The following is a 111,781-nucleotide window of genomic DNA, read 5'->3' on the forward strand; positions in this document are numbered from 1 at the left end:
GCCCTTCGACTGCAAGGCGGCCCGCCCGCCGTCCCACCACGACCGGCACCATCGCGGCACCGACCGCACACTGACCCGTAACTCGTCGGCGATCACACCATTGCCCTGCCCACCTGCGAACCTCTCGGCCGCCTCCGCGTCGTTCCTCATCCCCCGGCCCCGAACGGCCGAGGTGACCGCGGAACCGGCCGACGCCGCACCGCCGGTACCCGCCTGACCCGGCCCGGTCGCCGGGCCACCGCAGCGCCGGGGGTGCCGCAGCGCCGGGGGTGCCGCAGCGCCGGTGGCGCCCCCACCCTGGGGCGGCGCCACCGGCGTTCGGCTCTCCGCGGCGCCGGGCCTCCGCGGCGGTGGCCCCCTCCGAACGCTGCCGCGCGCGCGGTGCCCCGCCCCGACGACATCTCCTCCTGCCATCCGACGAGTCGGCCTCGTCCTCTTCGTCCAGGAGCCATACGTCAGAAGGCCGAGTCGAAGACCATCACCTGGACGGTGCCGCAGGCGGGGCGCCGCCGCCACAGTGAACGGAGCAGCTACTCGACTCACCAGCCGGAGGCTGACGGTGGACACCCCGAACCCGACGCACCAGCCGACCCCCTCCCACCAGCCGAACCCGACGCACCAGCCGCCCCACTCCCCCCACCCGGACCCGTCCCCCCAGCCGAACCCCCACCCCGACCTCACCGCCACCGCGACGCACGCGGTCGCCGGGCAGCTGATAGAGCAGTCGCTGGGGCACCTCTACTCCGCGGCATTACGGACCGCGGCCCTCCTCCACCTGGCCGACCACCTGGCCGCCGGCCCCCGCACCGCCGCCGAACTGGCCCAACTCACCGGCACCGACACCGCGTTCCTGCGGCGCTGCCTGCGCTACCTCGCCGGGCGCGCCGTGTTCAGCGAGGACGGCAACGGCGCCTTCCACCTCACGCCCGCCGCCCAGTTCCTGCGTACCGGGGTGCCTGGATCGCTGCGCGACGCGGTCCTGATGCTCACCGACGACATCTTCGTCCGCTCCTCCTCCGCGCTCGACGAAACGGTGCGGACCGGGGCGCCGGCCTTCCCCAAGGTCTTCGGCGCCCCCTTCTTCGAGTACCTCAAGGACCACAGCGCCAGCCGCGCCCTCTTCGACACCGGTATGGCGGCGTTCTCCGAACCGGTCGACGAGTTGGTGGCCGGCGCCTACCCGTTCCCCGCCGAGGGCACCGTGGTGGATGTCGGCGGCGGGCGGGGCGGGTTGCTGCGCCACGTACTGCTGCGCCACCCGGGCCTGACCGGGGTGCTGTTCGATCAGGAGCCCGCGCTGCGCGACCACGTCCTGGACACGGCCGACCTGACCGGCCGCTGGCGCACCGAACCGGGCGACTTCTTCACCGCCGTCCCGGAGGGCGGCGAGGTGTACCTCCTCAAGCACGTGCTGCACGACTGGGCGGACGAGGCGGCCGCGCGGATCCTGAGATCCTGCCGGCGGGGCCTGGCCCCGGGCGGGAAGGTCCTGGTCATCGACTCCGTTCCGGCGCCGGGCAACGCCCCGCACCCGGGCCGGGCACTGGACGTGGCGATGATGACCATCGTGACGGGCAGGGAACGCGGCCCGAAGGAACTCGACGAGCTCTTCGCCCGCACCGGCCTCCGCCGCACCCGGATCCTGCCCACCCCCACCTTCGCCTCGATCGTGGAGGCGGCGGCCGCACCGGACTAGGAGCGCACCGCTGTTCCGTCCCGCCTGAGGGTGCGCGCCCGCCCCTCAGGTCCCGTGTCCGTGCCAACGCCGGGCCGGAGCCGTCCCGGCGTCGTGTCGGAGCCGGCTCACCACCGGTGTCAGAAGCGGTCCGGGAACTTCACCACGAGCACCAGCAGACCCACCAGCGACACCGCCACCAGGATCCCCACCACGCGCTCCGCGCTCATGCCGTCCCCACCGCCCCGCGCCCCGGCACCGGCACCCCACTCGCCGCCGGCCGCCGCCCCCGCCTTCCCTCCCCGACGCCCGGCGCCCGGCTCCCGTCGCCCCGCTCCGTACCGACGGGCCTCCTCGTCACGATGAGTCTCCTCGTCACGATGGGTGCTCTCCTCGTTCTCGCCGTGCTGCGGCCCCCGTCCGGCTCCACGGTGGCGGTTCGGCGGGGTGCCGCACGAGGACCCCGCCCGCTTCCTTGACGGAATCCGAACGCACCGTGGCCCGAACGGCCGGGACGCCCACGGCCGGGACACGCACGGCCGCGCATCCGAACGGCCAGGACGTGACCGGCCAGGAGGCGAACGCCCAGGTCACGACCGGCCAGGACGCGACCGCCCGGGAGGCGCATGTCCCACCGCGGACGCGCCGCCCGCCTTCCGCCCCCGGCGCCCGCTGCCCCTCCCGACCCCTGTCACCGTTCCACGGCGGCCTCCGCCGAGCAGCGGTAGAGGTCGTACCCCTGACCCGGGACGCGGGCGCAGTGGGCGCGCACCCAGGGGGCGAGGGCTCGGCCCGGGGTGGTCGCCGGTCCGCCGAGGACGACGTACCGGAGGCGGCCGGTGGCGACGAGGTGGCGGAACGCGGCCGGGCTGGGCGTCGGGGCCGTACCGGTGAAGCCGCCCATGGGAAGCACGGGCGCGCCCGCGTGCAGGATGTACGGGGAGGCGGTGCGCCAACTGGTGGTGGCGAACAGGTAAACGGCCCCCTCCCGGTGGGCTCGCACGTACGCCAGCAGCTGCTGCTGGCGCGGGGTGAGCGCATCCTCTCCGGGGGCCGGCGGGAGCGCGCCGGTGCGGGGGCGGGACCGTTCGCCGGGTGCCTGGCGGGACGGCTGACGCGGCGGTGGGTGGTTCGGCTGGTCGGTCGGCCGGTGGTGCGCCGCGCCCGGGTCCGGCCCGCCGGGACGGGGTTGGCGCCGGTGGGGGGCCGTATCGTCGGCCGCATGGCGCACGGCGCGGTGCCGGATGGCCACCGGCCCCGTCGCCCCCATACCGGAGTGCCCGTACACCGGATCCAGGACGGACGAGGCCCAGGCGGCCGACGGCAGCAGCATGGCCACGAGGCCGGCAGCAAGGCCGAACACCGCCGGCCGCCGCCGCCCGGCACCGTGCTCGGAGGACGGGACGCGGGTGCGGGCCGGCAGCCCGGCGGCCGCGGACGGTCCCCCGCTCGCCGCCGTCCGACCGCCTCCGGCACGGACCCGGGCACCGGCCAGCAGGGCCAGTGCGGCCGCTCCGCACCCGAGCGCGGCCGGGGCCAGCCACGGCAGGAACGCGGGGAACAGCCGGCCGATGCCCACCGACCAGACCACCGTGCCGGCCACCACCGTCGGCAGCGCCCAGGCACGCGCCCGCGCCCCGCTCAGCCAGGCACGCCAGAACTGCACCGTTCCCGCGCCGAACAGCGCCGCCAACGGGACGGCCACCACCCCCATGTAGTACGTATGGCCGCCGACCGCCCCGGCACTGAACACCAGGAAGTACGTGGCCAGCCACACCCCCCACAGCACGAAACCGGCCCGCAGCGGATCCGTCCGCGGCCGTCCGCGGCGCCAGAGCGGCCCGCACACGGCGGCGAGCGCCGCGGCCGGATAGAGCCAGCCGACCTGGGACACCAGCGACGGTCCGAACATCTTCGCCCACTGCGCGACGCCGGACCCGGAGTGGCCGGTGGGCGGGCCCGGGGCGGTGCCCGCCATGGTGGAGACCGGGACGCTGCCGGTGTCCGCCGCGCTGATCCCGAGCCCGGAGAAGCGGTTGAGGAAGTTGTAGCCGACGACCTGGCTGACCGCCGAGTTGTTCGTCGTCCCGTCGATGTAGGGCCGGTCGTGCGGCGGGGTGAACGTCACCAGCAGCACCCACGACGCCGATACGGCCAGGCACAGCGCGCCCGCCGCCCCGAGGTGCGCCAGGCGGCGCCGCCGCGTCGTCGGCGCCGCCAGTACGTACAGCAGGCCGAGCGCGGGCAGCACCGCCCACGCCTCCAGCATCTTGGCCTGGAAACCCAGCCCCACCCAGGCACCGGCCGCCAGCAGCGGCCGCAGCCGTGCCCGGCGCGCCGCGCGCAGGGTGGCGTCGGCGGCCAGCAGCACGAGCAGGGTGAACGCCGGGTCCTCCACCTGCGTACGGAACAGTCCGGCGATGGCCGGGGTGAGTGCGAAGGCCGCGGCCGCCAGCAGCGCCGCGCTCTCCCCCGCCCAGCGGCGTACCGCGCGACGCAGCACCACGACGCTGAGCACGCCCTCGATCACCTGCGGGAGGGTCAGTGCCCAGGCGTGGAAACCGAAGATCCGGATGGCGAGCGCCTGCGGCCACAGGAAGCCCGGAAGCTTGTCGATGGTGATCGAGTTGCCCGGGTCGAAGGACCCGAACAGGAAGCCGCGCCAGCTCTCCGCCATGCTGCGCGCCGTCTCGGCGTAGAACGCGTGCAGGCCGCTGTGCTGGATGTCCCAGGCGAACAGCACCGCCGCCCCGGCCAGGACCACGGGCCAGCCGACCCTGACCCACCGCGGCCGGCCGCCGCCCCTTCCCGCCCCGGCCGACGCCCCCTCCCCGGTGCCGGGGCCCGTACCGGCGGGCGGACCGCCCGGCACCGCGGACGCCCCCGCGACACCGGTCGCCTCCGTTCCGGAGGTGGTGCTGGCCATGGACGAACCTCCCTGGTGGACATCACCGCTCGGTCTGCGAGATGCCGCTGCCGGGGCCGGGGATCCGCGCCTCGCCGATTGTTCAGCCAACGTTCAGATCGTCCGGCGGGACGAGGGGTGCCGCGGTTCCGGCCCGGTGTCGGTCAAGCACCCCTCCCGCGGCCCGAACGCTCCGGAACCCACGGCGGGCGTGCCGGACAGCGCCGCCGGGAGAAGGCCGCCTCCCGAGCTCCCGCGCACCGGCCGCTCGTTGACCGCCTGGTCCGACGCGCTTCAGGGCGTCCCGCCGCCCGCCATCGCCAGCCTGCGCAGGGCGGCTCTCCGCAGCTCCCCGGGGCCCGCCGCCCCTGCGCGTGCGGGAGTTCGGCCTCGGGTACCTCGTCCACGCCACCTGCGCCAAGCCGACCGACCCCGGTGAGCGGCCGCTGCCCACCTCGCCGGGCGGCAGCAGCTTCGTCGTGGCCAGGGGCACCGGCATGGTCCCGTCGCTCCTCAACCACCCGCCGGAACAAGCCATCGCGCGCTCCCGCAGGCAGCAGGAGCGGGCGGCGGGCGCGGGCGGGTGACGGCGGCGGCGTCCCGCTGAGCGAGGCGCCGGCCCGCGGCCGGTCCGCGCGCCCCGTGGCATGCACACACCGCACCGCGCACCACAGCGCCACCGCCCTGTCAAGATTCCGGCTGGCGAAAAAGTGGCGCTGGATGTTTTGCGGTGTGCGCGCCGGGCAGACGCCGTGTACCAGACCATGATCCAAATTATGGGAGGGCAGCTTCATGGCGGCAGTGGCAGCGCAGACCGGAGTGCGACAGGTCCAGCACCGGGAGGACGACCGGGCGGTCAGCTCCGGGACCGGCGGGCCGGAGCCCACCGGGACCGCGGGGCTGCCGCAGATCACCGACGGGTCCAAGATTGCGCCGAAGGACGCCAAGGTGCTGTCGCGGCCGTTCTTCGAGCGGCTGGCGGAACTGGAAGAAGGCACCCACGCGTACCAGTACGTGCGGAACACCCTGGTCGAGATGAACCTCTCCCTGGTGCGGTTCGCCGCCTCCCGGTTCCGGCACCGCGGCTCCGACCCGGGGGAGATGGAGGACATCATCCAGGTCGGCACCATCGGGCTGATCAAGGCCATCGACCGGTTCGACCTGTCCCGGGAGGTCGAGTTCACGACCTTCGCGGTGCCCTACATCGTCGGCGAGATCAAGCGGTTCTTCCGCGACTCGACGTGGGCGGTGCACGTACCGCGGCGGCTCCAGGAGCTGCGGATCGAGATCGCGCAGGCCAAGGAGCGGCTCTTCGTCCGCCTCGACCGGGACCCCACGGTCTCCGAACTCGCCGAGGAGCTGAAGATCTCCGAGGAAGAGGTGATCGACGGTCTGATCGCCGGCAACGGCTACACCGCCGGCTCGCTGGACCAGCCCACCGACCCGGCGGAGGACGAGCCCAGCCGCTCGCTCGCCGACGCGCTCGGTGACGAGGACCCCCGGCTGCAACTCGCCGAGGACCTGCACGCGCTGACGCCGCTGGTCCAGAAGCTGGACCGGCGGGACCGGCGGATCCTCACCCTGCGGTTCGTGCACGAGAAGACCCAGTCGGAAATCGGCAAGGAGCTGGGCGTCTCGCAGATGCACGTGTCCCGGCTGCTCGCCCGGATCCTGGGCCGGCTCCGGACAGGACTGCTCGGCCAACCCTGATCCCGCGCGGCCAGGGGCCCGGTCCGCCGGTCGGCGGCCGGGCCCTTTCGTGCTCACCGCCGGCCCTGCTCCCGGCCCCGCCGGAACCGCTCGGCCCCCTCGGCCAGTTCGACCAGCCGTTCCGGATACGCGAGGTCCGCGCGTTCGGCGGCGGACAGGCGCCAGGGCTCGTGGACGGCCGGTCCGGGGAGCCCGGCGAGTTCGGGCACCCAGCGGCGGACGTAGGCGCCGTCCGGGTCGTACCGCCTGGCCTGGCGGACGGGGTTGAGGACGCGGTTGGGCCGGGTGTCGGTGCCGGTCCCCGCCACCCACTGCCAGTTGAGCTGGTTGTTGGCGAGGTCGCCGTCCACGAGCAGGTCGAGGAAGTGCCGGGCGCCGACCCGCCAGTCGACGTAGAGCGTCTTGGTGAGGAAGCAGGCGGTCAGCAGCCGGCCGCGGTTGTGCATCCAGCCCTCGTGGCGGAGTTGGCGCATGGCCGCGTCGATCACCGGGTAGCCGGTGCGGCCGGCCTTCCAGGCGGCGATCTCGTCGGCCGCCGCGTCCTCGGTGCGCCAGCGGTCGTGGCGGGTGCGGTAGTCGCCGGCGGCGGCGCCGGGCCGGGCGGCGAGGACCTGGTGGTGGAAGTCCCGCCAGGCGAGCTGGCGGACGAAGGCGTCGGCACCGGGGCCGCCGCGCCGGCGGGCCCGGTGCACCACCTCCACGGGGGAGACCGTGCCGAAGTGCAGGTGCGGGGAGAGCCGCGAGGTGGCGTCGCCGGCCAGGTCGTCATGGCGGTCCGCGTAGGCCGCCGCGCCACCGCGCAGCCAGGCCGTCAGGCGGCTGCGGCCCACCGCCTCCCCGCCCGGCGCCAGTCCCTTCGAGACGCCGGGGACGTCGGTGGACGACGGGACCGCGGCCGAGCGGACGTGCGCGGGCACCGGGACCGTGCGCGGGGCCGCCAGGACCGCGCGCAGCGGGTGCCCGGCCCAGCGCCGGTAGTACGGGGTGAAGACCGCGAAGTGGTCGGTGGACGCGGGGGTGAGCGCACCGGGCGGCACCGCGGTGATCACGGCGTCGTGCACGCGCAGCCGGCGCCCCTCGGCCGCCAGGGCGCGGCGCAGCCGTTCCTCGCGGCGGGTGGCGTAGCCGCTGACGCCGGCCGCCAGGTGCACCTCGCCGGCGTCCGCCTCGGCGGCCACCCGGCAGACCTCCTCGACGGGGTCGCCGGCCCTGATCACCAGGCGCCCGCCGCGTTCCCGCAGGCCGGCGTCGAGCTGGGTGAGGCAGTCGGCGAGGAACGCCCGGCGGTTGGGGGCGTCGAACCCGGCCGCGGTGATCGCGCGGTCGCGGACGAAGAGCGGCACGACGGCGTCGGCGGAGCGGAGGGCCGCGCGCAGCGGCGGGTGGTCGTGCAGCCGCAGGTCGGAGGTGAAGAGGACGACGGCGGTGGGGGGCATGGTTCAACTCCGGTCGCGGGCGGGCGGGTCGGTGGGGGCGGGCGCGGGGTGCGCGGCCTCCGCCGCCGCTTCGGCGATGTTGCGGGCCATCCCGCCGAAGACCACGGCGTGGAACGGGGAGACGCTCCACCAGTAGGCGTGGCCGAGCAGGCCGTGCGGGTGGAACACGGCGCGCTGCCGGTAGCGGGAGCGGCCGTCGCCCTCCGGTTCGGCGCGCAATTCCAGCCATGCGAGGCCGGGCAGCCGCATTTCGGCGCGCAGCCGCAGCAGCCGGCCGGGCGCGATCTCCTCCACGCGCCAGAAGTCCAGGGAGTCGCCGGCCCGGAGCCGTCCGGCGTCGCGCCGGCCGCGGCGCAGTCCGACGCCGCCGGCCAGCCGGTCCAGCCAGCCGCGGACGGCCCAGGCGAGCGGGAAGGAGTACCAGCCGTGCTCGCCGCCGATGCCCTCGATGACCCGCCAGAGCACCTCGGGCGGGGCGTCCACGTGCTGCTCGCGGCAGTCGGTGTAGAGGCTGCCGCCGGCCCAGTCGGGGTCGGTGGGCAGCGGGTCGCTGGGGGCGCCGGGGACCGCGGCGGAGGACCAGCGGGTGGCGACCTGGGCCTCCCGGACGCGCTGGAGGGCCAGACCGACCGCGGTGTCGAAGTCGAGCGGGTGGCCCGGCGGATCGGGCAGGTAGCGGGCGAGGTCGTGTTCCCGGCAGACGACCTCGTGGCGGAGGGACTCGGTCAGCGGGCGGGCGATCGCCGCGGGCACGGGGGTGACCAGGCCCACCCAGAGGCTGGAGAGCCGCGGGGTGAGGACGGGGACGGACAGCACCAGCCGGGGCGGCAGTCCGGCGATCCGCGCGTAGCGGCGCATCATCTCGCGGTAGGTGAGGACTTCGGGGCCGCCGATGTCGAAGGCGCGGTTGACGTCCGCCGGCAGCCGGGCGCAGCCGACCAGCAGGCGCAGGACGTCGCGGACCGCGATCGGCTGGGTGCGGGTGTGCACCCAGCGGGGGGTGAGCATGACCGGGAGGCGTTCGGTGAGGTAGCGCAGCATCTCGAAGGAGGCCGAGCCGGAGCCGATGATCACCGCGGCCCGGAGCACCGCCGTCGGCACGCCGGAGGCCAGCAGCACCCGGCCCACCTCGGCGCGCGACCGCAGGTGCGGGGAGAGGGCCTCCTCGGGCACGCCGGCGGGGGTGAGTCCGCCGAGGTAGACGATGCGGCGGACGCCGGCGGCGCGGGCCCGGTCGGCGAAGACCTCGGCGGCCCGGCGGTCGGTGGCCTCGAAGTCCTTGCCGGTGCCCAGGGCGTGCACCAGGTAGTAGGCGACGTCGACCCCGTCCAGGGCCGCGCCGACCGACGCGGCGTCGGTGACGTCGCCGCGCACCACCTCGACGTCACCGGCCCAGGGGTGGTCGCGGAGCTTCTCCGGGGAGCGGGCGAGGCAGCGGACGGTGTGGCCGGCGGCCAGCAGTTCGGGGACCAGCCGGCCGCCGATGTACCCGGTGGCCCCGGTCACCAGACAGACCGGTCCGGGGCCGTCTCCGGGTGCCGTCTCCCGGTCGTTCATGCCGCCACCGCCTCGCCTCGTCGGGTACCCGTCCTGGCTGAGCACCCATCACAGCCGGTCGGGGGTCGCGCGGCGGCGCGCCACGCCGCCGGGGACGTCAGGCCCGCGGTGTGTCCGGCAGCACCGAGTGGACGAAGGCGGTCAGCCGGTTCCGGATCTCGTCGAACGGCAGCCGTTCGACGGTGGCCAGGTGGGCGATCAGGTCGGCGCGGACGGCGGCGAGCAGGGCGTGGGCGAGGAAGCCCGCCTGCCCGGCGTCGGTGCACCGCGCCAGGCTGTCCCGCAGGGTGGTGTGCCACCAGGTGTAGGAGGGGCTCGCGTACGGGCTCGACACACCAGATTCCTCCAGGGCCAGGTGGAGGCTCTGGTTGTCGAGCTTGAAGCGGGCGAGGGCGTCCAGGACGGCGGGGATGCGCTCGTGCGGGGGCGCGTCCGGCCCCAGGGGGGCGGGCCCTTCGGCGACGGCCCGGCGCAGGGGCGCGGAGCGGCGTTCGGCGAGGGCCTGGAGCAGGCCGGTGCGGTCGGTGAAGGCGCGGAAGACCGTGCCCTTGCCGACGCCGGCGGCCGCGGCGACGGCGTTCATGCTCACCTCGGCCGGGCCGCTGCGGGCGAACAGCTCCTCGGCTGCGTCCAGGACGGCTTCCCGACTGCGTACGGCGTCGGCGCGCTGCCGTGGTGCGGGCATCGGTCGAGACCTCCCTTGCGAAACGGACCGGCGGTCCGTATGGTTGAAACGGACCGGCGGTCCAACCGTAGCGGACGACCGCGCCGCACGCACCTGCGCGGCCCCGGCTCCCGCCCGGCCGCCCCGCCCCCACCCGCTCCCCGAGGAGAGACCGCATGACCTCCGCGCCCGCCCCCGCGACCGCACCCGCCCGCCGGACACCGGAAGAGCTCTTCCGGCACGGGCTCCGCCTGCTGCTGGACCAGGACATGACCGGCTGGGTGGACCTCTGGGACGACGCGGGCGTCTTCGAGTTCCCCTTCGCCCCCGAGGACCGCCCGCGGCGCCTGGAGGGCAAGCCCGCCATCGCCGCCTACATGGCCGACTACCCCCGCCACATCGAGCTCCACGACTTCCCCGAGGTGACGGTCCATCAGACGCAGGACGCCGCGACGATCGTCGTCGAGATGGCCGCGACCGGCCGGCTGGTCGCCACCGGCGCCCCGTTCGCCATGTCCTACGTCGCGGTGGTCACCGTGCACGACGGCCGCATCGCGCACTACCGCGACTACTGGAACCCGCTCGGCGTCCCCGCCTCCATGCGCGCCTGACGCCCGCCCCTCTACGACCGCTCCCCCACCCAGGAAGGCACCCATGACCCCGTACGGCAGCCCGTCCCCCGCCCCCGGCCCCGTCCTCGTCACCGGCGCGACCGGCACCACCGGCAGCCGCCTGGTGGTCCGGCTGCTGCGCGCCGGACACCCCGTCAGGGCCGCCGGCCGCCGGGCGGCCCCGGTCGCCGGTGCCGAACCGGTGGCGTTCGACTGGTCCGCACCGGCCACCCACGACGCGGCCCTCGACGGCGCGGCCGCCCTCTACCTCGTGCCGCCGCCCGGCGCCACCGACCCGGCGGACGTCATGCTGCCCTTCCTGGACCGCGCCCGGCGCGCCGGAGTGCGCCGGGCGGTGCTGCTCAGCTCCTCCCTGGTCCCCGCCGGCGGCCCGGCGACCGGACAGGTGCACCGGGCTCTGCCCGGCCACTTCCCCGAGTGGGCGGTGCTGCGCCCGTCGTGGTTCATGCAGAACGTCACCGGCGGGCACCCGCACGCCCGGAGCATCCGCGGCGACGGGGTGCTCACCACCGCGACCGGGCGCGGCCGGGTCGCGTTCATCGATGCGGACGACATCGCGGCGGTGGCCGCGCACGCCCTGACCGACCCGGTGCCGCACAACACCGACTGGGTCCTCACCGGCCCGCAGGCGCTCTCCTACGACGAGGTCGCCGCGCTCGTCAGCCACGTCGCGGGCCGACCGGTGCGCCACCGGGCGGTGTCCGGGGCGGAACTGCGGGCCCGGTACGCGCGGGACCTGCCGGACGCCTTCGCGGCGTTCCTCGCGGAGCTGGACCTCCGGATCGCCGGCGGCGCGGAGGACCGGGTGACCGACAGCGTGGCACGCGTCACCGGGCGTCCGCCCACCTCGTTCGCCGCGTACCTGCGGGCCAACGCCGCGCTGTTCGAGGCGGGTTGAGCGGTCGGCGGGCACCGCGCTCCGGTTCACCTCGCCGCGGTGCCGGGCTGCCGTTCCGGTAGCGGTCCGCCAGGGCGGCCACCGCGTCGGCCACCGCCCGGCGCAGCGCGGGCGGGCCGAGCACCTCCGCCCCGGCGCCCAGTCGGAGCAGGTCGCCGACGGCCACGGCCGGCCCCTCGACCGGCAGCTCCACCTCCACCCAGCCGTCGCCGTCCGGCTCCCCGGCGGCCTCCAGGGCGCGCCGGCCCACCGCGCCGTAGTACATCGGCAGCAGCTTGCGGGCCGGCGGGGAGAGCCGCAGCCGGGCCGTGCCCTGGTACAGCGCGGCCTCCAGCCGGCGGGAGGACTCCGCCCAGTAGGCGGCCAGGTCGAAGCCGGCCGGGCGCTCGAACCCCTCGCCGGTGGCCTCCACCTCCAGGAACCGCGCGATCCGGTACGTCCGCACGGCGTCGTCCACCTGCGCCACCGCGTACCAGATACCGCCCTTGAGGACGATGCCGAGCGGGCGCAGCTCCCGGTCGACCTCGCCGCGCCAGCGCCGGTACCGGGCGCGCAGCACCCGCTGCTCCCACACCGCGTGGGCGACCGGCGCCAGGTGCGCGACGGGGTCGGCGTCCCGGAACCACGCCGGTGCGTCGAGGTGGAAGCGGTCCTGGATCCGCCGGCTGTGCTCGGCCGGGCCGTCCGGGAGGGCGGCCTGGAGCTTGAGCTGCGCGGTCGCCAGTACCGGGCCCAGCCCCAGGTCTCGGGCCGGGCCGGGCGCACCGGCGAGGAAGAGGGCGCCGGCCTCGGTGTCGGTGAGCCCGGTCAGGCGGGTGCGGTACCCGTTCATCAGGCGGTAGCCGCCGTCCGGTCCGCGGTCGGCGCGGACCGGGACGCCGGACGCGCCCAGGGCCTCGATGTCGCGGTAGACCGTGCGGACCGACACCTCCAGTTCCGCGGCGAGTTCGGGGGCGGTCATCCGGCCGCGGTTCTGGAGCAGCAGGAGCAGGGCGAGGAGCCGGTCGGCGCGCATGGCGGGATTATCCCGCGTACCTGACAGGAGGTGTCAGGTACGGGGGCCAGGCTGGTCGCACCCGCCGCACCGGCACCGGCCGTGCGGCAGACCGAGAGGACGTTCCGCCATGCCCGCGCAGACCACCGGCCGCATCACCTACACCAACTGGGAGGAGAGCAAGGCCGGTCCGGACGGCACGCACCCCCGGCTCGCCCGCGCCTGTGTGACCAACAGCTTCGCCGGCGGCATCGAGGCCGCCGGGACGACCTGCGAGTACACCCTGGTCTACACCGGCGACACCACCGGCACCTTCACCGGCCTGGAGCTGCTGGCCGGCCGGCAGGACGGGCGCGCGGGCAGCTTCGTCATCGAGCAGCACGGCACGTTCGGCGCGGACGGCACGGTGCGCTGCGCCTTCGAGGTGGTGCCGGGGACCGGGACCGGTGAGCTGGCCGGTCTCTCCGGCAGCGGCACCTTCACCCACCGGGCCGGCGAGCCGTCCTTCCCGTACACCTTCGACTACCGGCTGGGGTGACCGCCGCTCCGCGCCGCCCGGGGCCCGGGGGAAACCGCGGGTATGCCGGGCGGCGGGGCGGGCAGGCGGTGGGCGGGACGCGCACACCGGCGGCGGCGCCGGGTCCCGGGCCCGGCCCGCACCCCGTCGGAGTAACGCCCGGCGCGGTGACCCGGCGGCCTCCCGTGCGCGTGTGAGCCTGGGGCCGGCGGAGCCGAGTCGTGCGGCGGGAGGTGCGCGGATGACACGCCGGAGGGCGCTCGCGGTACTCGCCGCGGGTGCCGAACTCCTTGCCTGGTGGGCGGTGTTGACCGGCCTGTGGATGGTGCTGATCTCCAGCGTCGACACCCTGGAATGGGTGGTGGGCGGGCTCGCCGCGCTGCTCGCCGCGTGCGCCGCCCGCGGCACCCGGCGCGCCTCCGGCACACCGTGAACGGCTGGACGGCCGCGGGCACCGCGCTGCTGGTGTGCGGTGCCCTCCCGGCCGGCTGGGGCGTGGCCACCGGCCCGGTGCGGCGCCGGGTGGTCGCGCAGAACGCCATGACCACCCTGCTCAGCCTGGTCTTCCTGCTGCTGGCCCAGGGGTTCGTGCGGACCGCGTACCAGGACACGGCGCTGGTGCTGGCGGTGCTGGGGCCGGCCGGGACGCTGCTGTACGTGCGGCTGCTCGCGGACCGGCTGGCGGCCGGGCCGCCGCTGTCCCGCCCGCTGTCCGCCGTGACGCCGCTCAACTACGTCGCCGTGGCGGTGGTCGTGGTGCCGCTGGCGGTGGTCACCGACCCCGGCAGGGCGCTGGTGAAACTGCTGGTCATCGGGGTGCTGCTGGTACTGGGCAGCGGAGTGGCGGGACGGGCCGTCGCGGTCGCGGTGGACGCCGGGCACGGGCCGCGGGGCCACATCTGAGGAGAGGGGAGACACCGTGTCCGAGCTGCCGGTCCTGCTGGGGCTGCTCTTCGTGGCGGTCGCCGCGACCGCGACCGTGCTGGTCCGCGACCCGGTCCGGCAGTCGTTCCTGCTCTCGGTCCTCGGGCTGGCGCTGGCGCTGCTGTTCCTGCTGCTCCATGCGCCGGACGTGGCCCTGTCCCAGCTGGCCGTCGGTTCGGCGCTGACGCCGCTGATGGTACTGCTGTCGGTCCGCAAGGTCCGGCGGCGGGCCCGCGACGAGCGGCGGGAGGAGCAGGCGTGAGCCGGCGGGTGCGGGCCTGGGTGCTGGTCCTGGGCGGTCTGGGCTTCGCGGCGCTGTTCGCCGCGGCGTGCGCCGGACTGCCGCACTTCGGCGGCGACCTGCACCCCTACGGGGACCGGGCGGTGCGGGCCGCGCTGCTGCGGCACACCGCCAACGCGGTCGCGTCGGTCAACTTCGACCAGCGGGCCTTCGACACCCTCGGCGAGGAGTCGATCCTCTTCGGCGCGGTGCTGGGCACCGTGGTGCTGCTGCGCCAGACCCGCGACGAGAACCGCCGCCCGCCCGCGCCCGCACCGGTCGCCGCCCCGGTGCGCCGCTACGCCCGGCTCGCGCTGCCCGTCACGCTGCTGATCGGCCTCTACATCGTGGCGCACGGCCAGCTCAGCCCCGGCGGCGGCTTCCAGGGCGGGGTGGTGGTCGCCACCGCCCTGCACCTGCTCTACATCGCGGTCGACTACCGCGCGCTGGAGCGGATCCGCCCGGTGGGGCTGTACGAGGTCGGGGACGCCGCGGGCGAGGCGGCGTACCTGCTGGTGGGGACGGGCGCGCTGGTGGCCGGTGCGGCGTTCCTGGCCAACGTCCTGCCGTACGGCACCTTCAACACGCTGTCCTCGGGCGGCACCGTCCCGGTGCTGAACGCCGCGATCGGGGTGGAGGTGGCCTGCGGGGTGGTGGTGCTGCTGGCCCGCTTCCTGGACCAGGCGGTGGAGATCGAGGATCCGCCGGCGGACGCGCCGGAGGGGGCCGCGAAGTGAACGCGATCGGGGAGAACGCGATGGGAGTGCTGCCGTACGCGGTGGCCGGCTGGCTGTTCCTGATGGGCTGCTACGGCCTGGCCACCAGCCGGAACCTCATCCACGCGGTGGGGTGCCTGGCGGTCTGCCAGGCATCGACCTATGTGCTGCTGCTGGCGATCGGCTACCGGCGGGGCGGTACGGCGCCGGTCTTCTCCGACGTCACGCCCGGTTCCCGGCCGGTGGTCGATCCGGTGGTCCAGGCACTGGTCCTGACCGACATCGTCATCGGTGCCACGGTGACCGCGCTGCTGCTGTCCCTGGTGATCCAGATCGCCAAGCGGCACCGCACGGTCGATCCGGACGAGCTGTCGGAGCTGCGGGGGTGAGCGTCGCGCGGCTGCTGCCGCTGATCGTGGCCGTGCCGATGTTCGGCGCGGCGCTGCTGGTGGGGGCGGGCCGCCGGCTGCCCCGGCACGCCGCGGAGGTGCTGGGCTGCGTCTTCTCCGGCGGGGCGGCGGCGCTGGCGCTGGGTGCGCTGGCGGCCACCTCCGGCGCCGCCCCCCGCCCGGCCGAGTGGGTGGGCGGCTGGCGGCCGCGGCACGGCGCGGGGGTGGGCATCGTGCTGGTCGGCGACCCGGTCGGCCTGGGGCTCGCCGCGCTGGTGTCCGTCCTGGTGCTGGCCTCGCTCGCGTACGCCTGGCGGTACTTCGACGAGCCGCCGCCCCGGCACGCCGGCTCCTACCCCGGCCTGGTGCTGCTCTTCCAGGCGGGCATGTGCGGTTTCGCGCTCACCGGCGACCTGTTCAACGCGTTCGTCTTCTTCGAGCTGATGGGCGTGGTGGCCTACGCGCTGACCGGCTACCGCGTGGAGGAGGCCCGCCCGGTCCAGGGCGCGCTGATCTTCGCGCTGGTCAACTCGCTGGGCGGGTACGCCGCGCTGCTCGGCATCGGGCTGCTGTACGCGCGCACCGGCGAACTGGGGCTGGCGCAGATCGGTGCCCGGCTGGACGCGCACCCCGGCGGGCCGGATCCGCTGCTGGTCGCCGCGTTCACCCTGGTCGCCGCCGGGCTGCTGGTCAAGGCCGCGGCGGTGCCGTTCCACTTCTGGCTCGCGGACGCGCACGCGGTGGCCCCGACGCCGGTGTGCATGCTGCTGTCCGGCGTCATGGTGGAGCTGGGGCTGTACGGCACCGCGCGGGTGTACTGGACGGTGTTCGCCGGGCCGGGCGGCATCCCGGGCGCGGCGGTGCACCGGGCGCTGCTGGTGCTGGGCGTGCTGACCGCGCTGCTGGGCGCGGTGATGTGCTGGCTCCAGCGCCATCTGAAGCGGCTGCTGGCGTACTCCACGGTCGCGCACACCGGGGTGTTCCTGGTCGGCCTGGCGACGCTCGGGCCGCGGGGCACCGGCGGGGTGGTGCTGTACGTGCTGGGGCACGCGGGCGTGAAGGCCGCGCTGTTCGCGTGCACGGGCGTCCTGCTGGACCGGTACGGCAGTGTCGACGAGCACCAGCTGCACGGCCGGGCGCGCGAACTCCCTTGGGTGGGCGGCCTGTTCGCGGTGGGCGGGCTGGCGCTGGCCGGGCTGCCGCCGTTCGGGACGGCGCTCGGCAAGGCGGTGGTGGAGGAGGCGGCCGGCGGCTGGGCGACGGCGCTGTGCGTGGCGGTGTCGGCGGCCACCGGCGGTGCGGTGCTGCGCGCGGCGGCCCGGGTGTTCCTGGGCCTGGGCGCCCGGCACCCGGCCGACGCACCGGCGCCGGGCGAGGAGGGCGGGGAGGAGACCACCGGGAAGGACGAGGAGCCGGAGACCCGGGGCGGGCTGCTGTCCCGGATCCCCGACACCATGCAGGTGGTGCCCGCGGTGCTGCTGGCCGGGGCGCTGGCGGTCGGCCTGCTGCCCGGGCTGCGCGCGGCCGCCGGGCGGGCCGCGGCCGCCTTCACCGACCACCGCGGCTACACCGCGTCGGTGCTGCACGGCGTCCCGGCGCCGCCGGCGGCGGGGGAACCGCCGGACTGGTCGGCGGCCGGGATCCTGTGGGGCCTGCTGGCCACCGCGCTGGCCGTGGCGCTCGCGCTGGCGGCGGTCCGGCGGCCGGTTCCCCGGGAGGCGGCGCGCTGGACGGTGCCGCTGCGCCGCCTCCACTCGGGCCACGCCGGTGACTACGTGGCGTGGTTCCTGGCCGGGGTGACCGTCCTGGCGGCGCTGGTGCTCTGAGAGCGGCGCCGCCCGGTGGTCACTCGAAGCGGGCCGGGTCGCCGGCGCCGCGCCGGACGATCTCGGGGACGTCCCCGGAGAAGTCCACGACGGTGGTGGGCTCGGTGCCGCAGTCGCCGGAGTCCACCACCGCGTCGATCACGTGGTCCAGGCGCTCCTTGATCTCCCAGCCCTGGGTGAGCGGCTCCTCCTCGTCGGGCAGCAGCAGGGTGCTGGAGAGCAGCGGCTCGCCCAGCTCGCCGAGCAGGGCCTGGGTGACGGTGTGGTCGGGGATCCGGACGCCGACGGTCTTCTTCCTCGGGTGCTGGAGCTGGCGCGGGACTTCCTTGGTCGCGGGCAGGATGAAGGTGTAGCGGCCGGGGGTGGCCGCCCTGATGGCGCGGAAGACGTCGTTGTCGATGTGCACGAACTGGCCCAGCTGGGCGAAGTTCTGGCAGACCAGCGTGAAGTGGTGGCGGTCGTCGAGGTTGCGGATCGACCGGATGCGGTCGAGTCCGTCGCGGCTGCCCAGCTGGCACCCCAGGGCGAAGCAGGAGTCCGTCGGGTAGGCGATGAGTCCGCCGGAGCGGATGGTGTCGGCCACGGTCCCGATGGTGCGGCGCTGGGGGTTGTCGGGGTGAACGTCGAAGTACTTGGCCATTTTCGCGAGTCTAGGGGATGCGGGTGCGAAGCGGCGTGCCCGGCGCGGGGGCCCGGCCACCGCGCCCCGATGGGCCGTCAGCAGGCGGCGTGGACGTAGCCCGGGTCGCCGGGGCGGCCGACGTCGCGGTCGCGCAGGACGAAGGAGAGGCGGTCGCCCCAGGTGCGGCAGGCGGTGGCGAAGTCCTGGCGGCGGTATTCGATGTCGAAGACCCGGTTGCCGTAGGCGTCGGCGTAGTCGGCGCACTCCTGGTAGCGGGCGCACTCCTCGGTGACGGCGAAGTCGAAGCCGGTGCGGCGGCGTTCGGGGAGCAGGTCGCTGGTGTTCTTCTGGGCGGCGGCCAGGCCCCGGTCGTGCGCCCGCCGGGTCAGCAGGGCGGCGAAGGCCAGCGCGTCGTCCTCACTGAGCAGCCCGTCGGAGCGCTGGTAGGAGTCGAGGTTGTCCGGTTCGACGGCGTCGAAGCCGGCCTTGGCGCAGCCGTCGATCCAGGGGCCGACCACGCCGAGGAGTTCCTCGCGCTTGGCGGCGGTGGAGATGTCGAGCAGCGGCTCGTTCCAGTCCTCGTCGATGACCGGCTCGCCGTCCCGGCCGCGCAGCAGGAGGCCGGGGTGGTGCTGCGTCCACCACCGGGTCGCCTCGTCGCCGGGCTGGGCCTGGAAGGCGTTGACGTAGCAGACGTTGTAGCGGCCGGCGGCCGGGGGCGCGGTGCGGTCCCGGGAGACGACCCGGACGTCGCGGGCCGGCGGGTAGGGGCCGCCGATCTGGTAGTCGAAGACGGCGTCGGCGGCGGGCAGCCGGACACCGTGCGGGGCGGTCGCCGGGGCGGTGGGGTGATCGCCGCCGGCCGGCGGCGACGAGGGGGAGCAGCCGGTGAGCGGCAGGGCGGCGAGCGCGAGGACCCCGGCGGCGCGGCGCAGCGGCGCGGGCCTGCGGGACACGGCGGACGTGGGAGGCACGGCAGGCCACTTTATCGGCCCCGGGCGGCGGATGATCACGCGCCGCGGGGCTCCGGTGCGCGGCGCCCCCGGGCCGCACATTGGTCCAGTCCAAAGGCTTGACGTGCCCACGGCGACGGGCCCACGCTGTGGGCAATTGGTCTGGACCACCCCCTCGGTTCATGGAGGACCTGTGCCACCTCGTCATCTCAGAGCCCTCGCGGGCGCCGTCGCGGCGACCGCCCTCGCGCTCACCGCGGCCGGTACGGCGCTCGCCACCGGCCCCCGCACGGCCCCGGCCCCGTCCACCGCCCCGGCAGCCGCCCCCACCGCGCTGGGCAGCAACTGGTACGCGGCCGCGCCCTACTTCATGCCGCTCGACAACGACCCGCCGGACCCCACCGCGGTGATGGACGCCACCGGCCTCAAGGCGTTCCAGCTCGCCTTCATCCTGGCGCCCAACGGCGGCGGCTGCTCCCCCACCTGGGACGGCCTGCACCCGGTGGCGTCGGACACCGCGGTGGCCAAGGTGGTCTCCGCGATCCGCGCGAAGGGCGGCGACGTCTCGGCGTCCGTCGGCGGCTACAACGGCACCAAGCTCGGCCAGGCGTGCGGTACGCCCGAGGCGACCGCCGCCGCCTACCAGCAGGTCATCGACGCCTACGGCCTCAAGGCCCTCGACTTCGACCTGGAGGAGCCGGAGTACGAGAACTCCGCGGCGATCCACAACGAGATCGGCGCCGCCAAGATCCTCCAGCAGAAGAACCCCGGCCTCTACCTCTCCGTCACCACCGCCGGCACCGCCGACGGCACCGGCTGGTTCGGCAAGCAGATGCTCAACGAGGCCAAGGCGCAGTCCTTCGTCCCGGACAACTTCTCCATCATGCCGTTCGACGGCGGCTTCGCCGGCGCCGCCGCCCAGACCTCCGCGCTGACCAACTTCAACGCCGTGCTGCGGTCCACCTTCGGCTGGGACGAGGCCACCGCCTACGCCCACGAGGGCATCTCGCAGATGAACGGCCGCAGCGACACCGGGGAGTTCTTCACCCAGGCGGACTTCAAGGCCGTGCTGGACTACGCCACCTCCCACCACATGGCGCGCTTCACCAACTGGTCGGTCAACCGGGACCGGCAGTGCGCCCCGCCGGACAACAACGGCCGCACCTCCGGCACCTGCAGCAGCGTCCCGCAGGGCGCCTGGGACTTCACCAAGTTCTCGGTGCAGTTCGCCGGCGCGACCCCGCCCACCACGCCTCCCACCACCCCGCCGCCCACCACTCCCCCGGGCGGCAGCTGCACCGCGAGCCCGTACAGCGCGGGCACGGTCTACGTCGGCGGCGACACCGTCGCGTACCAGGGCCACACCTGGAAGGCCAAGTGGTGGACGCAGGGCGAGGCGCCCTCCACCGGCGGCTCGGGGGTCTGGCAGGACCTGGGCGCCTGCTGACCGTACGGGCGGGAGCGCGCCACCGGCCACTCCCGCCCGGCTACGCGACCCGCCGGCGCCGCCCGTAGCGGTCCGGCGGCGCACGCCACGGTCGTTCCGGCCGTCCTCGTGCGATGCTGGGGGCGCCCGGCCGGGGCGCCTGACCTCGGCCGATGCCAAGGATGGGGAGCGTACGGCAGCGTGAAGGCAGTGATACGACGGACCGGTGCGGGGACCTGGGACCGCTTCGCGGCATCCGATCCCGGGCTGCTGCGGTTGATGGCCGGACTGCGGACGGTGAGCGCGATCGTGCTCACCCTGATCGTCCTGGCCCTGCTGGGCACACCCGTCCCGCTCATGGTCGCGGGCGCCATGACGGCGATGGTCTCCACCTTCGCCATCCGGGAGAAGGAGGTGCGCGGCCAGGCCGGCACCCTCGCCCTGGGCCTGCCGGTCGCCCTGGCCGCGGTGGGGCTGGGGGCGCTGCTGCACAGCCGGATCCTCGCCGGCGACCTGTTCTTCATCGCGCTGATCTTCGGCGCCGCCTACGCGCGCCGGTTCGGCGACCGCGGCACGGCGCTGGGCCTGATCGGCTTTCAGCTCTACTTCATCTCGCTGTTCGTGCACGCCACGGTGGCCACGCTGCCGCCGCTGTGCCTGGTCCTGGCGATCGCGTTCGGATGCAGCGCGGTGGTCCGCTTCGCCCTCGTGCCGGACACCCCCGAACGCACCCTGAGCCGGCTGCGGGAGGCGTTCCGGGCCCGGCTCGCCCAGCTGGTGGCCACCCACCGGGAGTTGGTGGACGCCGGCCCCGAGGAGCTGGACGGCGTCCTGGACGACCTGCGCCGGCACACCGCCCGGCTGCACGAGACGGCGCTGATGATCCAGGGCCGCCTGGAGGAGGGCACCCGCGACGCGGCCACCGCGGCGCTGCTCCAGCGCCGCATCGCGGACGCCGAGATCGCCGCCGAACGGCTGGGCATGACCCTGCTCAACGCCCGCAGTGCGGAACGCACCGACACCCTGACCCTGCACCTGCCGCACGCGCCGGTGCCGGCCACCGCCAACCGCATGCACTCCGAGGGCGACGCGGTCACGACGCTGCGCCGGGACCTGGACGCGCTCGGCCTGCTGGTGGGCCGGCGGGCGCCCGGCGACCGCGGCACCGCGCTGGCGCACGTCCGCAACCGGCTGCTCGGCTACCGCGAGGAGGACAACCTGCCGCGCGGCTCGGCCGCCGTGCAGGACACCTTCCGGGCGCTCGGCGAGGCCGCCCGCGCGGTCCTGGGCCTGCGGATCGCGCTGGACGGGCCGCAGGACGAGTCCGACGACACCTCGGCCACCGCCCGCTCCCGGGAGGAGATCGACGCCGAGGACCTGTCGATCACCGGCGCCGAGCCGGACGAGGAGGAGGACGGGCCCACCGGCCTCGCCCGGCCCACCACCCGGGCCGCCTTCCAGGTCACCGCGGGCTCCGCGCTGGCCATCGTCGGCGGCGAGTTCCTGTCCACCCAGCGCTGGTACTGGGCCGTACTGACCTGCTGGGTGGTCTTCCTGAACACCGCGTCCACCGGCGAGGTCCTGGTCAAGGGCTACCGCCGGCTGCTGGGTACGGTGCTCGGCGTGGTCGCCGGGGTGGCGCTGGCCGGGCTGGTCGGCAACCACACCTGGACCGCGTTCGCGCTGGTCCTGCTCTGCGTCTTCGGGATGTTCTTCACCGCGCCGCTGTCCTACGCGCTGATGTCGTTCTTCGTCACCGCGATGCTCGGCCTGCTCTACACGCTGCTCAACACCTACAGCGTGGCCACGCTCGTCCTGCGCATCGAGGAGACCGCGCTGGGCGCGGCGTGCGGGATCATCGCCGCGGCGCTGGTGCTGCCGGTGCACACCGACCGCCGCACCGACGAGCACCTGGGGGCGGTCCTGGACCGGCTCCGGGAGGCGGTGTCGGCGTCCGTCACGCAGCTGTCCGGCGGGCCGGCCGAGGACCTGCTCACCCGCGCCCGCGACCTGGACACCGCCCTCAACGACCTGCGCGGTTCGACCCAGCCGCTGGTCCACCCGATCACCCCGCTGCGGGTCCGCCGGCAGACCGCGCGCTATCTGGTGGCGCTCCTGGAGACCTGCGCGTACCACGCCCGGTCGCTGGCGGCGACGGCCGAACTCCTGCCCGCCAGCCGGTCGGTGGCGGCCGACCCCCGGCTGGCCCGGGCCGGCCGGCGCATCGCGCGCAACATCGACCTGATCACCGCCCGGGTCAACGACCGGCCCGCCGAGGGCGAGGTGGAGGCCGGGGCCAGCATCGCCTCGCTGCTGGAGGCGGACGGTTCGCCGGTGCCGCCGTCGCACACCGTCACGTTCCGGGTGCTGCGCCACCTCCAGCGGCTCGACGAGGGCGTGGTGGGTATCGCCCGGGCCCTGGACGTCCCGGTGGCCGGGCGGGCCGGCCGGAAGAAGGGCTGAGCCAGGGGCGCGCGGGCCCGACCTGCGGCCCGCGCGCCCCGCCCGGCCCCCGTCACACCCGGTGCCCCTCCCCCGCCGCTGCGTCACCTCCCGGTAAAACCTTCCCCATGTTGCGGTATGACGCGGCCGCGGTCGTCCGCCGCCGGGGCCGTCCAGGCCCGCCGCGAAGCCGCAGCTCACCGCCGCGCCGCCGGGCTTCCCCGGCGCCCGCCGCCCGGCCCTGCCGCCGCCCGGCGCCCCGCTCCCCCGTGCCGCCCACGGTTGACGCGACGGAGCCCGAGGAACACTCTCGTTACATAGGTGCTCGATACAACTGACTCTGGCGGAGCGGGTCGGGCAGCGCCGCAACGGCGCCTTGCCCGCAGCTCCCGACCCCGGCCCGCGCGGCGCCTCCCGGCCCCGCGGCGCCGGCGGCCCCAGGGTCGTGACGCAGGAGGGCATGGCATGTGTGGCATCACCGGCTGGATTTCCTTCGACCGCGAGCTGCGCTCCGAGCAGGAGACCGTGGACGCGATGACCGAGACGATGGCCTGCCGCGGCCCCGATGACCGCGGCACCTGGGTCCAGGGCCCGGCCGCGCTCGGCCACCGGCGGCTCGCCATCATCGATCTGCCCGGTGGGCGCCAGCCGATGACCGCCGAGCGGCCCGACGGCAGCACGGTCGTCATCGTCTACTCCGGCGAGACCTACAACTTCGGCGAACTGCGCACCGAACTCGCCGGCCGCGGCCACCGCTTCACCACCGACTCCGACACCGAAGTGGTGCTCCGCGGCTACCTGGAGTGGGGCGAGGCGGTCGCCGAACGCCTCAACGGCATGTTCGCCTTCGCGATATGGGACGAGCAGCGCCGGCGGCTGGTGATGATCCGCGACCGGATGGGCATCAAGCCGTTCTACTACTACCCCACCGCCGACGGCGTGCTGTTCGGCTCCGAACCCAAGGCGATCCTGGCCAACCCGCTGGCCCGGCGCCGGGTCGGCCCGGACGGTCTGCGGGAGCTCTTCGCCTTCGTGAAGACCCCCGGGCACGCCGTGTGGGACGGCATGGCCGAGGTCGAACCGGGCACCGTCGTCACCGTCGACGCCGACGGCGTGCGCCGGCACGTCTACTGGTCGCTGCGGACCCGGGCGCACCAGGACGACCGCGAGACCTCGGTCGCGCACGTCCGGAGCCTGCTCGACGACATCGTCCGCCGCCAGCTGGTCTCCGACGTCCCGCGCTGCACCCTGCTGTCGGGCGGGCTGGACTCCTCGGCGATGACCGCGCTGGCGGCCCGGCAGCTCGCCGAGACCGGGGAGACGGTCCGCAGCTTCGCCGTCGACTTCGTCGGCCGGACCGAGAACTTCATCGCCGACGACCTGCGCGCCACCCCCGACACCCCCTACGTCCACGACGTGGCCCGGCAGGCCGGCACCGAGCACCAGGACATCGTGCTGGACTCCGCCGCCCTGGCCGACCTCGAGGTCCGCCGGAGGATGCTGCGCGCCCGCGACCTGCCGCTGGGCCTGGGCGATATGGACTCCTCGCTGTACCTGCTGTTCAAGGCGATCCGGCAGCACTCGACGGTGGCGCTGTCCGGCGAGTCGGCCGACGAGGTCTTCGGCGGGTACAAGCAGTTCTTCGACGAGGAGGCCCGCCGCGCCGACACCTTCCCCTGGCTGGTCCGGCACGCGCGGGACTTCGGGGACGACGGCGACATCCTCACCCCCGGCGCCAGCAGCGCCCTGGACCTGAAGGGGTACGTCCAGGACGGCTACGACCGGGCCGTCAAGGACGTCGAACGGCTCGACGGCGAGAGCGACTTCGAGTACCGGATGCGCACCATCTGCTACCTGCACCTGACGCGGTTCGTGCGGATCCTGCTGGACCGCAAGGACCGCGCGAGCATGGCCGTCGGCCTGGAGGTGCGGGTGCCGTTCTGCGACCACCGGCTCGTCGAGTACGTCTACAACGCCCCCTGGTCCCTGAAGTCCTTCGACGGGCGCGAGAAGAGCCTGCTGCGCGAGGCCACCGCCGATGTGCTGCCGAAGTCGGTGTACGACCGGGTGAAGAGTCCCTACCCGTCCACCCAGGACCCGCAGTACGCGGTCGCGCTCCAGCGGCACGCCAAGGACCTGCTGGCCGACTCCTCGCACCCGGTGTTCGACCTCGTCGACCGCGACTGGCTGCGCCGCGCCGCGCACCGGGACGCCCCGCAGATCACCCAGGCATCCCGGCGCGGTCTCGAACGCACGCTGGACCTGGCCCTGTGGTTGGAGATGTACTCCCCCACCATTACGCTCTCCTGATCTGCGCGGCCGGGCCCCGGGAGCGGCGGCCCGGCCGCGGGTCCGGTCCGGTACGGCAGGCGGTGGGTTGAGCGATGACGATCCGTGATGACACGGTGCTCCAGCTGGTGATCTCGCTGCACCGGCTCACCCGCAGCCTGCGCAGGTCCGCCACCGCGGGCAGCATCCAGCTGACCCACATCGCGGTGCTGGCCCTGCTGTCCCAGCGGGGCCCGTCCCGGATAGGCGAGATCGCGCAGTGGGTGCCCTGCTCCCAGCCGACCGCCACCGCCGTGGTCCTGGGGCTGGAGTCGGCGGGCCTGGTCCGCCGGGAGGCCGACCCCGAGGACCGGCGCGCCAGCCGGGTCCTGCTCACCGACCAGGGCACCGCGGCGCTGGCCGACGTCGCCCGCGGCGAGGCCCAGGTGCTGGCCCGGCGGCTGGCGGCGCTGCGGCCGGACGAGGTCCGCCGGCTGGCCGAGGTGGAGCCGCTGCTGCGCCGGCTCGCCGAGTCCGGCGACTGACCGCCGGCGGACCGTGACCGCCCTCCGCGGCGCCCCCCGCACCGCACCGCCCTCCCCCTGCCGGACGCCACGCCGACCACGACCAGTGCTTGGCCCGTTCCCGCCCATGCGGTGAACTCGTCGCCACCGGCCGCACACCCGGACCGGAGGAGGGAGCACGGCGGATGACGAGCGCGAGAGAGCTGATGAGGGCCGGTGCGGACTGCGTCGGCGCGGACGAGAGCGTGGTGCTGGCGGCCAAGCGGATGGCTGCGCTGGGCGTGAGCGCGCTGCCGATCCGGGGCGGCGACAACCTGATCCGGGGCATGCTCACCGACCGGGACATCGTGGTGAAGGTACTGGCCAGGGAGCGCGATCCGGCCACCACCAAGGCCGGCGAACTGGCCCAGGAGGAGCTGGTGGCGGCGGACGCGGGCGACGACGCCCCGCACGTCCTGCGGATCATGGCCGCCAACGGCATGCGCCGTCTGCCGGTCCTGGACGGCACCGAACTGATCGGCACCATCGGCCGCGCCGAGGTCGTCCGCGGCCTGCCGGACCCCCAGATCGGGGAGTTGCTCGACGCGCTCGCCCTGGACTGACCGCTGCCCCGCGCGGCCCGGCGGCGGGACCGCGCGGGGCCGTTCGCTCCCGCGCGCGGGCGGTTCCCGGTGACACTCCGCCGCCCTTGCGCCGCGGCGCGCGGTCCGGTGCCCACGATGAGGGCGTTGCCGCCCGGCCGGGCGGGCCACCGCGACCGGCGGGTTCGACCGCCACCGAGGAAGGGCGGGCGCACGATGCGGGCCGAGGACACCGTACGGAGGGCACCGGCCGGGACGGACCGGGCGCATCCCGCCCCGGGCCCGGAGGCGGCCGAGCGCCCCGAGACGGGCGAGGCGGCCGGGACGTCCGCCGGCGGTTCCCCTGCGCCCGGGACGGCCAGGGCATCCGAGCGGTCCGAGGCCGGTGCCTGCGGGCCCGGGGAGTCCGCGTCCGGGGAGTGCGGGTCCGCCGCCGACCCCCGCCGCCGCGTGCTCCGCACCGACGCCGTCCTGGCCGACCCCCGGCTGGCCGAGGCGCTGCGGCGGCTCGGTCCCGGCGTCGTCAAACCGCTGGTCGCTGCCGCCCAACAGCGCGTGCGGGACGGCGAGTTGGCGGCCGACGCGGTCGTGACGGCGGTGCTGCGCGGGCTGCCGCCGAGCGCCGGCGGGCTGCGGCCGGTGCTCAACGCGACCGGGGTGCTGCTGCACACCAACCTCGGGCGCGCCCCGCTGTCCGCCGCGGCCCGCGCGGCGGTGGCCGACGCCTGCGGCTGCACCGACGTGGAACTGGACCTCGGCACCGGCCGGCGGGCCCGGCGCGGCGCCGCCGCCCTCGCCGCGCTGCGCGACGCGGTCCCGGCGGCCGAGGCGGCCCACGTCGTCAACAACGGTGCCGCCGCCCTGATCCTGGCGGTGACCGCGCTGGCCGCCGGCCGGGAGGTCGTGGTCGGCCGCGGCGAACTGGTGGAGATCGGCGACGGCTTCCGGCTGCCGGACCTGCTGGTGTCCACCGGCGCCCGGCTGCGCGAGGTCGGCACCACCAACCGCACCACGCCCGACGACTACCAGGCGGCGATCGGCCCGGACACCGGCTGCGTCCTCAAGGTCCACCCCGCCAACTTCCGGATCACCGGCTTCACCCGCGCGGCGACCGTCGCGGAACTGTCCCGCCTGCCCGTCCCGGTGATCGCCGACATCGGCTCCGGACTGCTGGCCCCGGACCCGGCGCTGCCGGCCGAGCCCGACGCGCAGCGCACCCTGCGGGCCGGCGCGGCCCTCGTCACGGCCAGCGGTGACAAACTGCTGGGCGGCCCGCAGTGCGGTCTGGTGCTGGGCCGCGCCGAACCCGTACGGCGGCTGGCCCGGCATCCGCTGGCCCGCGCGCTGCGCGTCGACAAACTGACGCTCGCCGCGCTGACCGCCACCCTCCGCGGCCCGCACACCCCCACCCACCGCGCCCTGCACACCGACGTCCGCGACCTCCGCGCCCGCGCCGCGGAACTCGCCCGGCGGCTGCGCGCGGACGGCCTGGACGCGCGCGCCGTGGACACCGAGGCGGCGGTGGGCGGCGGGGGCGCGCCCGGCGTGGTGCTGCCCAGTGCGGCGCTGTCCGTGCCGGAGCGGTTCGCCGCGCCGCTGCGCACCGGAACACCCGCGGTGCTGGGCCGGGTCGCGGGCGGGCGCTGCCTGCTGGACCTGCGGGCGGTGCCCGGGGAGTGCGATCCGGAACTGGCCGGGGCGGTCCGTGCCGCGGCGGGCCGGTGAGCCCGGTGGCGGCGGACGGCGAGGCGCGGACGCCCGGGCCGATGCACGTGCTGGCGACCGCCGGGCACGTCGACCACGGCAAGTCCACGCTGGTCAAGGCGTTGACCGGGAGGGAGCCGGACCGGTGGGAGGAGGAGCGGCGCCGCGGCCTCACCCTCGACCTGGGGTTCGTCTGGACCCGCCTCGGCCCGGCCGGCCCCTCCCTCGCCTTCGTCGACGTACCGGGCCACGAGCGGCTGGTGGGCACCATGCTGGCCGGGGTCGGCCCGGTCCCGGCGGTGCTGCTGGTGGTCGCCGCCGACCAGGGCTGGCAGCCGCAGTCGGCGGAGCACCTGGCCATCCTGGACGCGCTGCGGGTACGGCACGGGGTGCTGGCCGTCACCCGCAGCGATCTGGCGGACCCGGAGCCGGTCCGGCACGACGCCCTGGCGCGGCTGGCCGCCTGCTCCCTGGGGCGCGTCGAAGCCGTACCGGTCAGCGCCGTCACCGGCGAGGGCCTGGGCGCGCTGCGGGCGGCGCTGGGCCGGCTGGCCGGGATGCTGCCCGCCCCGGACCGGGACGCCGACGTCCGGCTGTGGGCGGACCGGGTGTTCACCGTCCGCGGCCGGGGCACCGTGGTCACCGGGACGCTCGGGGCCGGCACCCTGCGCACCGGCGACCGGCTCACCGTCGCCGACGGGTCCCCGGACGGCGGCCCTTCCGAGGTCCGGGTCCGCGGCCTCCAGTGCCTCCGCCAGGACCGTACGGAGGTCGCGGCCGTGGCGCGGGTGGCGGTCAATGTGCACGGTCCGGGCGAGGCCCGGATCCGGCGCGGCGGCGCCCTGCTGACGCCCGGCCGCTGGACCGGCACCGCGCTCCTGGACGTCCGGCTGCGCGGCGACGACCCGGCGGCCCTCCCCCGCCATCTGACGCTGCACGTCGGCACCGCCGCCGTACCGGCCGTGGTGCGGCCGCTGGGCCCGGACACCGTCCGGCTCACCCTGCACCGCGCTGTGCCGCTGCGGGTCGGCGACCGGGCACTGCTCCGCGACCCCGGCCGCCACCACGTACCCGGCGGCGTCACGGTCCTGGACGTCCGCCCGCCGCGCCTGGCCCGGCGCGGCGCAGCGGCCGCCCGCGCCCGCACCCTCGCGGGGCTGACCGGCGTCCCGGACGCCGCCGGCGAACTGCGCCGCCGCGGCCTCGCCCGCCGGGAGGACCTGGTCACCATGGGGGTCCCGCCGACCGGTACCGAGGTCGCCCCGGGCTGGCTGGCCGACCCGGACCACTGGTCGCGGCTCCGCGCCCGCCTCGCCGCCGCCGTCGCCTCCCACGCCGCGCAGCACCCCCTCTCCCCCGGCCTGCCCACCGAAGCCGCCCGCCGGCTGCTCGACCTGCCCGACCGGTCCCTGATCGACGCCCTCCTGGCGGCCCCCGGGACCCCGCCCCTGCACCAGCGCGCGGGCCGGATCCACGACGCGACCCGGCGGCCCGCCCTCCCCCCGCGGGTCCGCGCGGCCGTGGAGGCGGTGCTGCGCGACCTCGCCGCCCACCCCTTCCGCGCCCCCGAAGCCGACCGGCTCGACGAACTCGGCCTGGGCCACCGGGAATTGGCCGCGGCCGAGGCGGCCGGCGCGCTCTGGCGGCTGACCGACACCCTCGTCCTGGCCCCCGGCGCGGACACCCGGGCCGCCACCGTCCTCGCCGCGCTCCCCCAGCCCTTCACCCTCAGCGCGGCGCGCCGCGCCCTCGGCACCACCCGCCGGGTCGCCGTCCCGCTCCTCGAACACCTCGACCACCACGGCCGCACCCAGCGCCTCGACCCCACCCACCGCCGGTGCCGGCCCGCCCCGGAGACCGCGGACGCCAGGCCGTAGCGGCGCGGGCCGGGTATCGGGAGTGCCTGGCGGGGATGGCGGGGAGCCCATGGGGTGATCCAGAATGCTTGGATGGTCACACTGGAGACTCCCCGTTTGATCCTGCGTCGCTGGCGCGAGGACGACGTTGCGCCCATGGCTGCCATCCATAGCGACCCCGAGGTCATGCGGTGGATCCGTGACGGCAGCGTCCGTGACGAACAGCAGACCCGCGGCGGGATCCAGGCATGGGAGAGCGAGTGGGAGTCCCAGGGATTCGGCCTGTTCGCCGTGGAGATCCGGTCCACCGGCGAGCTGGCCGGATTCACCGGCCTTTCGGTGCCCCGCTATGTGCCGGAGGTCCTGCCGGCCGTCGAGGTCGGCTGGCGGCTGGGGCGTTCCCACTGGGGTCAGGGCCTGGCAACCGAGGCCGCTGCGGCCGCCGTACGGTTCGGGTTCGAAGAGCGAGGGCTGGAGCGGATCGTCAGCATCACCCAGGTGGGCAACGACGCGTCCCAACGGATCATGACCAAGCTGGGGATGCACCTGGTCCGTGAGACCGTCCACCCCACCGGCGGTCGGCGCGTCCGGGTGTTCGCGTTGTCGTCGGACCAGTACGGCACCACCACGCGCTGACGGCGGCTACGAGGGCGGTTACCCGGCATCCGCGTTCGCCCGGCCTAGTCCGCCAGGAATCCGCGGCCGCCGCCGAACGGCCTGCGGCCGGGGCGCCGCGGCGGGCGCGGCACGTACGGAAGATCGTCCAGGGTGGCGCTCGTCCGGCTCCAGGCCCGGCTGGCCGCCGGCTCGACGTACGCGCCGTCGGGCCGCGGTGCCCGGGCGGCCATGAACTCCCCGGGGTCCTGCTGGGCCACCTCCATGAGGTCGTACAGCATCCGTTCCGCGAGGTCCGGTTCGAGCTGCTCGCCCACGCCCTCGGACCCCCAGCGCAGCACCACCTCCGCCGCCCGGGTCAGTCCCTCGTCGGTGGCGGTCGGGAACGCCAGGGCCAGCGACGCCCGTACGATCTCCGCCGCGCTCTCCGCCTGCATCAGCCGTCACCCTCCAGATAGCTCATCATCCCGCCGCCCCGCCCGCCTGTCACCACCGCGCGCGGCCCGCAGCCCCTCACGGCTTGCGGGCCACGCAGACCAGGCACAGCCCCACCAGCGCGGGCGGGCGGGCGTGGATCCGGGTCACGTCCTGCGCCTGGCGCAGGCACTCGTGCCGGTCCAGCTTGGCGAACTGCTGCGTGCTCATGGTGTCGCGGATGAGCACCTCCCAGTGGTCCTGCGCCTTGTTCCAGTCGTTGCGGTGCGCGACCCGGACGAACGCGTCGACGAACTCCTGCTCCGCGAGCGTGCCGTGGAAGTACCCGCCGAGGTAGTCGATCCGCGACGGCGGCCGCAGCCGCGCCCCCCAGCCGCGCCGCTTGAAGAGCGCACTGGTGGACATCGCCTTCACGCTCTGGATCCGGGTGGCGATCACATGACCGGCCACCCCACCGATGACGGCCGGCACCGCGAGCCAGCCCACCACCGAGGCGATCCACAGCAGGACGTGCTGCGGCGGGTCCATGAGGGTGAGCGTCCGGTACACCGCACCGGGACTCGCCGTCCGCGCGGCGCACACGTACAGCACGGCGACCACCGCGGAGAACGGCAGGCCCCAGTCGATGATCCACTGCGTGAGGCCGGCCAGCGCCTTCCTGGACCGCCACAGCCGCCGCAGCCGCCCCCTGGGGCGGACCGGCGGCAGGGCCAGATCCATGGGTACCGGGATCGGATTGTGCACCTGCGCCCCCGTCGTCTCGCACCTTCCCGTACGGGACCCCACCGCCTCCCGCACCGGAGGAATTCTAGGCGCGTCCGCACCGCCGCCGGCCCCAACCTTCCTGCCCGGGCGGCCCGTTGGGCGCCGCGGACGCCGACCGCACCCGCCCCGGCACGTACCGTCACCGGCCGCGGCGGCTGCCTCGCGCCCGGCCGCCGGGCGGACGTTGACGTGCGTGCGCGCGCGGGCGCACGCTGGGCGCATGGCCGAGTGCCCGCGCGTGGTGGTGCACCCGCCGGCAGCGGATGGCGGCCGGCAGGTGACGGTCGGCGCCGAGAGCCTGGGGACGGCCTACGAGCCCGGCCAGATCGCCGACTTCCTCGCCCGCGCCGGTCTCGACCCGTCGCCGGTGTGGCACGACGACCGGACCGCACTGGTGTGGCAGGGCGGCGGCCGGGACGTGTGGACGCCACCGCCCGGGACGTGAACGGCGCCCCGCCGGCCAGGTAGCCGGCGGGGCGCGGTGGCGCGCGGCAGGGGAGTCAGTCCGCGGCGCAGGGGTCGCAGCAGGCGGGCGCGCGCTGCACGCACACGGTGGCGGAGTCGGAGTTGTTGCCGGGCTCGGGGTCCTTCTCGTTGCCGGTGGCGGTGGCGGTGTTGGTGATCCGGCCGGGTTCGGTGGCCTTGGCCCGCAGCGTGAGGGTGGCGGTGGCCCCGGCGGCCAGGTCGCCCACGGTCCACTGGCCCCCGGCCGGGTCGTAGGCCCCGGCGGAGCCGTCGGCGGAGAGGAAGACGAGACCGTCCGGGAGCTGGTCGGCCACGGTGACGCCGGTGGCGTCGTCGGGGCCGCGGTTGGCGACGGTGAGGCGGTAGGTCACGGTCTGGCCGACGGTGACGGTGGTCGCGTCGGCGGCCTTGGCCACGGTCAGATCGGCGGCGGGATTGACCTCCGTGACCGTCTCGTCGGAGGTGGCGACCAGCGTCTCCGGTGTGTCCCCGAGCCGGTTCTCGTAGGAGGCGGTGGCGGTGTTGCGGACCTCCTTGCCGGCGCTGGCGCGGTCAAGGGTGACCCGGTACTCGACCGTGGTGCCGGCGGGCAGCGTCTCGGTGTTCGCCAGGCTGCCGCCCTGCACCGCGGAGGCGCCGTCGCCGAGCCGGAAGACGACCTTGCCGGCATCGGGGTCGTACTCCGCCTGGTCGTCACCGGGCGCGTCGGTCTTCGGGCCGGTGTTGGGGCCCTCGACGATCCGCAGCGAGCCGGGCAGGTACGTCGTACCGGCCGGGACGGCGTCGGTGAGGACGAGGTTCTCGGCCGCGCCACCGCCCTCGTTCGTGGCGGTGATGCGGTAGGTGAGGACGTCGCCGATCTCCAGCGGCCCGGTGGGGACGGCGGTCTTGGTGAGGACGACGTGGGGAGCGGTGCCGAAGAAGATCCCGTCCAGGAAGTTGCCGATGCCGCGGTTGCCGCCGGCGGCGGAGACGGAGCGGAAGGCGAAGCGGGTGACGGTCTGGCCGGCCGGGACGGTGTAGGTGCCGGTGTAGTAGCCCCAGGCGGTGTTGCCGTCGGTGAACCGCCGCTGCTCCACCGCGGCGCCCGGGGCCCCGATGTCCAGCGCCATGGTGTCCTGTCCGAGGCGGCCGCGGTGGTACAGCCGCCAGTACAGCGTCGCGCCGGGGGTGGTCGCCAGGTCCTGGTAGAGGGTGGAGACCTCGTTGGCGTTGAGTTCGGCGAACTGGGCGCCCTCGGCCGACGGGACGCCGTTGAAGCCCGACCGCCACAGTTCGATCATGTGGTCGGAGGCGGTGGTGAGCCAGCCCGGGACCTGCCGGGGCGCCTGCGTCTGGGAGGCGTCCGGCAGGATCTCCATCGAGGCGACCGCGGGTTGTTCGAAGCTGCCGTTGACGAGGGCGATGCGGAGTGGAACGGACGGAGGCGTGGTCACGGTGGTCCCCTCGGGGTCGGCACTGCACGAAGGCTCCGCCGGCCGGCCGCAAGGTCCGAGCTGCGGGCGGAGCCGGAGCCACCGGTAGGGCAGCGCATCCCCCTCGCCCCGTAAAGCGCCGAGCGGCCGGGACCGGCCAACCCTCCCGCGCACGTTTGCCGCACCGGCCCCCGGTCGGACCCCGCCGCGCCGCCGCCCCCGCGCCGGCCCGCCCCTCCCGCCCCGGCCCACTCGCCCCAGCGCGCCCTGCCACCCCACACCCCCCGACCGAAAACCCCGGCCGCCCCTCCCTCCACCCGCAACCGGAAGGAGTGAATACCCGCACGGCACATTGACGCCCCCGGGCATGTGCCGATGAGCCGTGCGACCAGGCGCGGGGCGGCCGGGGGCCCGGCCCCGGATCCCGGCCACCGGCCCTGCGGGCGGCGGCGAACCGATGGCGAGGCGGGACAAGCAGGCCCCTGGAAGGCGGACTGGCTCACCACGCGCTTTGCAAAGTCGCGCCGCTGCGGACGCGTCGTTCCGCAGACCACCCGCGAGGGTCCCCACTGCTACGCAGTCAGGCCAGGCCGAACCATGGCAGGCACTCCGGCAACCCTTCCGTCTTCACGGGGACCAACTGGTGTTGTCGCCACAGTTCGGCAGTGAGACGGAGCCTGCGCAGCACGGCGGGCTTGGCACGTACGACATGACGCTCAATACCGTCCTCGCGATAGCCAAGCCTGCGCGAAACCTCCAACGAGGCCGCGTTACCCGCATACGCTCCAGAAACAGCGTGCTGTGCACCGAGCCCGGCGAAGGCCAGGTGGAGGACGGCCGCGCGCATCTCGGTCCCCAGGCCCTGGCGGTGGTGGGCCATGCCCAGCCAGGAACCGGTGCCTACTTCACGGCGGACCGAAAAGTCCCGGGCACCGATGCCCTGGGTACCCACGACACGCCCGTCGCGCACGGCCACCAGGTTCAGCTCCCAGTTCTCCGGCTGCCACTCGCCCCAGGAGCGCCAGTGGTACTGCAAGACACTCCGAGCACGCTGCTCGGGCTCGGCATCGGTCCATGCCACGGTGAACGGCTGCACCGCCGGGTCATGCACACCATCGGCGGCCAACGAAGCCAACGCGGCGAGATCATCCAGGTTCGGCAACCGCAGCTCCAACCGCGGCGTGGTCAAACGCAGGCCCGCAAGCGGCCAGTGGGTCAACAGGGTCATGGCTCAGGGATTCTCCTCGCTCCCGGCCAACGTGACCACTGGGTTTCGAGCGGAGGGGTGTTGAGGAGGCGTGCTTCAGAACTCGTCCCGGAGCGCTGCGGGGCCGGTGCCTGGCGCTCCGCGGTCCGTCGAGCGCGTCGTGCGGGCGATCGGGAACCCTGTTCTGTGTCGAGGGCGGGCGGGCTGGTGTGGTCCGGTGTGTCCCGTGCTGTCAGTGGTCCGTCCCGCCGTCGTTGTCCGGTCGCTGTGGTGGATCGTTGGTCAGGATGTCGGCCAGGGGGTTGTCCGGGTGGGTGGCCAGTGTCGCCCAGGGGCCGTCGGCGATGATGCGGCCGGCGGAGAGCACCGCGATGCGGTCCGCGCGGCGGAGGGTGGCCGGGCGGTGGGCGATGATCAGGGTTGCCCGGGTGTGTGCGCCGGCAGCCAGGGCGCGGGCCAGTTCGGCGTCGCCCTGGGTGTCCAGGTGGGCTGTGGTCTCGTCCAGGACCAGGATCCGGGGGGCGGTGAGCAGGGCGCGGGCCAGGGCGATCCGGGCGCGCTGGCCGCCCGAGAGGGTGGCGCCGCGTTCGCCGACCGGGGTGGCGTAGCCGTGCGGCAGTGCGGCGGCGATGCGGTCCACACCGCACAGCGAGGCCACCGCCTGGACCCGTTCGTCCGGGGCGTCGGGGGCGGCCAGGCGCAGATTGTCGCCGAGAGTGCCGTGGAAGAGGGGGGCTTCCTGGCCGACCACCGCGACGGCCCGGCGGAGTTCGGGTTCGGCCAGGTCGCGCAGGTCCACGGGGTCGCCGGTGGCGGGGAGCAGCGCGACGGTGCCGGTGGTGGGGTCCCAGAAGCGGGCGAGGAGGTGGGCGCAGGTGGACTTGCCGGAGCCGGAGACGCCGGCGAGGGCGACGGTTTCACCGGGGTGGATGGTGAGGGTGAGGTCGTTGAGGACGGGGGCGTCACCGTAGCCGAAGTGAACGCGGTCCAGGCGCGCCCCGAGGCGGCCCGCAGGGAGCGGCCGGGGCGTACGGGGTGGCGGGGCGCCGGCGGGGGCGTGTGCCGCGGCGCCGACCCGGGTCGCGGCGGCGCGCAGCCCGGCGGCCTGCCCCAGGGCGGCGGCCGTGTCGGCGAGCGGCGCCAGGATGCCCAGGGCGAGGGTCATGGCGGCGGGGGCCCAGGCGCCGGGCAGCCCGCCGGTGGCGACGGCCCGGGCGGCGACCGCGACGGTGCCGGTGACCGCGCCGACCACCAGCAGGTCGCGGACCGCACCCGCGCCCGCCTCCCAGGTCTGCTCGGCGCGCTGCGCGGCGCCGAGCCGGCGGCCACGCTCGCGCAACCGCTCCCGGCGCCGCCCCAGGGCGTTGAACGCGAGCAGTTCGCGCAGCCCGTCCACCGTCTCGACGGCGTCGGCGGAGAGTTCCGCGGCCGCTGCCCGGGTGCGGGCGCCCCGGGCGGCCCGGCCGCGGCCGTCGACGAGCGGGACGGCGGCGAGCAGCGCGGCGGCGGGCAGGACGGCGGCCAGGAGCCAGGGCAGCAGCGCGGCGAGCACCGCCGCACCCGCCGCGAACAGCAGCGCGGAAGCGGCGAGTTGGGCCACCGCGTGGGCGTAGAAGAACTCCAGGGCCTCGACGTCGCCGAGGGCCGCGGCGGCCAGGTCCCCACTGCGGCGGCCGGCGATCCGGGCCGGGGCGCTGCGGGCCAGGCCGTCGAAGACCCGGATCCGCAGGGCCGCCAGCACCCGGTACGCGAGGTCGTGGGAGAGGTCCATCTCGCGCCAGGTGGCAAGGGCCCGCAGCGCGACCAGACCCGCCAGCAGCGCCACGGCCGCCGGGGACGGGGCGCGGTGGGAGAGGACGGCGGTGCCGACCGTGTGCGCGGCCAGGGTCACCAGGGCGACGAGGGCGGCCTGATCGGCGAGCGCGGCGGCGAAGGTCCGGACCGTCATGGCGCGATGGCCGGCCAGGACGGGCAGCAGGGCGCGCAGGGCGCCCCGGGTGGCGCCCGGGGTGGTGGAGAGCGTCATGCGGCGGATTCCTCGGGGGCGGGAGCGGTGGCGGGGCGGTCCTCGTCGGCGGCGACCAGACGGGCGTAGAGCCCGCCGGCCGCGAGCAGACCGGCGTGGTCGCCGACGGCGTCGACCCGGCCGCCGTCCAGCACCACGATCCGGTCGGCGTGCCGTACGGACGACAGCCGGTGGGCGACGATCAGGCAGGTGCGGCCCCGGGCGGCGGCCAGCAGGGCGGCGCCGATCCGGGCCTGGCGACGCTCGTCGACGGCGCTGGTGGCCTCGTCCAGGACGAGCACGGGCGCGTCGGCGAGCAGCGCGCGGGCCAGCGCGAGGCGCTGCCGCTGTCCGCCGGAGAGGGTCGCGCCGCGTTCGCCGATGACGCTGTCGTAGCCGTCCGGCAGCCGGGCGATCTCCTCGTGGACGCCGGCGGTGCGGGCGGCGGCGCGGAGTTCGGCGTCGGTGGCGCCGGGGCGCGCCAGCCGCAGGTTGTCGGCGACCGTGCCGTGGAAGAGGTACGTCTCCTGGGAGACCACGGCGATGCCCTGCCGCAGCGCGTCCAGCGCGAGGTCGCGGGCGTCGGTGCCGTTGAGCAGCACCCGGCCGTCCTCGGGGTCGTACCGGCGCAGCAGGGTGCCCAGCAGGGTGGACTTGCCGGCACCGGACGGGCCGACGATCGCGGTGGTGCGGCCCGCCCCGGCGGTGAAACAGACCCCGTCGAGGGCGGGCCGGGTGGTCCCGGGGTGGCGGTAGGTGACGTGGTCGAAGCGGATCGCCGGGGCGCTGTCCCACCGCGGCCGGTGCCGGCCGGTGTCGGCGACGCCGCCTTCGGCGGTGCGCAGCCGGGTCAGGCCGTCGGCCGCAGAGACCCCGAGGTAGCCGGCGTGCCACTCACGGGAGAGGTCGCGCACCGGGCGGAAGCACTCCGACGCCAGCAACAGCAGCAGGTACGTACCGGTCGCGGCGGTCCGCCCGGAGGCCGCAGACCAGCACGCGACCAGGGTGGCGGCGACCGTACCGCCCTGGACGGCGAGGTCGGTCAGGCCGGTGTCGATCAGGGAGACCCGCAGTTTGGCGACGGTGGCCCGGTGCAGCTCCCCCGAGGCGCGCTCCAGCCGGGCGCGGGTGCGGCCGACCGCCCCGGCCGCCCGCAGGGCCGGCATGCCCTGGAGCGCCTCCAGGTAGTCGGCGGCCAGCTCCTCGTACGCGCCCCAGTGCCGGGCCCCGCGGCGGGCCAGCAGCCGGTCCCACCAGCGGGGCACGAACACGGCCAGCACCAGCGCCGGGGCGAGGACCGCCCCGGCGCGCGGCTCGGCGGCGGTCACCGCGGCCAGCAGGACGAGCGGGACCACACAGGTGACGGCGGCCTGCGGCAGATAGCGGGAGACGTACGCGTCCACGCCCTCCACCCCGTCGACCAGCGTGGCCCGCACCGCCCCGGACCGGGCCGCCGGGTCCGGGCCGCCGGGCGCCCCGCCGGTGCGGCCGAGCCGCTCCAGGAGGGTGTCGCGCAGCTCGACGCGGACCCGGGACCCGGCCCGGACGGCGAGGTCCCGCTGCCCGCGGACCAGCACCGCCCGCAGCAGGACGGCGCCGAGGACCGCGCCGAGCAGCGCCGGGAGGTGCGGGGAGCCGCCGCGGGCGAGCGCGGCCAGGGCGTGCGCGAGCAGTACCGCTTGGCCGAGGTGGGTGGCGGTGACGGCGGCCAGCAGGGCGGTCGCGCCCACCAGCGGGCCGCGGGCGGCCCGGGCGGCGCGCAGGAGTTCGGGGTGGAGCATCATGACGGGTTGTCGCCTCCTTGGTGCGGCGGGCCGGGACGGCCCAGTGCCAGGCCGTGCACCACCACGTCGCGGCCGGCCGGGCCGCCCAGCGCCGCGCCGAGATCGGCGCCCTGCCAGGAGCCGACCGGCCGGGTGCGCAGGCCCAGCGCGGCGGCGGTGAGCAGGGCGAAGCCGGCCGCGTAGCCGGCGGTGAGGTGGGCGGCGCGGACCGTCGCCGGGGCCGCGCCGGCCGGACAGCCGTAGGCCAGCAGCACCGCGCCGGTGGTGGCGAGCCACGTCTGGCCGGCGGCCCACAGCGCCAGGGTGGGCCGGGCGTCACCGGTGGCCAGCACGCCGAGCCGCCCGTCGCCGCGCAGCTCCCGCAGCGCCGGCCGGGGTCCGCCGGTGGCGGCGCACCACGACAGCGCGGCGGGGAGGGCGTCGCGGGCGGCGGTGAGCACGGCGGCCAGTTCACCGTCGCCGGGGACGACGGGGAAGCCGGGCGGGGCGCTGCGCCGGGCCGCCAGCAGGCCGTCGGGGAACCCGGGCGAGGTGACGGGGTGCCAGCGGGCCCTGGAGCCGGGGGCGTGGGTGAGGGCCGTCAACACCCGTTCGGTGAAGGTCGTTCGGGGCATCGTCAGGTCGGGCGGCGGGGGCGCGGCCCAGCGTTCCAGGGCGTCGGGCGGGACGCCGGGGGTCAGGCGGACGGCGGCCAGCGGGTGGGCCCGGTCGGTGCGGGTCAGGCCGGCGGCCCGGGCGAGGAGCGCCCCGTCCGCGTCCAGGCACACCGCGTGCGCGCCGGCCAGTGCCAGAGCCGCGGCGGCGTGCCCGGCGTCCAGGAGCAGCAGCGGCCAGCCGCGGTGCCCGTAGTGCGCGGTGGTGCGGTGGGCGGTGACGGTGAGGACGGCGAGGACGCCGGGTGGGGCGGTGCGCGGTGCCCGGGCGTACCGGCGCAGCCGGTGGGCGAGCGGATCGTAGCGGTAGCGGCCCGGGGGCAGCGGTCCGCCGGGGCCGGCCAGGAGGCGGGCGGCCACGGGGTGCAGCGCACCGGCGGAGGGCACCGGGCGCAGCCGCCCGGCGCGGGAGTCCGCGGCGGCCAGGGAGAGCCGCAGGGTCCGGTCCAGGGACGGCGGGACCGGTACGGGTGGACCGGCGGACGGGCCGGGCGCCGGGGCGGGCCGCGGTCCGGGGGTTTCCGGGCGCGGGGTCTTGGCGGAACGGGCCCGGGCGAGCGCGGCGGCCACCAGGGCGGCGGGGCCGTACCCGGCGGCCGCCGGGGAGGCCGGGGCGGCCGGGGCCGGGCGGGCGATGGCCGGGGGGTCGGACGGGGACGTGGTCATCGGGAGGGCTCACATATGGGGAGGGGGCGCGAGGGTGAAGTCGCCGGGCCGGGCCGGCGGACGGGTCCGCCAGCCGCGGGCCAGGGCCGCGTCGGCGAAGCGCGGGCAGCCGAAGTAGCCGAAGGCGGCGGGGGCGTTGGGGATCAGGCCGGACACCAGGACGCGCGCCACCCGCAGGGCGGTCTGGGCGACATCCCCGGTGGTCAGGTCGAAGGTGAGGACCCGGTGGCCGCATGCGGCCAGCCGTCTCTCCAGCGCCGCCCGGCTGCCGGGCGCCACCGCGCCGACCGGGACGACGCCGAGCGCGGGCGCGGTGAAGCGTTCCGCCAGCGGCGCGGTGCGCGGGTCGAGCCACACCTGGACGTGCGCGCCGAGGTCCCGGACGTGCCCGAACTCCGGCCCGCACGCGTCGAGATAGCGGCGATCGGCCCGGTGGTCCAGATAGAGGCCGGGGGCCAGCAGGCCCGCCTCGACGGCCCCGAAGACCCAGCCGTCGGCGTCCACGACGCCCTGCGTGAAGACCCAGGTGTGCACGGCTTCCAGCACGGCCTTGCGGGCGGCCTCCGCCGGGTCGTACCGGCAGGCGAAACCGGCCGCGTACAGGCCGCGTCGGGGGTCGTGCACCAGCGCCGCCATGCACGGTGCGAACTCCGACGGCAGCTCCACGATCCACACGTCGAGGCCGCAGCCCGCCAGGTCGCGGCCGAGTCCGGGGACGCTGGCCGGGTCGATGCCCCGGGTGGGGCCGTCGAGGTGCCACCACAGCTCCAGCGCGTCCCGCTCGACGACTTCCAGGAGGCCGCGCTCGACGGCGTCCGCCAGGCCCTGCCCGGTGGCGATCCCGGCGTAGTTGAGGTGGTGGGTGCGGGGGAGGTCGCGCAGCGCGCCCTGGCGCCAGTTGAGGTGGGTGAGGGCGACCGGCGCCCAGCACTCGTCGCCGTCCTCGGTGCCGCGCGCCCACAGGGCGGGGGTGTCGGCGTCGAACGGCCGGTAGGGGAAGCCGGGCCGGCCGTACTGCCAGTCGGCGTACCGGGGCAGCTCGCCGGGCCCGTACAACCGCCGCCCCTCGGCGGCCAGTTCGGCGGCGGTGGCGCGGCGCGGGGCGCCGGGGTGGCCGGCGGGCGGGAGGCGGTTGCCGCAGTAGCGTTCGACGGCCTCGGCGATCGCGGCGGTGCGGGCGCCGTCCGGATCACCGAACGTGGTTCCCAGGGAGACCCGGTCGGCGGGCCAGGCACCGAACCGGCGGGCGTCGGAGACCTCCGCGGTCATGGCGGTGTAGCGGGGCGGGGCGCCGGCGGGATGGGCCACAGGGGCGACGGCGCGGATCAGTCCGCAGACCGGGTCGACGAGCGCGTCGAGGGGCAGCGGCGGGGTGTTCAACGGGATATCTCCTGTACGGGGTCGACGCCTCGGGTCCGGCCGGTGTGCAGTACCAGGGCGCTGCCGGTGAGCCGCACGGACCGGCGGGAGGCGCGCAGCCGGGTGGCGGTCACCGGGTCCTCGCCGGTGTGCGGCTGGCGGACGTGGGCGGGGAAGTGGTGGCCGGCGACCTCGACGCGCAGCCGGGTACCGGCGGGCAGCCGGCGGGCCGGCCGGCCCAGCGGGACGGTGAACTCCGCGGAGGTGCCGGGCGGATCGGCGCGCCGGACGACGCCGAGCGCCAGCGGCTCGGCCCGGCCGTCCGGCGCGAGCGCGGCCACCCGCACCGCCCAGTCTGCGGGGGCCGCGTCCGCGACCGCGGTCAGCCGCGCCTCGGCCGGGCCGAGCAGGTCCAGCGGCCGGGGCAGCGGCGGGGTGACCAGCAGGCACCGGTCGGGCGGGCCGGCGGCCGGTACGTCGAGGGTGTCGGAGCGCACCGGGCGCACCGGGTCGGCGGTGAAGTCCGGGCCCCGCAGCGGCCGCAGCCCGTCCCGGGCCCCGAAGCGCCACACCTGCGGCGCGGTCCGTTCACCCGGCCGGAACCACAGGTCGCTGCCGGCCAGCGCGATCGCCCCGCGCGGACCGGGGAACAGCCGGCCGTCGAGCGCGGCGCGGGCGAAGCGGACGTAGAGCGTGCCGAGCGCGAGGCGGTGCGCGGGACGGGCCCCCGGGCCGGGCTCGGCGGTCAGGCCGTGGCCCCAGGGGCCGGTCAGCAGGCGGGCCGGGCCGCCCCACGCCTGCCACAGGCAGTGGGTGTCGTCCGCGAACGGGTCCCGGCTCCCGGCGACGGCGAGCAGCGGCACGGCGGCGCGGCCGGCGGTCCGCAGCAGCGTGCCCGGGCGTTCGGCGTCCCACACCCCGCGCCAGGACGGCAGCGCGCGGCCGAGGCGGACGGGCAGCGCCGCGACCGGGAGATGAGCGAGCAGTTCCGGGTCGGCGGCCAGGGCGCGCCCGAGGGCGTCGGGGTCGGAGTCGGACCGGTCGCCGTGCGCCGCCCACCAGCCGGCCCGGGCCAGCAGCCGCTCCGGGCCGTGCGGTTCGCGGGCCGCCTCGGCGGGCCCGAGCGCGGGCACGGCGGCGATCACCGCGTCCGGGCGGCCACCGGGGCCGCCGCCGGTGGCGGTGGCGGTGGCGAGCGCGCAGTGCGCGGCGTACGAGCTGCCGGCGGTGACGATCCGGCCGTCGCTCCACTCCTGGGCGCGCAGGAACCGCAGGGTCGCGGCGCCGTCCGCGGCCTCCCCGTGGAACGGCCGCCACCGGCCCTCCGAGCCGTGCCGGCCGCGGACGTCCTGGACGGCGGCGGCGAATCCGTGCGCCGCCCATGCGCGGAGTTCGGCGCGGTGGGCGTGCCGGTCGTAGGGCGTGCGGATCAGGACGGCCGGGTGCCGGCCGGGCCGGTCCGGGAGGCGGAGGTCGGTGGCCAGGCGGACGCCGTCATCCATGGGGACGAGGACGGTGGCGGTCATCGGCCCGTCCGGTCGAGCAGCGGCGCGACCTCCGGCACCGGGAGGACCGGGTGCCCGGTCACCGTCAGATCGCGCAGGTCCAGGCGGCGCAACCGGCGGCGTACGGGCAGCGGCCCGCGGCCCGGGGTGCCGGCGGCCCAGGCGAGCAGATCGGCGGTGAGCAGCGCGGCGATCAGCGCGGCGGCGGCCGCGGTGACCGGCGGCCCGGAGTCGGGCGTGCGGTGACCGGCCCAGTACGCCGCCAGTTCGCGGTACGCGGGTGTGGCGGCCAGGCGGCGCAGCCGGACGTGGCCGGAGGTGACATCGCCGGGCCGGTCGGCCAGCGGCTCCAGCCAGACCTGGGCGCCCTCGCGATGGCAGCGCAGCCAGGCGGTGCGGTGCCGGGGCAGGAGGTCGGCGTCGTCCCACAGTCCTTCCGGCACCGGGGAGGTCAGACACCACACGACCGCCGTGGTGTCCGGCCGATGCGTGCCGTGGGGCAGCCGGGCGATCTCCTCGGCGCCGATCGGGCGGGCGGTGCCGCCCTCGGCGCGCACCAGCCGGCCGAGCGGTGTGGTCAGCGCCGGGTCGCCGAGCAGCAGCACGGTCCGTCCGGCGAGCCGCCCGGGCCGCTCCGGCGGGTCCGTCCCGGCGTGGCCGGCGTCCTCGAACGCCCTGAGCAGCGCGTCGAGCCGAGGGTCCGGGACGGCCGGCTCCGGCTGCCCGGTCAGCGCGCCGATCAGCCGCTCGGGGGCGGTCCGCGCGGTGTCGACCCGCAGGAATTCGCCTTCGGCGGTACGGACGGCCAGTCCGCGGCCGGGGGTGGTGACGAGGCTGACGCCGGGGAGGAGCTGGGGACCGCTGGCCACGGGGAGTCTCCTGGAGAGTCGGGGCAGGGGGACGGGACGGGCCCGTCCGGACGGGTGCCGGACGGGCCCGCTGCGGTGCCTTACTGGTCGGCGTCGGTGCCGGCCGCGGGCGCCTCCTCGTCGAAGGGGTTCTCGACGAGGGCGTTGGAGTGCGTGGCGGAGAGGTGGGCGAGCTGGCCCGGGTCGGCGATCGGGGTGAACACCTTGTGCTGCTCCATGAGTTGATCCTCCGTCAGTAGGGATGTGGCAGCGGCGGAAGTGCCGGTGCACGCCACCCACAGTAATGAAAATGATTGTCATTTTTCAATTGGTTTTCCTTCAGGGAGAGGGTGATCCAGGTAACACACCGGCCACCCCCCTTCCGGGTCCCGGCCCACCCGGCCCGCCACCCCCAGCGCGTCCGCCAGCAGCCCCGGCGTCACCACCGCCTCCGGGGCGCCGTCGGCCACCACCACGCCGTCCCGCAGCGCCACGATCCGGTCCGCGAAGCGCGCCGCCTGCCCGATGTCGTGCAGCACCATGACGACGGTCAGCCCGCGCTCCGCGCGCAGCCGCACCACCGTCGCCATCACCTCCAACTGGTGCCGGGGGTCCAGGTAGGTCGTCGGCTCGTCCAGCAGCAGCGCCCGGGTGTCCTGCGCCAGCGCCATCGCCAGCCGCACCCGCTGCCGCTCACCGCCCGACAGCGCCTCCACCGGCCGGTCCGCCCACTCCGCCACCCCCGCGTCCGCCATCGCCCGGGCACACACCGGGTCCTCGCCGTCCCGCAGCATCCCCAGCGGCCCCCGGACCGCGTACCGCCCTTGCCGCACGATCTGACGCACCGTCATACCTGGTACGGCGGGCGCGGACTGGTGCAGCAGCGCGATCCGGCGCGCGGTCGCCCGGCGCGACAGCCCGGCCACCACCGCCCCGTCCAGCAGCACCCGGCCGGCCGCGGGCCGCAGCAGTCCGGCGCACAACCGCAGCAGGGTGCTCTTCCCGCAGCCGTTCAGTCCGACGAGCGCGACCAGCTCACCGCCGGCCACCGCCAGATCGACACCCCGCAGCACCTCACGCCCCGGATAGCCGAACCGCAGCCCTTCGACCCGGATGCCGCCGGGCCGCACGGCCCCCGTCGCCGCGCCGCCGCCCGCTCGCACACCGGTCTCCGCCGTCGTCATGTCCCTCCAACTCACCATGTCTCCCGATGTCGTTCGTCGCTGCCCTCACCGGTCCGCGCCGCCGGACCGACGGGCCACGACCAGCAGCAGGAGCGCCCCGCACCCAGTGGTGAGGGCACCCGCCGGCACCACCAGCCGGTCGGTGGCCGTCAGCGCCGCCAGCGCCCGGGACAGCCACTGCGCCACCGCGTCCGCCCAGCCGACCACCGTCGCACCCAGCAGCGCGGCCCCCGGCAGGGCGGTCCGCAACTCCGCGCCCAGCACCGCGAAGGCCAGATGCGGTACGAGCAGCCCGACGAACCCCAGCGCCCCCACGGCCGGCACCGCACCGGCGGTCAGCGCCACCGCGCACACCAGCGCCGCGGCCCGGGCCCGGCCGGTGGCCAGCCCGGCCGCCGCGGCCTGCTCCTGACCGCAGCGCAACAGCGTCAGCGGCCCGGCCAGCAGCCAGGCGAGCACCGCCCACACCAGCGTCCAGGGCCACAGCAGATTCCAGTGCGCCCAGACCCGGCCCTCGGTGGAGCCGACCAGCCACTGCACCACACTGCCCAGTTCACCCGGCGCCACCAGCAACACCACCGCGGTCAGCCCGGACAGCACGGCCGAGGCCAGCACCCCGTACACCGCCGCCCGCGCCGGATCGCCCTGGTCCCGCCCGGCCAGCAGCCACAGCAGTCCGGCCCCGGCGAACCCGCCGGCTGCGGCGGCGGCCACCACGGCCGCCGGATGCTCCCAGCCCGCCAGTCCGAGCCCGGTCGCGGCCACCGCGCCGAGCACCGCGCCCGGCGTGACACCGGTGACCTCCGGCCCGGCCAGCGGATTGCGCAGCGCCGACTGGAGCACCGTCCCGGCCAGGCCCAGCGCCGCACCCGCCACCGGCGCCACCAGGGCGCGCGGCAGCCGGAGTTGCAGTACCACGTGCCGGGCCCGGGCGTCCCCGCCACCGCTCAGCACCTCCCACACCTCCGGCGCGCCCAGTGCCCGCCCGGCGACCAGCCCGGCCAACCCGGCAGCCACGACGAGAACGCCCAGCACCCCCAGGACCGCGGCCACGGGCACCCGTCGCGTCCGCACCGCGCAGGCGGCCCGCACCACCACGCTCACCGGACCGCCCCCGTCCGGCGCCGCCCGGAGCGCAGCAGCACCACGCCGGCCGGCACCCCCAGCAGCGCCGTCCAGGCACCCACCGGCGTCTCCACCGGTGCCAGCGCGAGCCGGGCCGGCAGGTCGGCCAGCAGCACCGTGACCGCGCCGAGCAGCGCGGCCCCCGGAAGCCAGCCGACGGCGGTCCCGGCCGGCCACAGCCGCCGGGCCAGGTGCGGCGCCAGGAAGCCCACCCACGCCACCGGCCCGCACACTGCGACGACCGGGGCGATCAGCACCGCGGCCAGCGCCAGCGCCGCCATCCGGGCCTGGCGCACCCGCACCCCCAGGGCCCGTGCGTCGTCGTCGCCCAGCCGCAGCACGGACAGCACCGGCGCGCACAACACCAGCGCGGGCAGCGCCACCAGCGCCCAGGGCGCCAGGCCGGCCACGTCGTCCCAGGTGCGGGCGGACAGACTGCCCAGCAGATAGCGGTAGACGATCTGGAGGTCCAGCTGGTCGGCGAGCACCATCAGGACCAGCAGCGCCGCCTGGAGGGCGGCGGTCACCGCAGCACCCGTCAGCAGCACCGCCGACGGGCTCCGCCCCAGCCCGCCGGCCACCAGCGTCAGCGACCCGCCGACCACCGCCCCGGCCAGCGCGGTGAGCGGCGCCAGGGCGGCCGGCAGCGGCAGTGCCAGGACGAGCGGCGCCGCCACGCCCAGCGCCGCGCCCGAGGACACCCCGAGCAGCTCCGGAACGGCCAGCGGATTGCGCAGCGCCTCCTGGAGCACCAGCCCGGCAGCGCCCAGACAGGCACCGGCCACCAGTGCCAACACCAGTCTGGGCAGCCTCAGTTCACCGACCACCACGGCGGCCAGTCCGTCCCCGCCCAGCACCCCGGGCAGCGCCCCCGGCTCGACGGCCGGCGTGCCCAGGCACAGCGCCGCCACCGCACCGGCCGCCAGCACCCCCGCCACGATCCCCGTCAGGACCCCTGCGCGCCCGGTCACCGCAGCGCGGCCGTGGCCTCGTCGAGGACGATCCCCAGCGACCGGGTGCCCCGGCCCTTGGCCCACACCTCGGGATCGACCTCGATCACCTTGCCGTTGCGCACGGCCGGGATCCGCGCCCACAGCGGATTGCGGGCCAGCCGGTCCGACAGCCGTTGGCCGGGCCCGCCGGCCGCCAGTGACTCGACGAACAGCACGTCCACATGGCGCGCCAGGATCTCCTCCATGCTGTACGTCCCGTCAACGCCCCGGCTCCGCCACGGATACCGGACGATCTTCGGCAGCAGGCCGGCGGTGACGTCGGTGCCCGGCGTGGCGACGCCGAAGTTCTCCGCGGTCCCGAACATCACCAGCGCGGTCCGGCCGCTCGGCGCGCGTTCGGCCGCGGCCAGCTTCTTCCGGAAGGCCCGCTCGGCCCGTTCGCCCTCCTCGGTGCGTCCGGTGAGCGCGGCGAGGTTCCGCAGATAGCCGACGCTGTCCTGCCACGACTCCGGCTCCACCGGCCAGAAGGCCGTGGCGCCCTTCAGCGCCGGGGCCAGCTTGCCGTGGGTGTCCTTCAGCCCGATGACGAGATCCGGCCTGAACGACAGGATCGCCTCGGCCTCGGGGCTGAGGAACCCGCCCGGAACGGACGGGATCTTCGCGGCCTCCGCCCGGCCCAGGAACTTCTCGTGCGCCAGCAGCCGGGAGGTGCTCGCCACCGGCCGCATCCCCAGCTCGGCCAGCATGTCGTCGCACAGGGCGACCAGGCAGACCACCCGCTTCGGCGGCGACGGTGTGCGGACGGTGACGCCCTTTCCGTCCGTCACCGTCCGGGCCGGGGCGAGGGGCCGGACGGCCACCGATGTCCGGCCCCCGCGCCCGTCCCCCGGCCCGTCGTTCCCGGAGGCGCCGTCACCGGCCGCGCCCCCGCATCCCGCCAACGTGCCGCCCATCACCACGGCCACCGCCAGGCGGCGGACGACGCACAGCGCTCTGCGTCCCATGTCACTCCACTCTTCCGCAGGCGAACCCACAACCAATCATCAACATGATAATCATTATCAACCGCCTGCCTCACGCTTCCGGAGACCACATGCCCCCGACCCCCCGCCTGCTCGTCGCCGACCACGTCGCCGGTTCCCTCCGCGTCCTCAACCTCCCTGACGGCTCGCAGAGTTCAGCGCTGACCGGACGACACCTCGCCGAACACGCCGGTTTCCTCGTCCTCCCCGGCGCCCGCGCCGCGTTCGTCGACGACCGCGCCGGCGAACTGGTGGTCCTCGATCCCTACGGCCCCGACGCGGGCCGCCCCCTGACCGAAGCGACGGTCCCGGTCGCCGTCCCGGCCGAACACCTCGCCGCCGACCCCACCGGCCGCCGCCTCGCCGTCACCACCGGCCTCGGCCGCAACCACCGGCCCTGGTCCGACCTCCTGACCGCCATCGACCTGCACGCCCCCGGCCACCCCGACGCCGTACGCATCCGCACCCGCCCCGGCGAACCCGGCGTCACCGTCCTCGGCACCGACGACCCCCTGGTCGTCCTCCGCCACCGCGAACCAGGGCAGTTCACCGCCTACCGCCACACCGCCCTGATGGCCGCCGCCCCCTCCTGCCCGCCCACCGCCCCGCACACCACCCTGCCGCTGGCCGATGACGACGCCCACGGCGACGCCCACGACCCGCACACCGAGCGGCTCTTCGCCGCCGCCGGCTCCGGCGTGCACCGCGCCCGCCACCGCGCCGGGCGCCTCGTCCCGGAATCGCCGCTCCCCTGGGGCGGCCCCGGCCGCGGCTACTACCTGCGCCTGGACCCCGTACGCAGGCTCCTCTGGTCCGGCGTCCGCAGCGGCCCGCCGCACCCCGGACGCTGGCCCGACTGGGACAACCACGCCTGGTGGCATCACCTCGACACCGGACGCACCGGCCGCGTACCGCTCGGCCCCGGCCTGGTCTTCCGCCTCGCCGTCGCCGCCCGCCACGTGGCCTACGCCCGCGTCCACCCCGACGGCGACGAACTGATCCTCCTGGCGCCCGGCCCGGGCCCCGATCCCCGTATCGCCGCGCGGATCCCGCTGCCCCCGATGGCCGGCGCGCCCCGCCCCGGCGACACCCCCTGGGACGGCGTGCAGCGCCGCGCCCTCGCAGCCTCCCCGGCCTCCTCCCTGATCGCGGTCACCCGCGGCGGCCACGGCGAGATCGAACTCCTCGACGCCGACCACCCCCACCACCGCACCACCCTGACCGTCCCCACCCCCCTGGAGGAGGGAGGCCACCTCGCGCTGCTCTGCCCGGACGACCCTGCCTGCGGCGACCCGGTCGGGCGCTGAACCCCCTGCACAGCAGACGCGTTGCGCCCTGCGGCCCGGCGGGCGGTGGCCGGCGCGACGGGGAAGAGGAGCGGCGGCTCCACGACCGGGAGGAGGACGGGGCCGAGGGCGTAACGTGCCCTGCCGCGGCGCCGGTCCGTTCACCAGGCGCGGCGCGATGCCCGCACGCGACGCCCGTAGCGGGCCGGCGAGTTCCCGTCGCCCGCCGCATGGCGTCTTTTGGAACATACCCGCCGAGGACCCGGCGGGTGAGCGCTCCGCCCCCGATTCCACACGGCCCGGGGGCGGTTGCCTGTGGTGGGATGGGAGTATGACGCGCCCTGTGCTGTATCTGTTCGGGTCCGCCGCACCGCCCGTCCACGAGTTCCCCGCCGTGGTGCGACGCGCGCAGGCTGAGGGGTTCGATGTGTGTGTGGGCCTGACGCCCACTGCCGCCAGCTGGCTTGGCGGAGAGGTCGCCAGTCTGGCCGAGGCGACCGGCCGCCCTGTGCGATCCGAGTACAAGATGCCAGGAGAGCCAGATGTGTGGCCGAAGGCAGATGCGATCTTGGTCGCCCCCGCCACCTTCAACACCCTGAACCACTGGGCGCTCGGGCTCACTCACCACTTCATCGTCGGTGTGGTCGCCGAAGGCATCGGCAAGGCCATCCCCACGGTGACAATGCCGTGCGTGAACGCTGCCTACGTACAGCATCCGCAGTTCGACCAGTCCATCACCACCTTGAGCACGTCCGGTGTGAAGGTGCTGTACGGACCAGGTGGCTTCGAACCGAACCAGCCGGGCGAGCGCCGTGCGGAGGGGTACCCCTGGCATCTCGCATTCGCCGCGGTTGAACAGGCTGTCAGAGGCGAGTCGTAGACTCCGCGCCATGGCGACTACCTGTGTCCCCGACGCAACCGCCGAGGCCAACGCGCGGATCCGCGCGTTCATGGCCGCCCGCGCCGGTCGGCCGCCGTGGCCCGAGGAGCAGGCCGTGGAGGAGTAGAGAGTCGCCTTACCGTGCTCTCCGAAGGCGCCGACCCCGCAAGGGCGGCGCCCGCGCCCCCGCACTCAGGCCGGCGGGAACGGGAGTGATAGACCTCGACGATTTCTCGCAGCGCGGAGCGGTCTAAGACTCTGCCCTGGCGCTGATGCGGGCGCGGAGTTCCCGAGCGGCCGGCGCGTCGTGGGCGCTGGGCAGGCGGGCGGTGATGTTGGTCAGACCGTCTTGGATGCGGACCGACTGCACGCCTTCGGCGCAGTCGAGGAACTCGTTCCAGGTGGCCAGGGCAGTCTCTGTGTTGCCGCGCTTGAGCTGCACGTGGCCAAGGTCGGCCAGGACGATGGCCCGCGTGCGTTTGCGGTCCAGACCGTGGATGTCGAGAGCAAGGTGGAGGTGCTCCTCGGCGGCCGCGAGGTCGCCGAGCCGGGCGTGGATCATGCCGGATTCGTGCGCCCACCGGCCGTGGCTGTAGTGGCTCGCCCAGGACTGCCCCGGCGGCGCCGGCGCGTGCTCGATCGCGGCCTGGGCGGAGGTGAGGAGCTTCGCCGCGGTGGCGTGGTCGCCGTCGGCAGCTGCCGCGCGGGCCAGCGTGTTGCGGTAGTACGCGAGCGCCTTGGGGTTCGTCAGCTTCCGGCCGCGCTGCTCGCACGCCTCGGCGAGTCGTACGGCGGTGGGGATGTGACCGAGGTCGATGGCTTGGTCTGCCAGCCCGCGCAGGGCGGTCGCGGCAAGTTCGTTCTCGTCGGCTTCTGCGGCGAGTCGGTAGCTGTGCAGGTGGTACTTCTGGCTCAGGCCCTGGTCGCCCTCGTCGCGGGCCATCCAGCCGATCAGGTGCACCAGTTCGCTGGTGGCGGCGAACAGCTCCCGGCCGGTCTTCTCGGTGTAGCGGCCGTCCAGCCACCGCTTGACGTCCACGGTCAGGTAGCGGACCGCGAGGTGGCGGGCGTGTCCGCCTCCCAGTTCGGAGGCGGCGTCTCCGAGGGTCGTGGTCATCGTGCGGACCGCGGCGACTTCACCTCTGCCGACCGCGGCGGGGCCGGTCCGGTTTGCGCGGCGGGTGACGGCCTCGGCGTCGGGCAGGTCGAGGGCAGCCAGGCCCACAGCTGCGGATGCCGCAAGGAACTGCCGTCGGTCCAGTCGGTCCACGTCGGTGCCTCCCAAGCGCATGACTGAGGTCACGGTATCGGCGAACTGCGGTCCGGTGTCCTCGGACAGATCAAGGTGCAGCACCTGTTCGATGTACGGCAACCACTCCGTGGGCACTCGGCGCCCGGTCTCCCATCGGTAGACCTGCTGCCGGTCGAGGAACCCCACCTTCCCCCAGCGCGCCACTGACAGCTCGTCCGCGAGCCGTTGCTGGCTGCACCTGGGGCGCCGTGCTTCGCGTGCCGCGCGGATGCGCTTCCCGATCGTCATGTGTCAGCCGATCATCCGTCGTGCAGGTTCACAACTGGCCTACAGCTGGCCCACATTCTGGCAGCTCCCCACGCTGCGCGTCTGCGCGTTCACTGGTTGTCGTAGCCCGGTGGGCAGCCACCGGGCGGTGAGCGAAGGGAATTCGTCATGAAGGACACCACCGAGGTCTACGAAGCGCCCGTCGTGCTGGATGCCGGTGACATCGTCGAGGTGACGCTGGGCACCGAGAACTTCGACACCGCCGACGACACCCAGTACAAGAACGCCTGACCCGCGAACGGCCTGGGCCCGGCGGCGGAATCGAGTGCCACGCCCTGACCCCGGCAAGGAGGTGCCGGGCCTGCTTCGTTCCCGTGCTGGGGCACGGGGCGGACGGCCCGGCGCCTTCGCCTTTCGACACGTATGGAGAAGGGAGAGGGCACCGATGAGGTGGAGCGCGGGGTGGTACGGGGCCGCCGGGAGCGACCGGCGGCCCGCCGGAGGCCGGGCCGTGCCCGGCCTGGACAGCACGTGGACGTCCGGGTGGCCCGCCGCCCGGATCACCGCGGTGGGAGACGAGTGGACGGCGCTGGCGGTGGTCGGCGAGTGCGGCGCCGACGAGGCCCAGCTCCGGGATGCGCTGCCGGTGGTACGGGCGAAGGGCTGGCGGGCGCTGACGCGCTGGCCCGGCTCGTACCTCGTCGTCGCCCGCAGCGGCGAGACATCGGCGGTGATCGGGGACCTGGCCGGGCAGCACCCGGTGTACTACCGGACCGATGCGGCCGGCACGTGGTGGGCGACGGCCGCGTCCGCGCTCGCCGCGCTGTACGGCGCCCCCGTCGACGTGACCGCGCTCGCCGCCCATCTCGCCTTCGGGCAGCCCGACGTGCTGGCCGGCCGGAGCCTGTTCCGGGACGTGCGCCGGGTGCCCGGCGGGCATCTGCTGCTGCTCGGTCCGGGCGGGGCGGCGGTGGAGCGGTACGAGCCGGTCTCCTCCCCGCGGGTGGACCTGCGCGCACAGGCGCCGGTGGTGCGGGCCGCGCTCGCCGAGGCGGTCGCCGCCCGGATCGACGGCCGGCCGGTCAGCGCGGACCTGGCGGGGCTGGACTCCACCACGCTCGCGTGCCTGGCCGCCCAGCGCGGGCCGGTGACCGCGGTGACGTTCGCCGACGAGCGCCTGCGTGACGACGACCTCGCGTACGCGGTCCGCACCGCGGCCGCCGTGCCGGGGCTCAGCCACCATACGGCCCCCGGCGCTCCGGACACCGTGTACTACGCGGGCCTTGGCGGCCTGTCGGCCCTGCCCGTGACCGACGCCCCGAACGCGTACGTGGTGACCGCGTCCATCAAGCGGGCCGTCCTGGACACGGTCGCCGAGAACACCCCGGGCCCGGGAGTGCACTTCACCGGCGCGGCCGGCGACGCCGTCCTGTCCGCCCCCTCCTCCTACCTCGCGGACCTGCTGCGCGAACGGCGCCACCGCCGGGCCTTGCAGCACGCCCTCGCCCACGCCCGGCTGCGGCACACCTCCGCCTTCCACATCCTCGGCCGCGTCCGCCCGGCCTCCAAGGTCGACCTGGCCGGCGCCTGGTGGCAGACGGCCGCCGAACTGCGCGGGCCCGCGCGGGACTGGATTCCCCAGGCCCAGCGCCCGCTCGCCTGGACGCCGCTGCTGGCCTCGGCGGACTGGATGACCCACGGCACCCGGCTGATGCTCGCCTCCGCCCTGAACGAGGCCGCGGGCGCGCTCACCGACGCGCCGGCCCGGCTGGCCGAGTGGTCCGACCGGCAGGCACTCGCGCGGGTCGGCGCGGACACTGCCGGGTGGAGGGCGCTCGCGCTCGCCGGGCACGGCATCGAGGTGGCCGCCCCGTTCCTGGACAACGAGGTGATCCGGGCCTGCCTCACCGTGCCCGCCGACCAGCGCGGCGCCCCCGGCGCCTACAAGCCGCTGCTGGACGCTGCGTTCGCCGGCAGCCGGGTGCTGCCCGGCTTCGTGCTGGCCCGTACGACGAAGGGTGGGTTCAACGCCCTCGCGTACGCGGGCCTGCGCGACAACGCTCCTGTCCTGCGCGACCTGCTCGGGGCGTCGTCGAAGCTGGCCGCGCTCGGGCTGGTCACCCAGCAGCCGGTCGCCGACGCGCTCGCTCGGGCCGCGGCCGGGCAGCCCACCGCCCAGGGCGCCCTGCACCTGGTCGTGGCCGCCGAGGTGTGGCTTCGGCAGCACGCCGCCGCCCCGGCGGCGTGGTGGGAGGAGGTGGGCGGCCGTGTGGCGGCTGCGTGAGGGCACCCATCCCGTGCTCACCGACGAGGGCGGCGCGATCCTCAGCGAGCAGACCGGGCGCTGGGCCTACCTGACGCCGACCGCGTCGGCCGCGGTGATGCTCCTGCTCGCCTCCACCAGCAAGAAGGAGGCCATCGGCCAGTACGCCGCCCGGTACGGCATCGACGCTGTGCAGGCCGCCACCGACGTCCGCACGGTCGCCGAGGCGCTGGCCGCACAGGGCCTCGCCCTGGGCGGCCAGGCGCCGGCCCGGACGCGCCGCCGCCGGTGGAAGGGGTGGCGGTCGTGAGCAGCGTGGAGGCGTACTCCACCGTCCGCACCGGCACATATACCGAGCGGCTGGCCGCCACGGCCGGGCTCGCGCTCGCCCTGGTGCTGCTGCGGCTGCCGTTCCGGCACACGGTCCGGGCCACCCGTCTCGCCCGCCGCCTGGGCCGGCGCGAGCTGGGCGCAGCCCGGGCTGAGGCCCTCGTTGGCGCCGTCCGGCACACCGCCCGCTGGTGGCCGGGCCGGGCCGCCTGCATGGAGACCTCCCTCGGGGCCGTACTCGCCGCCGCCCTGCTCGGCCGCCGCCTCGACTGGCACCTGGGGGCCCGGTTCGCGCCGCCGCCGGTCGAGTACCACGCCTGGGCCGAACTGCCCGGCCACGGCCCCGTCGGCGAGTACACCGCCGCCGGATGGCACCACCACACCGCCCTGACGATCTGACCCCGCCGCCGAGCCACCGGGCGCGTGTCCTTTACCCGCCCGGAGCAGTTGCCCGTATACGAGTGCCCGTCCTCGAAGGAGTGAACCTGTGACCGCCGTCGCCGACGCCGCCCAGGCCGTCCCCGAACGCCACTACACCCACCACGACGGCCGCGGCGCCACCCCGCACCGCTCCAACCCGGCCGTCATCCACCGCGAGCTCACCACCCTCGACGTCCAGGCGGGCATGAACGTCGTCGAGTTCGGCACCGGCTCCGGCTACTCCGGCGCCCTGCTCGCCGAACTCGTCGGCCCCACCGGCCACGTGACCAGCCTCGACATCGACGCCTACCTCGTGCGCTGGGCCAACCTCATCCACCATGAGCGCGGCCTCGACCACATCCGCTGCCACGTCGCCGACGGCACCGCCGGCTTCGCGGGCAAGGCGCCGTATGACCGGATGGTGGCCTGGTGCACCCCGCCGCTGCTGCCGAAGGCGTGGGCGGACCAGGTCGCCGACGGCGGCCTGATCGTCGCCCCGCTGCCGATCGCGACCGTCCCCAACATGACGGTGATCGCCAAGATCCGCGTGAGCGGCGGCGAGCCGGTCGTGGAGGCGGTGTTCACCGGCGGGTACATCGAGGCGACCGGATCCCCGAAGGACAACCTCGACCTGCCCGGCCGATGGGTGGACTGGGAGAACCGCACGCCGGCCCCCTCGTGGATCTCCATCGCCTGGCGCGAGCGCGACGACCGCCTCCACACCGGAGCCCGCACCGCGCTCGCCCGCCTGCTCAAGGACGCCCACACCGAGCCGTACGACGGGGACGAGCTCGACTGGCCGTCCTGGCGGACCTTCGCCGCCGTCCAGGCCGACCCGCAGCTGACCATGGCGGGCCTGAGCCCGGACCTGTGGGCCATCGGGCACTCCACCGCGACGACGGCCGCCGTCCTCCAGCAGGACGGGACAATCCTCGCCGACCGATCCGACTCCCCGTCCCTCTCCGTCCTGCGCAACTGGCTGATCGCCTGGGAGACCGCCGGCCGCCCCACCCCCGAGAGTTACACTCCGGCCCTTGTACCCGGCGCGGAAGGCTGGGATCTGCTCTTGGCCCGATGACATCCCAAACGCCCTGGCCGTCGCTCACAGAGGGCGATAGCCGGGGCGTTTTCTATCCGAGCTGGGCAGGCCGAGGGGCCCCCGAACCGCGATGGGCGCCGGCCGCCGGGCCTGCCGGTCTACGGAAGTCCCGGCTGCGGGGCCTTGGACGCTGGCGTCGCTACATCAGCCCGTGCCTTCGGGGGTGATGGCAAGGCCCCCCGCCGCAGTGGACGCACCTCTGGCTCTTCTGGCTGTCATCCTGGTCGCGGTCCTGCTTGTCGTTCCCCATGCGGATCTCCTGCCTGTGGCGTGGGTTGGTAGGTGGTGATGGCTGGTGCCCGCCCCGGTAGTCCGTCCTCACCGTAGGGGTGCCGGGGCGGGGCCGGGACCGCTCAGGGCTGCTGGCCGGTGTGGGCGGTGAGCTGGTGGAGGTCCACCGGGGTGACCTCCCGGAGGCTCACGACCTCGCGCATCGCCAAGACCCAGCGGAAGCGGGGGTCGTCGTACCCGACGAACGTCAACTCCTTCTCGTCGTCGGGGATGAGCGGCTGGAGGGTGGTGCGGTCGTGGACGATGCCGGCCACTCCCCAGGGCATGACATCGCCGACCAGGGCGGCGACGTGCCCCTTGCGCAGCTCGGGGCACTGCTCCACGGCCTCCAGCGCGCACACCTCGTGGACGGGTGGCATGACGGTCAGCTCGCCCTCGGAGATTGGGCGCCCGTCGGCGGAGGCCATCACGAACAGCGTGCGCTCATCGGATCGTGTCCCGCAGGTGTGCCCGCCGCAGACCTGGCACAGCTGGTGACTCATGGCCTGCCGCTGCCGGAGCGGGTGCACCTTCCGGAGCAGCGGCCGGCCACCCCCGCGGACAGCGGCCATCCGGACCCACAGTGCGCCGGCCCGGCGGTCGACGGGGCTGTCCTCGTCGGCGTAGCCGATGCCCTCGCCGCCAATCCCGCGCCGCCGCTCGATGGCGCCCGGCTTCTTGCCCTCTCCGTCCCAGGGCGTGATGAACGGCACGTGGAAGTCGTGCCAGTGGAACTGGCGGGGTACTCTGCCCTGTTCGTGCGGGAGGCGGATGGCGGGTGAGGGCTGCGGGGAGAAGGCGATGGCCTTATCGGCCTGCTGGGCCGCGGTCATGCGGCTGCCGCCGCGGGCGCGGTGTCGGACAGGGCTTCGCGGAGGCGGTTGAGGCTGAAGGTGGCCATCACCGGGCAGTGGTCGGAGACCACCTGGACCTCGGGGATGTCGATGACGCGCAGGTCGATCAGCGCCGCGGCGATCTGCGGAGTGGCGTAGATCCGGTCGATGCGCTGCATCCCGCCTTGGTCGGTCCGCCAGAGCGAGGAGGTCGGGTTGAGAGCGCCCGCTACGCCCAGGCTCGCGGCGTGCTGTCCCAGCTCGGTGAAGATGGGCGGGCGGCCGTGGTGGGTGCCGGCCAGGATCCGGTCGGGGCGGGTGTCCGAGACCCGCTTGCCGCCCCGGTCCACGGTGCGGTGCTCAAAGTGCGTCCGGTCCTGCACGGTGGCCCAGTCCGGCAGCGAAGATGCCTCATCCTCAAAGTGCACGTAGCTGTTGAAATCGCCTCCGAGCAAGGTCTCCATCCCCGGCTTCCCCAAGGTCGTCAGCCGCTTCGCCTCGGTCACACGCAGGTCCGGGTCGAAGGAGCAGAGGTGGACCGAGGCCAGGCTCAGAGCCTTCGAGGCCCCCTTGAGGCGCACGACCGGGTTGCAGATCGGATGCCACATGCCGGTCACGTGCTCGAAGAACTGGACCGGCTCGAACAGAGCCATGTCAACGTAGACGCCGGTGGGGTTGGCGGACTCCGGCGTCGCGCTGGCCAGGAAGGGCATGTGTACGCCGAGGCGAACCGCCTCGGCGTACACGGCACGCATGCCGTACATGTTGGCGCGGGTCAGCTCCTGGCGCAGCAAGATGTGCGGCTGGAGGTCGGCGAGGATGCCCATGGCGAGGTGCCAGCGGTCCGTGGCACCGTCGCGCTCATGGCCGTTGTGTTCCAGGTTCCAGGTGACGACGCGGACCTGGTCATTGGCATTGATCATCAGCAGTCCTGTGGGTGGTGAGTAGGGCCAGCAGATCGCCAGCCGCAGGGGGGAGGAGGCTGCGGGCTCTTGGCCGCCTTCTCGATGAGGGCGGCCAGCTTCTCGGCGAGGGGCGGCGGCACCCGGCGGTTGACGTAGAGGCCGGCACGCGTCCGGCAGTTTCGGCACGGCAGCTGGGGAGCGAAGGAAGGCGCGCCTCGGATCGAGCCTCGGATCGTGCTGTCCAGCGCGTAGATCAGCGCCTCCAGCTCGCGCTCCGTTCCGAAATACGAGTAGTCGCACACCGCCTCGCAGTTGGCGTTGGAGAGCGTGTGCAGGAGGCGCATCGCATCGTGGCGCGGAATGGTGTCGATCCGAACTCCCGGGGCGCGCCCGGTGAGGTCCGCCTGGACCTCTACCTTCACCCCGATCCGGGTCAGGGCCCGGCGCAGCCGCCGCGCGGCGTTCACGGCTCGCTGCTGTTGCGGGTTCGCCGGCGTGGCGGCGGCGGCCAACCCGGCGACCGCGACGTAGGTCGACGCCGCCGACCTTGGCAGTGAGGGAGAAATGGTGGTCTCCGTGGGTCAGGAGTGATCGTGATCGAGCAGGTCGGTGGCGCGGTGCAGAGCTTGGAGGAGGCGGACAAGGTTCTGGGCCCGGCGCACGGTGTGCCCAGCGGGCGGTGGCCGCAGACACAGGCGCCGCGACGCCTCGCCGAGCGTGGCCTGGACGCGCGCAGCGATGTCCGGCGGGACCGGCACGCTGTGGGCCAGGGCCCGCAGGTCGCGCTCGGCGCGGCGCCCGTACTCGTCGAGCAGTTCCACGGCGTTCAGCGCCGTGCAGGTGTCCGGGGGAGCCTGCGGTTCCCACGCGAGGACCATGTCGCTCAACGAGAGGAACGCCATTTTGTCCGGCAGGGTGGTCATTCCTCCGCTCCATCCAGCGGCAGGGAGCACCGGACGGTGACCAGCGAGCTGCTGGTGTGCACCATCCAGGAGCCTCCTCGGCCCCGGGCGATGCCGTCCACGAGCGGCAGTCCGCGGCCGGACTCCGCGTCCCCGCTCGGCGTGCGAAGCGCGGGACGGCAAGACCCCGTGTGGCTGACCCGGAGTTCCAGGTTCCTGCCCACCACCTGGAGCCGCACGGTGATCTCCGGTCCGTGGACGTTGTGGACGATCGCGTTGCCGACCAGCTCGCTGACGACCAGGGCCACGTCGTCCGACATCGGCGTCAGCCCGTAGTAGCCCAGAGCCGCACGGACGCACTTACGCATATGGCGGACACGGGCCAGATCCGCCGACGGCGGGAGCTGCCCCGCGGGCCGCTCGGAGACGAGGAAGGCCGTTTCCATCAGCATGAGGTCGGGGCGAAGCATCCATGCCGGTCGTGCCAGCGCCGACTGGATCATGCGCGGGCCTCGATCAACCTGTCGGGCCCGGAGTTGATCTCCGCGATTGTCTTAACGCCCACCGGCGGCGGGCCGCTTACAGCCGCCGCCACGGACTTTCGCGCACGCTCGGTGTCCATGCGACGACCGTAGGGTGGTGCAGTGCGGAGCGGGGACACAGTTTGTGCCCCCTACCTCACCCGGCCAACAGTCCGATCTGCGCGGCAAGTTCAGAGGCGCGGCGTCGGCGATCAGGCGAGGCCGCTTCGGTCTCTTCCAGGACGATCCGACGCGCGTATCCGTTGTACCGGACCGTCTCGGGGGCGGCTTCGAACGCCTGCTTCAAGGTGGCGAGGGCCGCCTCCGGCTGCCTGTCGAGCTGGTAGCCACGGGCCTGCTCGATTCGATGGCGGGCCCGCCGTGGCCGGGACGGAATCGCTGAGGCTTCGGCCTTGGCCGCCTGCCGCACCGACTCCGTGCCCGACCGCAGCTCCACCGCGATGGTTACCGCATGGGCGCCCATGACCGCTCGGGAGAAACTGGTGACGGGGTGAAAGTAGTTCTTGGGGAGAGCCTTCGCTGTCTGGTCGGCCTTGTCCCAGTGCCGCCACGCGGTACCGGAATCCCCGCGCCGAGCTGCGGTGTAGCCAGCCTCGAACTGGAGGGCACCGGTGATCGCCCGGGTGGCGTCGCTGGCGTCCGCCAGCAGCGGTTCGAGGTACCGGAGAGCTGAGTAGGTCACCGAGTCTGCGGCGTCGAAGTGGGAGGGGCCGGCGTCGCGATGAGCCTGTGCGGTAAGCCAGGCGGCAACACCGATCGTGTGCGGGTCTTCCGATTCCTGGGCGGCCACTATGCCCCGCTCTGCCACCCTCCACAGCAACGCCGGCTCCGGTTGGTAGGCCAGGAAGAACTGGGCCAGGCTGTAAATTTCCGACAGGGTGGCCTGGGCTGCCCGTCGCTCTGGCCCCGAATCCGCTTGCTGGGCCGCGAGTTGAGCGTCTCCGATGAGGTCGGGGAGCAGCGCGCCCACCACCTCTCGGTGATTCGGGGCGGAATGCCGCGCCGCCCAGGCGTGTTCGAGCCTGGCCCGGATGTGCTCAGCCGGGGGGGCCGGCTGGTCGGCCGTGATGGGGAACTTGTCGATGGCATCCCGCACAGCGGCAAGTCGGGGGTGGCCGGGGCCGGTGAAGAGATCAACTCGCATGCTGTTGGTGCGCCCTGTGAGTTCGGAGAGGTCTCGGACCCGCAGCGCCTCGGCGATGCGGAGCATCAGATCCAGGCGGGGAGGCTGCAACTGGCCGTTCTCGACCCGCTTCACCCACGATGTCGACATGCCCACCAGCCCCGCGAGCACATCCCGTGTCATGCCGCGTCGCTGCCGCAGAATCTGCATTCTCTGCCCGAACGCCATGGGTGCTGCGTACGGGTCCGGGGTAGCATCGGTCATGGCCTTGCCCCTCTCTGAACAGCTCGACACTGCCAGGGTATGGGGCGGGGCCTATTTTGTGCGCGCGTTGTCAGCGATCGCCCGTAGGCTCCGCGCCATGGCGACTACCTGTGTCCCTGCCGCAACCGCCGAGGCCAACTCGCGGATCCGCGCGTTCATGGCCGCCCGCGCCGGTCGGCCGCCGTGGCCCGAGGAGCAGGCCGTGTACGAGCAGCGGCGGGCCGGCCGGGCCAGCCGGGCCCACCGGGCCGGTGGCGCCGTCGTCGCCGGCGGCCCGGGCGAGTCATGCTGGGAGCGGCCATCGATCTCCGTGCAGCGGTCAACGTACCGGCGTGCCCACTCAGCAAGGGGCATGCCACCGGAAACAGTTGGTTCCGCGACGAACCCACGTCCCTTTACCCAGCCGGGCGGCCACTGCTGCCCATGAGCATCAACGAGCTTCCCGAAGCGCTCCGCGCTGTCCTTGTCGCCGAAACTTCTCGGCCTCCCACGTAACGCCCCGGCCGCGCTGAACCCAGCGAAGAGGATACGGGTGGTTGGTGCTCCGCCGTCTGGCCAGCGTTTGGCCCCGTCCTCCGAGCCTTGGAAAAGCCACAGGTCACAGCCGTGTGAAGAGCGGAGGCGGACGGGAATCGAACCCGCCTGCCCGAGGTTCTCGGGCACCTCGGTTTTGAAGACCGGGAGGGCCACCAGGCACCCTCACGCCTCCCCGTCCGGCTGGTGGACACGGTGAATGTACGGGCGGCGGCGTGCCGTTCGCGGGAGGTGCGCGGCAGGGAGGGTAGGCAGGGCGGCAGGACCACTCCCCTGGCTCAGGAGGCAGCGCATGACGTTCGTCGGGACAGCGGCCGGTGCGGCGGCGGAGGACGGGGACGGGGAGGCGGTGCGGCTGACGCGGTACGCGCGCGGCGGGGGGTGTGCCTGCAAGATCCCGCCCGGGGAGTTGGAGGCGATGGTGGCCGGGCTGGCCGGCGCGGGCGCCGGGGAGCTGCTCGTGGGCGTGGCGACCGGGGACGACGCGGCGGTGGTCCGGCTGCCGGGGCCCGGGGCGGGCGGGACGGCGGTGATCTCGACGGCGGACTTCTTCACGCCGGTGGTGGACGACGCCTACGACTGGGGGCGGATCGCGGCGGCGAACGCGCTGTCGGACGTGTACGCGATGGGCGGGGAGCCGGTGCTGGCGGTCAATCTGCTGGCCTGGCCGCGGGGGGTGCTGCCGGCCGGGCTGGCGCGGGAGGTGCTGCGCGGCGGGCTGGACGTCGCGGCGGAGGCCTGCTGCCCGGTGGGCGGCGGGCACAGCGTCGATGACGCGGAGCCGAAGTACGGGATGGCGGTCACCGGTGTCGCCGATCCAAAGCGTCTGCTGCGGAACGACGCGGGGGCGCCGGGGCTGCCGCTGTCGCTGACCAAACCGCTGGGGATCGGGGTGCTGAACTCCCGTCACAAGGCCACCGGTGAGCGGTTCGCGCAGGCGGTGGCGGCGATGGTGGCGCTCAACCGGGACGCCGCGCGGGCCGCGGTGGCGGCGGGTGCCCGGTGCGCCACCGACGTCACCGGTTTCGGCCTGCTGGGGCACCTGTTCAAACTGGCGCGGGCCTCCGGGGTGACCGCGGTGGTGGACGCCGCGGCGGTGCCCTACCTGGACGGGGCGCGGGAGGCGGTGCGGGACGGGTACGTCAGCGGCGGGACCCGGCGGAATCTGGCGTGGGTCGCCGGGCACACCGACTTCGGGGCCGCGGACGAGGCGACGCGGCTGCTGCTGGCGGACGCCCAGACCTCCGGCGGGCTGCTGGTGGCGGGCGAGGTGCCGGGCGCCCCGGTGGTGGGCGAGCTGGTGCCGCGCGGGGAGCACACGGTGGTGATCCGCTGACGCGGCGGCGGATCACGGTTCCCGGCCGGTGTGCTCGTCGATGCCGGCGCGGCGCCGGCAGTCGGCCACCAGGGCCGCGGCGGCCGGGCCGCGGGGCCGCCGGCCGGGCCGGATGTCGCAGGTGAACGCCTTGGTCTCCTGGATGTGGGTGTTGGGGTCCAGGGAGAGGTGGAGGAGTTCGTTGGCGGCGTCGCCGGTGGTGTAGCCGTTGGGTCCCCAGTGGTACGGCAGGCCGACCTGGTGGACCCGGCGGCCCTGCACGGTCAGCGGCACCATCCGATCGGTGACCAGCACCCGGGCCTCGATGACGCCGCGGGCGGTGACGACGGTGGCCCAGCCGGTGTGTTCCAGGCCGCGTTCGGCGGCCAGTTCCGGGGAGACCTCGCAGAAGAACTCCGGTTGCAGTTCGGCCAGGTAGGGCAGCCAGCGGGACATGCCGCCGGCGGTGTGGTGCTCGGTGAGCCGGTAGGTGGTGGCGACGTAGGGGAAGACGTCCGCGCCGCGCTCGCGGCCCACCGGGTGGAAGCGGTCGTCGGGGTGCGGGGGCAGGAGGTGGCGGACGGGGTTGCGCTGCTGCGGGTGGAGCGGGTTGGTGAACGGCGACTCCTGCGGTTCGTAGTGGGTGGGCAGCGGGCCGTCGACGACGCCGGCCGGGGCGTAGAGCCATGCCTTGCCGTCGGCCTGCATGATGAACGCGTCGCTGCCGGTCAGCGCGTCGGCGCCGGTCGCGTCCGGCGGGGGCCGGTGGCCGGGTGGGGTGCCGGCGCGGAAGTCGGGGACGTCGTGGCCGGTCCAGGTCCCGCGCTCCGCGTCCCACCACACCAGGGCCTTGCGGGCGCTCCACGGTCTGCCGTCGGGGTCGGCGGAGGCGCGGTTGTACAGGATGCGCCGGTTGGCGGGCCAGGCCCAGCCCCATTCGCCGGCCACCCAGTTCTGCTCCCGGCCGGGGCGGCGGCGGGCGGCCTGGTTCACGCCGTCCGCGTGGACGCCGCAGTAGATCCAGCAGCCGCAGGAGGTGGAGCCGTCGGGGGCGAGCTGCTCGTAGGAGGACAGCGGGCGGCCGTGCGCGTCCCGGCCGTTGATCTCGGCGAGCACCGCCTCGGCGTCCGGTTCGCCGTACGCCGTGCCGTCCTTGGTGGGGTAGTCCCAGGTCAGGTCGCGGACGGGGCGGTCCCGTTCGGTGTCGGAGGCGGCCAGTTTCGCCTTGACGAGGCGGCCGAGGTGGTAGGTGAACCACAGGTCGCTGCGGGCGTCGCCGGGCGGCTCGACCGCCTGGTGGTGCCACTGGAGCATCCGCTGGGTGTTGGTGAAGCTGCCGTCCTTCTCGGTGTGCGCGGCCGCGGGCAGGAAGAACACCTCGGTGCCGATGTCCTCGGTGCGCAGTTCGCCGGTGGCGATCTCGGGGCCGTCCTGCCACCAGGTCGCCGATTCGATCAGGGAGAAGTCGCGGACCACCAGCCAGTCGAGGCGGGCCATGCCCAGCCGTTGCAGTTTGGCGCCGGCCGAGCCGACCGCCGGGTTCTCGCCGATCAGCAGGTAGCCCTTGCAGACGCCGTCGAGCTGGGCGTGGACGGTCTCGTAGGTGCTGTGCGAGCCGGTCAGGCGGGGCAGGTAGTCGAAGCAGAAGTCGTTCTCCTCGGTGGCCGCGTCACCCCAGTACGCCTTGAGCAGGCTCACCAGGTAGGCGCGCATATGGCCCCAGTAGCCCTTGCGCGGGGCCTCGGCGGCGACGAACGTGTCGAGGTCCTCACCGCGGTGGGCGTGCGGCATCGGGATGTAGCCGGGCAGCAGGTTGAACAGCGTGGGGATGTCGGTGGAGCCCTGGATGGAGGCGTGGCCGCGCAGGGCGAGGATGCCGCCGCCGGGGCGGCCGATGTTGCCGAGCAGGGTCTGGAGGATCGAGGCGGCGCGGATGTACTGCACGCCGACGGTGTGCTGGGTCCAGCCGACCGCGTAGGCGAACGCGGTGGTGCGGTCCCGGCCGGAGTTCTCCGTGACCAGGTCGCAGATCTGCCGGAACAGCTCCGGCGGCACCCCGCAGACCTCCTCGACCAGTTCCGGGGTGTAGCGGGCGTAGTGGCGGCGCAGGACCTGGAAGACGCACCGGGGGTCGGTCAGCGTCTCGTCCCGCCGGGGCTCGCCGCCGCCCAGCGGCGCGCCGCCGGAGCCGTGCGCCTCGCCGCGGCCGGACTCGCTGACCGACCGCTCCCCGCCGGTGCGCCGGTCGTACTCCTTGTCGCGCTCGCCGGAGGCCGCCTGGACCTCCATACCGGCGTACTGCCAGCTGGCGTTGTCGTAGCTGCGGCCCTCGCGGTCCAGGCCGGAGAAGACGCCGGCCAGGTCCTCGGTGTCGCGGAAGTCCTCGTTGAGGATGACCGCGGCGTTGGTGTAGGCGAGGACGTACTCCCGGAAGTACTTCCCGCGCGCCAGGACGTGGTGGATCAGGCCGCCGAGGAACGCGATGTCACTGCCGGCGCGCAGCGGGACGTGCAGGTCGGCCAGGGCGCTGGTGCGGGTGAAGCGCGGGTCGACATGCACGACCTTCGCGCCGCGGGCCTTGGCCTCCATCACCCACTGGAACCCCACCGGATGGCACTCGGCCATGTTGGAGCCCTGGATGATGATGCAGTCGGCGTTCTGGAGGTCCTGCTGGAAGGTGGTCGCGCCGCCGCGGCCGAACGAGGTTCCCAGACCGGGAACGGTGGCGGAGTGTCAAATGCGCGCCTGGTTCTCGATCTGCACCGCGCCGAGGGCGGTGAAGAGCTTCTTGATGAGGTAGTTCTCCTCGTTGTCCAGCGTGGCGCCGCCGAGCGCGGCCAGGCCGAGGGTGCGGCGGGTGCGGGCGCCGTCGACCTCCCACTGCCAGCCCTGGCGGCGCGCCTCGATGACCCGGTCGGCGATCATGTCCATCGCGGTGACCAGGTCGATCCGCTCCCAGCGGCTGCCGTAGGGGCGGCGGTAGAGGGCGTGCTGCTCGCGGGCCGGTCCGGTGGTGAGCTGGAGGCTGGCGGCGCCCTTGGGGCACAGCCGGCCGCGGGAGACGGGCGAGTCGGGGTCGCCCTCGATCTGGGTGACCCGGCCGTCCTCGACGTAGACCTGCTGGCCGCAGCCGACCGCGCAGTACGGGCAGACGGACTTGACGACCGTGTCGGCGGTGGCGGTGCGCGGGGTGCGGCGGGCGCTCTCGGGGCTCTTGGCCGCGGCGCCGCGGCCGGTGGGGTCGTCGCCGGTCAGCTGCCGGTAGACGGGCCAGGACTCGATCCAGGTGCGTACGCCCATGGCGGTCAGCTCCTTTCCCGGGTGCCCGCGACGGGGCCTTGGCCGCACCGGTCCGTGTCCGGCCGTGTCCTGCCACGATCGGCCGGGGACCGGGGCGTCCGCAACCGGAGGGCGGCCGGTCCGGTCGCCGCCCGGTCACCGCTCGTGCGCGCGGGCCCGCAGCCGTTCCCGCTGCGGGACGACGGTGTAGCGCGGGTCCTCGGCGGAGGCCACCCCGGCGTGGAAGACGCCGAAGCGCAGGGCGGCGGAGCCGGTGAGCAGCGCTGCGCCGGCCACCGCGGCGGCCCCGCGGCTGCGCCGTCCGGGGCCGGCGGCCAGCAGGGCGCCGCCGGCGGTCAGGGCCCGCGCGGCCCGCATCAGCGGTCGGGCCCGGCCGGTCCGGTAGGGCTCGGCGGCGAGCCCGGTGCGCCGTTCCAGCAGGCTGGTCGCGGCGGTCTCCAGCGCGGCCCCGAAGAGCGCGAGCCGGCGCGCCGGGCCGGCTTCCCGTACGGGCGCGGCGAGCAGGCCCAGGCCGGCCGCCGCGGTGGCGCCGGAGCCGGCGAAGGCGAACGGCAGCTGCCGGTACGCCGCGTGCCAGGAGGGCACGGCGGTGTCGCTGAGCAGGACGGCGGTGTACGTGGTGACGGCCGGGCCCAGGGCCGCCGCCCCGGCGGTCGCGGCGGCACCGGCCCGCCGGTACCGCCCGGAGAGGTCGCTGAGGGCGGCGCCGGCCGCCAGGGGCGCGTAGCCGGCCAGCAGCCAGGAGCCGAGGTTCATCGGCGAGGTGGGTTTGAGCACCCGCAGCATGTGCAGGAAGCGGGCCGGCCGCCCCAGGTCGTGGACCAGCGCCGCCAGCGACAGGGCCGCACCCCCGCAGGCCCCCGCCTTGGCGGCGCGGCCGAGCCGGGGGCGGCCGGTCCGGTGGGCGCCGGCGGCGAGCAGCGAGGAGCTGCCCGCCAGCCCGCCGAGGAAGAGGTACCCGGCGATGTCCCGGGCCTCCCAGGTCGGCGCGTTGAGGACCGGCCGCCCGTAGTACGAGGTGAAGCCGGCCCGGGGGACGACGGGCCGCTCGCCGCCGCCGCGGCGGCCCTCCCGCGCGGTCACCGCCGCCGTCCCAGGAAGGCGGCGGCGGCCCCGGCGGCCAGGGTCGCGGCGGCGGCCGCGGCGCAGCGCCACATGGCGGGCAGGTCACGGGTGGTGACGACCGGGTCCGGCGGCAGCCCGTAGACCTCGGGTTCGTCGAGCAGCAGGAAGAACGCGCCGGCGCCGCCGACGCCGTCCTGCGGGCTCTCGCCGTAGAGCCGGGCGTCGGTGACGCCGTCGGCGTGCAGCTGGGCGACCCGGACCGCGGCCCGTTCCCGCAGGTCGTCCAGGGCGCCGAACTGGATGGAGTCGGTGGGGCACGCCTTGGCGCAGGCCGGTTCGGCGCCGGCGCCGAGCCGGTCGTAGCACAGGGTGCACTTCCAGGCCCGGCCGTCGCCGCGGCGCTGGTCGATGACGCCGTAGGGGCAGGCGGGGACGCAGTAGCCGCAGCCGTTGCAGATGTCCTCCTGGACGACGACGGTGCCGAATTCGGTGCGGAACAGCGAGCCGGTGGGGCAGACGTCCAGGCAGGCGGCGTGCGTGCAGTGCTTGCACACGTCGGAGGACATCAGCCAGCGGAGTTCAGCGGGGGCGGTCTGCGCGTCGGCGGGCGCGGGGCCGCCTGCGGCCCCGAGGTGGGCCGCGGCGCGGAAGACGTCGACGCCGCCGGGGTCCGCACCGGGGGTCCTGCGCTGTTCGACGAAGGCCACGTGGCGCCAGGTGTCGGCGCCCAGGTGCCCGGTGTTGTCGTAGGACATCCCGGTCAGGAGCAGGCCGTCCTCGGGGATGGCGTTCCACTCCTTGCAGGCGACCTCGCACGCCTTGCAGCCGATGCAGACGGAGGTGTCGGTGAAGAAGCCCATGCGCGGCGGGGAGCCGTCGGTGCCGGGCGGCGGGCCGGACGCGGTCATGGCACTCCTCCTCCGTGGGCTGGGTCCAGTGTCGGCGCAGCGGCCGCCGGCGGCACCGGCCGCCGGGCAATCGGGGGACCCGGCCCGGCGCCCGGTACCGCCGATCGCCACATCCGCTCACCCGTGACGATGACCACCTGGCCCGTCCGGCCCGCGCCGCGGGCATGACGGCGCATCAGATCGGCCATGCTTCCCAGTCATCACCGAGGTCGTCGTGGAGGTGCGCACGTCATGGCTGGATTGCTACCGCAGACCACCGACCCGCGAGCGGGGGCCCCGCGGCGCCGGGTACTGGCCGCGGCGGGCCTCGCCCCGCTCCTGGCCGCGGCCTCCGCCGCCCCGGCCGCCGCCCGGCCCGCCGGACGCACCGGCCGCAGCGCGCGGGAACTGATCGAACCGGTGCACACCACCACCACCGACTGGAAGTCCGTGGCCGAAGTGCTGGGCGGCCCCGGCGACATGAAGCGCAACGTCATGTACCACACCGGCCTCCCCCGCCGGGACCTGCGGGTGGTCTCCCACCACGTGCGGATCAAGCCGTCCCTCGCGCTCGGCTCGCACGTCTCGTTCGTCCGCTACGCCGACGACCGCACCCTGCTGATGGGCGATGTGGTGGTCACCGAGCGCGAACTCCAGCGGTTCATCGACACCTTGCAGGACCACGGCATCGGCCAGACCGCGCTGCACAAGCACCTGCTCGGGCAGCGGCCGGACATCTGGTGGGTGCACCTCCACGGGCACGGCCGCCACCCGGTGGCGCTGGCCCGCGGGCTGCGCGCCGCGTTCGACCGCACCGGCACCCCGCTGCCGCGGCCGTCCAGCCAGGCGAAGCCGCGCGACCTGGACACCGCCGGGATCGACGAGGCGATGGGCGCCAAGGGCTCCGGCGACGACGGGATCTACAAGTGCATCTTCGTGCGCCGGGAGCAGATCACCGACGACGACCTGGTGCTGCCGCCGGGCCTCGGCTCGACCAGCGCGTTCAACTTCCAGCCGCTGGGCGACGGCCGGGCCGCGGTCAGCGCCGACTGCTGCATGGTCGCCGACGAGGTCCAGCCCGTGCTGCGGGCGCTGCGGCGGGCCGGCGCCAAGCTCGTGGAACTCCACAACCACGGTCTGACCGACCATCCCCGGCTGTTCTTCGTGCACGTCTGGGCGGTCGGTGACGCGGTCGACCTCGCCCGCGCCCTGCGCCCGGCGGTGGACGCCACCAACGTCAAGGCGGCCGCCGGCTGACCGCCCGGCCCCGGTGCTCCCCCTGTATGGTCCCTGTGCTCTGCTGGGCTCCACACCGGCGAAGGGGAGACACCGATGACCGTGCTGCTGCTCGATGACGACGACGTCCGCGCGCACCTGGACGCGCCGACGGCGGTCCGGGCCGTCCGGGAGGCGCTGCTGGCCGCGCACCGCGGCACCCTGACCGGGCCGCGCCGGGTCCAGGCGGACCTGGGGGGCGGTGCGGAGGGCGGCCGGCTGGTGTTCACCGCGGGCCACCTGCGCGACCGCGGGGTGTTCGGCTTCCGGGCCTACGACACCCTGGTCGGCGCGGAGCAGCTGGTCGCCGTGTGGGGCGCGGGGGACGGCCGGCTGCGGGCCGTGGTGCACGGCAGCGAGCTGGGGCCGCGGCGGACCGGGGCGATCGGCGCGGTGGCGGTGGACGCGGCGGCCCGGCCGGGCCCGGTCCGGGTCGGCCTGGTCGGCGCCGGTCCGCAGGCGTGGACGCAGCTGTGGGCGCTGCGCGCGGTCCGGGAGGTGGCGGACGCCGCCGTGGTGGCCCGCCGCCCCGGGCGCGCCGCGGCCTTCGCCCGCCGGGCGGCCGCTGAACTCGGCGTCGCCGTACGGGCGGTGGCGGCGGTGGAGGACGCGGTGCGCGACCGGGACGTGGTGATCGTGGCGACCGGCAGCCCGGTGCCGGTCCTGGAGGCCGACTGGCTCGCGCCGGGCACCCATCTGTCGACCCTGGGCCCGAAGTCGGCGGACCGGTGCGAAGTGCCGCCCGCGGTGGCCGAGCGGGCCGGGACGGTGCTCACCGACTCCCTCCCCCAGTCGGCCGGTCTGCCCGGGCCGCCGCTCTTCCCGGCCGGCCGGCTGACCGATCTCGGCGCGGTCCTGGCCGGCGCGGCCGCGGCCCGCAGCCATCCGGACGACCTCACGGTGTTCAGCTCGGTCGGCCTGGCCGGTACCGAGGTCGCGGTCGCCGCGGCGCTCTGCGACGCCGTGGCCCGGTGAAGCCCGCCTGCCGCACGGTATGCCCCTCATCCTTTCGGGGACACCGGCCCCGGGGCCCCCGCGGCTCCCCCAACGGGCGTCCGGCGCACGCCCGTTGCGCCGCGGCCGGAAAATGGCGGGCGCCGGCGGCGGGCGCCGCACTACGGTCCGGCCATGGACGACAACCAGGGCGGGCCGTCGCACGGGAGCGACGGGGACGGGTATTTCGGGGAGCGCGTCGCGGCGGAGTACGAGGCGGGGGCGGCGGAGATGACAGCTACGACACCGCGACGCAGGCGATGAGTTCGCACTACGTCGAGGTCGTGGGCGGCCGCGGGTCCTACCGGTCGATCCCGTTCCGGTACGTCTGGCCGGCGGAGCTGGACCTGATGGCGCAACTGGCCGGGCTGCGGCTGCGCGAGCGGTGGGGCGGCTGGGCCGGGGAACCCTTCACCGACGCGAGCGGGCGGCACGTGTCCGTCTGGGAGAAGCCGGCGGTGGGCCTCCGGTGATCCGATACAGTGCCGAAGCGGGATGTGATCTCCGTCTTCCGAGTTTGGGCCGATCATGGGGCATGTAGAAGTCGCGCACGTGGAGTACTACCTGCCGGACGGGCGGGTGCTCCTCGATGACGCCTCCTTCCGGGTGGGCGACGGGGCGGTCGCCGCGCTCGTCGGGGCGAACGGGGCCGGCAAGACCACGCTGCTGCGGCTGATCTCGGGCGAGCTGAGACCGCACGGCGGATCGGTGACGGTCAGCGGCGGACTGGGGGTGATGCCGCAGTTCGTCGGGTCGGTGCGGGACGAGCGCACGGTGCGCGACCTGCTGGTCTCGGTCTCGCCGGAGCGGATCCGGCACGCCGCGCGCGCCGTCGACGAGGCCGAACTCGCCCTCATGGAGCGGGACGACGAGGCGGCCCAGATGCAGTACGCCCAGGCGCTGAGCGACTGGGCGGAGGCGCGCGGCTACGAGGCCGAGACCGTGTGGGACATGTGCACCGTGTCGGCGCTGGGGATCCCGTACGAGAAAGCGCAGTGGCGGGCGGTGCGGACGCTGTCCGGCGGGGAGCAGAAGCGGCTGGTGCTGGAGGCGCTGCTGCGCGGCCCGGACGGGGTGCTGCTGCTCGACGAGCCGGACAACTACCTGGACGTGCCCGGGAAGCAGTGGCTGGAGGAGCAGCTGCGGGAGACCCGCAAGACGGTGCTGTTCGTCTCGCACGACCGGGAGTTGCTGGCGCGGGCGGCGGAGCGCATCGTGAGCGTGGAGCCGGGTCCGGCGGGCAGCGCGGTGTGGGTGCACGGCGGCGGCTTCGCGACGTACCACGAGGCGCGCGCGGAGCGGTTCGAGCGGTTCGAGGAGCTGCGGCGGCGCTGGGACGAGAAGCACGCGCAGCTCAAGCGGCTGGTGGCGGACATGCGGCAGTACGCCGCGCGCAGCGACGAGATGGCGTCCCGGTACCACGCGGCGCAGACCCGCCTGGAGAAGTTCGAGGAGATCGGGCCGCCGCCCGAGCCGCCGCGCCCCCAGAAGATCACCATGCGGCTGAAGGGCGGCCGCACCGGCGTCCGGGCGGTGACCTGCCAGCGGCTCGAACTGACCGGTCTGATGAAGCCGTTCGACCTGGAGGTCTTCTACGGCGAGCGGGTCGCGGTGCTGGGCTCCAACGGGTCGGGCAAGTCGCACTTCCTGCGGCTGCTGGCGGGTGAGGACGTCGCGCACACCGGGCGGTGGAAGCTGGGTGCCCGGGTGGTGCCGGGGCACTTCGCGCAGACCCACGCCCGGCCGGAGCTGCTGGGGCGCACCCTGGTCGACATCCTGTGGACCGAGCACGCGCAGAGCCGGGGTCCGGCGATGAGCGCGCTGCGCCGGTACGAGCTGGACCGGCACGGGGACAAGCCGTTCGAGAAGCTGTCCGGCGGGCAGCAGGCGCGGTTCCAGATCCTGCTGCTGGAGGTCGGCGGGGCGACCGCGCTGCTGCTGGACGAGCCGACCGACAACCTCGACCTGGAGTCGGCCGAGGCGCTCCAGAAGGGGCTGGAGGCGTACGAGGGGACGGCGCTGGTGGTCACGCACGACCGCTGGTTCGCCAAGTCCTTCGACCGGTTCCTGGTCTTCGGGCAGGACGGCCGGGTGCGGGAGACGCCGGAGCCGGTGTGGGACGAGCGGCGGGTGGAGCGCCGCCGGTAGCCGCCGGGCGGCGGGGTGGCCTTCTCGGCCGTGTTCCGGCCGGATCGCGCTGGGCCGTTCGGGGTCCCGGGGCCGGTGCGGGGCGGTGGCGGGCGGCTTCCGGGGCCGGCCGCGGCGGTGCCGCGCGGGCCCGGCGGGTGCACCGCGGACCGGGTGGCCCAAGGGGCCGGGGGCGTACCGCGGGGTGGGCGCCGGGGCCGTAGCCCAGCGCGGAGACACCGTCAAGACGGCCCCTTCCGCCCGGCGGCGGGGTTATTGACCGCCGTCCGGGTCCGGCCCAGGATCGGGGTCCAGGCCGTGGTGCGCCGGGGACGGACGTGGTGGACAGGAGCGGGCCATGAGGATCAGCGTCGTCATCCCCTCCTACCGGGCGCGGGACGCGCTGGAGCTGTGCCTGCTGTCGCTGGCCCGGCAGGCGCTGGACGCGGACCACACGGCCGAGGTGATCGTGGTGGACGACGGTTCGGCGGACGGCACCGACCGCATGGTCGCGGCCTTCCCCGCCGGTCTCGACCTGCGGTACGTCCACGTGCCGCGCTCCCCGATATCCGGCCCGGCGCGGGCCCGCAACCTCGGCCTGGCGCGGGCCACCGGTGACCTCGTCGTCCTGCTCGACGCGGACCAGGTGGTGGCGCCGACCTTCCTCGCCGAGCACGCGCGGGCCCATGCCGGGGACGACGATCTGGTGGTGGTCGGGCGGACGTTCCAGCTCGGGGACGGGCCGGTGGACCGGGAACGGCTGCGGTACGAGTTCAGCTTCGAGGCGCTGCCGCCGGTGGTGCGGGGCGACGAACGGGAGCCGGTGCTGGAGGCGTTCGGCTGCGAGCTGGCCGGTCTGGAGACCGCCTGGCACTACGTCTGGGCGTGCAACGCCTCGGTGCGGCGCCGCCATCTGGTGGCCGCGGGCGGTTTCGACGAGGCGTTCACCGGGTGGGGGCTGGAGGACGCCGAACTGGGCTACCGGCTGGTCCGGCGCGGGCTGCGGCTGCGCTACCACACCGAGGCGGCGGTCTACCACGAGCCGCGGGGGCCGGTCAGCGCGGCGATGTACCGGTCCTGGCGCGCCAATCTCGCGCACTTCACGGCGGTGCACGACGCGTTGGTGGTGGTGTTGCAGCGGGCCCTGGCGCCGGCGCTCGATCCGGCCGCTCCCGGCCCGGGCCGGCACGTGTGCCGGGTCCGGTTCGAGCTGGCGGCGCGGGCGCTGGCCGGCCGCGCGGACGGGCCGGCCGCGGGCGCCGCACCTCACGTGCCCCTCCGTCCCCTGGGGGGCCACCGCGCGGGCTCGGCGTTCTAGGGGGCGTCGCGCCCCGGGCCGGCGACGGTGCGCCGGCCCTGCAACGCCCCGTCGCTGACCGATCGGCCGGTCACGGGCGTGCCGACCGGCCCGGTGACCCTGCTCCTCCCGCGCGGGTGCCGGGCGCGGCGGAGGTGGCGGCCCTGCTGCGCACGGGGCCTGAGGCGATCGGCGCCGGGCGGCTGTGGGGCGGTCCGGGCTGCGGGCCGAAGACCCGTGGCCGGCCGGAGACCCGTGCCGCGCCGGTGGACCCGGTCGCCGCGGCCGGGGCGGTGCGCGCGCGGGTCCCCGCGGTCCCGGGGCGGGCCCGCCGGCGCGTCTACTCTGGAGGTGCGGCGGGTCCGCCCGTTCCGGCCGCGCCGGGCGCGGCGGCCGGCGGTCCGCGCCCCGGGCCGCGCGACGACGCACGAAGGAGAGCCGTGTCCGGCGCACCACGCACTCCCGCCACCGGGACGCCCGGCCCGGACCGCCGCTGCGTCCTGCTCAAGCACGGGGAGATCTTCCTCAAGGGGCGCAACCGCCCGCTGTTCACCCGGCGGCTGCACGACAACCTCCGGCTGGCGCTGCGCGGGGTCGGCGGCTCGACGTGGATCAAGACCGCGCAGAACGTCACGGTGCTGGGCGGGCAGGTCCCGCAGGAGGTCCTTCTCGACCGGGCCCGCCGGGTGATCGGCTTCAACTCCGTCGAGCCGGCGATCCGGGTGGCGAGCACGGTGGACGCGATCACCGCGGCGGCGGTGCGGGCGCTTGGCGAGGTCGCCGCCGGGCGGCCGGTGGCGAGTTTCGCGGTCCGGGTCAAGCGCCGGGACAAGGCGTTCCCGATGAGCTCGTCGCGGCTGGAGGCCCATGTCGGCGCGCGGATCCAGGAGGCGCTGGGCGGCCTGCCGGTGGATCTCGCGCACCCCGGTGTCCGGCTGGCCGTGGAGATCGACCGCCGGGAGACGTACCTGTCCTGGGCCCGCTATCCGGGGCAGGGCGGGCTGCCGGTGGGGGCCAGTGGCCGGGCGCTGGTGCTGCTGTCCGGCGGCTACGACTCCCCGGTGGCCGCGTACCGCGCCATGCGCCGCGGGCTGGCGTGCGACTTCGTGCACTTCACGGGCGCGCCGTACACCGACGCCTCGTCGGTCTACAAGGCGTACGCGCTGGCCCGGGAGCTGAACCGCTATCAGCCGCCGGGGCGGCTCTACGTGGTCGCGCTGGGGCGGGCGCAGCGGCAGCTGGCGGTGGCCGGGGCGGGCCGCCTCCAGGTGGTCGCCCAGCGGCGGCTGATGGTGCGGACGGCGTCCGCGCTGGCCGGGCGGATCCGGGCGCAGGCGCTGGTGACCGGCGACAGCCTGGGGCAGGTGGCGAGCCAGACGCTGGCGAACCTCGCCGCCGTGGACGAGGCCGCCGCGCTGCCCGTCCTGCGGCCGCTGGTGGGCTGGGAGAAGCAGGAGATCATCGACGAGGCGCGCGCCCTGGGCACGGCGGACGTCTCGGTGCTGCCGGACGAGGACTGCTGCCGGCTGCTCGCGCCGCCGCAGGTGTCCACCCGAGCCGGTCTGCCGCAGCTGCACGCGGTGGAGCGGCGCCTGGACCTCGACGAGGTCGTCACGCGGCTGCTGGCCGGTGTGCAGGTGCTGCACCCGGGCGGCGACGGTGCCGCCGCGCCCGGGGTGCGCGGCTCAGCCGGGCCGGCCGGTGATCTCGACCCGGCGTGGGGTGACGGGCCGTGCCTTGGGGAGGGTGACGGTCAGCACGCCGTCGGTGAGGCCGGCCGTGACCTCGTCGGTGCGGACGTCGACGGGCAGCAGTGACCGGAACTCGAAGCGGCCGGTCCGGCGGGTGGAGCGGCGGAGCACACCGGCCCGCTCGCATTCCTCGTACGCGCCGCTGATCCGCAATTCCCGGTTGCCGATCTCGACGTCGATGGCGTCGCGCGGGACGCCGGGCAGTTCGGCCTCCACGACGTAGGCGTCGTCGGTCTCGTGCACATCGGCCGGCGGGGCGGGGTGGGGCTTGCTGCCGCCGGCCGGCCGCCGGCCGGCGGTTTCCAGCAGGCGGGACATCCGGTCGCGGAGCGCGTCGAACTCCGCGACCAGAAAGGCGCCCCGGTCCGGGGGCGTCCCGGTCCGCTCCCGGCGGCCGGGCCGGTGTCGAAGGGGCTGGTTCATCGCGGTCACCTCCGCGGGACGGATGGGGTCGGCGGGTGCCGTGGCTGGTTCCATGCTGCGCGCCGCGGCCCGGCCGGGCGACTCCGCCCGGCGGCGGCCGGTGCGGCCGGTCGGTCCGCGGCGCCCGTCCCGGCGGCCCGGTCAGCCGAACAGGCTGCGGACCCGGATCGTGCGGACCGGCCGCTTCGGCTTCGGCTCCTGGTGCGGTGGCAGCCGGCCGCCGGGCACGTCGTCGGCGCGCGGGGGCCCGTCGGCCGGGAAGGGCGGGGTGCGGTCCGCGGCGCGCTGCGGCCGGTGCCGGCGCGCCCCCGTCCTGCGTCCCATGGCGCTACCCCCCGGTCCCGGCCGGGCCGGACCGCGCCGGGCGCGGCCCGCCGGTGCCTTCGGTGACGCAGCCGGGGCCCGGGAAGATCTCCGTCTCGTGGCCGTCCTCGTAGCGCACCCGGTACGGCGGTTCGCCGTGCGGGCCGAGGACCTCGACCACCGTGGCCCGGTGTTCCGGGCTGCCCACCGCGCGTCCGGTGAAGCGCAGTACGTCTCCCTTGTGCGCCTGCATCGCCGCTCACCCTTCCCTGCGCCGGCCGTGGCGGAACGCTGCTGCGGCTGCCGTGCGGTGCCCGTGCACGGGTCAGCCCTGGATCTCGATGTGGCGGGGCTTGGCGGCCTGCGCCTTGGGGATCGTCACGGTGAGGACGCCGTCCGAGAGCGAGGCGGTGACCTCGTCCGACTTGACGTCGACCGGCAGCAGCGCCCGGTACGCGAACTGTCCGGTGGGGCGGCCGCGGTGGCGCAGCACGCCTTCCCGTTCGCACTCCCGCAGTTCGCCGGAGATGCTCACCTCGTGCTCGCCGACCTCGACGTCGATGTCCTCGCGGGCGATCCCCGGCAGTTCGCATTCGACGCGGTACGCCTCGTCGGTCTCGTGCAGGTCGGCGGGCGGGGCCCAGGCCATCGCCTCGGTCAGGGCCGGGGTGAGGGCGGCCGACTCCAGGAAGCGGTTCATCCGCTCGAAGAGGTCCCCGAACTCGGCGGCGATCGGCTCGGACCAGGGGAAACCGCGTTGCCACGGCGCTCCGGACCGGTGTCGGATGGGCAGATTCATCAGGGCTCACCTCCCGGTGCGGCGGCGCGGCGCCACCGCACCTTCCATGGTGGCCGCCGTCGGCGGGCGCGCGCTACTCGCCGTGGTAGAGCCGGTCCGCGCCGATCAGCAGGACCTCGCCCTTGGCCTCCGCGGCGCGCAGCTCCGGGCCGAAGCCGACGCCGCTGTAGCAGGCCGGGACGGCCTGGGCGGTGTCCTCGCCGGATGCGGTGAGCAGGGCGAGGATCCGGTGCAGCAGCTCCAGGTGGGGGCCGTCCATGATCTCGTTCCAGCGGGCCAGTCCGACCGAGAGCAGCACCCCGGGGCGGCCGTCGGCGATGCCGCGGACGACCACCTCGGCGGTGAGCGGCCTGGTGGCGTCCGGGTCCGCAACGGTGCCGCGGACCGCCGTGCGGGGCTCGCCGCCGAAGGTCTCCCACGCGGCGTAGGTGGTGACCCAGTCCCGGCAGAGCTGGGCGAAGTGCGGGGCGGCCACCCGGTCGTCGAAGGCGGGCCGGACCCGGTGCCACACCGTGGCGGTGTCCTCCTGCTCCAGCGCGGCGCGGTGCGGCCAGGCGAGGGCGTGCTCGAAGGCGAGCAGCGGTTCGGCGATGCGGTAGCGGGTCAGGCCCGGGCGGAAGGCGTCGGGCTCGCCGTGCAGCAGCCCGTGGTTGGCCATCGCGGCCAGGACGTGCGAGACCTCGGTGAGCGGGGCGCCGAGCCGGTCGGCGATCCCGCCGGGCGTGGAGCGGCCGCCGGCGATGGCGACCAGGACGGAGTGGCACAGGGCGCGGTCGGTGCACTCGCCCTCCCGCTCCAGGAGGTGCCGGGCCTCCCAGAACAGCGGTACCCGGGGGTTGAGGACGGTCCGGCACACCCAGGCGTCGAAGTCGTCGGGCCCGGCGGGGGTGTCGTCGCAGACCAGGTCGCCGCGGTAGGCGGGGGTGCCGCCGACGACGGCGTGCACCTGCACCGCGAGGCCGGGGGCCCGGATGCCCCAGAAGCGGGCCGCCTTGCGGAAGGTGAAGGGCCGCACCGCCACCTCGGTGGAGGCCAGGGCGTGCAGGGCGGAGGCGCCGGAGAAGAGCCGGCGGACGACGGCGGGGCGGGCGCCGCTGAGGATCAGCCGGGCGCGGTTGGCGGGGCGGTCCCGGCGCACCCGGAGGAGGGCGCCGTGCAGGACGGAGGGGAGCGCGGGGCTGTGGCCGACGAGTTCGGGGATGTCGTCGAGGATGACGGGGGCGGGGCGGTCGTCGCCCAGGGCCAGCAGCGCGTCGGCGGCCTCGTCCCAGTGCTGCCAGTGCGGCGGCCGGGCCGCACCGGTGTGCTCGGCGAGCCGCTCGGCCAGCCGGCGCAGCGTCTCCGCCTCCGCGGCGGCCTGGCCGTCGAAGTAGAAGCCGCCGGTGGCCTGGGCGACCGCCTCCAGCAGGAAGGTCTTGCCCTGCCGGCGCTGCCCCGCGACCAGCGCGAGGGTGGCTCCGGGGGCCGGGTCGCAGGCGAAGCCGGCCAGCTCCGCCCATTCGTCGGCGCGGTCGAAGATCCGGTCGGGGCGGGCCGGCAGGGCGGTGGCGTCCGATGACGGCACGGGGCCGCTCCCCTCGTTCACCGGGCACCGGCGGGGCCGGCGGCCGGTCCCGGTGTCCGTACGGCGGGCTGTGGGGTCAAGTACACCTCCGGGGTGCGGCCGCCGCCCGGTCCGGTGGGCCGTCCGGGGCACCGGGCCGGGCCGCGGTCAGACGGCTCCGGGCGCGGGGTCCCCGGGGCGGTCGGCGGGGCGCGGCGCGGCCCGGCCGCCCTGGGCGGGGGCGTCAGGGGCCGCGCCGGCCGGGTCGTGGCCGGTGCCGTCGTGGGCGGGGGCGTCGGTGGAGGCTGCGTCGTGGGCGGCGCCATGGCCGGTGTCGTCGTGGCCGGTGTCGTCGTGGCCGGTGTCGTCGTGGGCGAAGCTGAGCCGGTCGATGACGTCGACCACCCCGTCGACGCTCTCGCAGAGCCGGACCGCGATCGGGATCAGGCTCCGGCGCTCCAGCGCGCCGGTGAGGGTGACGGTGCCGTCGCCGACGTCGACGGTGACCGCGGACGGCGCCACGCCGAGGGTGCGGGTCAGCACCTCCTCCAGGATCTCCTCCTGGATGGCGCGGTCGCGGCGCAGGAACAGCTGGACGAGGTCGCTGCGGCTGATCACGCCGATCAGCCGGCCGTCGGCGTCGACCACGGGCAGCCGCTTGACCTTCCGCTGCTCCATCGTCCGGGCCGCCTCGACCACGTTCCACTCCGGGCGCGCCACCACGGCCGGGCTGGTCATGATCGCCTCGGCGGTGGTGGCCCCGGTCTTGGAGAGCTGCCGGCGCAGCAGGTCGGCCTCGGACACCACGCCCAGCGGCCGCGCGTCGTCGTCGACGACCGGGACGGCGGTGATGTCGTACTCGTCGAGCAGCCGCGCGATCTCCCGGAACCGGGTGCCCCGCTGGACGGTGACGGCGTTCGGGGTCATCAGGTCGGCCACTCTGCGGTGCCTCATGGGGGCCACTACCTCCGGGGTGCCTGGCTGGGTGGGACTCCGGCAGGTGGGCGCCGGAGTGCGCTGCCTCCATGATCCCGCGTTCCGGGAGCAGGCGGGGCCGGTGGCCGGGCCCGGCGGCAGGAGGCCGGCCACCGGCCGCCCGCGGCCCGTTCAGTCGTGCGGGACGACCGCGACCGGGCAGGTCACATGGTGGATGGCGGCATGGGCGACCGGGCCGACGCGGGGCGCGCCCGGCAGTCTGCGGTGCAGCCGGCGGCCGACCACCAGCAGCCCGGCGCCCCCGGCGGCCTGGACGACGGCCCGGGCGGCGCTGTCGTGCAGCACCGTCGGCTGCACCGGGACGCCGGGGAACCGCGCGCGCCAGGGCTCCAGCGCCTCCCGCAGCTCGCTCTCCGCCGCCGCGGTCACCTCGGCCGAGGCGTCCGGGTCCACGCCCCAGGGGGTGAAGACGTGCACCGGGAACGGGCGGCCGTGCACGGCCTGGAGCAGCACCCCGCGGCCCGCCGCCTCCTCGAAGGCGAACGCCAGCAGCCGGGTGCACGGGCCGCCGAGGCCGAGCGCGGCGACGACGCGGGGGCCGGACGGTTCGGCCGGGGGCCCGGGCGGCCCGGTCGCGCCGGCCGGTCCCGGCCGCTCACCGTCCGCCGGGCCGCCGGGCGCCCGTACCAGCACGACCGGCCCCTGGGCCCGGCCGACCACGCTCAGGCTGACGTCGCCGAGGACGAAGCTCTCCCAGGCCGACAGCGCCCGGGAGCCCAGGACCAGCAGCCGCGACTCCGCGGCGGCCCGCAGCAGCGCCGGTTCCGCCTCGTCCCCGACCAGGTCCTCGACGATCGGCAGCCGCGGGTGGCGGGCCCGGACGGCGGCGCTCGCGGCCCGGACGACCTCCCGGGCGCAGACGTTCTGGTCGCGTTCGGGGGCGGTGTCGGGGGCCTGGGCGGCGAGCATGATCCAGGCGTACAGCAGGCGGAGCACCGCGCCCCGCCGGTCCGCCTCGTCGGCGGCCCAGTGCGCCGCCGCCAGGCTCTCCGCCGAGCCGTCGAGCCCGGCGGTGATGGTCTCCGGCTCCATGGCTGTCCCCCAACGCGTTCCGGTACGCGGGGCGCGCGCCCCGCGCTATCGAGCCTGCGCGTCCCGGCGGGCCGGTGCCAGTGGGCCGAGCGGCACGGCAGGGGGCCGGACGACCGGGGCCGGACGGCCGGGGGCGGGTCCCGGGCGGGTTCCGGGCGCGTCAGGCGCCGGCGGGCCGGTGCGGCAGGGTGACGGTGAACGCGGTGTGCCCGGGGCGGCTCTCCAGGGTGGCGGTGCCGCCGTGCGCGGTCGCCACGGCGTGCACGATGGCCAGGCCCAGGCCGGTACCGCCGGCGGCACGGGAGCGGCCGTGGTCGGCCCGCACGAACCGGCCGAAGATCTCCGGCCGCAGCTCCTCGGGGACGCCCGGGCCGTCGTCGGCGACCGTCAGCCGGACGCCGTCCGGGCCGGCCGCCAGCCGGACGGTGACCGCGGCCCCGGCGGGCGTGTGGGTGCGGGCGTTGGCCAGGAGGTTGCCGATGACCTGGTGCAGCCGGTGCTCGTCGCCGGTCACCGTGACCACCGTCTCGGGCAGGTCCAGCAGCCAGCGGTGGTCCGGGCCGGCCGCCCGCGCGTCGTCGGTGGCGTCCAGGACCAGCCGGGTCAGGTCGACCGGCGCGCGCTCCAGGGCGCGGCCCGAGTCGAGCCGGGCGAGCAGCAGCAGGTCGTCCACCAGGCGGGACATCCGCTGCGATTCGGCGTGGATGCGCTCCAGGGCGTGCCGTACGGGACCGGGGACCGGGCCGCGGTGGCGCAGCGCGAGTTCGGCGTGGCCGCGGACGTTGGCCACCGGGGTGCGCAGTTCGTGGCTGGCGTCGGCGGCGAACCGGCGGAGCCGCTCCTCGCCGGCGTGCCGGTGCTCCAGGGCGCTGCCGACGTGCCCGAGCATGCGGTTCAGGGCGGTGCCGACCTGGCCGACCTCGGTGCGCGGGTCGGCGACCGGGACCGGCGCGGGCATGGCGACCTCGCCGCTGGCGAGCGGGAGTTCGGCGACCCCGGCGGCGGTGGCGGTGACCCGGCGCAGCGGGCGCAGCGAGAGCCGCACCCACAGGGCCCCGACGACACCGGTGGCCAGCAGCGCCCCGCCGAACACCGCCACCTCCACGGCCTCCAGCCGGTGCACGGTCTCCTCGACCGGGTGCAGCGGCAGGCCGGTGACCAGGACGTCGCCGTCGTCGCCGGTGACCGCGTTGACGCGGTAGCCGCCCAGCGCGGAGAGCCGGACGCTGTGGCCGCTGCCGTCGGCGGGCAGCCCGGCCAGGGTGCGGCGGTCGTGGCCGCTGAGCGGCACCGCGGCGTCGGTGGCGGCCCGGACCACCGCGGCCTGGGTGGCCGTACCGCGCAGCAGCCGCGCGCCGAAGGTGCCGTCGGCCTGGCCGCGGGTGTCGGGGCGGTTGTCGGCGTCGGCGTGCGTCTCGTGCTCCAGGCTCGCCGCGAACCGGCCGGCGGAGGCGGTCAGCTGCTGGTCCAGCCGGCGCACCAGGAACCCTTCGAGGGCGAGCACGGTGGTGACGCCGACGGCGGTGCAGGCCAGCGCGAGGAGGGCGACCAGGCCGGCGGTGAGCTGACCGCGCAGGCTGCGCGGGAACGGCGGCCTCACGCGGGGTCCGGCTTGAGGACGTAGCCGACGCCGCGCACCGTGTGGATCATGGGCGGCCGGCCGGCGTCGATCTTCTTGCGGAGGTAGCTGATGTAGAGCTCCACGACGTGCGCCCGGCCGCCGAAGTCGTAGGACCAGACGCGGTCGAGGATCTGGGCCTTGGACAGCACCCGGCGCGGGTTGCGCATCAGGAAGCGGAGCAGCTCGAACTCGGTCCGGGACAGTTCGACCGGGTCGCCGCCGCGGAACACCTCCCGGGCCTCCTCGTCCATCACCAGGTCGCCGACGGTCAGCCGGTCGCCGTCCGGCTCCCGGGCCATACCGGCCCGGCGCAGCAGCCCGCGCAGCCGGGCCACCACCTCCTCCAGGCTGAACGGCTTGGTGACGTAGTCGTCGCCGCCCGCGGTGATCCCGGCGATCCGGTCCTCGACGGCGTCCCGGGCGGTCAGGAAGAGCACGCAGACCGTCTCCAGCTCCTGGCGCAGCAGCCGCAGGACGCGCAGGCCGTCGGTGTCGGGCAGCATCCAGTCGAGGACGACGGCGTGCGGGCGGAAGGCCCGGGCCACGGTGAGCGCGGTGGCGCCGTCCGGCGCGGTGCGGACCTCCCAGCCCTCGCCCGCCAGGGCTCCGGAGAGCACCTCGGTGAGGTCCGGCTCGTCATCGATCACCAGGACCCGGACGGGTGAGCCGTCGCCGCTGCGGAGCGGGGCGGGGGCGGTGCGGTGGTTCGTCATGGTGGTTCCAGCATGCCGGACCCGTAACGGGTGCCCGGCGCGGGTCCGGCTCTGAGTTTCCTGTGAATCGCGGCGCGGGGCCGGCGCTCAGAGGTTCCTCAGAGGTTCCGCTGCGAGGCTGGCGCCCGTACCGAACGGAGCCCCATGACTGTCCTCCTCACCTCCCGCGACGTCCTGCGCGGCCGGGCCGCGCCCCGGCTGACCGCCCTCGTCCCGCCGCTGGCGCTGTGCGCCGTCTGGGCGGGCGCGGCCGGTGTGCTCGGCCTGTGGTGGGCCGACACCGCTTCGGTCTCCGGCCCGGCGGGCTGGCTGACCGGGGCCGGCCGGATCACCGGGCTGCTGGCCGGGTACGGCTGTGCGGTGCTGCTGGCGCTGATGGCCCGGGTGCCGCTGCTGGACCACACCGTGGGCACCGACCGGCTGGCGCGCTGGCACGCGGCCGGCGGCCGCTACACGGTCTGCCTGGCGCTGGCCCACACCCTGCTGATCATCTGGGGGTCCGCGCTCACCGTGCACAGCGGCGTGGTGCAGGAGACCGCGACGCTGGTCCTGGGCTACCCGGACATGGTCGCGGCGACCGCGGGCTTCCTGCTGCTGGTCGGCACCGGTGTCGTCTCGGCGCGGGCGGCCCGCCGCCGGCTGAGCTACGAGACCTGGCACTACCTGCACTTCGCCACGTACCTGGCGGTGTTCCTGATCTTCGGGCACCAGCTCTCCAACGGTGCCGACTTCGTGGGCCGCCGGCCCGTCCAGCTGGCCTGGTACGCGCTCTACCTCGGGGTGGCGGCGCTGCTGGGGTGGTACCGCTTCGCGGTCCCGGTGCGCCGGGCGCTGCGGCACCGCCTGCGGGTGGCGGAGGTCCGCCCGGAGGCGCCGGGGGTGGTCTCGGTGTACCTCACCGGTGCGCGGCTGACCGAGCTGGGCGCGCTGCCCGGCCAGTTCTTCCGCTGGCGGTTCCTGGCGCCGGGCCTGTGGTGGACCGCCGGCCCGTATTCGCTGTCCGCGCCGCCGCGCCCCGACGTCCTGCGCATCACGGTCAAGGCGGCCGGCGGCCACAGTGCCGCCCTGGCGCGCCTGCGGCCGGGCACCCGGGTGTGGGCGGAGGGCCCGTACGGGGCGTTCACCGCGGCGCGCGGCAGCGGCCCGAAGACGCTGCTGCTGGCCGGCGGGGTCGGCATCACCCCGCTGCGGGCGCTCTTCGAGACGCTGCCCGGGCAGGTCACCCTGGTCTACCGGGCGCGCCGCCCCGAGGACCTGGCGCTGCGCGGGGAGCTGGACGCGATCGCCGCGGCCCGCGGCGCGGTGGTGCACTACGCGGTGAGCGGTCCGGGCGGGTCCGGCTGTCCGCTGACCGCCCGCGCCCTGGGGCGGCTGGTCCCGGACCTGGCCGCGCACGAGGTGTACCTCTGCGGGCCGCCCGGGATGACCGAGACGGCGCGCCGGGCCCTGCGGGCCGCGGGGGTCCCGCGCCACCGCGTCCACCACGAGTCCTTCGACTTCTGACCCCCGGCCCGCTTCCCGCCTTCCCGTCCCGTCCCGATCCGTCTTCCGAGGAGCCGCCGCGTGCGCCGAGCCGTCCTCACCACCGCGTCCACCGGCGCGCTGGTCGTCCTGCTGCTGTCCCTCAAACCGCACCACCCGGCCGGGCTGCCGGCCGCCGCGCCCGCGCCGTCCCCGGCCGGCAGCCGCCCGTCCGGCGGCCGGCCCGCCGACGGCACGTACACCGGCTCGCCGGTCCCCACCCGCTACGGCACGGTGCAGGTCGCCGCGACCGTCAAGGGCGGCGTGCTGACCGCGGTCAAGGTGCTCCGGGTGCCGTCCGAGAACGGCCGCGACCAGGAGATCGCCGCCTACGCGGTGCCCCGGCTGACGCAGGAGGCGCTGAGCGTGCACGGCGCCGCGATCGACGCGGTGTCGGGCGCGAGCTACACGAGCGCGGGGTACATCCGGTCGCTCCAGAGCGCGCTGGACCGGGCCGGTGTCTGAACCGGGCGGGACCGGGCCGGTGTCTGAGCGGGGCGGGCTGCGGCACGTCGAGCACGTGATGGGCACGGTGTTCTCGTTCGACGTGCGCGGGCCGGTCACCGCGGCGGTCGGGACCGCCCTGGCCGCGGCCGTGGCGCGGCTGCACCACATCGACCGGGTCTTCTCGCCCTACCGCCCCGACAGCGCGGTGAGCCGGCTGGCCCGCGGGGAGCTGCGGCCGGCGGACTGCTCGGCGGAGGTGCGGGAGGTGCTCGGGCGGTGCGAGGCGGCCCGGCGGGCCACGGACGGCTGGTTCGACCCGGCCGCCGGCGGCGTCCTCGATCCGTCCGGGCTGGTCAAGGGCTGGGCGGTGGAGGACGCCGCGCGGCGGCTGCGGGCCGCCGGGGCACGCCATGTCTGCGTCAACGGGGGCGGCGACCTCCAGATGTTCGGCGGCGCGGCGCCCGGGGTGCCGTGGCGCGTCGGCATCGCCCACCCGCTGCGGCCGGGCGCCCTGTGCGCGGTGGTGTCCGGCCACGACCTGGCGGTCGCCACGTCCGGCACCGCCGAGCGCGGGGCGCACATCCTGGACCCGCGCACCGGCGCCCCGGCCCGCGGCCCGGCGTCGCTGACCGTCGTCGGGCCCCGGCTGACCATGACCGACGTGTACGCCACGGCGGCCTTCGCGCGCGGGGCGGGCGCGGCCGGCTGGCTGGAATCGCTGCCCGGCCACGAGGCGCTGGCGGTCACCGGGGACGGCGGCTCCTGGCACACCGCGGGCTTCCCCGCGTACGGCGTGCCGGTGGCCGCCGGCCGGTGACCGCGGCGCCCGTCAGCGCAGCGGCAGCGCCAGTTCCGCCGGGCGGTCCGCCGGGGAGCCGAACGCGACGGTGCTGCCGCGCGGGGTGCGGCCGCCGTACAGCGGGTCGGCGGTGTCCAGGACCAGGGCGAGGCGGTGTCCGGCCGGCAGGTCGTAGGCGGTGGGGAAGAGCGTGACGTCCAGCGGGACGGGGTGTCCGGGGCGGGTGCCGGACCAGCTCTGCGGGGCGTGTGCGAGGAGTCTGCCCAGGCCCAGCGCGTCGACGTCGTAGAGGTAGGCGTAGGCGGTGCCCCGGGGGGCGGAGGCGGTGACGGTGGTGTGCAGCCGGGCGGCGCCGCGCAGCCGCTGGGTGGCCGGGTACGGCGCGGACTGCCAGACGGCGGCGGCGCCGCGGGGCAGCAGCGGGACGGCCGCGGTGGGCGGCGGGCCGGTGATCTGGTCCAGCGCCCCGGAGAGTTCGGCGATCCCGCCGTCGGCGCCGGAGTCCTGGCCGCCGGTGATCCGCCGCCACCAGCCGGTGCCGCCCGGGCCGCCGAGGGTGCCGGTGCCGTGGGCGTCGGGGCGGCCCAGCCGCAGGCGGGCGGTGTGCGTGCTGACGGCGGCCCAGTCCGGGTAGCTCTCGTGCCCGCCGGTGGACCGGACCTCCAGGGCGACGCCCTGGCGCGGGCCGGGTCCGCCGGTGCCCTTGAGGTGGTGGTCGAGCCAGCTCCGGGCACCGTCCCAGGTCGCGTTGGGCAGGCCGAGCAGGCCGGTCAGTTCCTGGGTGGCGTGGTCGCCGGGACGCAGCTCCAGCCGCTTGGGGACGGTCAGCCGCTGGTAGAAGGCGGTCATCTGGCCGGGGTGGAAGATGCTGTCGCCCCAGGCGTTGGCCAGGAAGACGGCGGTGCCGTGGGCGTTGATGCGGTCCGCGTAGGCGGCCGGGGAGCGGGTGTGGGCCCAGCGGACGACGCGGGGCAGGTCGCGGTCGGCGTAGAGGTCGGCCAGTATCCCGGCGAACTCGGGGCTGCGGCGGCCGGTCGGGGCCTGGATGGCGGCGAGCAGCCGGGCGGCCTGGAGGTGCCGGGTGCGGCCGCTGTAGAGCGAGTCGGCCAGGTCGGCCCAGCCGCTGAGCGCGGCCACCGCCTTGACCCGGGGGTCGAAGGCGGCGCCCATCAGGGTCAGGCCGCCGCCGAGGGAGAGCCCCACCATGCCGACCCGCCGCCGGTCGGCGGGGGTGTGCGCGAGGGACCAGTCGATCACCGAGGAGACATCGGCCACGTCCGTGGGCCCGGCGACGTCGATCCGGCCGCCGGAGCCCCAGAAGCCGCGGACGGTGTACGTCACCGCCACGTAGCCGGCGGCGGCCAGTTGCCGGCTCTGGGCGACGTACTCCAGGTCGTTCTGCCCCCAGCTGGCGGGCTGGACGACCAGGGGGTAGCGGCCGTCGCGGTCGGCGCCCGGGGTGCCGGGGGCGGGGGTGAAGACGTCGGCCTTGAGGACCGTGCCGTCCTTCATCGGGAGGTCGGCGAGGCGGAACGCCGGTGCGGCGGTGCGGGCCGCGGGCCGGGCGGCCGCCGCCGCGGGCCCGGCGGGGGCGGCGCAGACCAGCGCGAGGGCCGCGGCCAGGACGGCCGCTGCCGCCCGGTGCCGTCGGTGCGGGGGCCGGTGTGCGGTACGGCGGGGTCGCGCCATCGCTGCTCCAGGGGTCAGACCGCGGCGCCACGGTGGCGTCCGTCCGGTGCGGTGATCGGGAGCGTAGGGGCGCCGGGCACCGGCCACGAGATCACGATCAGCCAAACTACCGGCCGGTAACTCGCGGTACACAGCGCGCCGTTGGCGAGTCCGTCGGAGCGATATGCGAGAGATGCGGCAAATGATTTAGAGTACGCGGATGATCTTTATCGTTGTGAAGTTTCCCGTGAAGCCCGAATACACCGAGGAGTGGCCCGAGAAGGTCGCGGCGTTCACCCGCGCCACCCGCGAGGAGCCGGGCAACCTGTGGTTCGAGTGGTCGCGCAGCCTGGAGGAGCCGGACACCTACGTCCTGGTCGAGGCGTTCCAGGACGACGCGGGCGAGGCCCACGTGAACTCCGACCACTTCCGCGCCGGTCTGGAGGCGATGCGTCCGCTGCTGCGTCGCACGCCCGAGATCGTGAGCACCACGATCAAGGACGCGAACGGCTGGAGCGCGATGGGCGAGCTCACCATCGGCTGACTCCCCGTCCGGAGCCGGACGGAGGCGGCGGGCCACCCCCTGGGGGCGGCCCGCCGCTTCGTCATGTCTGCGTACCGCGCCGGGTGTTGCTCCGGTCGCGGAGGCGGTCGGTGTGGTGGGTGAGGCGCTCGATGCGGTCGGCCAGCTCGGGGTGGCCTGGCCGCAGGTGCGGCTCGGCCTCGGTGAGAGGGGCGAGCAGCCGGGCGGCGTCGTCGTCGGCCAGTGCGCGGGCCAGCCGGCGCACGGGGGGGCGGGCGGCGGGCGGGAGGTCGGGCAGGGCCGCGATCCGGCCGGCCAGACTGCGGAGTTCACCGGCGTTGTCCCGGGCCCAGGCGGTGATCGTGCGGTCGGCGGCGCGGCGGTCCCGGGTGGCCTTGACCCGCTGCTCGCCCGTACTGCCGGCGGCACCGGGCCGCACCCGGAGATAGCGGCGCTCGGCGGCCTGGCGGCTGGCCACGCCGAGCGGACCGGCGAGATCGGCCCAGCTGGCGCCCGCCGCGCGGGCCGCCTCGATCAGCCCCGGCTCCCAGCCGGCGAGCTGGTGCCGGACGTCCCGCAGCAGCAGGAGGACGGCGAGCGCCTGCTCCGGGCCGGGCGGCTCGGCGGCCGGCTCACCGGAGGGCGCGGTACGGGCGGCGCGCACCGCTTCCTCGATGGCGCGCAGGGCCGCCTCCGCGGTGAGGAAGGACGCCGGAGCCGGCTGCGGGGCCTGCTCGTCGGCCGAGGTCACGGAACCAACCTCCTCTCGTCGTCTTACCGACGACACCATCATTTGTCATCGTTCCGATGACATGCTACAACGGAATGCAGGTGAAGCGCATTGGCAGCAGTTACTGCCCGTCTCACTGGAGGTGTTTTGCGATGTTGATGCGCACCGACCCGTTCCGCGAGCTCGACCGGCTCACCCAGCAGCTCCTGGGCACGTCCGGCACCTGGTCGCGCCCGTCCACGATGCCGATGGACGCCTACCGCGAGGGCGACGTCTACGTCATCGCCCTCGACCTCCCCGGGGTGAGCCCCGACGCCATCGACATCGACGTCGAGCGGAACATGCTCACCGTCAAGGCCGAGCGCCGGCCGACGACCAAGGGCGAGAACGTCCAGATGGAGCTGTCCGAGCGGCCGCTGGGGGTCTTCTCCCGCCAGCTGATGCTCGCCGACACCCTCGACACCGAGCACATCGAGGCCGACTACGACGCAGGGGTGCTGACCCTGCGCATCCCGATCGCGGAGCGCGCCAAGCCCCGCAAGATCGCCATCAGCGGTTCGTCCGGGCAGAAGCGGATCAGCAGCGGCTGACCCGGTTCCGGCCCGCAGCGGCGGAGGCGGGCGCGCACTCCCCCGCGCACCCGCCTCCCGGCTTCCGGAGGAAGGGGGCAATGATGGTGGCCATCCGGGAGGACACGTTCCTGGAGCGCGTCCGGGAACGCGGCGAGTACCCCACCCGGCACGAGGCCGAGCGGGCCGCCCGGGTCGTCCTCGCCCTGCTCGGCGCCCACCTGGTCGGCGAGGAGCGGGCCGTACTCGCCGCCCGGCTGCCCGAGACCTACGCACTGATCCTGCTCAACCCCCTGCCCGCGGCCGAACCGCTCGACCCCGAACGGTTCGTACGCGCCACCGCGGCATGGATCGAGGGGGCCACCGAGGAGACCGCCAAGTGGGATGTCGGCGCGGTCCTGAGCGTGGTGGCCGAAGCCGCCGGTGACGACCTCACCCGGCGCCTCCTGCTCCAGCTCCCGGTGGGCTACGACCTGCTGTTCGGCCGTCCCCTGCCGGCCTGACATCCCCGCCCGCCGCCCGGCCCGGCGGGCGCGGCGCCACCCCGGCACCGCGCCCCGCCCGGCCGGGCCCGTTCGCGGCGCGGACCGGCCGGCCCGCACGCCGGCCACCGCCCGCCACCGGACCGGTCCCGCCCGCCGGACCGGTCCACCGACTCCACCGACTCCACCGACCCGACCGAGACGAAAGGCATGCCACCCGCCATGACCGACCAGCTGCACCTGGACCGCCCGGACGTCGCGATGTCCTTCCCCGCCCTGCTGGCGAAGGTCCGGTACGAAGGGGCCTATCCGACGGAGGAGAAGGCCCGGGAGGTCACCCTCCAGGTGCTCGGGGCGCTCGGCCGCCAGCTGATCGGCGAGGAACGCGTCGCGCTGGCCGCCCGCCTGCCGCTGGAAGCCGCCCTGGAGTTCACCGGACAGGCGCCCGCCGCCGAGCGGTTGACGGGCTGGGGCTTCGTGAAGGACCTGGCCCGGCGCACCGGCACCAGCCCCGCGGTGGCCCGCTGGAACGCCGGCACCGTCTTCTCGGTCCTGGCCCGCCTGGCCGGCCCGGACCTGCTCGACGACATCCTCCACCAGCTCCCCGACGGCTACCCCCTCCTCTTCGGCCGGGCCGAACTCCGCCTGCGCCAGACGGCGTAGCGCGGGCGCCCGTCCCCCGCGCGCCCGCCGCCCCCGGCCGGTCCCGCCGCGCGGTCAGAGCCGGTCGAGGGGGATGGCGCGGGCCAGAGCCCGGGAGCCGGTGTCGTTGGGGTGCAGGCCGTCGGCGGCGGCGTAGCGGGCGCGAGGGCGGTCCGGGTGGGCGGGGTCGGCCAGCGCCCGGTCGAAGTCGGCGACGGCGTCGAAGGCCCCGCCGGTACGGATCCAGTGGTTGACCCGGGCGCGCAGCCGCTCCGCGTCGGCGGTGTGCCCGGGGTAGCCGTGCAGCGGGATGACGGTGGTGCCGATGACCTTGATGCCGCGCCGGTGGGCGGCGCGCACCAGGGACGCGTAGCCGTCGATGAGCTGCCGTGCGGAGAGCGGGCGGTGGGACGGCGGGAGGCACCGCGTACGGGACCGGTTGAGGCCGATGTCGTTGCTGCCCAGCTCCAGGATCACCGTGCGGACGTCCGGCCGGTCCAGTACCTCCCGGCGGAAGCGGGCCACGCCCCGCTCGCCGGAGCAGGGGCTGTCGGTGAGCAGCATGTTGCCCGCGATACCGCGGTTGACCACGCCCAGGCCGCGCCGGGCGGCGGTCAGCCGCTCCGCTAGGTCGTCGGGGTAGCGGCCGTCCGCCCCGGGGGTGGTGCCGACGCCGTCGGTGACCGAGTCGCCGAAGGCCACCACCGTGCTGCGGGCCGGTGCGTCCCGGCTCAGGACATCGACGCCGGTGAGGTAGTACGTCGCCCGGGAGGTGCGGGTGTAGGCGGTGGGCAGGACGTCGGCCAGGTGGTCGCCGGGCGCGCGGTAGGCGGGCGTCAGGCCGACCCGGTGGAAGGTGGCCGGGCCGGTCCGGCCGGTGAGGCGCAGGGTGATCGCCAGTTCCTGGCGCGGGGACGCGGGCAGGGGCAGCGGGTCGCCGGTGAGTTCCCCGCCGGGCGGCACGACCGCCGAGCCGGCGCCCCGGAAGGTCACCCGGCGGGTGGTGCCGGGCCACACCGCGCCGCCGCCGGCGGACCGCGCGACGGCCGCCCCGCCGAGCTTCAGGGGCGCGGTGCCGTAGCGGTTCGACAGCCTGATCCGGATCTGCGAGCCGCCGGCGGTGACCCGTACGACCTGGCGGACCGACTCGTTCCGGAAGCCGCCCTCGGACCAGTTGCCGGGGGCGTCCTCGGCGCGTCCCGCGGGCGGCTGGACGGCGGCGCCCCAGGCCTGCGCCCAGTGCGGGCGGCCGGTGCCCTGCCCACCGGGGGCGGCGGGCGCGCCGGGCACGGCCGGCCCGGCGGGCGCGCAGCCGACCGCGAGGGACAGGACGGCGGTGGCGGCGGTGACGGCGCCGACGGCCGGGGCGGTGGTGGGGGCCGGCGGGCGCGGCCGCGCGCCCAGGGCCGTGGGCTGCCGTTCCGGGATCCGCTTCCGCGTGCGGAGCAGGCTCGAAAGGTGCATGGGTCGTTCCGCTTTCCGTTCGTCGTCGCAGGGACCGCGTACGGGTCGCAGGCGGGCGCCGGGCCCGGCGGCCGTCAGCTCGGCCGCTCGGCACAGGCTCCCCGGCCGCCGGAGGCTCCCTCGCCACCGGGTGCCCCGCCTCTTCCGGGCACCCCGCCGCCGTTTCCGGGCGTGCGGCCGCCCTCGCGCTCCCTCCCGTCCCCACCGGTCCCGGCCCCGCCGGACGCCCGGCCGGAGGGGGCCCCGGCAGCGGGCGGCGCCTCGTCCCCGCACAGCCCGGGGGCCACCTCCGCCGCGAAGAGCCGGAGCGAGCGCAGGGTGCGCTCGTGGCCGGGGTCGACGGGGTGGACCTGGAGGATCAGGTCGGTGGCGAGGGGCAGCGTGCGGTCGGCGCGGAGGGCGGCCAGCACCTCGTCCGGGGTGCCGGCGCAGGTGTCGTTGCGGGCGGCGCGGGCCGCTTCCGGGCCGGCCTGCGCGGCGTAGCGGGCGAGCCCGGCCTCGGCGTCGGCCACCGCCTCGGCCCGGGTGGGCGCGACGTACACCGACCGGGAGAGTCCGATCCGGGGGGCGGTGTCCGCTCCGGGGTGCCGCCACCGGTCCAGGTACGCCTGGGCGAGGGGGAGTTGGACGTCGCCGAGGGGGGCTGCGGTCGGGCTCGGGCGGCTGTCGGGGGCGGGGCCGGCGGAGGTGCGGGCGAGCAGCAGGCCGTTGCCGCGTTCGGCCGCGCGGACGGCGCCGGCCCTGCCGAACGTCGCCTCCCACAGCCGGCCGGTGAGCCCGGGCGCCGGCGGGAACAGCGGCGGTCCGCCGGGGATCAGCCGCGCGCCGCCGAGGGCGTCGCGGACGGTCCGCAGGGACTGCGCGTACCGCTCCCGGCGGCCTTCGGGGGAGCGGCCGAAGAGGGCGAAGGCGGTCGCGCCGCCGCCGGTCCCGAAACCGAGTTCCAGCCGCCCGCCGCTCAGCGCGTCGAGCACCGCGGCGTCCTCGGCCAGCCGCAGCGGGTCCTCCAGCGGCAGGGTGATGATGCCGGTGCCGAGCCGGAGCCGTTCGGTGCGGGCCGCGGCCGCGGCGAGGAAGCCCAGCGGCGCGGGCAGTCCGCCCTCCTGGTGGGCGTGGTGCTGGGCGACCCAGCCGGACGCGAAGCCCAGCTCCTCGGCGGTGGTGAGGAGCTCCAGCGCCCGGGCGTACAGCTCGGGGGGCGGGACCTCGTCCACGAGCCGGGTGAACACGCCCAGCCGGAAGGGGAGTTGCGCGGTCATCCGGTCCTCTCGTTCGGCCCGGGCGGCCGGCGGCGGCGCGCCCGCGGTGCTTCGAGTGGTGCAGGGATATCCCTGCCCGCTCACCGGCCGGCCAGTCGGCCGCCGCTCCCCTCCCCGGGCAGCCCGGTGGGCGTACGGGTCACCGTGCGGCCCGCGGCGGCCGCGGCGCGGGCGAACCGGACGGCGTCGAGGACGGCCGCACCGCCGGGGTCGTTGTTGAAGTACACGTAGACGTCGGCGCGGTCGGGCCAGGTGGCGGCCAGCCGCCGCACCCAGGTGTCCAGCGCCTGCCGCCCGTAGCGGGGCCAGGGCTGGGCGCGGCCCTCGTGGCAGCGCAGGTAGCCCCAGTCCGCGGTGCGCCACAGCGGCGTCACCGGGCGGGCGCCGCGGTCCGCCCAGCACAGCGCGGCGCCGCGGCGTTCCAGCACCGCGCGGATCCGGTCCGTCCACCAGGAGGCGTGGCGGGGCTCGACGGCGACCCGGACGCCGGCGGGGAAGCAGCCGAGGCAGGCGTCCAGCAGCCCGGCGTCGGCGGGCAGCGTGGGCGGCAGCTGGAGCAGGACGGGGCCGAGCCGGGGGCCGAGGCTCTGCGCGCGGGACAGCAGCCGCGCCACCGGCTCCTCGGGCTCGCGGAGCCGTTTGATGTGGGTGAGGAAGCGGCTGGCCTTCACGGCCATCACGAAGCCGTCCGGGGTCCGGTCGCGCCAGTCCGCGAAGGTGCCGGCCGCCGGCAGCCGGTAGAAGGCGGCGTTGCTCTCGACGGTGGCGAAGCCGCGGGCGTACTCCTCCAGCCAGCGGCGCTGCGGCACCTCCGCGGGGTAGAGGACGCCGCGCCAGTCCCGGTACTGCCAGCCGGAGGTTCCGAGGTGGAGGGTCATACGGGGAGGGTCCCCGGTCGGGCGGGGCGCGTACCGGCGGGCGGGCCGCCGGGCACCGGGCGGCGACGCTCCGTGAGGGCGGCGGGCCACTGCGTGCGGGCGGGGGGGGGTGAGCCGGCCACTGCTCCGCCTCCACCCGGTGAACATTCACCGCAAAAGGTGCATCTTGACAGCTGTCGGGGCACGTTCTATGCAGAGGATGTAGCCGACCCCACTGCCATATCAGCAGGTGAGAGGGGTCGCGAGGGGTACGCCGGGCACCGCGTCAGCGCCCCGGACCGGGCCGCGAGACGAGGAGAGAACCATGGCACGAGCAGTCGGTATCGACCTCGGGACGACGAATTCGGTGGTCAGCGTGCTGGAGGGCGGTGAGCCCACGGTCATCGCCAACGCCGAGGGCGCCCGGACCACTCCCTCGGTGGTCGCCTTCGCCAAGGGCGGCGACGTCCTGGTCGGTGAGATCGCCAAGCGCCAGGCCGTGACCAACGTCGAACGGACCTGCCGCTCGGTCAAGCGCCACATGGGCGACGCGCACTGGCGCTTCCCGGAACACGGCGATATCGACGGCAAGCGCTACACCGCCCAGGAGATCTCCGCACGGGTGCTCCAGAAGCTCAAGCGGGACGCCGAGGAGTACCTGGGCGAGGAGGTCACCGACGCGGTCGTCACCGTCCCGGCGTACTTCAACGACGCCCAGCGCACCGCGACCAAGGAGGCCGGGGAGATCGCCGGGCTGCGGGTCCTGCGGATCGTCAACGAGCCGACCGCCGCGGCGCTCGCCTACGGGCTGGACAAGGAGAACGACCAGACCATCCTGGTCTTCGACCTCGGCGGCGGCACCTTCGACGTCTCCCTGCTGGACATCGGTGACGGGGTGGTCGAGGTGAAGGCCACCAACGGCGACACCCACCTGGGCGGCGACGACTGGGACCAGCGGATCGTCGACCACCTCACCAAGCAGTTCAAGAACGCGTACGGCATCGACCTGGCCCAGGACAAGATGGCCACCCAGCGGCTGCGCGAGGCCGCCGAGAAGGCGAAGATCGAGCTGTCCGCGGCCAGTGAGACCACCGTCAACCTGCCGTATCTGAGCGCCTCGCCCGAGGGGCCGCTGCACCTGGACGAGAAGCTGACCCGCGCCCAGTTCGAGCAGATGACCGCGGACCTGCTGGAGCGGTGCAAGGCGCCGTTCCACAACGCCGTCAAGGACGCCGGGGTCGAGGTCGCCGACATCAACCACGTGATCCTGGTGGGCGGTTCGACCCGGATGCCCGCGGTGACCGAACTCGTCAAGCAGCTGACCGGGAAGGACCCGCACAAGGGCGTCAACCCGGACGAGGTCGTCGCCATCGGGGCCACGCTCCAGGCCGGTGTGCTCAAGGGCGAGGTCAAGGACGTCCTGCTGCTCGACGTCACCCCGCTGTCCCTCGGTATCGAGACCAAGGGCGGCATCATGACCAAGCTCATCGAGCGCAACACCACGATCCCCACCAAGCGCTCGGAGATCTTCACCACCGCCGAGGACAACCAGCCCTCCGTGCAGATCCAGGTCTTCCAGGGGGAACGGGAGATCGCGGCGTACAACAAGAAGCTCGGGATGTTCCAGCTGACCGGGCTGCCGCCGGCCCCGCGCGGCGTCCCGCAGATCGAGGTCTCCTTCGACATCGACGCCAACGGCATCATGCACGTCACCGCCAAGGACCTGGGCACCGGCAAGGAGCAGAAGATGACGGTCACCGGCGGCTCCTCGCTGCCGAAGGACGACATCGACCGGATGGTCCGGGACGCCGAGCAGTACGCGGAGGAGGACCGGCGCAAGCGGGAGGCGGCCGAGACCCGCAACCAGGGCGAGCAGCTGGTCTACCAGACCGAGAAGTTCCTCAAGGACAACGAGGGCAAGGTGCCCGCCGAGGTCAGGACCGAGGTCGAGACCGCCGTCGGCGAGCTGAAGGAGAAGCTCAAGGGCCAGGACAGCGCGGCGATCCGGGCCGCCTCGGAGCGGGTGGCCGCGGTGTCCCAGAAGCTGGGCCAGGCGATGTACGCCGACGCGCAGGCGGCCCAGTCCGCGGCCGGTGCCGAGGGGGCCGGCGGGCAGGCGGGGCACCAGGGCAAGGCCGAGGACGACGTGGTCGACGCCGAGATCGTGGACGACGACAAGCAGGAAGGGAGCGGACGATGAACGGCCCGACCCACCGCGGCCGGCTCCCCCGCCCGCCGCTCGCGCTGGTCGGGCGCGGCGGCCCGGAGCGGGGCCCGGCCCCGCCGCCCCGGCCGTCCCCGGACCGGGACGGGCCGGACCCCCGCGCCGCCCGCCCGGCGACGCCCTTCACCCGGCCCGCCGCCGGGCGCCCCGGCGGCGACCCGCCCGGCCCGGCCCGCACGGGACCGCCCGCCGACGAGCCCGGCACCGCGGGGCTGGAGGACCGGCTGCGGGAGCGCACCGCCGATCTCCAGCGGCTGAAGGCGGAGTTCGACAACTACCGGCGGCGGGTCCGCCGGGACCGGTTGGCGGTCGGGCAGATCGCCGTGGTCAATGTGCTGGAGCGGCTGCTGCCGGTGCTGGACGCGGTCGCCGAGGCCACCGAGCAGGGCGAGGTGACCGGCGGCTTCCGGCGCGTCGTGGACGTCCTGGAGCGCGAGCTGGCCGGTCTGGGGCTGGTGGCCGTCGGCACGGCCGGCGAGCCCTTCGACCCGACCGTCCACGAGGCGATGCTCTACACCCCGCCCGCGCGGCCCGCCCGGCCGGGCCGAACCGCGGGGGACGACCGCGCGGTCTGCGCCGAGATCCTCCGCCGGGGCTTCGCGGTCGGCGACCGGCTGCTGCGCCCGGCCCAGGTGGCCGTCACCGGCGAACCGCCGCCGCGGCCCGGCAGCCCACCCCGCTAAGGCCGGTCCCGGGCCGGCGCGCCCGCCCCGCCCCGCGCCGGCTGCGCGGCCTCCCCGGTGATCCGGTGCAGTGCGTCCGCGGCGGCCGTCCGCAGCGCCTCCGGTTCCGCCGGATCGCCGCACAGGCCCCGCAGGACCGGCGCCGCGTCCCCGGCGAGCGGGCCCAACTCACCCAGCCAGGCACAGGCGTTGGCGTCGAACCGCCAGCCGCGCCGCCCGGCGACCCGGCCGGTGCGGGGGCGCCGGGCGAGCACTCCCAGCAGCAACGGCACGACCTCGTCGGCCACGTCCGGCCCCACCGCCCCACCGGGCACCCGGACCCCGCGGCCCATGAGCGCGCGGATCGCGGCCAGTCCGGTTTCCGGGTCGGCTCCCCCGGCCACCCGCCGCAGCACGGCCAGCGCCTCCGGGTCGTCCGAGCCGCGCCGCCGCAGGAACGTGCAGGCGGCCGCCGCGGCCTCCAGTGCGGCGAAGCCGGGGCAGCCGCCGGGCCCGGTGCCGTCGCCGGACCCGCCGCGGACCGTCGCGTCGATCCGCCGGCTGAGCCGCTCCAGTACCCCGGCGGCCTCCGGGACGGCCCGCTCACCGCCGGGCCAGCCCGCCGTACCGGACAGCAGCGCACCGGCCTCCCCGGGCGGCAGGTCCCGGCCCAGCCGCTCCCGGACCACCGGCCACAGCTCGCCGGCCCGTTCCCGGGCCTGCTCCAGCAGGGCGGCCGGTGCGGTGCCGGCCCGCACCCGCGCCGCGATGCCCGGTACGCACCGGGGGTCGCCGCGCCGCGCGAGCGCGCCCAGCGCCGCATCGGCCACCGCCGGGTCCTGCTCCGCGGCGGCCCGCCCGTTCACCACCGCCGCCAGCGCGTCCAGGCAACTCCCGTAGTGCGTGAGGCAGTCGGCCAAGACGGCGGCGCGCCGCACCTGGGGGTCCGGGTGGGCGAGGAGGGCCGCGACGGCGGTGGCGTGCGGCGCGTACCGCTCCGGGTCGGCCGCGCACAGCCGGTCCGCCGCGGCGATCAGCACCCGGGCCACGGCGGGGTCCATGTCCTCGTCCACCGGGCCGGCCAGCAGCCGCGCCAGCCAGCGGGAGCGGAGGGCGGGCACCGGGGCGAGCCAGGAATCGACGGTGTCCACCGGCCCGGACGGCGGCGGCCCCGCCCACTCCGGGTCGCACCAGGCCAGCTCGGCGAGCGCCGGGCCGGCGTCGCCCGCGCAGCGCGTCAGCGCCCCGAGCACCGCCTCCTCGTCCTCGGGCGCGAGCGGCCGGGTGGCGGCGCTGCCGGACCACGCGCCGGTGCCGTGCGCAGCCGGGCGCAGCAGCAGGCCGAGCGCGGCACCGAGCGCCTCGGCCGGCTCGCCGCGCAGCCCGCGCCGCAGCCGGGCCCGCGCCTCGGGAGCCTCCGCGCACCGGCCGAGCGCGAGCAGCAGGCCGAGCCGGACGGCCGGTTCGGCGGCGGTCCGCAGGTGCGCGCAGATCCCGGGGACGAGGTCCTCCTCGGCGGCGGTCGCGTATGCCAGCACCACCGGGACGATGCGCCGGACCGCCGGTCCTGCTCCGCGGCGGCCCGCCCGTTCACCACCGCCGCCAGCGCGTCCAGGCAACTCCCGTAGTGCGTGAGGCAGTCGGCCAAGACGGCGGCGCGCCGCACCTGGGGGTCCGGGTGGGCGAGGAGGGCCGCGACGGCGGTGGCGTGCGGCGCGTACCGCTCCGGGTCGGCCGCGCACAGCCGGTCCGCCGCGGCGATCAGCACCCGGGCCACGGCGGGGTCCATGTCCTCGTCCACCGGGCCGGCCAGCAGCCGCGCCAGCCAGCGGGAGCGGAGGGCGGGCACCGGGGCGAGCCAGGAATCGACGGTGTCCACCGGCCCGGACGGCGGCGGCCCCGCCCACTCCGGGTCGCACCAGGCCAGCTCGGCGAGCGCCGGGCCGGCGTCGCCCGCGCAGCGCGTCAGCGCCCCGAGCACCGCCTCCTCGTCCTCGGGCGCGAGCGGCCGGGTGGCGGCGCTGCCGGACCACGCGCCGGTGCCGTGCGCAGCCGGGCGCAGCAGCAGGCCGAGCGCGGCACCGAGCGCCTCGGCCGGCTCGCCGCGCAGCCCGCGCCGCAGCCGGGCCCGCGCCTCGGGAGCCTCCGCGCACCGGCCGAGCGCGAGCAGCAGGCCGAGCCGGACGGCCGGTTCGGCGGCGGTCCGCAGGTGCGCGCAGATCCCGGGGACGAGGTCCTCCTCGGCGGCGGTCGCGTAGGCCAGCACCACCGGGACGATGCGCCGGACCGCCGGGTCGGAGTGGGACAGCCGCCGCAGCAGCGCCGGCACTCCGGCCGCCAGCGCCCTGGAGAGCCGTTCCGCCCACTCGCCGACGAGCGCGCAGCCCGCCTCCGCCGCCGCCGCTCCCAGGTCGTCCAGCAGCGCGTCGAGCGCCGCGCCGCTGCGCTCGCCCGGCTCGTCCAGATCGACGTCGAAGTCCCGGTGGACGACCGTCCGCCAGTCCAGAACGGCCGCGTCCCCCGTGGCGCCCGCGCCCTCGCTCGCTCCCATGCGCGCACCCTAACCGGCGGGCGCCGGGGGCCCGAGATGGGGCGGGCGCGAACCGTCAGCGCGGCTCCGCGCCCCGCACGGCGCCGTGCGTCCTCAGCGCCACCACCCGCCCCGCGGGCGACACCGTCACCTCCAGCCGCACCGGACGGCCGTCCCCCGGGTCATTCTGACGGTACGTCAGGAGGTGGCCGCCGGGCTCACCGGCCGGCGGCGCGAGGACGGCCTCCGCGCCCGCCGCCGCCCCTGGGCACCACTTCCGGACGAAGCGGTCCGCGACCGCGCGCGCCCGGGCCGCGGGCAGGCTCCCGGTCCCCTTCCCGGTGCCCCCGGCCGGCTGCCACGTGAACCGCTCCAGCACGCGGTCCGGCCAGAGGGCGACCACCGAACCGCGCCCGGGCACCTCGGCCATGAGGCGCCAGCGCCCGTCGGGCAGCTTCCGGCCGTCCCCTCCTCCGGTCGGCGCGCCGGGGCCGAACAGCTCGACGACGGCCGCGGTCAGCCACGCCTCCTGGGCCATCCGCTCCGCACGCCGGTCCTGCGCCCGCGCTTCCCCGTGCGTCGGCTCGACGGCGAGCAGGAAGAGGCCGGTCAGCAGCAGCCCGCCGGCGGCGGCCGCTCCGGTGCCCCACAGGGTGTCCCGGACCGTAAGTGGCGGGCGGCGCCGGCGGACCCCCAGGGCGGTGGTGCCGAGCAGGACCCCGAGCAGGCCGCCCAGCGCGTTAGCCTTGAGGTCGTCGTAGCTGCACGCCCGCCCCAGTCCGGCCACCGCCTGGACCAGTTCGACGGCGCCGGTGAGCAGCAGCGCCCCGGCCAGCACGGCGACCGGGCGGCGGAACAGCAGGACGGCGAGGAAGCTCACCGGGAGGAACAGCGCGATGTTCCAACGCGAGGACTCCGAGCCGAGAAATCCCCAGCCGGGCAGGCCGGTGTCGCAGAATCCGGTCTGCCCCGAGCCGCCTCCCCCGGGCAGCAGGGTCACGACGAGGACCCCGGCGAGGGCGGCCGCGGTCAGCGCGGACAGGGCGACCGGGCCGCCCCTGGCGCGGGCGGCGGCCGCGGCGGCGGCCCCCAGGAGCGCGGCGAGGACGAGGAAGGCCGGTATGAGGCCCGGCAGGGCGCCGATGGATGCGTTGATCACCGGGGTTCCTCCGAGGTGGGCGGGGTCGGGGCGGAAGGCGGCGGCAGGAGGCGCCGCACCGGTCCGGCGGGGCTCCGGCGGCGTCCTCGGGGAGGTGTTCGGGACGGCCCGGGAACGGGGTGCCGGCGCACAGGTGCACGGCTGCTCCGGCCGGGCCGGCGGCCGCGGCCGGACGCCGCGGCGCACAAGCCGTCCGGGGCGGAACGAAAGGGGCGGGCCATGGAGGGGAGCGTACTTGCCCCCTGCGGGCCGGGCGGGGCGGCCCTCTTGCGGGGGCGCGGGGCGGCGGCCAGGGTGGGGGGACGTCATCGCCGGGTGCGCGGACGGGTGCCGGCCCGTGGCCCGGCACCGGACACGTGAGGAGAGCGCGTGGCGTCCTTGGCCGATCCGGGCGGTGGCGGAACCGCCGCGGCACGACAGCGGCGGAACGGTGCCCCGGCGGGCCGGGCGGACGGCGTCCCCGACGTCTTCGACCCGCGCGGCTACGCCGCCGGACTGCCGCACGATGCGTACCGGCTGCTGCGCGACCGCCACCCGGTGGCCTGGCAGGACGAGCCCGAGGTCCTGGGCTGGCCGACCGGGCCCGGTTTCTGGGCGGTCACCCGGCACCGGGACGTGGTGCGGGTGCTGAAGGACGCGCGCACGTTCTCCTCCTGGCTCGGGGCCACCCAGATCCGCGATCCCGACCCCGCCGACCTGCCGTTCATCCGGCGGATGATGCTCAATCAGGACCCGTCCCCCGGCACCGGGCCGGAGGCGGACACGGCCGGACCCAACGACCACGGGCGGCTGCGGCGCCTGGTCAGCCGGGCCTTCACCCGCGGCCGGGTGGAGCGCTTCGAGTCCGCCGTACGGGCCCGGGCCCGCGCCCTGCTGACCGCCGCGGTCGGCGCCGCACGCACCGGCGGTGACGGGGTGTGCGACCTCGTCACCGCGGTCACCGACGACTACGCGCTGCTCAACCTCGCCGATCTGCTGGGCGTTCCGCCCGGCGACCGCGGGCTGCTGCTGGACTGGACCCGCCGGGTCATCGGCTACCAGGACCCGGACGAGGCCGGGCCCGCGGTGGCCGGCGCGGACGGCCGGCCCGCCGATCCGCGCGCCCCGGCGATGCTCCAGGACATGTTCGGCTACGCCCGCGAGCTGGCCGCGCACAAGCGGCGGAACCCGGGCGACGACGTGCTGTCGGTGCTCGCCGCGGACCGCGAACTGACCGGTCCCGAGCTGGAGATGTTCTTCTTCCTGCTGACCGTCGCGGGCAACGACACCGTCCGCAGCGCCGCCCCCGGCGGGCTGCTGGCACTGGCCCGGCACCCCGCCGCCTACCGGGCGCTGCGCACCGGCGCGGTACCGGTGGCGCGCGCCGTGGAGGAGCTGCTGCGCTGGCACCCGCCGGTGCTCAGCTTCCGCCGGACCGCCGCCGAGGACACCGAACTCGCCGGCCGGACGATCCGGGCCGGCGAGAAGGTCGTGGTCTTCCACGGCTCGGCCAACTACGACGAGCGGGTCTTCGCCGACCCCGGCCGGCTCGACCTCGCCCGCGCCCCGAACCCGCACGTCTCCTTCGGCGACGGCCCGCACGTGTGCCTGGGCGCGCACCTGGCGCGGTTGCAGCTACGGGTGCTCTACGAGGAGACCTGCGCGCTGCTGCCCGCTGTGGCGGTCGGCGGCCCGCCCCAGCGGCTGGTGTCCAACTTCATCCACGGTCTGAAGTCGCTGCCCCTGCGGGTGGCGGGGTGCGGCCCGGTCAGCGCGGGGCCGGTGTGATGCGGCGTCCGGGGGTGTGCGCGGTGGTCCAGTCGACGATCTGGACGGCCGCGCCGGCGGCCTCCCGGCCCCGGCACCGGGCGTGGTGGCGGCGGGCGATGGCGTCCAGGTCGAGCGGGCGCCCGAAGGCGGGGTGGGCGGCCAGCCGGCGGGCGTAGGCCCACAGGCGGCGGTGGCCGGCGATGCGGTGCACGGCGTCGGCGTCCAGGTGCCAGCGGTGGACGGTGTCCAGCTGGACCAGGGTCACCCACACCTGCACGTCCGCGGCGGTGAGTTCGCCGCCGAGCAGGTACGGGCGGTCGGCCAGCCGGCGGTCCAGTGCGGCGAGCGCGCCGAGCAGGGTGGCCAGCGCGGTCCCATACCCGGGGTGGTCGCTGCCCAGGCGGCCGGCGTGCTGGGCCGCCCGGTTGATGCCGTCCTCGCCGAGCCGCTCCAGCACCTCCAGGGCGCCGTCGGCGCCGGCCGGGTACAGGACCGGGCCACGGGCGCCGAACCGCCCGGCGAGGTCGCGCAGGATGTCCGGGGCGTGCGTGCTGACGATCCGTCCGGTCCAGTCGTCGCTGAGCACCGGCGCGGTGGCCGGGCCGCGGTACTGGTGGGCGCCGGCCTCGTAGAGCGGCCGCAGCGCGGCGTATCCGCAGTCCGGGGCGTCGGGGACGGCGGGCAGCACGGTCACCGGGAGGGTGTCGCCGAGCTCCAGCAGGCCGTGGGTGATGGCGAGGGCCAGACAGTGCGGACAGGAGGGGGAGAGGGAGAGGCGGTAGCGGTGCGGGACCGGGTAGTGGCCGCTGCGCATGTCGGACCCGATCCGGCCCCGGAAGGCCGGGCCGGCGGCCCGGTGCGCGGCGGGGCCGTCGGCGGACGGCTCGGCGGAGGCGGCGGCGGATGCGGAGATGGAGGTCATACGAGTCCCTGGGTACGAGGTCCGGTGGGTGGACGTACGGGCGGGCGGCCGGGGGCGGCGGCCGCGCAGGGGCGTGGACGGGACGCCCGAGCGGTGGCCGCGGGCACTGCCCGTGGGCCCGCAGGGTGGCGCGGCGTTCAGGGGAACCGGGCCGCCGGCGCCCCGCGGGAGGGACTACGCCGCGCTACAGACCCGCAGCAGATCGATGTGCCGGCGCGAGGTGAGGAGGGGAAGCGGACGGGCCGCGCGCCCGGCGCGGTCGCTGTCCCGCTCTGTGTGCCCCATGTTTTCCCTACCTGTTGGCCAGGATTCCCGCCCTTGAGTGTCGAGGCGGCGGCGGGCGCCGTCAAGGGTGGTGCGCGCGCCCGCTCCGGTCGCTCGGGGATAATGCCGCCATGCGGATTTCAGCCAGAGCGGACTACGCGGTGCGCGCCGCGCTGCAACTCGCGCACGCCCCGGACGGCGGCCCGCTCAAGGCCGAGGCGATCGCCGACGCCCAGGACATCCCGCACAAGTTCCTCGAAGGCATCCTGGGCGATATGCGCCGGGGCGGCCTGGTGCTCAGCCAGCGCGGCGGGAACGGCGGTTACCGCCTCGCCAAGCCGCCGGAGGCCATCAGCATCGCCGATGTCATCCGGGTCGTGGACGGGCCGCTGGTGTCCGTCCGCGGGGTGCGGCCGCCGGAGTTGTCGTACACCGGCCCCGCCGAGGCGCTGCTGCCGCTGTGGGTGGCGCTGCGGGCCAACGTCCGGCAGATCCTGGACGGGGTCTCGCTGGCCGATGTCGCGTCGGCCGAACTCCCGGGCCGGGTCTCGGCGCTGACCGAGGATCCGGCCTCCTGGACCAACCCGTAGGCACCGCCGGCGGCCTCGCGGGCGTCCGGAATGCGGCCCCGCGGCGTCCACCCCTTGAACACCCCTTGCCCCGGGCGAAAGTTCAGCCGCATCATGCGGGTAACCCAATTCCCTACCAATCCAGTGGGAAAACTGGGGAAGCGCGGTACCCCAGCTCAGCGCCCGCAGCCCGGGCAGCATCAGCTCAGACACGCTCAGCACGCGCGGAACGGGACTCCCCCACGGCCCCGTTCCGGCCGAGGAGGACGGTGAACGGCGCCATGCCGAAGAGGTCCGCAGCACGCCCCGCCGCCCCGCCGGCCGCGCCCCCGGCCGAGGACGCGCACTGGCCGCGCGTCACCCGCGAACTCGCCGACGACCTCGCCGTCGACGCGCTGGTCCGCGACCGGGCCGGCAAACCGCCGTTCGACGAGCTGTCCCGGCTGCGGGAGGCCGGGCTGCCGGCCCTGCTCACCCCGCCCGGACCGCTGCGCGGCGGCAGCGACTGGCGCACCGCCTGCGCGGTCATCCGGGAGATCGCGGCGGCCGACAGCTCCATCGGCGAACTCCTCGCCCGCCACTACGCGCTGACCTGGAGCGCCCGCTTCTTCGGCACCCCGCAGCAGGCCGACGCCTTCGAAGGCCGGGTCGCCGACGGGCAGTGGCTGCTGGCCGGCGACACCGGCAACCCGGCCGCCGACGGCGAGCCGCCCACCGCCCCGGCCGGCACCCCCGATCTCACCCTCACCCCGGACGGGAGCGGCGGTCTGCTGCACGGCCGGCGCGCGTTCGCGGCCGGGGTCGCCGTCGCCGACCGCCTGGTCGTCGGCGCCGGCTGCACCGAGACCGGCGACTGGCTGATCGCGCTGGTCGACCCGGCCCACCCCGGGATCACCACCGAACCGGCCCACGACCGGCTGGGCCAGCGCCTCACCGGCGCCGGCAGCCTCACCTTCGACGGTGTCCCGGTGGCGCCCGGGCAGATCCTCGGCACGGTCTCCCACGACGAGCAGCACATCACCCCGTACGCCACGCTGGCCCCGCTGGCGCTGCGGCTGGGCCTGGTCCACGTCGCCCTGGGCATCGCCGAGGGGGCGCTGGCCGAGGCCCGCGACCTCAGCCGCGCCGCCCCGCGGCCCTGGCAGTCCGCGGAGCCGGACCCGGCCGGGTATGCGGAGCAGCCGGGCCGGGACCCGTACCTGCTGCTGGCGTACGGCGAGCTGGTCGCCGCCGCGCACACCGCCGCGGCCGTGGTGGAACCGGCCACCGAGGCACTGGCCCGGGGCCTGCTGATGGGCCGGGAGCTGGGCGTGAACGAGCGCGCCGACATCGCGGTGCTGGTCGCCGCGGCCGAGGCGGTCACCGGCCAGGCCGCGCTCCAGATCACCACCCGGATCATGGAACTGACCGCCGGCGAGGGGACCGTCCGCGACCCGGGCTTCGACCGGTTCTGGCGCAACGCCCGGGTGCTGACCGCGCAGCGCTCCCCCGCGCACAGCCTCCGCGCGATCGGCGACCACTACCTGAACGGCGCGCATCCGCCGCTGACCCTGCGGATCTGACGCACCGGAGCCGGCAGCGGGCCCGGGCCGCGCGGGCGGCCCGGGCGGGCGGCTCAGGCGGCGGCCAGCATCCCGCGGCCGAACCAGTCGGAGCTGTCCCGCACGCCCGGCAGGGCGAAGAAGTAGCCGCCGCCGGTCGGCGATATGTAGTCCACCAGCGGCTCGTCGATCAGCCGCTCCTGGGTGGCCTCGAACTGGCGGATGACGTCCTGCTGGTAGCTACAGAAGACCAGCCCCATGTCCAGGTTGCCGACGTTGTCCACGCCGCGGTCGTAGTTGTAGCCGCGGCGCAGGATACGGGAGTCGTCGGTCTTCGCGGTGCGCGGGTTGGCGAGCCGGATGTGCGCGTCCAGCGGGATCGCGGTGCCGTGCGGGTCCTTGTGGTACGCGGGCACGTCGGACTCGTTCGCGCCGTCCAGCGGGGCGCCGGTGTCCTTGCGGCGGCCGAACATCTTCTCCTGCTCGGCCAGCGAGACCCGGTCCCAGAACTCCACCAGCATCCGGATGATCCGGATCACCTGGTAGCTGCCGCCGGTGGCCCAGGCCGGCTCGCCGAGGCCGTCGGCCACCCACACCAGCCGGTCCATCTCCCGGCCGGACTTGGTGTCCGGGTTGGCGATGCCGTCCTTGAAGCCGAGCAGGTTGCGCTGGGTGCCGCTGGGCCGGGGCGCGTTCTGGAAGCCGTCGATGCGCCACTTGATCTGCATCCCGCCGCGGGTGTGCCGGGCGATGTCGCGCAGCGCGTGCAGCACGACGTCCTGGCGGCCCGCGCAGATCTGCAGCGAGAGGTCACCGTGGCACTCGGCGGCCTGGAGGTTGTCGTTGGGGAAGGTCCGCATCGGCGTCAGCTTGCGCGGCTTGGCCCTGGCCAGCCCGTAGCGGTCGTCGAAGAGCGAGGCACCGACGCCGACCGTGACGGTCAGCGCGTCGGCCGGGACGACCGGGCCGAGGATGCCGTTGTCGGACGGCGGGGCACCGACGCCGAGGTCCTGCGGCGCGCCGCCGGCGGTCAGGAACCGCGCGCGCTCGGTGAGGGTGCGCAGCAGCTCGGTGAGCTCCTTGCGGTTGTCCGCGATGACGTTCAGCGAGACGAAGGCCGCCGCGGTGGGCTGCGGGGTGAGGATGCCCGCCTGGTGGACGCCGTGGAACGGCACCTTCCCGGCGTTGGTGGTGTCGGCGGCCTCGGCGGTGCCGGACTGGCTCTGGCTCAGCGCGAACCCGCCGCCGGCCAGCACCGCACCGGCCGCGCCGGCGCCCAGCGCCGTCTTCACGAACGAGCGCCGGTCGGCGGGACAGCGGCCCTGCGGGCCGGGCGTTTCGGCGGACATCTCGTGGTGTTCCCTTCGGACGTGCGGGGGTGGTGCGGTTCGGGTGGTGGGTGCGGCGGTGGGGCCGCGGCGGCCGGCGGGGCGGGCGCCCGGGGTGCCCGGGCGCCCGCGGTCCCGGCCGGTCAGGCGGACTTGCGGATCTCCAGCAGGTCCGGGACCGGCGCCAGGTGCTCCAGCAGCTCGCCGGTGGCGCCGTTCAGCCGCTGCCGGGTGGTCGCGTCGAGCTTCTCGACCGGCGTCCAGGTGCCGTCGTGGTGCGCGCCGTCCAGCAGCTTCTGTAGCCGGTCGATGTCGTCCCCGATGGTCGCCAGCAGCTGCGGGTCGCGCCGGGTGATCAGCGGGTTCAGGACGTCGAGCAGCTCCCGGGTCCCGGTGAGGTTGGCGTCCGCGGTGGCGAGGTTGGTGCCGCTGCCCTCGTCGGTGTCGCCGGTGAGCTCGAACTGGAGGGTGTTCTCCAGGATCTCGTGGGCCCGCAGCGGCAGGTCACCGGGGTCGAAGTCCTGGGTCGGGAACGCCTTGCGCAGGCCCACCACGTTCTCGTGCAGCTGCTGCGCGGGCCCGCTCAGCTCGTCCGCGGACGCGCCGTGCCACAGCCCGTACTCGATCCGGTGGAAGCCGCTGAAGTCCTTGTCGTGGACGCCGTCCGGCAGCCCGTCGGCCCGCCCGTTGATCTTCTTGTCGAAGTCCTCGAACGTCCCGTAGGCCGCACCGAGCGAGGAGTACGTGCGGTGCGCGGTGAGCCAGTCGGTCCGCGCGCTGTCCAGGTCGCCGCCGGCGAGGTCGTCGCTGAGCCGCTGCGTCTGGTCCGCGAGGGTGCCCAGGCCGCGGTCGACGTACTCCTTGTAGGCGCGCAGCGGAGCGGCCAGGTCGGCCTCGGAGACCGGCACCACGGCCTTGGCGCCGCCCCCGCCGCTGACCCGTACGGCGGCCGAGGTGACCGCCTTGCCGCCGGTGGGCACGCAGCGCCAGGCGTACGAGCCGCCGGCGATGGTCGCGACCAGGTCGCGGGTGGTGCCGGGGGCCAGGCCCTCGATCTCGCCGTAGACCGCGTTGCTCGCCGGGTCGACGAGGTAGACCTCGGAGGTCTTGTCGCCGGTGTTCTGCATCTGGAAGGTCTGCCGCCCGGGCTTGGGGGCGGTGAAGCCCTTGCCGCACTCCTTCTCGGAGACCGCGATGGTCGGCGCGCCGGCCGGCTTGGACTTGCCGAAGGCGACGATCCCGCCCGCGACGACGGCGGGTACCGCGACCACCGCGACCGGCAGCAGCCACGCGGGCCGCTTCCGCCCGGCCCCGGCGGGCGCACCGTCCGGTGCCGGCCCGGCGTCGGCCGCGGGCTCGGCGGCGGGCTGCTCGGCGGGCGCCGCCGCGGGTTCCGCGGCCGCGTCCGGGGCGGTGTCCGCCGTGGTCTTGTCCGACCCGGCCCGGTCGCCCGCGGCCTGGTCCGCTCCCGCCGCCTCCGCGACCGCCGGAGCCGCGGCGGCCGCCGGAGCTGCCGTGGCCGCCGTAGCTGCCGTGGCCGGCCGCGGCGCCGGGGCCGCCTTCGCACCGGCCGCGGACCGCACCCCGCGGATGAACAGCGTCATCACGATCACGAGGTAACCGGCGTACGCGAGGACCTGGAGCCAGGTCATGGCCGGCATCAGGTTGAAGACGCCCTGCACCAGCGTGGTGTACCAGGCGTTGGGGTCGATGCCGTGGCTGAGGTCGAAGGCGAACGCGGCCTTGCCGGGCAGCACCCCGCCCTCCTGGAGGTCCCGCAGGCCGTAGCCCAGGACACCGGCGGCGATGACGATCAGCACGGCGCCGGTGGCGGTGAAGAACTTGGTGAGGTTGATCTTGAGGACCCGGCGGTAGAGGCCCCAGCAGAGCCCCGCCGCGATGACCAGCCCGATCCCGGCGCCGAGCATCGGCCCGGCGGATTCGCCGGCCGCCCGCGCGGTGGTCCACAGGAACAGCGCCGTCTCCAGCCCCTCCCGGCCCACGGCCAGGAAGGAGGTGACGATCAGCATGCCCGAGCCCATCGCGAGCGCGCCGGTGACCTTCTCCTTGATCTCACCGGAGAGGCTGCGCGCGGAGCGGCGCATCCAGAACACCATCGCGGTGACGAACGCCACCGCGATCACGCTGAGCGTGCCGCCGAAGGCTTCCTGCGCGGTGGCCGAGAGCGAGGCGGCGGTGAACGTGAGGACCGCGCCGAAGCTCATGGCCAGCGCGATCGCGGCCAGCACGCCGGTCCACACCTGCGGCAGGCGGGATTTGGCCCCGGCCCGGACGAGCGTGGCGACGAGGATCGAAACGATGAGTCCGGCTTCCAGCCCTTCTCTCAAGCCGATCAAGAAGCTCGGAAACGCGTCGTCCCACATAGTCGTCCTCTCCGGCCCGCACACAGCACCGGTATGCCTTACCTCAGTTAGCGAAGGCATACCTTAGTCAGCCGGTCTGAAGATGTCTACATGGCTGTAGTCAGCTCGTCACGAGGAGATAACGACCCTAGCTCAGCCCCTCGGCCGCACTCACCGGAGCCCCCCACTCCCCTTCCCTCCGCCACCTGCCGCACCGCCGTGACCCCCGCCGCCGCCGCGGCGTTCTCCCGTCATGACCGATATGACCGCCATGACCGGCATGCCCGGCAGCACCGGAACAGCCACCTCGCGTGCCCGCCGCACCGCCGCCGCGCTCCCCCTCGCCCTGGGCGCCGCCGCCCTCGCCGCGCTCGTCCCGGCCACCGCGGCCCGCGCCGCCGACGGCACCATGCCCGACCTCAGCGGCAAGGGCCTGGTTTCCGCCTATCAGGCGCTGAATTACGACACCGGCGTCCGGCTTCACGACGGCCGGGGCGCCGGACGGCACGTCCTGTGGCCCGGCAGCTGGAAGGTCTGCGACCAGCGGCCCAGGCCCGGTACGCCGCTGCGGCACCAGAAGATCGTCCTCACCGTGGTGAAGGCCAACGAGCGCTGCGGCGGCCATGGCGCGCAGCGGGGCGACCGCCCATGACGGCGGGATGACGCAGGAACGGACCGCACTGCCGCGGGCGGTGGACGGCGCGGCACCGGGCGCACCGGCCGACGGTCATCACCCGCGCAGCGCACGGCCGTTGGGACTTCGGGAGGCCGGCGGCCATCCGGTGAAGCTGTACGCGCTCCGGGCGCCGGGACGGACGGTGTCCGAGCGGAAGGACGGCGCGATCCGCTGACGCGGCCGGATACCCGGGCCGCGAAGAGGGCCCGAACGGCTCCGGACAACACAGTCCCCGGGAGTCCTCATCGCAACCCTCTACCTCAGTCGTCGCTGAGGCTCCGGTTCGCGGGGCTTCCGGGGGCCTGACCAGAGCCACGTCAAGGGTCTCCTGCCAACAGACGTCTCTGTCGACGGTGCGGCTCTCCGGTTGTCTGGCTATGTCCCAGTTTCCTCCCATTTCGCGTGGAGTCAAGAGGCGCAGACCGGGCATCTCGCACCGGGCGGCGGCGACCGGGCCGCACATCAAAGACGCGTAAAGATTGCCGGGGTACGGCAATGTGCGGCGGCCCGGCCACGTGTGACGATCATGCCCGTTCGAGCGGTGGGAGCGAGCACGGAAGGGCTGGTCATGGGCTGGTTTCTGGGTCTCGGTATCGGCGGGATCGCCGTGCTCGCGCTGTCGCTGGTCTTCGACGGGGTGCTGGAGGGCCTGTTCGGCGGTGCGCCGGACGGGCTGTTCGACGGGTTGCTGTCGCTGCCCGTGATCGCCGGTTTCCTGTCGATGGCCGGGTTCGCCGGGGCGATCGCGTCCGGCACCGGACTCGGTACCGCGTCCGCCGCGGGCACGGGGGTGGCGGCGGGCGCGGTCGCCGGGTGGGCCACCTGGCGGTTCAGCCGGGCGCTGATGCGGGACCGAACGGATCCGGCGCCGCGCCAGGGCGACCTGGTCGGCACCGCCGGATCGGTGGTGACCGCGATCCCCGCCGACGGGTACGGCGAGGTGCTGCTGCGGCTCGCCGGGCAGCCCGTGAAGCTGGCCGCCCGGAGCGCGGTCCCCGTGGAGCGGGGCGCCGAGATCTGGGTGGAGGCCGCGCTCTCGTCCACCTCGGTGGCGGTCCGCCGCGTCGAACGCTGACGGCGGACCCGGCTCCGGTCACCGACGCCGGTCACCGGAGCCGGGTATCCCGGCCGGACGCCGCACCGGCCCCGGCGCGGCCCCGCCCTCCGCCGGCCACCTGTTCCATCACCCCAAGGGGGATTTTTCATGAACTCAGTCGCCATAGCCGTCATAGGCGCCGTGGTCCTCGTCGTGCTGCTCGCCCTGGTGGTGATCACCCGGTACAAGGTCGCCGGGCCCAACGAGGCGTTCCTCATCACCGGCCGGCGCGGCAAGAGGTCCACCGATCCGGAGACCGGCCGGGTCAGCGTCGACAACAGCGGCCAGAAGGTCGTGGTGGGCGGCGGTGTCTTCGTCGTCCCGTTCGTCCAGCAGCGCTTCACGCTGGACCTGTCCAGCAGACATCTGCCGGTGGCGGTGCGCGGGGCCGTCACGCTGCGCGGGGTGAAGGCCAACCTCGACGGCGTCGCGATCGTCAAGGTCGGCGGCAGCGAGGACGCCATCCGGGCCGCCGCGCAGCGCTTCCTCCAGCAGCAGGACGGCATCGTCGGCTTCACCCAGGAGGTGCTGTCCGGCGCGCTGCGGGCGATCGTCGGCCGGATGGCGGTCGAGGACATCATCCGCGACCGGGCCGCGTTCGCCGGGCAGGTCGCCGAGGAGGCCGAGGCCAGTCTGTCCGGGCAGGGCCTGATCCTCGACGCGTTCCAGATCCAGGACATCACCACCGAGGGCTCGTACCTGGAGGACCTGGGCCGGCCGGAGGCCGCGCGGGCCCGCCAGGAGGCGGACATCGCGGAGGCGAACGCCAAGCGGGCCTCGGAGCAGGCGCGGCTGAAGGCCGCCGAGGAGATCGCGGTCGCGGAGCGGACGCTCTACCTGAAGCAGGCCGAGATCCGGGTCGAGACCGAGGCGGCGGCCGCCAAGGCGAACGCGGCGGGTCCGCTGGCCGAGGCCGCGCGGCAGCAGGAGGTCCTCTCCGAACAGGAGAAGGTCGCCGAACGCCGGGCGGCGCTGACCGACCGGGAACTGGACACCCAGGTCCGCAAGCCCGCGGACGCCGCCCGCTACCAGGCCGAGCAGGAGGCCGAGGCGCGCCGCATCGCCCAGGTCAAGGAGGCCGAGGCGGCCGCCGAACGGGCCCGCCTCACCGGTGAGGGCGAGAAGCTGCACCGCGCCGCGCTCGCCGAGGCGGTACGGCTGGAGGGCGAGGCGGAGGCCGCCGCGCTCGCCTCGAAGGGCACCGCGGAGGCCGAGGCGATGCACAAGAAGGCCGACGCGTTCGCGCGCTACGGCGACGCGGCCGTCCTCCAGATGCTGGTCGAGGTGCTCCCGCAGATCGTCGCCAAGGCGTCCGAGCCGCTGGCCGCCGTCGACAAGCTGACCGTCATCTCCACCGACGGCGCCGCCCAACTCCCCCGCACCGTGGCCACCAACGTGGCCCAGGGGATGGAACTCCTCAGCTCGCTCTCGGGCCTGGACCTCACGGCCCTGCTGAACCGGGTGACCGCGGGCACCGCCGGCCCGGCCGGCACCGCCCCCGCCCCGGCCCCGTCCTCCGCGCCCACCAAGGACACCATCGACATCACCGGCTAGCGGAGCGGGGGCGGCAGTTGGCAGGCGGCGGTCGGCAGTTCCCGGCGGACGCGTACCGGCCTGTCGGC

At 75.7% G+C, this 111,781-nt stretch carries 102 protein-coding genes, 1 tRNA gene and 4 pseudogenes; 53 read left to right on the forward strand and 54 right to left on the reverse strand.

The window, feature by feature from the left end; genetic code table 11:
* Together MUU72_RS04920 and MUU72_RS04925 are read left to right on the forward strand one after the other, a co-directional pair.
* On the forward strand, positions 1-217 hold a 217-nt coding region (locus MUU72_RS04920), incomplete at its 5' end, for a hypothetical protein (RefSeq protein ID WP_248011870.1).
* Positions 218-559: 342 nt separating this feature from the next.
* Entirely contained in the window at positions 560-1,696 is a 1,137-nt protein-coding gene (locus tag MUU72_RS04925; RefSeq protein WP_248011871.1) for a methyltransferase, read from the forward strand.
* 119 nt (positions 1,697-1,815) lie between these two features.
* On the opposite strand, the gene MUU72_RS04930 is transcribed toward MUU72_RS04925, so the two are convergent.
* Both MUU72_RS04930 and MUU72_RS35195 read right to left on the reverse strand, forming a co-directional pair.
* Complete coding sequence (locus MUU72_RS04930; RefSeq protein ID WP_248011872.1) at positions 1,816-1,905, reverse strand: K(+)-transporting ATPase subunit F; 90 nt, start codon at positions 1,903-1,905, stop codon at positions 1,816-1,818.
* Between the two features lie 461 nt (positions 1,906-2,366).
* On the reverse strand, positions 2,367-4,601 hold the full coding sequence (locus MUU72_RS35195) for a mannosyltransferase YkcB-related protein (RefSeq protein WP_282503681.1): 2,235 nt from the start codon (positions 4,599-4,601) through the stop codon (positions 2,367-2,369).
* A 344-nt stretch (positions 4,602-4,945) separates the two neighbouring features.
* Between MUU72_RS35195 and MUU72_RS04950 the strand changes: the two are divergent.
* Positions 4,946-5,167 (forward strand): annotated as a pseudogene (locus tag MUU72_RS04950) (hypothetical protein); the annotation flags it as partial.
* A gap of 205 nt (positions 5,168-5,372) precedes the next feature.
* Positions 5,373-6,290, forward strand: a complete 918-nt coding sequence (locus tag MUU72_RS04955; protein ID WP_248011873.1) for an RNA polymerase sigma factor SigF — start codon at positions 5,373-5,375, stop codon at positions 6,288-6,290.
* A gap of 53 nt (positions 6,291-6,343) precedes the next feature.
* On the opposite strand, the gene MUU72_RS04960 is transcribed toward MUU72_RS04955, so the two are convergent.
* From MUU72_RS04960 to MUU72_RS04970, 3 genes are all read right to left on the reverse strand, one after another.
* Positions 6,344-7,726 carry a cryptochrome/photolyase family protein gene (locus tag MUU72_RS04960; RefSeq protein ID WP_248011874.1) on the reverse strand — a complete coding sequence of 461 codons (1,383 nt, stop codon included), beginning with the start codon at positions 7,724-7,726 and terminating at the stop codon, positions 6,344-6,346.
* Between the two features lie 3 nt (positions 7,727-7,729).
* Positions 7,730-9,283 (reverse strand): SDR family oxidoreductase, encoded by a 1,554-nt coding sequence (locus MUU72_RS04965; protein ID WP_248011875.1) that lies wholly within the window; start codon positions 9,281-9,283, stop codon positions 7,730-7,732.
* Between the two features lie 97 nt (positions 9,284-9,380).
* Complete coding sequence (locus MUU72_RS04970) at positions 9,381-9,968, reverse strand: TetR/AcrR family transcriptional regulator (protein WP_248011876.1); 588 nt, start codon at positions 9,966-9,968, stop codon at positions 9,381-9,383.
* Between the two features lie 155 nt (positions 9,969-10,123).
* On the opposite strand from MUU72_RS04970, the gene MUU72_RS04975 reads away from it, so the two are divergent.
* Positions 10,124-10,558: a nuclear transport factor 2 family protein gene (locus MUU72_RS04975; RefSeq protein ID WP_248011877.1), complete on the forward strand. Its 435-nt coding sequence runs from the start codon at positions 10,124-10,126 to the stop codon at positions 10,556-10,558.
* Positions 10,559-10,601: 43 nt separating this feature from the next.
* Positions 10,602-11,477: an NAD(P)H-binding protein gene (locus MUU72_RS04980; protein WP_248011878.1), complete on the forward strand. Its 876-nt coding sequence runs from the start codon at positions 10,602-10,604 to the stop codon at positions 11,475-11,477.
* Here the strand turns inward: MUU72_RS04980 and MUU72_RS04985 are convergent.
* The gene (locus MUU72_RS04985) at positions 11,407-12,492 is read right to left on the reverse strand and encodes a helix-turn-helix transcriptional regulator (protein ID WP_248011879.1); all 1,086 of its coding nucleotides are present in this window, start codon (positions 12,490-12,492) and stop codon (positions 11,407-11,409) included. The two genes, MUU72_RS04980 and MUU72_RS04985, sit on opposite strands and share 71 nt — an antisense overlap.
* 109 nt (positions 12,493-12,601) lie before the next feature.
* On the opposite strand from MUU72_RS04985, the gene MUU72_RS04990 reads away from it, so the two are divergent.
* The 7 genes from MUU72_RS04990 (at position 12,602) to MUU72_RS05020 (ending at position 17,123) form a co-directional block, all read left to right on the forward strand.
* Entirely contained in the window at positions 12,602-13,009 is a 408-nt protein-coding gene (locus tag MUU72_RS04990; RefSeq protein ID WP_248011880.1) for a DUF3224 domain-containing protein, read from the forward strand.
* Between the two features lie 220 nt (positions 13,010-13,229).
* A complete protein-coding gene (locus tag MUU72_RS04995) occupies positions 13,230-13,421 on the forward strand; it encodes a hypothetical protein (RefSeq protein ID WP_248011881.1) in 192 nt (63 codons plus the stop codon).
* Positions 13,418-13,891 (forward strand): monovalent cation/H+ antiporter complex subunit F, encoded by a 474-nt coding sequence (locus MUU72_RS05000; RefSeq protein WP_248011882.1) that lies wholly within the window; start codon positions 13,418-13,420, stop codon positions 13,889-13,891. The genes MUU72_RS04995 and MUU72_RS05000 overlap by 4 nt, the downstream gene beginning before the upstream one ends.
* A 16-nt stretch (positions 13,892-13,907) precedes the next feature.
* Entirely contained in the window at positions 13,908-14,174 is a 267-nt protein-coding gene (locus MUU72_RS05005) for a hydrogenase subunit MbhD domain-containing protein (RefSeq protein ID WP_248011883.1), read from the forward strand.
* On the forward strand, positions 14,171-14,929 hold the full coding sequence (locus MUU72_RS05010) for an MnhB domain-containing protein (protein ID WP_248011884.1): 759 nt from the start codon (positions 14,171-14,173) through the stop codon (positions 14,927-14,929). Before MUU72_RS05005 ends, MUU72_RS05010 begins: the two co-directional genes overlap by 4 nt.
* Positions 14,930-14,949: 20 nt before the next feature.
* Positions 14,950-15,297: a sodium:proton antiporter gene (locus MUU72_RS05015; RefSeq protein ID WP_248012065.1), complete on the forward strand. Its 348-nt coding sequence runs from the start codon at positions 14,950-14,952 to the stop codon at positions 15,295-15,297.
* Positions 15,294-17,123, forward strand: a complete 1,830-nt coding sequence (locus MUU72_RS05020) for a complex I subunit 5 family protein (RefSeq protein ID WP_248011885.1) — start codon at positions 15,294-15,296, stop codon at positions 17,121-17,123. Before MUU72_RS05015 ends, MUU72_RS05020 begins: the two co-directional genes overlap by 4 nt.
* A gap of 19 nt (positions 17,124-17,142) precedes the next feature.
* On the opposite strand, the gene MUU72_RS05025 is transcribed toward MUU72_RS05020, so the two are convergent.
* Positions 17,143-17,763 (reverse strand): L-threonylcarbamoyladenylate synthase, encoded by a 621-nt coding sequence (locus tag MUU72_RS05025; protein WP_248011886.1) that lies wholly within the window; start codon positions 17,761-17,763, stop codon positions 17,143-17,145.
* A gap of 77 nt (positions 17,764-17,840) precedes the next feature.
* Positions 17,841-18,719, reverse strand: a complete 879-nt coding sequence (locus tag MUU72_RS05030) for an endo alpha-1,4 polygalactosaminidase (RefSeq protein ID WP_248011887.1) — start codon at positions 18,717-18,719, stop codon at positions 17,841-17,843.
* A gap of 172 nt (positions 18,720-18,891) precedes the next feature.
* On the opposite strand from MUU72_RS05030, the gene MUU72_RS05035 reads away from it, so the two are divergent.
* The 8 genes from MUU72_RS05035 to MUU72_RS05070 all read left to right on the forward strand — a co-directional run bounded on the left by MUU72_RS05035 (position 18,892) and on the right by MUU72_RS05070 (position 30,135).
* Complete coding sequence (locus MUU72_RS05035) at positions 18,892-20,145, forward strand: chitinase (RefSeq protein WP_248011888.1); 1,254 nt, start codon at positions 18,892-18,894, stop codon at positions 20,143-20,145.
* A gap of 258 nt (positions 20,146-20,403) precedes the next feature.
* A complete protein-coding gene (locus tag MUU72_RS05040; protein ID WP_248012066.1) occupies positions 20,404-22,587 on the forward strand; it encodes an FUSC family protein in 2,184 nt (727 codons plus the stop codon).
* A gap of 444 nt (positions 22,588-23,031) precedes the next feature.
* Complete coding sequence (gene asnB / locus MUU72_RS05045; RefSeq protein ID WP_248011889.1) at positions 23,032-24,876, forward strand: asparagine synthase (glutamine-hydrolyzing); 1,845 nt, start codon at positions 23,032-23,034, stop codon at positions 24,874-24,876.
* Positions 24,877-24,950: 74 nt separating this feature from the next.
* Positions 24,951-25,379: a MarR family winged helix-turn-helix transcriptional regulator gene (locus MUU72_RS05050; protein WP_248011890.1), complete on the forward strand. Its 429-nt coding sequence runs from the start codon at positions 24,951-24,953 to the stop codon at positions 25,377-25,379.
* A gap of 164 nt (positions 25,380-25,543) precedes the next feature.
* Entirely contained in the window at positions 25,544-25,960 is a 417-nt protein-coding gene (locus tag MUU72_RS05055; RefSeq protein WP_248011891.1) for a CBS domain-containing protein, read from the forward strand.
* 195 nt (positions 25,961-26,155) lie between these two features.
* Positions 26,156-27,664 carry an L-seryl-tRNA(Sec) selenium transferase gene (gene selA, locus MUU72_RS05060; RefSeq protein WP_248011892.1) on the forward strand — a complete coding sequence of 503 codons (1,509 nt, stop codon included), beginning with the start codon at positions 26,156-26,158 and terminating at the stop codon, positions 27,662-27,664.
* Between the two features lie 41 nt (positions 27,665-27,705).
* On the forward strand, positions 27,706-29,520 hold the full coding sequence (locus MUU72_RS05065; protein ID WP_248012067.1) for a SelB domain-containing protein: 1,815 nt from the start codon (positions 27,706-27,708) through the stop codon (positions 29,518-29,520).
* Between the two features lie 72 nt (positions 29,521-29,592).
* Positions 29,593-30,135: a GNAT family N-acetyltransferase gene (locus tag MUU72_RS05070; RefSeq protein ID WP_282503683.1), complete on the forward strand. Its 543-nt coding sequence runs from the start codon at positions 29,593-29,595 to the stop codon at positions 30,133-30,135.
* A 44-nt stretch (positions 30,136-30,179) separates the two neighbouring features.
* Here MUU72_RS05070 and MUU72_RS05075 read toward each other — a convergent pair whose 3' ends face one another.
* Both MUU72_RS05075 and MUU72_RS05080 read right to left on the reverse strand, forming a co-directional pair.
* Positions 30,180-30,551, reverse strand: coding sequence for a hypothetical protein (locus MUU72_RS05075; RefSeq protein ID WP_248011894.1), 372 nt, complete (start codon positions 30,549-30,551; stop codon positions 30,180-30,182).
* A gap of 76 nt (positions 30,552-30,627) precedes the next feature.
* Positions 30,628-31,269 (reverse strand): DUF6313 family protein, encoded by a 642-nt coding sequence (locus tag MUU72_RS05080; protein WP_248011895.1) that lies wholly within the window; start codon positions 31,267-31,269, stop codon positions 30,628-30,630.
* Between the two features lie 265 nt (positions 31,270-31,534).
* Between MUU72_RS05080 and MUU72_RS05085 the strand changes: the two genes are divergently transcribed.
* Positions 31,535-31,759: a hypothetical protein gene (locus MUU72_RS05085; RefSeq protein WP_248011896.1), complete on the forward strand. Its 225-nt coding sequence runs from the start codon at positions 31,535-31,537 to the stop codon at positions 31,757-31,759.
* Positions 31,760-31,814: 55 nt separating this feature from the next.
* On the opposite strand, the gene MUU72_RS05090 is transcribed toward MUU72_RS05085, so the two are convergent.
* The 13 genes from MUU72_RS05090 to MUU72_RS05150 all read right to left on the reverse strand — a co-directional run bounded on the left by MUU72_RS05090 (position 31,815) and on the right by MUU72_RS05150 (position 47,487).
* Positions 31,815-33,215 (reverse strand): CLIPPER-2 domain-containing protein, encoded by a 1,401-nt coding sequence (locus MUU72_RS05090; protein ID WP_248011897.1) that lies wholly within the window; start codon positions 33,213-33,215, stop codon positions 31,815-31,817.
* Positions 33,216-33,774: 559 nt separating this feature from the next.
* On the reverse strand, positions 33,775-34,422 hold the full coding sequence (locus MUU72_RS05095) for a GNAT family N-acetyltransferase (RefSeq protein WP_248011898.1): 648 nt from the start codon (positions 34,420-34,422) through the stop codon (positions 33,775-33,777).
* Positions 34,423-34,633: 211 nt separating this feature from the next.
* Positions 34,634-36,427, reverse strand: coding sequence for an ABC transporter ATP-binding protein (locus MUU72_RS05100; protein WP_248011899.1), 1,794 nt, complete (start codon positions 36,425-36,427; stop codon positions 34,634-34,636).
* Positions 36,424-38,190 carry an ABC transporter ATP-binding protein/permease gene (locus MUU72_RS05105; RefSeq protein ID WP_248011900.1) on the reverse strand — a complete coding sequence of 589 codons (1,767 nt, stop codon included), beginning with the start codon at positions 38,188-38,190 and terminating at the stop codon, positions 36,424-36,426. The genes MUU72_RS05100 and MUU72_RS05105 overlap by 4 nt, the downstream gene beginning before the upstream one ends.
* Positions 38,187-39,509 carry a nitroreductase family protein gene (locus MUU72_RS05110; RefSeq protein WP_248011901.1) on the reverse strand — a complete coding sequence of 441 codons (1,323 nt, stop codon included), beginning with the start codon at positions 39,507-39,509 and terminating at the stop codon, positions 38,187-38,189. Before MUU72_RS05110 ends, MUU72_RS05105 begins: the two co-directional genes overlap by 4 nt.
* Before the next feature lie 9 nt (positions 39,510-39,518).
* On the reverse strand, positions 39,519-40,895 hold the full coding sequence (locus MUU72_RS05115) for a YcaO-like family protein (RefSeq protein WP_248012068.1): 1,377 nt from the start codon (positions 40,893-40,895) through the stop codon (positions 39,519-39,521).
* Complete coding sequence (locus MUU72_RS05120; protein ID WP_248011902.1) at positions 40,886-42,394, reverse strand: CocE/NonD family hydrolase; 1,509 nt, start codon at positions 42,392-42,394, stop codon at positions 40,886-40,888. The genes MUU72_RS05115 and MUU72_RS05120 overlap by 10 nt, the downstream gene beginning before the upstream one ends.
* Positions 42,391-43,242 (reverse strand): hypothetical protein, encoded by an 852-nt coding sequence (locus MUU72_RS05125; RefSeq protein ID WP_248011903.1) that lies wholly within the window; start codon positions 43,240-43,242, stop codon positions 42,391-42,393. Before MUU72_RS05125 ends, MUU72_RS05120 begins: the two co-directional genes overlap by 4 nt.
* A gap of 80 nt (positions 43,243-43,322) precedes the next feature.
* Positions 43,323-43,460, reverse strand: a complete 138-nt coding sequence (amiA, locus tag MUU72_RS05130) for a streptamidine family RiPP (protein ID WP_248011904.1) — start codon at positions 43,458-43,460, stop codon at positions 43,323-43,325.
* Between the two features lie 78 nt (positions 43,461-43,538).
* Positions 43,539-44,405, reverse strand: a complete 867-nt coding sequence (locus tag MUU72_RS05135) for an ABC transporter ATP-binding protein (protein ID WP_372502988.1) — start codon at positions 44,403-44,405, stop codon at positions 43,539-43,541.
* A 45-nt stretch (positions 44,406-44,450) separates the two neighbouring features.
* Positions 44,451-45,500 (reverse strand): FecCD family ABC transporter permease, encoded by a 1,050-nt coding sequence (locus tag MUU72_RS05140; protein WP_248012069.1) that lies wholly within the window; start codon positions 45,498-45,500, stop codon positions 44,451-44,453.
* Positions 45,501-45,505: 5 nt separating this feature from the next.
* Complete coding sequence (locus MUU72_RS05145; RefSeq protein ID WP_372502989.1) at positions 45,506-46,501, reverse strand: FecCD family ABC transporter permease; 996 nt, start codon at positions 46,499-46,501, stop codon at positions 45,506-45,508.
* Positions 46,498-47,487 (reverse strand): ABC transporter substrate-binding protein, encoded by a 990-nt coding sequence (locus MUU72_RS05150; protein ID WP_248011905.1) that lies wholly within the window; start codon positions 47,485-47,487, stop codon positions 46,498-46,500. Before MUU72_RS05150 ends, MUU72_RS05145 begins: the two co-directional genes overlap by 4 nt.
* Positions 47,488-47,576: 89 nt before the next feature.
* Between MUU72_RS05150 and MUU72_RS05155 the strand changes: the two genes are divergently transcribed.
* Both MUU72_RS05155 and MUU72_RS05160 read left to right on the forward strand, forming a co-directional pair.
* On the forward strand, positions 47,577-48,812 hold the full coding sequence (locus tag MUU72_RS05155) for a hypothetical protein (protein ID WP_248011906.1): 1,236 nt from the start codon (positions 47,577-47,579) through the stop codon (positions 48,810-48,812).
* A gap of 310 nt (positions 48,813-49,122) precedes the next feature.
* Positions 49,123-49,671: a flavoprotein gene (locus MUU72_RS05160; protein ID WP_248011907.1), complete on the forward strand. Its 549-nt coding sequence runs from the start codon at positions 49,123-49,125 to the stop codon at positions 49,669-49,671.
* Between the two features lie 250 nt (positions 49,672-49,921).
* Here the strand turns inward: MUU72_RS05160 and MUU72_RS05165 are convergent, their stop codons facing one another.
* Entirely contained in the window at positions 49,922-51,211 is a 1,290-nt protein-coding gene (locus MUU72_RS05165) for an NsdA family TPR-like regulatory protein (RefSeq protein ID WP_372502990.1), read from the reverse strand.
* Positions 51,212-51,358: 147 nt separating this feature from the next.
* Between MUU72_RS05165 and MUU72_RS05170 the strand changes: the two genes are divergently transcribed.
* From MUU72_RS05170 to MUU72_RS05190, 5 genes are all read left to right on the forward strand, one after another.
* The gene (locus MUU72_RS05170) at positions 51,359-51,481 is read left to right on the forward strand and encodes a lasso RiPP family leader peptide-containing protein (RefSeq protein ID WP_248011908.1); all 123 of its coding nucleotides are present in this window, start codon (positions 51,359-51,361) and stop codon (positions 51,479-51,481) included.
* A gap of 154 nt (positions 51,482-51,635) precedes the next feature.
* Positions 51,636-53,474 carry an albusnodin/ikarugamycin family macrolactam cyclase gene (locus MUU72_RS05175; RefSeq protein WP_282503685.1) on the forward strand — a complete coding sequence of 613 codons (1,839 nt, stop codon included), beginning with the start codon at positions 51,636-51,638 and terminating at the stop codon, positions 53,472-53,474.
* Positions 53,458-53,763 carry a PqqD family protein gene (locus MUU72_RS05180; RefSeq protein ID WP_248011910.1) on the forward strand — a complete coding sequence of 102 codons (306 nt, stop codon included), beginning with the start codon at positions 53,458-53,460 and terminating at the stop codon, positions 53,761-53,763. Before MUU72_RS05175 ends, MUU72_RS05180 begins: the two co-directional genes overlap by 17 nt.
* Complete coding sequence (locus tag MUU72_RS05185) at positions 53,760-54,182, forward strand: lasso peptide biosynthesis B2 protein (protein ID WP_248011911.1); 423 nt, start codon at positions 53,760-53,762, stop codon at positions 54,180-54,182. Before MUU72_RS05180 ends, MUU72_RS05185 begins: the two co-directional genes overlap by 4 nt.
* An 88-nt stretch (positions 54,183-54,270) precedes the next feature.
* Entirely contained in the window at positions 54,271-55,281 is a 1,011-nt protein-coding gene (locus MUU72_RS05190; protein WP_248011912.1) for a protein-L-isoaspartate O-methyltransferase family protein, read from the forward strand.
* A gap of 374 nt (positions 55,282-55,655) precedes the next feature.
* Here the strand turns inward: MUU72_RS05190 and MUU72_RS05195 are convergent, their stop codons facing one another.
* From MUU72_RS05195 to MUU72_RS05225, 7 genes are all read right to left on the reverse strand, one after another.
* The gene (locus MUU72_RS05195; protein ID WP_248011913.1) at positions 55,656-56,405 is read right to left on the reverse strand and encodes a hypothetical protein; all 750 of its coding nucleotides are present in this window, start codon (positions 56,403-56,405) and stop codon (positions 55,656-55,658) included.
* Complete coding sequence (locus MUU72_RS05200) at positions 56,402-57,328, reverse strand: exonuclease/endonuclease/phosphatase family protein (protein WP_248011914.1); 927 nt, start codon at positions 57,326-57,328, stop codon at positions 56,402-56,404. The genes MUU72_RS05195 and MUU72_RS05200 overlap by 4 nt, the downstream gene beginning before the upstream one ends.
* The gene (locus MUU72_RS05205) at positions 57,328-57,777 is read right to left on the reverse strand and encodes a hypothetical protein (protein WP_248011915.1); all 450 of its coding nucleotides are present in this window, start codon (positions 57,775-57,777) and stop codon (positions 57,328-57,330) included. Before MUU72_RS05205 ends, MUU72_RS05200 begins: the two co-directional genes overlap by 1 nt.
* A gap of 114 nt (positions 57,778-57,891) precedes the next feature.
* Positions 57,892-58,233, reverse strand: coding sequence for a hypothetical protein (locus tag MUU72_RS05210; protein WP_248011916.1), 342 nt, complete (start codon positions 58,231-58,233; stop codon positions 57,892-57,894).
* On the reverse strand, positions 58,230-58,664 hold the full coding sequence (locus tag MUU72_RS05215; RefSeq protein WP_248011917.1) for an ATP-binding protein: 435 nt from the start codon (positions 58,662-58,664) through the stop codon (positions 58,230-58,232). The genes MUU72_RS05210 and MUU72_RS05215 overlap by 4 nt, the downstream gene beginning before the upstream one ends.
* A gap of 226 nt (positions 58,665-58,890) precedes the next feature.
* The gene (locus MUU72_RS05220; protein ID WP_248011918.1) at positions 58,891-60,105 is read right to left on the reverse strand and encodes a transcriptional regulator; all 1,215 of its coding nucleotides are present in this window, start codon (positions 60,103-60,105) and stop codon (positions 58,891-58,893) included.
* 652 nt (positions 60,106-60,757) lie between these two features.
* Positions 60,758-60,850 (reverse strand) — tRNA-Sec (locus MUU72_RS05225).
* Between the two features lie 117 nt (positions 60,851-60,967).
* Between MUU72_RS05225 and selD the strand changes: the two genes are divergently transcribed.
* The gene (selD, locus tag MUU72_RS05230) at positions 60,968-62,011 is read left to right on the forward strand and encodes a selenide, water dikinase SelD (protein WP_248011919.1); all 1,044 of its coding nucleotides are present in this window, start codon (positions 60,968-60,970) and stop codon (positions 62,009-62,011) included.
* Positions 62,012-62,023: 12 nt separating this feature from the next.
* Here selD and fdh read toward each other — a convergent pair whose 3' ends face one another.
* The 3 genes from fdh to MUU72_RS05245 all read right to left on the reverse strand — a co-directional run bounded on the left by fdh (position 62,024) and on the right by MUU72_RS05245 (position 67,263).
* Positions 62,024-65,290 carry a formate dehydrogenase gene (gene fdh / locus MUU72_RS05235; RefSeq protein ID WP_248011920.1) on the reverse strand — a complete coding sequence of 1,089 codons (3,267 nt, stop codon included), beginning with the start codon at positions 65,288-65,290 and terminating at the stop codon, positions 62,024-62,026.
* 135 nt (positions 65,291-65,425) lie between these two features.
* On the reverse strand, positions 65,426-66,373 hold the full coding sequence (gene nrfD / locus MUU72_RS05240; RefSeq protein WP_248011921.1) for an NrfD/PsrC family molybdoenzyme membrane anchor subunit: 948 nt from the start codon (positions 66,371-66,373) through the stop codon (positions 65,426-65,428).
* Positions 66,370-67,263, reverse strand: a complete 894-nt coding sequence (locus MUU72_RS05245; RefSeq protein ID WP_248011922.1) for a 4Fe-4S dicluster domain-containing protein — start codon at positions 67,261-67,263, stop codon at positions 66,370-66,372. Before MUU72_RS05245 ends, nrfD begins: the two co-directional genes overlap by 4 nt.
* Before the next feature lie 231 nt (positions 67,264-67,494).
* Here MUU72_RS05245 and MUU72_RS05250 point away from each other — a divergent pair, with 231 nt between their 5' ends.
* The 7 genes and pseudogenes from MUU72_RS05250 (at position 67,495) to thiI (ending at position 74,751) form a co-directional block, all read left to right on the forward strand.
* Positions 67,495-68,499 (forward strand): DUF1259 domain-containing protein, encoded by a 1,005-nt coding sequence (locus tag MUU72_RS05250; RefSeq protein WP_248011923.1) that lies wholly within the window; start codon positions 67,495-67,497, stop codon positions 68,497-68,499.
* A 75-nt stretch (positions 68,500-68,574) separates the two neighbouring features.
* Entirely contained in the window at positions 68,575-69,492 is a 918-nt protein-coding gene (locus MUU72_RS05255) for an ornithine cyclodeaminase family protein (protein WP_248011924.1), read from the forward strand.
* A 153-nt stretch (positions 69,493-69,645) separates the two neighbouring features.
* The gene (locus MUU72_RS35200) at positions 69,646-69,774 is read left to right on the forward strand and encodes a hypothetical protein (RefSeq protein WP_282503732.1); all 129 of its coding nucleotides are present in this window, start codon (positions 69,646-69,648) and stop codon (positions 69,772-69,774) included.
* Positions 69,741-69,983, forward strand: a pseudogene (locus MUU72_RS05260) (SAM-dependent methyltransferase); the annotation flags it as partial. The gene MUU72_RS35200 and the pseudogene MUU72_RS05260, both read left to right, overlap by 34 nt.
* A gap of 55 nt (positions 69,984-70,038) precedes the next feature.
* Complete coding sequence (locus MUU72_RS05265; protein WP_248011925.1) at positions 70,039-71,658, forward strand: ABC-F family ATP-binding cassette domain-containing protein; 1,620 nt, start codon at positions 70,039-70,041, stop codon at positions 71,656-71,658.
* Between the two features lie 337 nt (positions 71,659-71,995).
* Entirely contained in the window at positions 71,996-72,955 is a 960-nt protein-coding gene (locus MUU72_RS05270) for a glycosyltransferase family 2 protein (RefSeq protein WP_248011926.1), read from the forward strand.
* A gap of 419 nt (positions 72,956-73,374) precedes the next feature.
* On the forward strand, positions 73,375-74,751 hold the full coding sequence (thiI, locus tag MUU72_RS05275; RefSeq protein ID WP_248011927.1) for a tRNA uracil 4-sulfurtransferase ThiI: 1,377 nt from the start codon (positions 73,375-73,377) through the stop codon (positions 74,749-74,751).
* Here the strand turns inward: thiI and MUU72_RS05280 are convergent.
* The 9 genes and pseudogenes from MUU72_RS05280 to MUU72_RS05320 all read right to left on the reverse strand — a co-directional run.
* A pseudogene (locus tag MUU72_RS05280) lies at positions 74,695-75,162 on the reverse strand (Hsp20/alpha crystallin family protein); the annotation flags it as partial. The gene thiI and the pseudogene MUU72_RS05280 sit on opposite strands and share 57 nt — an antisense overlap.
* Before the next feature lie 87 nt (positions 75,163-75,249).
* Entirely contained in the window at positions 75,250-75,432 is a 183-nt protein-coding gene (locus MUU72_RS05285; protein ID WP_248011928.1) for a hypothetical protein, read from the reverse strand.
* 4 nt (positions 75,433-75,436) lie between these two features.
* Positions 75,437-75,664, reverse strand: a complete 228-nt coding sequence (locus MUU72_RS05290; RefSeq protein WP_248011929.1) for a DUF1918 domain-containing protein — start codon at positions 75,662-75,664, stop codon at positions 75,437-75,439.
* Positions 75,665-75,736: 72 nt separating this feature from the next.
* Entirely contained in the window at positions 75,737-76,210 is a 474-nt protein-coding gene (locus MUU72_RS05295; RefSeq protein ID WP_248011930.1) for an Hsp20/alpha crystallin family protein, read from the reverse strand.
* A gap of 73 nt (positions 76,211-76,283) precedes the next feature.
* Entirely contained in the window at positions 76,284-77,774 is a 1,491-nt protein-coding gene (locus MUU72_RS05300; RefSeq protein ID WP_248011931.1) for an AAA family ATPase, read from the reverse strand.
* 342 nt (positions 77,775-78,116) lie between these two features.
* Positions 78,117-78,707: pseudogene (locus MUU72_RS05305) on the reverse strand (CBS domain-containing protein); the annotation flags it as partial.
* A 153-nt stretch (positions 78,708-78,860) separates the two neighbouring features.
* Positions 78,861-79,781 carry a universal stress protein gene (locus tag MUU72_RS05310; RefSeq protein WP_248011933.1) on the reverse strand — a complete coding sequence of 307 codons (921 nt, stop codon included), beginning with the start codon at positions 79,779-79,781 and terminating at the stop codon, positions 78,861-78,863.
* A 160-nt stretch (positions 79,782-79,941) separates the two neighbouring features.
* A complete protein-coding gene (locus MUU72_RS05315) occupies positions 79,942-81,381 on the reverse strand; it encodes a sensor histidine kinase (protein ID WP_248011934.1) in 1,440 nt (479 codons plus the stop codon).
* Positions 81,378-82,115: a response regulator transcription factor gene (locus tag MUU72_RS05320; protein WP_248011935.1), complete on the reverse strand. Its 738-nt coding sequence runs from the start codon at positions 82,113-82,115 to the stop codon at positions 81,378-81,380. The genes MUU72_RS05315 and MUU72_RS05320 overlap by 4 nt, the downstream gene beginning before the upstream one ends.
* 144 nt (positions 82,116-82,259) lie before the next feature.
* Between MUU72_RS05320 and MUU72_RS05325 the strand changes: the two genes are divergently transcribed.
* From MUU72_RS05325 to MUU72_RS05335, 3 genes are read left to right on the forward strand one after another with little or no spacing between them, the layout of a single operon-like run.
* Positions 82,260-83,618 carry a ferredoxin reductase family protein gene (locus MUU72_RS05325; RefSeq protein WP_248011936.1) on the forward strand — a complete coding sequence of 453 codons (1,359 nt, stop codon included), beginning with the start codon at positions 82,260-82,262 and terminating at the stop codon, positions 83,616-83,618.
* Between the two features lie 60 nt (positions 83,619-83,678).
* Positions 83,679-84,101, forward strand: a complete 423-nt coding sequence (locus MUU72_RS05330) for an FMN-binding protein (RefSeq protein WP_248011937.1) — start codon at positions 83,679-83,681, stop codon at positions 84,099-84,101.
* A 58-nt stretch (positions 84,102-84,159) separates the two neighbouring features.
* Positions 84,160-84,900 (forward strand): FAD:protein FMN transferase, encoded by a 741-nt coding sequence (locus MUU72_RS05335; protein ID WP_282503705.1) that lies wholly within the window; start codon positions 84,160-84,162, stop codon positions 84,898-84,900.
* Between the two features lie 12 nt (positions 84,901-84,912).
* On the opposite strand, the gene MUU72_RS05340 is transcribed toward MUU72_RS05335, so the two are convergent.
* On the reverse strand, positions 84,913-86,571 hold the full coding sequence (locus MUU72_RS05340) for a CocE/NonD family hydrolase (protein WP_248011939.1): 1,659 nt from the start codon (positions 86,569-86,571) through the stop codon (positions 84,913-84,915).
* Between the two features lie 199 nt (positions 86,572-86,770).
* Here MUU72_RS05340 and MUU72_RS05345 point away from each other — a divergent pair, with 199 nt between their 5' ends.
* Positions 86,771-87,094 carry a putative quinol monooxygenase gene (locus MUU72_RS05345; protein WP_248011940.1) on the forward strand — a complete coding sequence of 108 codons (324 nt, stop codon included), beginning with the start codon at positions 86,771-86,773 and terminating at the stop codon, positions 87,092-87,094.
* 61 nt (positions 87,095-87,155) lie between these two features.
* Here MUU72_RS05345 and MUU72_RS05350 read toward each other — a convergent pair whose 3' ends face one another.
* On the reverse strand, positions 87,156-87,824 hold the full coding sequence (locus tag MUU72_RS05350; protein ID WP_248011941.1) for a type III effector protein: 669 nt from the start codon (positions 87,822-87,824) through the stop codon (positions 87,156-87,158).
* A gap of 131 nt (positions 87,825-87,955) precedes the next feature.
* Here MUU72_RS05350 and MUU72_RS05355 point away from each other — a divergent pair, with 131 nt between their 5' ends.
* The 3 genes from MUU72_RS05355 to MUU72_RS05365 all read left to right on the forward strand — a co-directional run bounded on the left by MUU72_RS05355 (position 87,956) and on the right by MUU72_RS05365 (position 89,517).
* On the forward strand, positions 87,956-88,393 hold the full coding sequence (locus MUU72_RS05355) for an Hsp20/alpha crystallin family protein (RefSeq protein ID WP_248011942.1): 438 nt from the start codon (positions 87,956-87,958) through the stop codon (positions 88,391-88,393).
* An 80-nt stretch (positions 88,394-88,473) separates the two neighbouring features.
* The gene (locus tag MUU72_RS05360) at positions 88,474-88,875 is read left to right on the forward strand and encodes a DUF2267 domain-containing protein (RefSeq protein WP_372502992.1); all 402 of its coding nucleotides are present in this window, start codon (positions 88,474-88,476) and stop codon (positions 88,873-88,875) included.
* Positions 88,876-89,076: 201 nt separating this feature from the next.
* Positions 89,077-89,517 (forward strand): DUF2267 domain-containing protein, encoded by a 441-nt coding sequence (locus MUU72_RS05365; protein WP_248011943.1) that lies wholly within the window; start codon positions 89,077-89,079, stop codon positions 89,515-89,517.
* Positions 89,518-89,571: 54 nt separating this feature from the next.
* On the opposite strand, the gene MUU72_RS05370 is transcribed toward MUU72_RS05365, so the two are convergent.
* From MUU72_RS05370 to MUU72_RS05380, 3 genes are all read right to left on the reverse strand, one after another.
* Positions 89,572-90,960: an SGNH/GDSL hydrolase family protein gene (locus MUU72_RS05370; RefSeq protein ID WP_248011944.1), complete on the reverse strand. Its 1,389-nt coding sequence runs from the start codon at positions 90,958-90,960 to the stop codon at positions 89,572-89,574.
* A gap of 74 nt (positions 90,961-91,034) precedes the next feature.
* Positions 91,035-92,219 (reverse strand): LLM class flavin-dependent oxidoreductase, encoded by a 1,185-nt coding sequence (locus MUU72_RS05375; RefSeq protein WP_248011945.1) that lies wholly within the window; start codon positions 92,217-92,219, stop codon positions 91,035-91,037.
* Between the two features lie 80 nt (positions 92,220-92,299).
* The gene (locus MUU72_RS05380; RefSeq protein WP_248011946.1) at positions 92,300-93,097 is read right to left on the reverse strand and encodes a DUF72 domain-containing protein; all 798 of its coding nucleotides are present in this window, start codon (positions 93,095-93,097) and stop codon (positions 92,300-92,302) included.
* A gap of 304 nt (positions 93,098-93,401) precedes the next feature.
* Between MUU72_RS05380 and dnaK the strand changes: the two genes are divergently transcribed.
* Both dnaK and grpE read left to right on the forward strand, forming a co-directional pair.
* Positions 93,402-95,276: a molecular chaperone DnaK gene (dnaK, locus tag MUU72_RS05385; RefSeq protein WP_248011947.1), complete on the forward strand. Its 1,875-nt coding sequence runs from the start codon at positions 93,402-93,404 to the stop codon at positions 95,274-95,276.
* Entirely contained in the window at positions 95,273-95,983 is a 711-nt protein-coding gene (grpE, locus tag MUU72_RS05390) for a nucleotide exchange factor GrpE (RefSeq protein ID WP_248011948.1), read from the forward strand. The genes dnaK and grpE overlap by 4 nt, the downstream gene beginning before the upstream one ends.
* Here grpE and MUU72_RS05395 read toward each other — a convergent pair.
* A complete protein-coding gene (locus tag MUU72_RS05395) occupies positions 95,980-97,500 on the reverse strand; it encodes a hypothetical protein (protein ID WP_248011949.1) in 1,521 nt (506 codons plus the stop codon). The two genes, grpE and MUU72_RS05395, sit on opposite strands and share 4 nt — an antisense overlap.
* Before the next feature lie 1,068 nt (positions 97,501-98,568).
* Positions 98,569-99,651 (reverse strand): VanZ family protein, encoded by a 1,083-nt coding sequence (locus MUU72_RS05400; RefSeq protein ID WP_248011950.1) that lies wholly within the window; start codon positions 99,649-99,651, stop codon positions 98,569-98,571.
* Between the two features lie 495 nt (positions 99,652-100,146).
* On the opposite strand from MUU72_RS05400, the gene MUU72_RS05405 reads away from it, so the two are divergent.
* Positions 100,147-101,418: a cytochrome P450 gene (locus MUU72_RS05405; protein ID WP_248012073.1), complete on the forward strand. Its 1,272-nt coding sequence runs from the start codon at positions 100,147-100,149 to the stop codon at positions 101,416-101,418.
* Here the strand turns inward: MUU72_RS05405 and MUU72_RS05410 are convergent.
* Both MUU72_RS05410 and MUU72_RS35845 read right to left on the reverse strand, forming a co-directional pair.
* Positions 101,399-102,322 (reverse strand): glutathione S-transferase C-terminal domain-containing protein, encoded by a 924-nt coding sequence (locus MUU72_RS05410; protein WP_248011951.1) that lies wholly within the window; start codon positions 102,320-102,322, stop codon positions 101,399-101,401. The two genes, MUU72_RS05405 and MUU72_RS05410, sit on opposite strands and share 20 nt — an antisense overlap.
* Positions 102,323-102,496: 174 nt before the next feature.
* Complete coding sequence (locus tag MUU72_RS35845) at positions 102,497-102,607, reverse strand: putative leader peptide (protein WP_372502993.1); 111 nt, start codon at positions 102,605-102,607, stop codon at positions 102,497-102,499.
* A gap of 110 nt (positions 102,608-102,717) precedes the next feature.
* Between MUU72_RS35845 and MUU72_RS05415 the strand changes: the two genes are divergently transcribed.
* Entirely contained in the window at positions 102,718-103,176 is a 459-nt protein-coding gene (locus MUU72_RS05415; RefSeq protein ID WP_248011952.1) for an RrF2 family transcriptional regulator, read from the forward strand.
* Positions 103,177-103,436: 260 nt separating this feature from the next.
* Entirely contained in the window at positions 103,437-104,717 is a 1,281-nt protein-coding gene (locus MUU72_RS05420; protein ID WP_248011953.1) for an acyl-CoA dehydrogenase family protein, read from the forward strand.
* Between the two features lie 53 nt (positions 104,718-104,770).
* Here MUU72_RS05420 and efeB read toward each other — a convergent pair whose 3' ends face one another.
* Both efeB and efeU read right to left on the reverse strand, forming a co-directional pair.
* The gene (efeB, locus tag MUU72_RS05425; protein ID WP_248011954.1) at positions 104,771-106,045 is read right to left on the reverse strand and encodes an iron uptake transporter deferrochelatase/peroxidase subunit; all 1,275 of its coding nucleotides are present in this window, start codon (positions 106,043-106,045) and stop codon (positions 104,771-104,773) included.
* Between the two features lie 122 nt (positions 106,046-106,167).
* Entirely contained in the window at positions 106,168-108,408 is a 2,241-nt protein-coding gene (efeU, locus tag MUU72_RS05430; protein WP_248011955.1) for an iron uptake transporter permease EfeU, read from the reverse strand.
* Positions 108,409-108,640: 232 nt separating this feature from the next.
* Here efeU and MUU72_RS05435 point away from each other — a divergent pair, with 232 nt between their 5' ends.
* The 4 genes from MUU72_RS05435 to MUU72_RS05450 all read left to right on the forward strand — a co-directional run bounded on the left by MUU72_RS05435 (position 108,641) and on the right by MUU72_RS05450 (position 111,713).
* Entirely contained in the window at positions 108,641-109,039 is a 399-nt protein-coding gene (locus tag MUU72_RS05435) for a hypothetical protein (RefSeq protein WP_248011956.1), read from the forward strand.
* Positions 109,040-109,046: 7 nt separating this feature from the next.
* Complete coding sequence (locus MUU72_RS05440) at positions 109,047-109,238, forward strand: hypothetical protein (protein ID WP_248011957.1); 192 nt, start codon at positions 109,047-109,049, stop codon at positions 109,236-109,238.
* Positions 109,239-109,631: 393 nt separating this feature from the next.
* Complete coding sequence (locus MUU72_RS05445; RefSeq protein ID WP_248011958.1) at positions 109,632-110,138, forward strand: NfeD C-terminal domain-containing protein; 507 nt, start codon at positions 109,632-109,634, stop codon at positions 110,136-110,138.
* A gap of 129 nt (positions 110,139-110,267) precedes the next feature.
* Complete coding sequence (locus MUU72_RS05450; RefSeq protein ID WP_248011959.1) at positions 110,268-111,713, forward strand: SPFH domain-containing protein; 1,446 nt, start codon at positions 110,268-110,270, stop codon at positions 111,711-111,713.
* Positions 111,714-111,781 lie beyond the last annotated feature (68 nt).

Origin of the sequence: Streptomyces rhizoryzae, from assembly GCF_023155275.1 — a bacterium.
In the GTDB taxonomy this organism is placed as follows: domain Bacteria; phylum Actinomycetota; class Actinomycetes; order Streptomycetales; family Streptomycetaceae; genus Streptomyces; species Streptomyces rhizoryzae.

Bases quoted from the DNA above. Each gene is read 5' to 3' on its own strand.
- MUU72_RS05170 (WP_248011908.1), top strand. From the start codon at position 51,359: ATGAAGGACACCACCGAGGTCTACGAAGCGCCCGTCGTGCTGGATGCC.
- MUU72_RS05435 (WP_248011956.1), top strand. From the start codon at position 108,641: ATGACCGATATGACCGCCATGACCGGCATGCCCGGCAGCACCGGAACA.
- MUU72_RS05150 (WP_248011905.1), bottom strand. From the start codon at position 47,487: ATGGGACGCAGAGCGCTGTGCGTCGTCCGCCGCCTGGCGGTGGCCGTG.
- MUU72_RS05445 (WP_248011958.1), top strand. From the start codon at position 109,632: ATGGGCTGGTTTCTGGGTCTCGGTATCGGCGGGATCGCCGTGCTCGCG.
- MUU72_RS05420 (WP_248011953.1), top strand. From the start codon at position 103,437: ATGCCGAAGAGGTCCGCAGCACGCCCCGCCGCCCCGCCGGCCGCGCCC.
- MUU72_RS05085 (WP_248011896.1), top strand. From the start codon at position 31,535: ATGGCCGAGTGCCCGCGCGTGGTGGTGCACCCGCCGGCAGCGGATGGC.
- MUU72_RS05160 (WP_248011907.1), top strand. From the start codon at position 49,123: ATGACGCGCCCTGTGCTGTATCTGTTCGGGTCCGCCGCACCGCCCGTC.
- MUU72_RS05360 (WP_372502992.1), top strand. From the start codon at position 88,474: ATGATGGTGGCCATCCGGGAGGACACGTTCCTGGAGCGCGTCCGGGAA.
- MUU72_RS05065 (WP_248012067.1), top strand. From the start codon at position 27,706: ATGCACGTGCTGGCGACCGCCGGGCACGTCGACCACGGCAAGTCCACG.
- MUU72_RS05320 (WP_248011935.1), bottom strand. From the start codon at position 82,115: ATGACGAACCACCGCACCGCCCCCGCCCCGCTCCGCAGCGGCGACGGC.
- MUU72_RS05100 (WP_248011899.1), bottom strand. From the start codon at position 36,427: ATGACGCTCTCCACCACCCCGGGCGCCACCCGGGGCGCCCTGCGCGCC.
- MUU72_RS05120 (WP_248011902.1), bottom strand. From the start codon at position 42,394: ATGACCGCCACCGTCCTCGTCCCCATGGATGACGGCGTCCGCCTGGCC.
- MUU72_RS05290 (WP_248011929.1), bottom strand. From the start codon at position 75,664: ATGCAGGCGCACAAGGGAGACGTACTGCGCTTCACCGGACGCGCGGTG.
- MUU72_RS05295 (WP_248011930.1), bottom strand. From the start codon at position 76,210: ATGAATCTGCCCATCCGACACCGGTCCGGAGCGCCGTGGCAACGCGGT.
- MUU72_RS04985 (WP_248011879.1), bottom strand. From the start codon at position 12,492: ATGCGCGCCGACCGGCTCCTCGCCCTGCTCCTGCTGCTCCAGAACCGC.
- MUU72_RS05335 (WP_282503705.1), top strand. From the start codon at position 84,160: ATGGGCACGGTGTTCTCGTTCGACGTGCGCGGGCCGGTCACCGCGGCG.
- selA (WP_248011892.1), top strand. From the start codon at position 26,156: ATGCGGGCCGAGGACACCGTACGGAGGGCACCGGCCGGGACGGACCGG.
- MUU72_RS05055 (WP_248011891.1), top strand. From the start codon at position 25,544: ATGACGAGCGCGAGAGAGCTGATGAGGGCCGGTGCGGACTGCGTCGGC.
- MUU72_RS05095 (WP_248011898.1), bottom strand. From the start codon at position 34,422: ATGACCCTGTTGACCCACTGGCCGCTTGCGGGCCTGCGTTTGACCACG.
- MUU72_RS05165 (WP_372502990.1), bottom strand. From the start codon at position 51,211: ATGACGATCGGGAAGCGCATCCGCGCGGCACGCGAAGCACGGCGCCCC.
- grpE (WP_248011948.1), top strand. From the start codon at position 95,273: ATGAACGGCCCGACCCACCGCGGCCGGCTCCCCCGCCCGCCGCTCGCG.
- selD (WP_248011919.1), top strand. From the start codon at position 60,968: ATGACGTTCGTCGGGACAGCGGCCGGTGCGGCGGCGGAGGACGGGGAC.
- efeU (WP_248011955.1), bottom strand. From the start codon at position 108,408: ATGTGGGACGACGCGTTTCCGAGCTTCTTGATCGGCTTGAGAGAAGGG.
- MUU72_RS05310 (WP_248011933.1), bottom strand. From the start codon at position 79,781: ATGGAGCCGGAGACCATCACCGCCGGGCTCGACGGCTCGGCGGAGAGC.
- MUU72_RS05215 (WP_248011917.1), bottom strand. From the start codon at position 58,664: ATGCTGATGGAAACGGCCTTCCTCGTCTCCGAGCGGCCCGCGGGGCAG.
- MUU72_RS05375 (WP_248011945.1), bottom strand. From the start codon at position 92,219: ATGACCGCGCAACTCCCCTTCCGGCTGGGCGTGTTCACCCGGCTCGTG.
- MUU72_RS05325 (WP_248011936.1), top strand. From the start codon at position 82,260: ATGACTGTCCTCCTCACCTCCCGCGACGTCCTGCGCGGCCGGGCCGCG.
- MUU72_RS04930 (WP_248011872.1), bottom strand. From the start codon at position 1,905: ATGAGCGCGGAGCGCGTGGTGGGGATCCTGGTGGCGGTGTCGCTGGTG.
- amiA (WP_248011904.1), bottom strand. From the start codon at position 43,460: ATGGAGCAGCACAAGGTGTTCACCCCGATCGCCGACCCGGGCCAGCTC.
- MUU72_RS04960 (WP_248011874.1), bottom strand. From the start codon at position 7,726: ATGCCCCCCACCGCCGTCGTCCTCTTCACCTCCGACCTGCGGCTGCAC.
- MUU72_RS35195 (WP_282503681.1), bottom strand. From the start codon at position 4,601: ATGGCCAGCACCACCTCCGGAACGGAGGCGACCGGTGTCGCGGGGGCG.
- MUU72_RS05245 (WP_248011922.1), bottom strand. From the start codon at position 67,263: ATGACCGCGTCCGGCCCGCCGCCCGGCACCGACGGCTCCCCGCCGCGC.
- dnaK (WP_248011947.1), top strand. From the start codon at position 93,402: ATGGCACGAGCAGTCGGTATCGACCTCGGGACGACGAATTCGGTGGTC.
- MUU72_RS04995 (WP_248011881.1), top strand. From the start codon at position 13,230: ATGACACGCCGGAGGGCGCTCGCGGTACTCGCCGCGGGTGCCGAACTC.
- MUU72_RS05080 (WP_248011895.1), bottom strand. From the start codon at position 31,269: ATGGATCTGGCCCTGCCGCCGGTCCGCCCCAGGGGGCGGCTGCGGCGG.
- MUU72_RS05210 (WP_248011916.1), bottom strand. From the start codon at position 58,233: ATGACCACCCTGCCGGACAAAATGGCGTTCCTCTCGTTGAGCGACATG.
- MUU72_RS35200 (WP_282503732.1), top strand. From the start codon at position 69,646: ATGGACGACAACCAGGGCGGGCCGTCGCACGGGAGCGACGGGGACGGG.
- MUU72_RS05200 (WP_248011914.1), bottom strand. From the start codon at position 57,328: ATGATCAATGCCAATGACCAGGTCCGCGTCGTCACCTGGAACCTGGAA.
- MUU72_RS05380 (WP_248011946.1), bottom strand. From the start codon at position 93,097: ATGACCCTCCACCTCGGAACCTCCGGCTGGCAGTACCGGGACTGGCGC.
- MUU72_RS05415 (WP_248011952.1), top strand. From the start codon at position 102,718: ATGCGGATTTCAGCCAGAGCGGACTACGCGGTGCGCGCCGCGCTGCAA.
- MUU72_RS35845 (WP_372502993.1), bottom strand. From the start codon at position 102,607: ATGGGGCACACAGAGCGGGACAGCGACCGCGCCGGGCGCGCGGCCCGT.
- MUU72_RS05255 (WP_248011924.1), top strand. From the start codon at position 68,575: ATGACCGTGCTGCTGCTCGATGACGACGACGTCCGCGCGCACCTGGAC.
- MUU72_RS05265 (WP_248011925.1), top strand. From the start codon at position 70,039: ATGGGGCATGTAGAAGTCGCGCACGTGGAGTACTACCTGCCGGACGGG.
- MUU72_RS05285 (WP_248011928.1), bottom strand. From the start codon at position 75,432: ATGGGACGCAGGACGGGGGCGCGCCGGCACCGGCCGCAGCGCGCCGCG.
- MUU72_RS05195 (WP_248011913.1), bottom strand. From the start codon at position 56,405: ATGACCGCGGCCCAGCAGGCCGATAAGGCCATCGCCTTCTCCCCGCAG.
- MUU72_RS05340 (WP_248011939.1), bottom strand. From the start codon at position 86,571: ATGGCGCGACCCCGCCGTACCGCACACCGGCCCCCGCACCGACGGCAC.
- MUU72_RS05345 (WP_248011940.1), top strand. From the start codon at position 86,771: ATGATCTTTATCGTTGTGAAGTTTCCCGTGAAGCCCGAATACACCGAG.
- MUU72_RS05355 (WP_248011942.1), top strand. From the start codon at position 87,956: ATGTTGATGCGCACCGACCCGTTCCGCGAGCTCGACCGGCTCACCCAG.
- MUU72_RS05365 (WP_248011943.1), top strand. From the start codon at position 89,077: ATGACCGACCAGCTGCACCTGGACCGCCCGGACGTCGCGATGTCCTTC.
- MUU72_RS05075 (WP_248011894.1), bottom strand. From the start codon at position 30,551: ATGCAGGCGGAGAGCGCGGCGGAGATCGTACGGGCGTCGCTGGCCCTG.
- MUU72_RS05025 (WP_248011886.1), bottom strand. From the start codon at position 17,763: ATGGCCAAGTACTTCGACGTTCACCCCGACAACCCCCAGCGCCGCACC.
- MUU72_RS05040 (WP_248012066.1), top strand. From the start codon at position 20,404: ATGGCCGGACTGCGGACGGTGAGCGCGATCGTGCTCACCCTGATCGTC.
- MUU72_RS05410 (WP_248011951.1), bottom strand. From the start codon at position 102,322: ATGACCTCCATCTCCGCATCCGCCGCCGCCTCCGCCGAGCCGTCCGCC.
- MUU72_RS04965 (WP_248011875.1), bottom strand. From the start codon at position 9,283: ATGAACGACCGGGAGACGGCACCCGGAGACGGCCCCGGACCGGTCTGT.
- efeB (WP_248011954.1), bottom strand. From the start codon at position 106,045: ATGTCCGCCGAAACGCCCGGCCCGCAGGGCCGCTGTCCCGCCGACCGG.
- MUU72_RS05440 (WP_248011957.1), top strand. From the start codon at position 109,047: ATGACGCAGGAACGGACCGCACTGCCGCGGGCGGTGGACGGCGCGGCA.
- MUU72_RS05105 (WP_248011900.1), bottom strand. From the start codon at position 38,190: ATGATGCTCCACCCCGAACTCCTGCGCGCCGCCCGGGCCGCCCGCGGC.
- MUU72_RS05370 (WP_248011944.1), bottom strand. From the start codon at position 90,960: ATGCACCTTTCGAGCCTGCTCCGCACGCGGAAGCGGATCCCGGAACGG.
- MUU72_RS04975 (WP_248011877.1), top strand. From the start codon at position 10,124: ATGACCTCCGCGCCCGCCCCCGCGACCGCACCCGCCCGCCGGACACCG.
- MUU72_RS04990 (WP_248011880.1), top strand. From the start codon at position 12,602: ATGCCCGCGCAGACCACCGGCCGCATCACCTACACCAACTGGGAGGAG.
- MUU72_RS05450 (WP_248011959.1), top strand. From the start codon at position 110,268: ATGAACTCAGTCGCCATAGCCGTCATAGGCGCCGTGGTCCTCGTCGTG.
- MUU72_RS05175 (WP_282503685.1), top strand. From the start codon at position 51,636: ATGAGGTGGAGCGCGGGGTGGTACGGGGCCGCCGGGAGCGACCGGCGG.
- MUU72_RS05270 (WP_248011926.1), top strand. From the start codon at position 71,996: ATGAGGATCAGCGTCGTCATCCCCTCCTACCGGGCGCGGGACGCGCTG.
- asnB (WP_248011889.1), top strand. From the start codon at position 23,032: ATGTGTGGCATCACCGGCTGGATTTCCTTCGACCGCGAGCTGCGCTCC.
- MUU72_RS05155 (WP_248011906.1), top strand. From the start codon at position 47,577: ATGCCCCCGACCCCCCGCCTGCTCGTCGCCGACCACGTCGCCGGTTCC.
- MUU72_RS05135 (WP_372502988.1), bottom strand. From the start codon at position 44,405: ATGACGACGGCGGAGACCGGTGTGCGAGCGGGCGGCGGCGCGGCGACG.
- MUU72_RS04970 (WP_248011876.1), bottom strand. From the start codon at position 9,968: ATGCCCGCACCACGGCAGCGCGCCGACGCCGTACGCAGTCGGGAAGCC.
- MUU72_RS05050 (WP_248011890.1), top strand. From the start codon at position 24,951: ATGACGATCCGTGATGACACGGTGCTCCAGCTGGTGATCTCGCTGCAC.
- MUU72_RS05220 (WP_248011918.1), bottom strand. From the start codon at position 60,105: ATGGCGTTCGGGCAGAGAATGCAGATTCTGCGGCAGCGACGCGGCATG.
- MUU72_RS04955 (WP_248011873.1), top strand. From the start codon at position 5,373: ATGGCGGCAGTGGCAGCGCAGACCGGAGTGCGACAGGTCCAGCACCGG.
- MUU72_RS05250 (WP_248011923.1), top strand. From the start codon at position 67,495: ATGGCTGGATTGCTACCGCAGACCACCGACCCGCGAGCGGGGGCCCCG.
- MUU72_RS05110 (WP_248011901.1), bottom strand. From the start codon at position 39,509: ATGACCACGTCCCCGTCCGACCCCCCGGCCATCGCCCGCCCGGCCCCG.
- MUU72_RS04980 (WP_248011878.1), top strand. From the start codon at position 10,602: ATGACCCCGTACGGCAGCCCGTCCCCCGCCCCCGGCCCCGTCCTCGTC.
- MUU72_RS05070 (WP_282503683.1), top strand. From the start codon at position 29,593: ATGGTCACACTGGAGACTCCCCGTTTGATCCTGCGTCGCTGGCGCGAG.
- MUU72_RS05015 (WP_248012065.1), top strand. From the start codon at position 14,950: ATGGGAGTGCTGCCGTACGCGGTGGCCGGCTGGCTGTTCCTGATGGGC.